Below are 115,343 nucleotides of genomic sequence, written 5' to 3'. Positions count from 1 at the left end.
GTGAGTGTCGCCTTAGAATGGGTATGTGTAAGTGCGCAAAGTGTAGGCCTGTGATATGCATCACAGGCAAATAAGTATAAGCAACGAACAGCTACTGAGCCTCTATACTTTAAAGAACTTGATGCTCAACGGGTAATGCCACAGCTCTCCCCCATTGGCTTTTAACGCTGCAATAATTGCAAAAATTAAGTTTAGTATGCCCAGAATCATTAACCCGAACGCACCAATAAATATCAACAGCAGAATTCCGCAGATTATTGAATAGATAACTAAGCTTATTAACCAGTTAGCCGTTACTTTACCGTGTTTATCTATGTCTTCATTTTGGTCTTTGTGGGCTATCCACAGAACAATAGGCAAAATAAGCCCCAGCCCAGGTATAACGATACTCGCTAGTTGGCTTACATGTATGAGCGTGCAGTATGTTCGTGCGGTAAGCCCCCAATACATTTTTTCTTCCGTTGTCATTACTACTCCCTTAACTATATTTTTAGAATGAGGTGTACATTGAATTTAGTTTTTCAACAGTTCATGGTTATTGAATGTCGTTTATAGTATCGCTGTTAAATTCGATACATCGTGAAAGCTTTGGCGCATTCCTACGGTGTAATTGTTAGCAGCAATGGAATTATTAGTACCACTAATTTACCTCATTGGGTAGTCAACATACTGGTTGTTAGACACATTTTTTACGTTAACCCAACAAACAATGGCCTACTCTATCTTTTGGTCACTACTCGTTACTCACTACTCACTACTCACTACTCACTACTCAGTATTCAGTCTGTCCAAACACTATTACGCCCTCGTCCTCTGTCAGCGAAAGTGACGTGCGGGTTGCATAATCAGCCAACCACTTCTCAGTAAGGTGTTTGTACTGGCTTGATTGTTTAAAAACAGTTGACGCTTCAATAAGTTTTTCTACAAGTTCAGGGGTAGTCCCCTTTTTTGATACCGCTAAATACGTTGTTGCTTTTTGGTAGGTAAAAAGTTTAGTGATGCTATTGCACTTATCACCTAAATCATCACAAACAATGTCCATTCCGCCATCGGAAAAAAACAGATAGTCTGCACGACCGCTTTCAAGAGCTAACACAGCACTCTTCCAGCTGTCTTTAGGTACAGCCCGATAACCTGCCTTTTTAACAATATCTTGTCTAAAGTCTCCCTTAAGCACGGCAATTCGGCTACTTTTTGGCAAGTTCTCTAGTGAAGAAATGTCGGTATTACTTCCACGTTTGGAAAATACAGAATAAGCGTTTTGAGTTATGGGAGTGATCCAATGAAATAAATCCTCTCGTTCTGCGGTTCTCACTAATGAAAATACGAGAACATCTTGTTTCATTGCACTTTCAATTAAAATACGCTGCCAGGGTGCACTTAAAATATCGGTTTTGATACCTGCTTCAACGAGTATGCTCTGAACCAAATCAACGGCGTATCCGGTAAGCTCTCCTCGCTTGTTTCGCTCACTAAATAATAGCTCCTCATTGGTAATAACCCAAGGCTTTGGCTGGCTATTGTCATCTACCAGGGTTTTGCCGAGAACGATGACGCCCTCTATTTCAGATACATTGGGAGAATAGTCTTCTAATACTGGCAGCCATCGACGTTTAATTTCTGAATATTCTGGACGCTTTAAAAGTCGACTCACTTCTTTTACTAAATCGGTGGCGTACTTTCTATTTTTATCTGTCTTTGGCATCGCCACGTAGCTGTACAACACGTTATGGGAATATTGTCTGCTGACGGTGGAGCAATCCAATTCGTTTTTCTGACAAAAAATGGCCATACCAAGATCAGAGAAAAATATGGCGTCTACTCTGTCTCTTAGTACAGCATCTACCGCTTGATTCCAGGTATTGAACTGGTGCAAAAAAAACTGAGGGTATTCACTCCCTAACTCAACGCGATAATCTCCCCGCATTACTGCAACAGAAATAGTTTTGTTTTGCGCCGTCAGTAAATCAAGGTCTATGGCCTTTTTGCCATACAACCCTACTACGTTTGCAGTTAATGGTGCTATCCAAAAATATTTGTCTTCTCGTTCTGCAGTTCGACCTATACCAGTCGCTAACATGAGTTCGCCGGTATCTAGCTCTTTAATTAATCGCGCGAAAGGCAATGGCCTAACATCAGCTTGAATACCCGCTAAATCAAGTAATGCTGTAGCAAAGTCCACCGAATAGCCTTTAACACTTCCATCGCTTTGAAATTCGCTAAATACGGGCGTATTTGCCGAAAGAACTTTCATGGTTTCAACAGCACTTACGTGCTGCATTTGAAAACAAAAAAAGGAGACAAGAGCAAGAAGTATCAACTTAACTTTGAGCACATTAAATTCTCGTTAGCATGTGTATGCTAAGTGTACAACAAACACCATTAATTGTGTCATTTACGTAAATTGAATTATCAACGTAAAGCAAATTATAAAATGGGAGCATTTACTTTTACGCATATAAAACCGGTATATTATCGCTATGCACCGCAGTTACGTGCGACTTATCGACATAACTGATCGTTTTTGATTGTGTGGACTACTAATTAGCTCATACATCAAGGAGGTATATCTATGGCGAAAGTACTCGTAATTGGCGCATCTGGTGAAATTGGTAAGCAAGCGACAGGAAAACTGTTAGAGCTTGGTCATCATGTTATTGCACCAGTCAGAAGCCCAGAAAAATTGTCTGATATTGATAACAGCAACCTAAGCGTTATTGAGCAAGATTTAGAAAAAGACTTTTCTTCGCATTTCGAAGGCGTGGACGTTGTGGTATTTACCGCAGGTTCAGGTGGCAATACAGGTGCAGACAAAACGATTATGATTGACTTGTGGGCTGCTCAAAAAGCTGTCGACTACACTAAGCGCGCGAAAGTTCCTAAGTTTATTATGGTGAGCTCTATCGGCGCAGGTGATCCAGACTCAATACAGGGCGAAATGAGACCTTATTTAGTTGCCAAACACGTGGCGGATGAATACTTAATAAATAGCGGTGTGAATCACATTATTTTACGTCCGGGAACATTACTCAATGAGCCTGGCACTCACCTAGTGAGAACTGACATGCCAGACAACCAAGATGAAGCAGTGATCCCAAGAGAAGACGTGGCTACTGCTATCGTGGAAAGCGTCGGCCGTACAAGTGAAGATAACTTAATCACCTACTTGTTTAAAGGCGACGAGCCAATTTCTAAAGTATTTGATTAAACACCTGATAGTCTATCTGCTGAGCCGCCTGTGATTCTGTATGGCGGCTCGACTTCCTATTCATCTTCTCTCATTCACTCTCACTTAGTCCCAGCCCTAAGCTTCAACCGTGAGCCTTAACAGTAAAACGCATTAAGGAATGACCGACTGGCTCACCCAGTTATCATTTTCATCCTTTTCGTGCCATTCCCTATGCTGTGGATTACCACGTAAATTAAGGTAGTCCACGTTTTCAATGTTAAGGGATAGTACACAAAAATGTGCGGGAACGATTGAATAATCCCCTTCGACGTTCAATGCAGACTCATCTGGTCTAGGCGTTCCGGGCCGGCCCCACAGAAACTGTTTTTTACCGGCATCAGAAAGCTTTTCCCACTGCGCTTCCACCAAACCAGGCTGTTCAATCTTAGTTACCATTGAAGCTATACAGTTAAAACGATACTGCTCACGAGTTTTAGCAAAGTACCACGACACGTGACATCGGTTGTTTTCACTCAGCTGTTGATACTTATCTGTACGTGTATCTGAAATAACTAACAACTGGTTGTAATCGGTTAGTCCGCGATGAACAACCGTTCTACAAAAAGGCACTCCCTCGCGATTAGCTGTGGCTATTTGGAAATATCGGCTTTCAGGTATGCTTCGCGTTTTATGTAAACTTTTCACTAAGCTTTGGCGCCATGATGGCATAGTCAGTCCTTACGCAGCGCTCTTCTTCGCTAATGCGAAAAGAGTATAAAAATTTTCAGTAGTAATACGTGCCAATTCCTTCACCGATATACCTTTAAGGTCAGCAATAAACTCAGCAACCTCAACAACATATCCAGGCTGGTTTTGCTTTCCTCTGTGTGGCACGGGCGCTAACCAAGGTGAATCAGTTTCAATTAACAAACGCTCTAAAGGGATTTCCTTCACCACCTCGCGTAATTCATCTGCTGAATTGAACGTAACGATCCCTGAAATAGAAATATAAAAGTCCATCTCTATTGCAGCTTGAGCCATTTCCAAAGATTCAGTAAAGCAGTGCAACACCCCTTTAGTACTCGGCTCTTTATGCTCTTTCAGTAAATTAATTGTATCTTCACGGGCGTCTCGAGTGTGAATGATAAGTGGCTTATTAGTGACGTTCGCCACTTTTATGTGATCGATGAACGAAGTTAACTGAACATCTTTACTTTCGGGGCTATAAAAATAATCAAGGCCCGTCTCGCCAACGGCCACTACGTCACTCTGCTGTGCTTTTTCTAGCAATTCATCGTAAGTGCATGCTTCATCTTGGTGAAGAGGATGTACGCCACAGGACACGGAGACATCATCAAATCCAACAACAGCCTCTCGCATGCTGTCAAAATCGGCAACCGAAACGCAAACACATAAAAAGTGCTCAACGCCACGAGTTCGCGCAAAATTAAGGGTTTCAGCCAAGGCCTCTGGGCCCTGCTTTAATCTGTCTAAATGACAATGAGAATCTACAAACAAGTTACACCTTTACTCATATTAGTCGTTATTCGTTGGCCACTATTTATCGCTGAAATAACTTTAAAAGCCCAAATAGTACCATCGACCTATTCACCCCAGGATGTTGCAATGTTTTCACTACATCTACGCACTGTGCGTAACGGGAATAATCTGACGGCTGTTGGCTAGCCATATAATCACCATGGGCTTTTTGCATGCACCACTGAGACGCTAGCACCGCATTATCTTGCCATTTTTTTGCCAAGCGATGTGCTTGCCTATCGGCATCGCCCGCGAGCAATGCCTGAAAATCATCATTAAACGTGCGAAAGCTAAATTCTTCCTCACCTTTTAAAGCCGCTTCAGCGCGTAACGGCGCGTTACCATACGCTGCTAATAGTGCTTCACTGGCATCTTCTACGCCACATTCACGCAGGTAGTTCAAACTTAACGCTAGACTGGGTAACGGTAGCGCGTGTTTTTCACATCGGCTTAATATGGTAGGCATTAACTTTGTTATGCTACTGGTAATAAGCACAAGGTAAGTATTCGCTGTTGGCTCTTCCAACGTTTTTAGCAGCGCGTTGGCCGCGGCTTCTGTCATCGTATCGGCATTGGGTATAAGCAGCACTTTGTTACCACTCATTTGAGCCGTACCACTGAGTTTAGCAATGCCTTCGCGAATTTTATCAACACCTAGCTGCTTTTCACTTTCTAAAATATACAGATCGGGATGATTACCCGCTACACGCAGCAAGCATGATGAACATGTTTCACACGCGCCCTGCTGTGTAGGTGTTTTGCATAGAAGTGCGTTGCCTAACTCTTGAGCCAATCTGTATTTACCGATACCACTTGCACCACTTAGCAATAAAGCGTGATGAAGCTTGTTCGCTAAGTATCGGGAAGTAAATGAATGAAAGACATCATTAAACCAGGGATACATGGGTTATACACCTGCCACATATTGATTAATTAAGGTATCGACGGCATTGTGAACGTTTTTTATTGGCTGCATAGCATCGACAACTTGAATAGTGTCATCATTATTAGCAAGCGCTAGGTAGCGCTCTCGAGTACGCTCGAAAAATGCGATCCCCGATTGTTCAATCCTATCAAGCTCTCCCCTTCCGCGGGCGCGCTCTAGACCAATAGCAGGCTCAACATCTAGGTAAATGGTCAAATCGGGCTTAAACCCTTTAAGTGCTATCTGACTTATTGCACTCATCGTATCGGGCGATACGCCTCTGCCACCACCTTGATATGCTTGTGATGACAAGTCGTGCCTATCCCCAACCACCCAAACGCCGCTCTCTAACGCTGGATAAATGCGATTTGTTAAAAGCTGAACTCTGGCTGCATACATCAACAAAAGCTCTGTTTCTTCAGAAACCTGCTCATCCCAGTCGTGTTTTACACAATCACGAATAGCTTCTGCCATGGGTGTGCCGCCAGGCTCCCTTGTTTGCTCAACGGATTTACCTGCGTGCTTTAAGGCATCCACAATGAGTCCAATGACCGAACTTTTGCCCGCGCCCTCGAGGCCTTCAACGACTATAAACTTTCCATTCATGGTTTCAAAAACATCTCTTTAATTGATTGCTATTCGACGAATAAGTACTGCTATTGTGCGGCCTCTACTAAGTTATTTTTTGCTATTACCTAAACTTAGCGCCGCAATTGGTACTGTCGTACGGCTGCATTGTGTTCACTTAACGTATTTGAGAATTGATGACTTCCATCGCCTTTAGCGACGAAATAAAGTGCATCCGTCGTTCTCGGGTTTAACGCCGCGCGGATAGCCGCTTTGCCCGCCATTGCTATAGGTGTCGGCGGAAGGCCTTTTATGACATAGGTGTTATAAGGCGTTGGCGTCCGTAAATGCTTGCGCGTTATATTACCATCAAATGAAAGTCCTATACCGTAGATTACCGTTGGATCTGTTTGTAGGCGCATGTTCTTGTGTAGTCGATTTACAAAGACACCGGCTATCAGATCCCGCTCTTCTGGTACAGCCGTTTCTTTTTCAATAATGCTGGCCAAAATAAGTGCATCGTAGGGCGTTGCTAGCGGCAAATCCAAATCACGCGTTTCCCATTCAGACGTAAGAAAATCAACAAGGGCGATATGTGCCCGAGTCAGTATTTCGCTGGCTTTAGTGCCTTTAGTAAAAAAGTAGGTATCAGCAAGATAGAGCCCTTCAGTATTATCCAGCTTTTTGCTCTCACTTACCCCTAATTTAGCTAACATATTGGTTTGCGATAAAAGAATGGACGTCATATCCGGCTCTAAAGCCAAAGCCTCTGATGATGAACTTGCAATCCCCGATAACGAAGACGCACTGTCGGTGGCTGCTTGCTGGCCCAAATCAAATTCAATTTCGCCAATGCCCTTTAGTGTGTTGTGCCATTGAGCCAACGTTAACCCTTCAACCAGACTCACAGAAAAAAAGTACTCATCACCTTGTGTAAATACAGTGAAAATATCGGCCAGCGACTGCCCGGGAAGCAACATGTAAGTGCCCGATTTGATATCTGTACTAACGGCAAAGAACTTAAGCCACACTTTGGCAACAATAGGGCTAATGTCAGTCACTTCTTTATTGCGAAGCTGCTTTATGGTTCTGTACGCGCTGCTCCCTTTTTCGATAGAAAACAGCGTATTCTGCTTTAACTCAAGAGGCGTGGTAACCGTGTTAGAGATGTAATAAGCGCCTGCTGCAGCGCAGAGCGAGGCAAATACCATCAAAAAAATAATTACGTATAAAACACGTTTCACAATCATGACTCCTGTCTTTTCGATTGATAGCGAAGTGGCTCAACACCTGTTTTGTTACTAAGCCCGTTTTTATACAGGCGTTTAAGCAACAGTGTTTGAAGAGTGTCAATGTTGTCGTTATTCACCGGATACAATGAGGTGCTATCATCGGCAAAAGTAATGCTTTTTATCGGAAAGACCTTCATAAGGGCATTTGTAATAACTACGCAATCTGCCCGCATAACGTCGCTAAGCGTAAACTTTCCTACCTTGTGCTGTACATTTTCTTCATTCAGTGCATTAAGTAAACACTGCCTGACTACACCATTTACACCGCTTCCTGTCAGTGAGGGGGTGCACCACGTATTATCAGTATAAAAGAAAATATTACCTGCACTGCATTCAATAACGTTACCTTGTGTGTCGCACACAAGCGCATCGTCAGCATCGGCTTGGTTTATTTCTCTTTTAATCAGTACTTGCTCTAAACGGTTCATGTGCTTGATGCCGGCTAACGCAGGCTGAATAGCCAATGCTGTTTGCGCACACATTAGCGTAACACCCGTGGCATGAAGTGAGTCGTAATGAGTAGGGTATGGATGTTGAGTGAATCGAACTAACGGTGGGTTTGCCTCATCACGACTGTACCCTCGCCCGGCCTCTCCGCCAGATACATGCACTTTTAATACGTACTTAATTTCTGATTTTTCGAATTGTGACGGATTTGATTCACCCTCTAATAGCGGTTTTTTTTCATCGTCTATCTGTGAGGCTTCTTTTCTCTTTAAATCAGCGCTAGCTTGAAAAGCCTGTATCTTTGACCCTATAGCTTGTTCTAAGATGTGAATATCGATAGACAGACCGATTGCCTTACAATCATGGGATAAGCGAGAAAGATGGAGAGACAGTAATTCAGGATGATCATTTACTACACATATTGTAGTGAATACGCCGTCACCATAATTAAAAGCCCTGTCGCTCGACGCTATGGGCGTATCACTGGGAATTATTTTCACTGCCTGCTCGGTATCTTAAGTACTGATATTAGTAGTGGGGAGTATACCAAGTTGTTGAGTGCAAACAACAAAGGGTGATGCATAAGATGCATCACCCTTTGATTTATAAAAGCTCAGTGTAAAAACGCATTATGACAGAGCACTGTAAGCACAGCTGAGCCTACCTATGTCGTGCGCTTACAAACGCTTGAATATTAACGAGCCGTTAGTTCCGCCAAAACCAAATGAGTTGCATAACGCATGGTCAGCAGTAAACATTTTTGCTTTATTAGCTACAAAGTCTAAGTCGCACCCTTCGCCCGGCTCATCAAGGTTGATGGTGGGTGGCGCCATTTTATCTCTGAGCGCTAATATGGTGAAAATGGCCTCTACAGAACCCGCAGCACCTAACAAGTGGCCTGTCATCGATTTAGTAGAACTCACCAACAAATCGTAGGCGTGTTCGTTAAATACTCGCTTAACCGCTGCAACCTCGGCGACATCTCCGGCTGGCGTTGATGTACCGTGAGCATTTACGTATCCAATTTCGGTGGGGTCGATTTTCGCGTCTCGAATTGCGTTTTCCATCGACGTTGCCGCACCTTCACCGTCTGCTGGTGGAGAAGTCATGTGATAAGCGTCGCCACTCATACCAAACCCAACAAGTTCTGCGTAAATAGTCGCGCCGCGTGCTTTCGCCGCTTCGTACTCTTCTAGCATTACTACACCAGCACCCTCGCCCATTACAAAGCCATCTCTGTCTTTGTCCCACGGACGACTTGCAGCTTTAGGATCGTCGTTACGAGACGACAACGCACGAGCAGCAGCGAAACCTGCAATACCTAGCGGCGTAATAGTTGCCTCGGCACCGCCGGCTAACATTGCGTCTGCATCGTCATAGGCTATTGTTCTTGCTGCGATACCTATGTTGTGAACCCCTGTGGTACAGGCTGTTACAACATTGATATTAGGCCCTTTCAACCCTTCCATAATGGAAAGAAAGCCAGAAATCATGTTCGTTATCGTGGATGGCACAAAGAAAGGAGATACACGCTTTGGCCCACTGTTGAGCAATTTTGAATGATTTTGTTCAATTTGCTCTAAACCACCAATTCCCGAACCTATTGCTACACCTACGCGGTGAGCATTATCACCAGTAATGGATAGCCCTGAATCGGCTAGTGCTTGTTTACCCGCTGCAACACCTAACTGGATAAAGCGGTCCATTTTTTTCGTTTCTTTCTTATCGATATAATCCAGGGGATCAAAGTCGTTAATTTGGCCTGCGAAACGGGTTGAATAGTTACTACAATCGAAATGAGTGATTTCACCTATGCCGCTCTCGCCTGCGAGCAGTTTGCGCCATGTGTCTTCACTGTTAAGACCCAATGGTGAAAGCATCCCAATACCGGTAACCACTACGCGACGTTTTGTCACAAAAAGTCCTCGCTTTGGAACTAAGGTAGGAGAAACAAAAACGGCTCTAAAAAAGAGCCGTTTCGTAACTTAATAAAGACTTATGCGTCTTTATTTGCATTAATGTAATCAACCGCTGACTGAACAGTAGTGATTTTTTCAGCTTCTTCATCAGGAATTTCAGTATCGAATTCTTCTTCCAAAGCCATTACCAACTCAACAGTGTCAAGTGAATCAGCGCCTAAATCGTCAACGAATGAAGCTTCTGCTTTTACTTCTTCTTCTTTAACGCCAAGCTGTTCAATGATGATTTTCTTAACGCGTTCTTCAATGTTACTCATAATTCTAGGTTTCCCTTAAACGTCACTAGATAACAAAAGTGTCGCTAGTTTATTTTGCTAGGTCGTTCCTTGCAAGCACCAGTGTAAACTAATTTTCTGGTCAAACCAGCGACATTCGAAATTGTTTAAATACTATTTTTACATCCAAGTTTGGGTAAATACCACCCTAAACTCAACAAAATCCGCAAAAATTGCGAATTTACCCCATATACATTCCACCGTTAACGTGGATTGTTTCACCTGTAATATAGGCGGCACCGTCGCTTACTAAAAACGCAACAGTGGAGGCAACTTCATCCGGCGAGCCTAATCGACTTGCTGGAATATCTTTAAAAATGGCTTCTTTTTGGTCATCAGACAATGACTTTGTCATATCTGTATCGATGAAACCAGGCGCAACAACGTTAATTGTTATGCCTCGTGACGCCACTTCTCTTGCCATAGACTTAGAAAAACCGATTACGCCTGCTTTCGCAGCGGCATAATTAGCTTGGCCTGCGTTACCGGCACTGCCTACAACAGAGCCAATATTGACAATACGGCCAAAACGTTTCTTCATCATACCGCGAAGTACCGCTTTTGACAGCGTAAATATTGACGTCAAGTTAGTATCAATGATGTCTTGCCACTCGTCGTCTTTCATTCTCAGTAAGAGATTATCACGGGTAATACCCGCATTATTGATAAGAATATCAATGCCGCCGTCGGCACTACTAATCGCCTTTATGGCTTCATCTACGCTGGCTTTATCGGTTACATTGAGTGCCAAGCCTCTACCGCCAAACGCTTCGAGATAGGCCGATATGGCAGCTGCACCATTGTCGCTTGTTGCTGTACCGATTACCGTTGCGCCTTGACTAGCAAGTGCAGTAGCAATGGCTTTTCCAATACCTCTGCTCGCACCAGTAACAAGCGCAACTTTACCGTCTAACTGACTCATTGCATTTCCTTATTGTTTTAATGCTTCCACACCCTCGGGTGTATTAACAGTAAGAGACTCAAGGCTCTTGTTAATTCGTTTATTCAAACCGGTAAGCACTTTACCAGGCCCTACTTCTATGACGCGCTCAACACCTGCTGCGGCTAAATATTCAACCGTGCGAGTCCATTGAACGGGACAATATAATTGACGCACTAATGCGTTTTTAATTGCCTCACCTTGCGTTTCAATGGTCACATCCACATTGTTTACAATATTAATGGCCGGTTCTTTTACCAAGAGTGAAGTTAATGCGTCTTCTAGTTTGTCTGCAGCTGGGCGCATAAGTTCACAATGTGAAGGCACACTCACCGCCAAAGGCAAAGCACGTTTTGCACCTGCCTCTTTACACGCATTGGCAGCTTGTTCCGCTGCATTTTTTTCACCTGCAATAACCACTTGCCCAGGCGAATTAAAATTAACTGGAGCAACCACATCACCCGTTGCGATAGCAGTTTGCTGACACACGTTAGCGATAGATGAATCGTCTAAACCAATAATGGCAAACATAGCGCCTGCACCAGCCGGTACAGCTTCTTGCATATACTTGCCACGAGCCTCAACCAGTTTGACCGCGTCGGTAAAGTCCATAGCGCCACCGCATACCAATGCGGAATACTCACCTAAACTGTGGCCGGCAAGATAATCTACCTCTATGCCCTGTTCACGAATAACGCGCCATGTAGCCACGCTTGCGGCTAATAATGCAGGTTGGGTAATGTGAGTCTCGTTAAGTTGACCGTCAGAGTCGTTCTGAACAAGGCTCCAGAGGTCGTAACCTAGTGCGTCAGACGCTTCTTTGAACGTTGCCTCAACCACTGGGTACTGAGCTGCCAACTCTTTTAGCATGCCCACACTTTGAGACCCCTGACCTGGAAATACACAGGCTGTTCTAGTCATTCTTCTTCCTTATTATTGTATAAATCATTAGAAGTGAAAAATGGCGTGGTTTACGTTCGCTTAGTAGCGAACTAACGCAGACGCCCACGCAAAACCGCCACCAAATGCTTCTAATAGCAAATGTTGACCGCGCTGGATTCTACCGTCTCGTATCGCCGTGTCTAACGCTGTAGGAACCGTAGCGGCTGACGTATTGCCGTAATGCTCTAACGTTAGCACCACTTGATCAAGAGACATATTCAGCTTTTTAGCTGTCGCTTTGATAATTCTGAAGTTGGCTTGGTGCGGCACCAGCCAATCTAAATCTGTCTTTTTCATGCCGTTGGCAGACAGAGTCTGCTCAACCACCTGGGATAATTTGTTCACGGCTACTTTGAACACTTCATTGCCGCGCATTACGCCCCAGTTTTCGTGTACCGACTTTTCGTCGCCCCGAGTTGGGTTGCCTACGTAAAGAAGGTCGCCATAGGAACCTGCCGCATGAATATGCGTTGATAAGATACCAGGTTCGTCGCTTGCTTCAATAATTGTGGCCCCTGCCGCATCGCCAAATAAAATGACCATAGTTCTGTCTGCGGGGTCGATAAGGCGGCTTAAGCAATCAGTGCCAATAACCAGTATACGTTTCGCCATACCTGACTTAATGTACTGATCGGCCACACTCAATGCGTAGCAATACCCTGCACAGGCTGCTGCAACATCAAAGGCGGGAATGCCATCTAAATCGAGCATGCGCTGAATTTCGCACGCCGTGCTAGGTAATGCATAACGACCACTTGTCGTGGCACACACTATCATATCAATGGTTTTAGGATCGATACCCGCCATTTCAATGGCTTTCTTGCTGGCCTCTACACCCATGGTCGCAGCAGTTTCATCTGCACCAATTATGCGACGTTCTTTAATACCTGTGCGATCAGTAATCCACTCATCACTGGTATCAACCATGACTTCTAAATCTGCGTTAGTGCGCACGTCATTGGGGTAATAACTGCCTGTTCCTATAAAGCGAGAATATTTGCTCAAAGTTGCTCCAACAATACCGTTTCTATCTTGGTTTTTATCTTATCCGGCAAATGCATTTCTGCTTCTTTCATTGCTTGAACAATGGCGTAATAAAAAGCGTCTTTTTGTGCATTTCCGTGACTCTTGATAACAATGCCGCGCAATCCTATCAGACTCGCACCATTATACTGGTCGGGGTTCACGCTATTGTAGATAGATTTCAGTAATGGGAAGGCAATTCTGGCTAATAAACGGGTGTATAAATTCTTTTGAGACTGGCGTTTTACTTCATTAATCACTAACTTAGCCAAACCTTCGCTCGACTTTAGCGCGATGTTACCAGTGAAGCCATCGGTGACTACAACGTCAGCATAGTCGGTGAATATATCATCACCTTCAACATAACCAATGTAATTAATACCAGGGGCATCTCTAAAAAGCTGATCGGCAGACTTCACTTGTGCGTTGCCTTTTATATCCTCTTCACCGACATTAAGCAGCGCAACTCTTGGAGATGTAATACCAGAGACTTCTTGAGCCAGCACTGAGCCCATTACACCGTATTGAAAGAGAATTTCAGGCGTGCAATTAACGTTTGCCCCCAAATCGAGTAGAAAAACATTATGGTTACTCGTGGTTGGCAACATATTGATCAGTGCGGGTCTATCAATGCCTGATAACGTTTTAAGTAGATAAAAGGAAAGTGTCAGCAAGGCGCCGGTGTTTCCGGCACTTACGCAAGCATCGGCGTGACCGCTTTTAACGCGCTCAAGTGCTCGTCGCATGGAAGAGTCTTTTTTATTTCGAAGTGCTGACGTCGGCGCTTCTCCCATTTCAACAACTTGGGAGCAATGAACAATATCGACGCGGCCGCGTTCTTCAGAGGTAAGGTCTGTGATGCCGCTTTCAATAACTGATTCGTCGCCGCAGAGTGTGAAGCGAATATGGGGATGTAGCTGAATAGCCTTTACGGCTGCAGAAAGGATAACAGGGGGACCATGATCGCCCCCCATGATATCTAACGCGATGGTTAGCTCAGACAAAATGTAGTCGCCGTATTACGCGCCGATTACTTTCTTGCCTTTGTAGTATCCATCAGCAGTCACGTGGTGACGAAGGTGAGTTTCACCCGACGTTGAATCGACGGACAAAGTAGCACCTGTCAACGCATCGTGTGAACGACGCATACCGCGCTTAGAACGCGTTTTACGATTTTTTTGTACTGCCATAACTTACTCCTGGTCTCGCTTAAGTTCTTTCAAAACCGCGAAAGGGTTTTGTCGCTCTTGTTCCGGTTCAATCTTTCCGAATGACATCTCATCTCGCTTTATTGCACACTCCGACTCTGCATGAAGGGGTACAATTGGCAACGATAATAGTAACTCGTCTTCAAATATCTGAAGCAGACTAACTTCTCCGTGGTCGTTGACCTCTACCGGTTCGTAAGCCTCGGGAATGATGTCCTCATTTTCTTGCTCTCCTCCCTGCACTGGAGTAAAGCAAAAATCCGAATGAACGGATAAATCGAGTTCACCATTACACCTCTGACAGATAAGTGTAACATCAGTAGATAGGTGGCCGTGAAAAACAGTAAGACCCTGCTCGTCTTTTCTAAACTGTACTTCTGCGTCCACATATTCACTGCATCGGACAACTGCCCCGCTCAATCGTTCCATATCACTAGCCAAAATAACACCCCGATAATCGGAACGTTTAGTGGCGGTTTTAATCGGTTCAACCGAATGGGGTAATTTCACTTTCTGCATAGGGCGCGCATGATATAGCGTCACCCCGCTTCTGTCAAAGCAAAATTGCGATTTAACTTAGGGGGAAACAAGGTAAACTAACCGGCATACCTTTATTAAGGCGTATTAAAGTAGAACGCCGAAAATAAGAGCTCGAAACAGGAATACTCACCATGTCTACACTAATTTTAGCCTCGTCTTCTCAATATCGAAAAAAGTTACTGGCTGATATTGGTCTCCATGTAGAAACCATGAGTCCAGATATTGATGAAACGCCTAAGCCTGATGAAACCGCCCTGACACTGAGTAAACGCTTAGCACAAGAAAAGGCGCTAAAAGTAAGCGCACGTGTGAGCAACGATGAGGCCATCGTTATTGGCAGCGACCAAGTCGCTTTTTTAGCCACAGATGACGGACCGGTATTACTTGGTAAACCTTTAAATGTGGGTACCGCTGTTCAGCAGCTCAAACGCTGCCAAGGTAAAACTGTGTCTTTTTTTACCGCTATCTGTGTTTATCAAGCAAGAAGCGATACGTTAATAACTGATGTAGAAGAAACACGGGTTCATTTTCGTGAAAACACAACCTCTCTATTACAAGGCTATGTTGAAAAAGAACGACCACTAGATTGCGCTGGTAGTTTTAAAAGCGAAGGCATGGGCGTACTTCTATTTGAACGTGTACAAGGAAGAGACCCCAATAGTCTCATTGGGCTGCCCATCATGCTGTTAAACGATATCTTGTCTTCTCACTTTAATACTAACTTGCTAGAGCTAGCTACTCGCTAATATTGTCTTGTTGTCGCTGGCTCTTCACCCAAATGCTGATCAACCAAAAGCCGCTCTAACACGAGAGCTCACCTACTACGTTACTTACCCAGTAAGTAGTGCTGTAATTCTGCAATGGAATGAACAATCACTTTGGGTTGCAGCGCTTCTAAATGGACTTGGGCGTGAACGCCATACGACACGCCTATTCTGTCCATGCCAATAGACTTAGCCATTTGCATATCATAGGTGGTATCACCAATCATTACAGCATCGCTGACAGGAATAGCCAATTCGTCGATAAGTTGGAGCAGCATATCAGGTGATGGCTTCGACTCTGCTTCATCAGCTGTGCGTGAGGCGGAGAAAAAGCTGCCCGTGTCCGTTTGTTGCCACGCTCTGTCCAAACCTCTACGTGCTTTACCTGTGGCAACGGCAAGAATACAGCCAGATTCTTTAAGCGCATTAAACAGTGCTTCAGCGCCATCGAATAATGGGCATGGCGTGGTGTCTTTGGCAACAAACGCTTCTTTATAAGCTAACACTAACTGTTCTGCGAGTGCGTCATCGTCAATACCAAAGAGTTGCTTAATAGCCGGCTTAAGGCTGATGCCAATAATGTTCCCCACTTCATCACGACTTGGAATTGGCATACTGCATTGCTTTGCTGCAATCTGCATGCAGTTAACAATTTTGTCTGCAGAGTCCATCACCGTGCCATCCCAATCGAAAATTACGAGCTTGTAGCGTGGTAATATTGAAGATACTGGCGACGGTTGTGTTTGAGGCGCAGTTGAAATGTCGGACATAAATCGTTACTACTCGTTATTTCGTATTTAGGGCGTTTAAGGCCATTAAAGAATCAGTCAGCGCTTTATCAAGGGGTGCGGTAAACGTCATTCTTTCTTCTGTAGCTGGGTGAATAAACGCGATACTTTGGGCATGAAGAAATAATCGGTCTAGTCCTTTTTCTCTCATGCTAGCATCGAAGTCACTATCGCCATACTTTGGATCGCAAGCAATAGGATGCCCTGCGTGTAAACAGTGCACGCGTATTTGGTGCGTTCGACCCGTAATCGGTGAGGCTTCAACCAGCGTCGCTCCAGAAAACTGCTTTAATATTCTGTAACGGGTTTCAGAAGGCTTACCATCATCACTGACGCTGACCATTCTCTCGCCTGACTGCAGGGTGTTTTTTCTAAGAGGCGCCTTTACCTTAAATCGATTTGCCGGCCACTCACCTGCGACTAGCGCATTATAACGCTTGTCCATTTTGCCTGTTCGCAGCTGTTCATGCATATGACGCAGTGCTGAGCGCTTCTTGGCGATGAGCATGCAGCCTGATGTATCGCGATCCAGTCGGTGCACAAGTTCCATAAACTTCGCGTCTGGACGCAAAGCCCTTAATCCTTCAATCAGACCAAAACTTAAGCCGCTTCCGCCGTGAACTGCAATACCGGTAGGCTTGTTAATGACAATCAGACGATCGTCTTCAAATAAAATGTGCGATTCAAGCGCTGCTATCTTATCAAGTTTGGGTGAGGGTGCTGGCGCGCCCTCAGAGACCCTGACAGGCGGTATGCGTATTACATCGTCAGCTTGCAGTTTGTATTCAGGTTTTATCCTACCTTTATTAACGCGTACTTCGCCCTTGCGTAAAATGCGATAAATCATACTCTTTGGCACACCCTTCAATTGAGTGCGCAAAAAATTGTCGATGCGTTGGCCTGCTAAATCGGCCTCTACCGTTATAAAACGGACTTTTTGGGGAGCTTGTTCTTTCATACAATTGATTATACCGCAATGCTTCGCCGCCAACATTATGAAAATTTCTATTTGCTCAAATTTCTTGTTTTTGACTCTTTTTTGCACTGAGCTCATCGTTTTATGAAAATATCTCGGTATTAGTTACTTTTATTCACCGACTTACCTTGCTTAATTTTACTTATTGGTGCGATAATCGTCAGTGGTTTTTACACGAAACAAACGCGAATTATAACCTTGCGCCAACGCGCTCATTTTGCGAACACAACGCGTAGAAACAACATAGACGATATTGAAGCAAAAACGACGACATATTGCGGTCGATGCTCCACGTCGCAAACGAAAAAGCATGAGTTAGATGTCGGTAGTGTCAGTAAAGAAACAAGACATTTCATACCGAACTCGCTAAGAGGCAACGACAACACTGCCGTAGTAAAGCGAAACCGTGCTTGCGAACATAAAATAAGTTTGCCGTTTAGCCAACAGAATTAAATGACAAACAAGCGAGGCTCATTATTTCGCTTGTTAAAATGAAAATTGAAATAAGGGTTTGTCGCTCCCGACATCCTCAAAGCAGCGTGGCCTTGGTAAGGTCAGTCGTTTAGGTAAAATAGACAAACAAAAACAACGTTTGTAACCTGTAACGCTGACAGAGATGCATTTAGAAAATGCATAGGCTACCCACTCGGGATAATGCGATGTAACAACAAAGTCCCCGTCCAACCGTGAGGTTGCGCGGTGAGGGTTTGCACATGTCACTTTAATTTTGTGTCTTAACGGCTGTACAAAAACAGAGTTAGATACAATGAAAAGAATGTTAATTAATGCAACTCAACAAGAAGAGTTGCGTGTTGCTCTAGTAGACGGGCAACGCTTGTACGACCTAGATATTGAAAGTCCTGGGCACGAGCAAAAGAAAGCAAATATTTACAAAGGCAAGATAACCCGAGTAGAGCCAAGCCTAGAAGCAGCTTTCGTCGATTATGGCGCTGACCGCCACGGTTTCCTCCCCCTTAAAGAAATAGCCCGCACGTACTTCCCTAAAGGTTACAAGTTTGAAGGCCGCCCTAACATTAAAGATGTTATTAAGGAAGGTCAGGAAGTTATTATTCAAATCGATAAGGAAGAGCGTGGCCAGAAAGGCGCAGCACTGACTACTTTCTTATCGTTAGCAGGCAGCTATTTAGTTCTTATGCCAAACAACCCTCGTGCTGGCGGTATTTCACGTCGTATCGAAGGTGATGAACGTACAGAACTTAAAGAATCATTAGGCAAATTAGACCTTCCAGACGGAATGGGCCTTATTGTGCGCACGGCTGGCGTTGGCAAGTCGTATGAAGAATTAGAATGGGATTTGAAAGTACTTCTTAAGCACTGGGACGCAATATCTGCAGTGGCCCAAGAGCGTGAAGCACCGTTCTTAATTCACCAAGAAAGTAACGTTATTGTTCGCGCTATTCGCGATTACCTACGTCGTGATATCGGTGAGATTCTCATCGACAAAACCAGTATCTACGAGCAAGCACTTCAGCATATCGAACTTGTTCGCCCCGACTTCGCAAACCGCGTAAAACTGTACCGCGGTGAAGTACCTTTGTTTAGCCACTACCAAATAGAAAGCCAGATAGAATCTGCATTCCAAAGAGAAGTGCGCTTACCATCGGGCGGTTCAATTGTTATTGACCCAACAGAAGCCTTAACCTCTATTGATATCAACTCTGCCCGCTCGACAAAAGGCGGAGATATTGAAGAAACGGCACTGAACACAAACCTAGAAGCGGCTGATGAAATTGCTCGCCAGTTGCGCTTGCGTGATCTCGGTGGGTTAGTGGTTATCGACTTTATTGATATGACCCCAGTTAGACATCAGCGCGATGTGGAAAACCGCATGAAAGACGCGGTACGAAGCGACAGAGCTCGCGTGCAGTTAGGCCGTATTTCTCGCTTTGGTCTTCTTGAAATGTCTCGTCAGCGTTTGCGCCCTTCCCTTGGCGAATCTGCCCATCATGTATGTCCACGTTGTTCAGGTCACGGTACTATTCGTGGTACTGAATCTCTTGCACTTTCTATTCTTCGCATATTAGAAGAAGAAAGTATCAAAGAGAATACGGGACAGATTGAAGCGCAGCTACCAGTGTCGGTGGCAACGTACTTGTTAAATGAAAAGCGCAAGTCTATTCAGCTTCTTGAAAAGCGCCACGGTGTTGATTTGCTGCTTATTCCAAACGCAAATTTAGAAACGCCTCATTATCAAGTAGAGCGCCGTCGTCCAGATGATGCCCTGCAAGATGCAAGCTATGAAGTTGAGCTAATGCCTGCTGTGGAAACAGAGAAAGTGACAACGACCACTGCACCTGTTAAGCGTGAAGAGCCTGCACTTAAAGGCCTTGTTGCTCCTACTACGGCAGCACCTGTTGCTCAGCCTAAAGTTCAGGAAAAAGCGGCACAAACAAACGAATCTTCATCATTATTCGCTCGCATTGGTAAGTGGATAAATGATGTATTTGGCGATAGCAACAAGCCTGAAGCTAAGCCAAAGGAAAACCAAGAGAAAGACGAGAAAACGCCGTCTAATTACAAAGGTAAAAACCCGCGTAATACTCGTAATAATGACGACCGTCGTCGTAAGCCTCGTAAAAATACCCGTCGCAATAATCCAGCTCAAGCAAAAGACGGTGAGCAGGAACAACGCCCACCACGCAGTGATCATGACGACAAGCGCAATAACCGTGGTCGCAAGCCTCGCAGAGCGCAGCAGCCTCGTGATGAGCAGCAAAAGCCAAAGCATGAAAAGCCTCAAAAAGACGCTCCTGTTAATGACAATGTGGAACAACAGGACAATCACGTTGAGAAGAAACGTGAAGTTGCCGAGCGCAGAAAGCGTCGTGATAAGCGTCGCAGCGTTCGAGTGAACAAAGATGACTCAGCAAATGCTAATGTGCAAAGTGCGCCAAAAGCTGAAACTAAACCAGCTGCCCCTAAGAAACCAGAAAGCGCTGAGAAGCAGCCTGACGAGCAAGTTGTTAACTCTGCGCCTGTTACTGAAGATGCAGCAGGAAAGCCGTTAGAGAAGCATCACGCTAAGCAAAAAACGGTTATTGGGTCGACGGCAGAAACCTCTGACGCCAACGAGGAAACTCAAGAAGCAGCAGTAATTTCAGAGTTAACTAACGACGAAAATGGCCAGAAACGTGAAAGCAGAGGACGTTCACGTCGCTCTCCTCGTCACGTTCGCGCGGCAGGTCAACGTCGTAAGAAAGAAGCGCAGCAAAATGAGGAAGGTACTACCGAGAGTAGTAACGACAATCATAATAATACTGCGCCAGTAAACGGTGATGAAACGCAAGCTACACAACCTGGCGTGCTTTCTTCACAAGTGCAGTCAACGAATGCACAACCGGATGACATTAAAGAAGCGGTAACTGCAACTGCTGAGCAAACATCGCCAACCGCTGAAGAGACTAAAGCGCCTGTTGCTGACGCTTCTGTTCAGTCTGAAGAGCTAGCGAAAGAGTCAGCGACAGCGCCAAGTGTTGAAGCGGTTCAAGATGAACTGCAGTTCGAGGCAGCCCCGCAAGCAGATGAATCACCAAAAGCAAGTGGTACTGAAGAAGGAGCGTCTGTAAAAGCGGCTCAACAAGATGACGCTGAAACAGCAGCACCAAAGCAAGTTGAAATAAACTTAGCTGAGGAAGCTACTGAGGCAGCAGAAGCACCTGCAGCCAAGCAGTCTGTAGCTGAAGACAAGCCAGCAGTGGTTGAAGAGCCTTCAGCGGGTAAAGAGCCTTCAGCGGGTAAAGAGCCTTCAGCGGATAAGGAGCCTTCAGCACCTTCTAAGCCTGCAGCCAATGAAAAGCCTGTAGTGCCTGCAACAGCTAAAAAGGCTGATAAGCCAGCATCGCCACTAGGTGCAAGCGGAACAGGAAAACGCAGAGCGTCTCACCCAATGACAACCCCAGCGTCTGTTGACGATGAGTTTGTCGATGTGAAGCTTACAGCGAAGTCAGATGATTCTCGCCCCGCTGTAACGGTTTGCGGTAAAACTGCAAACATGGCTCAGGTATCAGCGCGAGCATCTGCTCCTGCTACACTGCCAGGCAGCGTAGATTAGGCGTTTGCTACAAACTTTGAGATAAAACGTCTCTAATAATAAAAGCCGCTGTTTAAAGCGGCTTTTTTATGTCTCTCGTCCTAAAATAAATCATAAAAATGAGGAGCTAAGCGATGAGTCAACCCGTTAACCCACACTTCGTATCTTGGCTAGAACAACATTGTCGGGCAAACGCAATTGAGACGTCGCTCATTCAAACACTATGGAGCAGCTATGGCGCCTGCTTTCGCGCAGCGCTGCAACCTGCAGGAAACAGTCACCTTGCAGCGCCTTTATCTGCGGTGGTGAAATGCGCGGTGACACCTGCAACTCACAAGCACCCTCGAGGCTGGAACGGTGATGCTGGCCATCACAGAAAGCTGCGCTCATTTGCTATAGAAAACAGTTTTTACCAGTACGTTCAACCTTTTACCAACGAACGCTGTAAAACCCCTCGCTGTATCGCAGCCGCGAAAGACGGTGACAGCACGTTACTAGTCATGGAAGACCTTGGAAAGTTAGGTTTTACGCACACAACCCTCGAACTGTCAGTGACGCAGGCCGAGGTAGTGCTTACCTGGTTGGCTGAATTTCACAGTCGTTTTATTCACACAAAACCGTATTTTCAAACTAATAATGTATTGGTTTGGGAAACGGGTACCTATTGGCATTTAAAAACCCGTGATGATGAATACCAAGCTATGACTCCCTGCCAATTAAAAGATAGCGCAAACAAAATAGACAACGCCCTAAACAACGCTAAATATCAAACCCTAGTGCATGGTGATGCCAAGGTCGCCAATTTTTGTTTTACACCTGATTATCAGTCTTGCGCAGCAGTAGACTTTCAATACGTTGGGTTTGGTGTGGGTGTAAAAGATGTAGCGTATTTTTTAGGGAGCGCGCTAAGTGAAGATGACCAAATAACGTACTCTGAGCATTGCTTAGAAGTTTATTTTAATGCGCTAGCGTTAGCCTTACACCAGCGCTGCTCAGTGGGTTCTCAAGCATATGAATCTGCGCCGCCAGCAGCACTAGAAAAATCAGAAATACCTCTACTCATCAACGAGTGGCGTGCACTCTACCCCATCGCTTGTGCTGACTTTCATCGTTTTTTAGCAGGATGGAGTCCACATCACTGGAAGATTGATAAAGCGCTTCAACATCAAACCTCTATCGCGTTATTAATGCTGAAAGGCAGCTCTAGTTAGAATACGGGCCTATATCCAAATACTTTTGATAGCGATACTTTTGATAGCGATACTTTTGATAGCGATACTTGGGATAGCAATATTTGTTATTACTAGGTTTATAAGTGACCAATTTACAATAACCTAACGTAATAACTATAACAATCGGAAGCTCACTGCTCTTATGTACAAACGCAAACTATATCTTTTTGGCCTTCTCTCTACCTTTATTCTATTCATCGCCCTTGCTAGCGCTGCGGTAACTGCACATCTTACGCGAACCAATTTAGAACAAAGTCACCTGGCTCAGTCCTTGTTGTCTGAACATCAGCAGCTTTCCAGTACATCCTACCGACTATTTAAACAACTGACTGACGAACTTATCTTCGGTAAAAGTGCGAACCAAGCAAACGTAAGAAATAAACAGGAAAGAATTGACCAATCTATAGCAAGAATAAAACAATTTGAGCTTGCTCAGCGTGACGCTCTTGGTCTTGACGCTACTCAGGGAAGTGTTGAAGACACTGACGAACTAGAGGCATTGATTGGCAGTATTGTCGACGAATTTCGCGCTATAGCTGCGCGCAATGATGGTGCTCCATTAAAAGAGCAAGAAAGACTGCACACGCTACTTGAAAGCACCATTGATAATCAATTTCGTGAAGCCATAAATAGCGCTGTAGTACGCCAAAGCAATGTGGTGTCGGGCATTAATTCAAGTATAGACACACTCAATACCAGTATTGTTTGGTTTACCATTATTTTAGGTGCCATAACATGTCCGTTTATCCTTTTAGGATGCTATTGGCTATTTAATGCGTTGTATCATCCGCTCACTGTTATTCGAACGGGAACAGACGCTATTGCCTCCGGTAACTATCATTATCGGCTACCAGAAACTCTCGATAGCGAATTTACCGATTTGGTTAAAGCGTTTAATTCTATGATTGTGCGGCTTGGCGCCCATGAAGACAAAGCATCTGCACACCGAAAACAACTTGAGTATGAGGTGGAAACACGAACGCGGGCACTGCAGGAAGTCAATAATAAGCTGACGCAGCTCGATACTAAACGTCGTCAGTTTATGGCGGATGTCAGTCATGAGCTGCGCACCCCTCTCACTATTATCCGAGGAGAAGCGCAGGTTACCCTTCGTCAGCAAACCGCTACTGTGGAAATTTACCAAGAGACGCTTAACACCATTTTAGAGCAATCGGTAAAGCTCAGTAAGCTAGTTGACGATCTGCTTTTATTGGCAAGAGCTGAAATGCACGAATTTACCTTAGACGTTGCTCAGTGCGCTCTCGAGAGCGAACTTTCTAAGCAAGTAACGAAGTGGCAGAAAGTGATTAAAACACGTGAAATTACTTTTCAGAGCCAACTTCAATACAATCAGAGTGTTGTTATAGACAAAGAGCGAATCATTCAGGCTTTAACCATTTTGATTGAAAATGCTAACAAATATTCTTCGCCCGGCACCCCCATCGTAGTATCACTTGATGATGATAATAACTGGATACGTATTAATATCATGGATACCAGCGACGGTATTTCTTCTTCCGACTTGGAGCATATTTTTGAACGCTTTGTTCGCCTTAAGCGACAGGGAGACGGCATGGGCCTGGGCCTTTCAATTGCAAAGGCCATTGCTGAGGCGCACGGCGGTACACTCACTGCACGCTCAGAGCTATCAAAGGGGTCTGTCTTTACATTATCCTTGAAAAAGCCTGCTTCGCATTAACGCTAGCGCCAGCTTTTAGGGCTGCCAGCGGATAAACAAAAAAGAGAACAACCTATAATGAAAATTTTAATTGCCGACGACGAGGCACCTCTATTACGATTTTTATCTCGCGGTCTCAGCGCCGAGGGATATCAATGCGTAGAAGAGAGTACCTTACACAATTTAATTACACGAATCCGGCAAGAATCGCCAAGTATTGCTGTGCTAGATAGAATGTTTGGCGATGAGGACAGTGTTGAGCTTTTACCCACGATAAAGGCCATGCCTAATGCACCAATGGTATTACTACTGACTGCCGTAGATGACGTGAAAGAGCGCGTTAATGGCCTTACTTTAGGTGCTGATGACTATTTGTGTAAACCTTTCGACTTTGACGAATTATTAGCACGTATCACTGCACTAAAACGCAGAGCGGGTGCGGCAACTGTAGATGACAGTTTAACAGTAGGCCCCTTGCAAATTGATAGAGATTCTAGAATTGTGACCTTGTGCGGCGATGAGTTATCACTTACAAAGCTAGAATATGACACCTTGTATTACTTTGCTGAAAATGCGGAGAAAGTGCTCTCGCGAGAACGAATACTGAGTCGAGTTTGGAAAAGCCATAGCGATCCACTCACCAACGTTGTGGATGTATACATCAGTAGACTGAGGCAAAAGCTTAGCGCCAATGACTCAATTTCAATAGAAACATTGCGAGGAAATGGTTATCGGTTAACGGTAAAATAAAACCGCAAGTAAAAAAAGCCCAACGAAGGGACAACGTTGGGCACAATTGTAGCGATAGTGGCGGTGTTGTCGTTAACTCGGTTTATCGTTGGCACACACATCAAATCCTTAACCCAAGATATTCCGCCGACACCCTGCTGTCCTTTAAGCAACAGGGCAACCGCACGTGCTACCCTTTGTATGGTAGAGAAAAATTATAACGAAACCTTTTACGCTTCATTAAAAGTAGATGAACAGAAGATTAAAAACCCTCTGCTCTTCTAACTCTGTCCTTCTAACTCTGTCCTTCTACTTTCGCCACAAATACTTTCAACCTTCTACCGGCTAACTAAAAGAATCCTAGTGGATCCTCGCTATAACTGACTAACAGGTTTTTGGTTTGCTGATAGTGACTAAGTGCTAGCTTGTGTGTCTCTCGGCCAATACCTGATTTTTTATATCCTCCAAAAGCGGCATGGGCTGGATACATGTGGTAACAGTTAGTCCATACCCTACCCGCTTCTATTTTGCGTCCCATGCGATAGGCCAAATTTATATTTCGACTCCACACGCCAGCACCTAAACCGAATTCGGAGCTATTGGCCAATTTAAGCGCTTCAGCTTCGTCTTTAAATGTAGACATAGAAATTACGGGGCCAAAAATTTCCTCTTGAAATACTCGCATATCGTTGGTGCCTTTCAACAGCGTTGGCTGAATATAAAAGCCGCCGTTGAGTTCGTCAGTTAACTGCTCTATATTGCCGCCAGTAAGCACTTCTGCGCCTTCTTTTTTGCCGATATCAATATAATTCAAGATTTTATTAAACTGGGCCTCCGACGCCTGAGCACCAACCATGGTTTCGGTATCAAGAGGGTTACCGCGTATAATTTGAGCCGTACGCTCTAGAATTTTCTCCATAAACTTATCGTATATATCCTCTTGGATGAATAAGCGAGATGGACAGGTACACACTTCCCCTTGGTTAAAATACGCGAGTACAGCTCCTTCTATTGCTTTTGAAAGAAACGCATCATCGTGGTCCATAACATCGTTGAAGAAAATATTAGGTGACTTACCGCCAAGCTCTACGGTAGAGGGAATAATATTATCTGCTGCACATTTCAGAATATGGGAGCCAACAGGGGTAGAGCCAGTAAAGGCAATTTTGGCAATACGTTTACTGGTTGCTAACGCTTCTCCAGCTTCTTTGCCAAACCCATTGACAATGTTGAGTACTCCCGGCGGGAGTAAATCACCCACTATTTCGGCTAACACTAAGATAGATGCAGGCGTTTGCTCGGCAGGCTTAAGCACAACGCAATTCCCCGCGGCTAGTGCAGGCGCTAATTTCCAAGCGGCCATTAGAATAGGAAAATTCCAAGGAATAATTTGCCCAACCACACCCAGTGGCTCGTGAAAATGATAGGCAACTGTTGTTTCATCAATTTCACCAATAGAGCCATCTTGTGAACGCAAGCAGCCAGCAAAATATCTAAAGTGATCTGCTGCTAGAGGAATATCTGCAGCGAGGGTTTCTCGTACTGCTTTTCCGTTATCCCATGAATCGGCAACAGCAAGTAGCTCGAGGTTTTCATCAATGCGATCTGCAATTTTAAGAAGGATATTACTGCGCTCAGTAACCGAGGTCGTTCCCCACTCAGCTTTCACGGCATGGGCTTTATCCAGCGCAAGGTTAATATCTGCACTATCTGAACGGGGTATTTTACAGAATACCTTGCCATTAACTGGGCTAATATTGTCAAAATAGTTCCCATTGACCGGCTTGACCCACTCTCCTCCAATGTAATTCCCATACTCAGATTTAAAGTTTACGAGGGCACCATCGCTTCCAGGATTTGCATAAATCATATCTTTACTCTCTTTTTGTTGTTTAAAGGGGTAAATTGCTATCGCTTTTAGTCGTAACAATCGACGAAAAAACATGCTTTATATTTACCGTTGCTTTACATTAGACTAACAAATTGGCGTTCTCTTGATTTGCTGTCCAAGAAACTTGTCTGTAATTCCAGAATAAAAAGTACAAGAGTAAGCAGTACAAAAAAGTACAGGAAAAAGTAAAGGTTTAAGATGCACACACCTAGATTAGATAAAAAGCGTCGACAGCTTGATGTATTGATTGAAAATAAGGTGACGTTTGCTGCCGACAACAGTGAACTGAGTATTTACGATACCTACGAAAGCGCTCAAAAAGTGGCGCTACACTCGGATGAACTTCTTTTTTGCGCCATGCTGTCTGGCAAAAAAATTATGCATGTGGATAGTAGTCAGTATCACAACGCTTTTTTACCTCACGAGTCTTTTGTCATTGCACCAAAACAGACGGTGCTGATTGACTTCCCCCAAGCCTCGATAAATACCCCCACCACATGCCTTGCGGTTGAAATAAGTAAAGACAAGATTAGCGCGGTATCTGAGGCGCTTAATATGCAGCAGAGAATAGCGTCAGAAGGGTTATTTCAATACACACCAGATTTAGTGCATACAAAGCACAATACTCAAACCCAACAGCTTCTAGAGCGAATGGTGTATTTATTCAGTGAACAGGGCGCAGAGCGTCACTATTTAATTGATTTATCACTGAATGAACTGATCACTCGTTTGCTTCAGCAACAAAGCCGTGATTTGCTGCTTGCTAGCTCACAGACACTGCAGCTTAAAGGGAAAATAAGTAACGCGATTGAATACATAGAAAGCCATTTAGCAGAAGAACTGGATATCAATGAGTTGTGTAAAATAGCGTGTATGAGTCGAAGTAAGTTTTATCAGCAGTTTAGACTGGCCTTTGGCACTACACCGGCTTTGTTTCAAAGGCAGTTGAGATTACAAAAAGCGCGCTCTCAACTATTAAAAGGCAAGGCAATTAGCAGCGTGTGCTTTGATTTAGGCTTTAATAGCGCAAGCCACTTTAGCCGCTTATTCAAACAAGCTTTTGGCATTTCCCCACGGGAATGCCGACACTAGGGCGTGTTGAAAAAAGTGAATAGAATAAAAGGGTTGAATGAATCAAGAGATTGAATGAGTTGACCGACTGAGGGTAATTTACGCTTTTTTCATATCTACATGAGGGATATCATCTTCCAAATACATGGGCGATGAAGAAACAAAACCAAAGCTTTCATAAAAAGACAAAAGATACTCTTGTGCGCCTATTTCAATGGCTTCATTAGGCCACAGCATTTCGCACTCTGCTATCGCTTTACTCACTAACGTTTTACCTGCCCCTTTACCGCGAACGTCTTTATGCGTTGCAATTCGCCCAATACTGACTGACGGAAAGCTAACACCCTTAGACAGCAATCTCGCACAAGCGACTAGGACGCCATCAACAAACCCCATGAGGTGCCTAGTGTCAGGGTGCCTGTCTTTTTCGTCAAGTTCAGGGTACGGACACGTTTGCTCAACCACAAACACATCAACTCTCAACTTTAACAAGTCGAAGAGTTGATTAGTCGTTAATTCATTGAACGAACACAGTTTCCAAGTAATCACCAAACCATTTACCACGTTAAATCATCAGGAATGTCGTAATCTGCATACCAATCGTCTTCTGCTTCATCTTTACCGTCGGTGCCGCTTTTGTCTAAATCGGCGCGGTAAACAATAAAGCTATCATCGCGCTGGGCTATTTTATCTGCCACAGGCGTAGGCACTAGCTCATACGCATCATCAAGTAACACAACGGTTAAACGGCCTTTTGTCACCTGGCGATGAATGTCTGCACTCACGTACATACGTTTCACAACATTATCGTGGGTGAAATTGAGCACCATATCGCCTTTACGCGCTTGCTTATTGGTTTCAATAAGCTGCTTGACCTGAGCGACAATCGAGCGTTTCTCTCGTTCGTTTTGCTGAAGCTGGTTCAGCTCTCGCGAACGTTCCTTTTTCTCTTCTGCTGCTTTTTGAGCAGCCAGAGTGGCTTCATCCACTACTGGCTTCTTCTGTTTCTGCTTTTTACGCTTTTCAGCACGGGCTTTTTTAGCCGTGCCTTTGTCGGCTAATCCCGCTTTTAAAAGTTGGTCTTGTAAAGAGGCCATATTTCGTTCAATTACCTATAAAGTTACTTTTTTTTGGCTTTAGATTTTGCCGCTGGCTTCTTTGCCGCTGGCTTTTTCGGAGCCTGCTCTTGCCACTTGCCGTTCTCATACCACGCCGACCATCCAGTAGCTTTGCCCTCTGCATTCTCACTCATTACGTATTGCTGTTTAGTCTTGCGACTGTAGCGAACAATAGTCTCGTTTCCGTCTGAATCTTTAGCTGGCGCATCGGCAAGATAATAGAACTTAGGCGATATACGGTCTCTAAAGCGAGCAAGTTCGTGAACTTTCGGCGCACGAGTCTCTCTTGACTTAGGAAAATTATGGGCCGCTAAGAAAATACCTGAAGCACCATCACGCAGCATAAAGTGTGCGTCGGTTTTCTCACACGGAAGTTCCGGTAAATCCACCGGATCTTCTTTAGGTGGAGCTGCTTCACCATTTCGAAGCAATTTACGGGTGTTTTTGCATTCTTCGTTAGTACAGCCAAAATATTTGCCAAATCGACCGTTTTTCAGCTCCATATCACTGCTGCATTTATCGCATTCAATGATAGGGCCGTCGTAGCCTTTTATTTTAAAGGTACCGGTTTCAACAACAGTGCCATCACAGGTAGGCGTGTTGCCACACACGTGTAGCTTTCTCGTCTCATCCACAAGATAGCTGTCCATGGCGGTGCCGCATTTAGCGCAACGCTTTTTAGAGCGCAGTGCTTCGGTTTCTAACTCTTCCTCGTCATCAACCTTAACCACCTCATCACCGGATGTTAGGTTCATGGTGTTGGTACAACGTTCTTTAGGTGGCAGATTGTAGCCTGAACATCCTAAAAAGACCCCCGTGGAGGCAGTCCTAACGTTCATTTCACGGCCACACTTCTCACACTCTATGCCGGCAGGAATAGCCTGGTTTAGGCGCATGCCACCGTCTTCTGGGTCTTTTTCAGCGTTTAACAATTTACCGTAGAAGTCACTGTAAAAGTCGTTAAGTACGTCTTTCCAATTTTTATTGCCTTCGGCGATATCGTCTAAGTGCTGCTCCATGTTCGCGGTAAAGTCGAAGCTCATTAAATCGTCGAAGTTTTCCATCAAACGATCGTTCACTATCTCGCCCATTTTTTCAGCGTAGAAGCGTTTATTATCCAGCCTTACATAACCGCGATCTTGAATAGTCGAGATAATACTGGCGTAAGTCGAGGGACGGCCAATGCCACGTTTTTCGAGCTCTTTTACCAAGGAAGCTTCGTTAAAACGAGCTACAGGCTTTGTGAAATGCTGCTTTGGATCTAATTCGTTTAGCGTAAGTGAATCGCCCTTTTGCACGTCAGGTAACAATAATTCATCGTCACCTTTTTTGCGCAACTGAGGTTGAACACGTGTCCAACCGTCAAATTTAAGCACTCGGCCTTTTGCAGTGAGTTCATAATCCGCCGCAACCACTTTAATCGTTGTTGCATCGTATTTAGCAGGCGTCATTTGGCAGGCTAGGAATTGACGCCAAATTAGCTCGTAAAGACGCTGAGCATCACGCTCCATATCGCCTAGACTTGCCGCACTTATGGTTACGTTTGAAGGACGAATAGCTTCGTGAGCTTCTTGTGCACCTTCTTTACTGCCGTAGCGTATGGCAGAATCGGGTAAATATTTATCACCGAAATTATCGGTAATATACGCCCTTGCACTTTCAACCGCTTCTTGACTTAAGTTGGTTGAGTCAGTACGCATATACGTGATGTATCCAGCCTCATAAAGACGCTGAGCCATCATCATGGTTTTTTTAACGCCAAAGCCTAGACGAGTGCTCGCCGCCTGCTGAAGGGTCGATGTAATAAATGGCGCAGAGGGCCGGCTTGACGTAGGCTTAGACTCACGACTTTCAACGGTGTAATCTGCACCTTTTAAATCGGCTAATGCCTTATCTGCATCGTCTTTATTTTTTGGCTTAAATGCACTGCCCTGGTACTTGGCCACAAGCATTTTTAGCGCGGCCTGTTCCTTGCTGGTAAGGTCTGCGTGAATATCCCAAAACTCTTCGGGAACAAACGCTTTAATCTCTCGCTCACGCTCTACCACCAAACGCACTGCAACAGACTGAACGCGGCCTGCAGACAATCCTCGGGCTACTTTTTTCCAAAGTAGAGGCGAAACCATGAAACCAACGACTCTATCGAGAAACCGTCGTGCTTGCTGCGCATTAACACGAGAGATATTTAGCTCACCAGGCGAAGAGAACGCATCTTGAATGGCATTTTTTGTGATTTCGTTAAACACCACACGCTGGTAGGTTTTGCCTTTGCTACCGAGTAATTCCTGTAGATGCCAAGCAATGGCCTCTCCTTCTCGGTCCAAATCCGTTGCGAGGTAAATGGTGTCGGCATCTTTAGCCAACTTCTTTAGTTCGTTAACAACTTTTTCTTTACCTTGCAGCACTTGATAATGAGCATGCCAATTTTTTTCAGGGTCGACGCCCATTCTGTCTACAAGTTTTAAATATTCATGGCGGCGAAGGTATTCTTGACGTGCTTCGTCGCTGTATGTTTTGAGTTCTTTTGCCGGTTTTTTAGGCTCTACGTTACCTAAAGCCTTCGTTGGAAGATCCCGAACATGGCCAACCGAACTTTTTACGATAAAATCTTTACCAAGATATTTATTTATCGTTTTCGCTTTGGCTGGTGACTCGACTATGACCAGTGATTTTGCCATATAATTGAACTAAACCTATTGATTTTAAATGACTTCTTACGTCAAATACCGAAAATTGATGCAACCTTGCACTATATATAGGGTGCCCGCTCTTTTTTAACATATATCTACAAAGTGAATGGAAAACAAGATCTTCTTCATACTTATTCTTCTACTTGCTTCAATCTCACACAAAAACTGTACAAGAAGTAAGCAGCGCGATTGGCAAAGCCTTTAAAAGCCGTATAATGCCAGCCATTCCACTAACACCACGGCGCCCTGTTAAAGGTTAGAAGCGCATTGGTGGTAAAAAAAAGCGCGATTGTTGAACGCCTTGCTAAATGCCTAGAACTATACAGCGTAGCGTTCAAATGCCCAAACACCAAATAGAGGGAAAGTATGAAGCAATTTGAAGTGAATTTTGATGGCCTTGTTGGCCCAACCCACAACTATGCCGGTTTATCATTCGGTAATGTTGCTTCTCTTAACAATGCCAATGCAGTGAGTAGTCCAAAGCAGGCTGCTAAACAAGGATTGGCCAAAGCGAAAGCGCTGTCGGACATGGGAATGATGCAAGGCGTGTTGGCTCCGCAAGAACGACCTGACATTAACGCGCTGCGTCGATTAGGCTTTACCGGCACAGATGCGCGAGTGCTAGAAAGCGCTGCAAAGCAATCTCGCGAGATATTTTTAGCATGTTGCTCTGCTAGTAGCATGTGGACTGCAAACGCCGCCACTGTGTCTCCTAGCGCCGATACAGCGGATGGACGAGTGCATTTTACACCTGCAAACTTAACAAATAAGTTTCACAGGTCATTAGAACCTCAAGTTACGGGCAATATTTTGCGCGGTACGTTTGCAAACGATACCTACTTTGCCCATCACCGACACCTGCCTGACAATGAGCATTTTGGCGATGAGGGTGCAGCAAACCATACCCGTTTGTGCAGCGATTATCACGAAGCAGGTGTTGAGTTATTTGTCTACGGTAGACATGCCTTTGACCCCACAAAGCCTGCACCAACTAAATACCCAGCTAGACAAACACTTGAAGCGTGCCAAGCGGTAGCTCGTTTACATGGCTTGCGTGACGAAGGTGTTGTGTATATGCAGCAAAACCCTGACGTTATCGATCAAGGTGTATTTCACAACGATGTCATCGCGGTAGGTAACCAAAACGTGCTCTTCTTTCATGAACAAGCGTTTCATGAAAAAGAGAAAGGGTTTGCCGAATTACAGCGTAAGTTTGGTGAAAAGCCACTGCACTTCATTGAAGTACCTACGGCACAAGTGTCAGTGCAAGACGCGGTGAAAACCTATTTGTTTAATACGCAAATTATTACCCTGCCAAATGGTGAAATGACGATTATTGCGCCTACCGACTGTGCTGAGAACGAGTCAGTTAAAGCTTATTTAGACAACCTTGTCACTCTGGGTACGCCCATAAAGTCGGTTAACTATTTTGATGTTAAGCAAAGCATGCGAAACGGTGGCGGTCCCGCGTGTTTGCGCTTGCGCGTAGCAATGAGTGAAGAAGAGTTGAACGGTGTCAATCAGTCTACGTTGATAAACGACACTCAATTTGCTCACTTAAATGCATGGGTAGATAAACATTATCGCGATGAATTAAGTGAAGATGATTTAAGAGATCCGCAGCTTCTTATTGAGTCGCGCACTGCCCTTGATGAGCTTACACAGCTACTTCAAATAGGTTCGGTATATCCGTTCCAGCAGGGGTAATGGCCTGTTCAACACGCTTTGGTGTAGATAGCTTTCACAGTATATTAAAAAGCCGGCAATGAAGCCGGCTTTTTGCTGTTAACTCGTGTCTCAGCACCAATTTAATGGTGTTACGGAGTCACCTCGGTACATTGGTCAGTAACGCCAAACGGATTGGCCGGCGGAGATGAACCTTCATCAGTCACATCATCAGCAGAGATACTCAATGTGTAATGCATCGATGCCTTAGCTTCACTACCTGTCGATTGACCGAACACGGAAATCACTGCATCGTACCAAAGCGCATAACTTGCAGGGTAACGATACTCTAGCTCCGCATAGCCATTCTCATCGGTCACCGAGTCGACTGCAAATGTGATTGTGCCAACAGAACCTGGCGTTAACATATCGTCGCCATTGGTATCTTCAAGGCGAGGTGTAGTGTCTAGAATACCGTTGTCATTCACATCTTCAGTTTCACAGTTTTGATTAACGATAGCCTGCCAAATGGACTCGTCATCGTTGTAAAACCAAAAGCCGGTACGATACTCGCCGCCATCTACAAATTTAACAGGGGTAACAGATGCAGTTAGCTCTACACCGCTAACAGGCTGACCGACAGAGTCTGACACAAATACGCTAAAGCGTTTTAAGTACGTGGTAGAGGTTGGCTCTTCCAACTCGTTACCGGTACCGATAGAAATATCAAAAGCACGGTTTCCAACGGTTAAAACAACATCGTCTTCTATTGCCGGATCATCAGCAACGAATGCTGTAATAACCACTGCGTCAGGCGTAGACACTGACCCTGACGTAAATACAGTAGTAGCAATGCCTTTACTGTCTGTTGTTGCCTGAGAAGGCGAAACAAAACCGGTTGAAACGTCTGACACTGAGAAATTAATCACACTGTTTTTCACCAAATTGCCATCTACGTCTCTCACAACAGCGCTTATAGTGCTGGTTTGACCGTCTGGACCCAATAAATCCGGTGACGCATCAGCAATTAGCGTGTGTGGCGTGGTAGCAACAAACTCAATTTGCGTGAGCGCAGAAACAAGCACATCGCCATTCCCGTCTGTCGCCGTTGCTGTGATAGATGATATGCCGGCATTGGTTGAGCTTATGCTTATTGTAGCCTCACCGTTTGCATCGGTTGCCACCGTTGATGCGCCGTTTATCACGCCCCGTGATGCACTAAACGTAATGTCTTCACCAACGACTGGTGAGTTGTTCTGACGCCACTGCACCGTAATGGACTGCTGCTGGCCTACAGGCACTTCTTCAGTAGGAAGATTGACGAAATTAAATTCATCTTGCTGTACTTGCACAGTAAACGTAGCACTGGCATTCAATGCGGTCGCCGTAATTGTATTTTCCCCTGACTCAGACGCTGTGTAGGATACCGTTGCCTGGCCTGTAGAGCCTGTGTTCACCTCGGAGGTGCCAAGTGTACCGCCGCTGGCTTCAAGCTGAACAGATTGATTCAGTATTGATGTGCCGTCAGAGTCTTGAACGCGAATGGTGTAATTCACTGTATCGTTTAAAATGACTGAAGATGCGCCGTTTACCGTGACTTCCGTTCCGTCAATTTCGATAGAAACATCTTCTGGGCTTAAAGAGCCAGCTTGTGCCGAAACCGTGACAATGCGATTAGCGGCATTGTTTCGAGTAGATAATAGTGCACGGGCGGTACCATCTGCCGCTGTACTAGTTTGAATAAGCTGTAATTCAACGCCATCTGCGCTCGGCGCTGAAAAGCTCACTTCAACGCCTTCCATCAGCACGCTTTGCTCGTTTTTCACCAATGCGATTAACTCAACTTCATCGCTACCGCTTGATGCAAGTTGAATACTGTCTGCAAAAAGCTCTAGCGAGGCAGGCTCTTCACTGACACTAGTGCGACCTTGAGAACTAAAGGTTGTAGAACCTGACTCACCCGTTGGTAGGGTAACGGTTACTTCACCATCGCCAGACAGATCGCTTACCGTCATGCCAATAGATGCAATACCGTTCTCATCTGTTAGCGCAGTTGCCGTGTCATTTGAAAACTCTGCTAGGTCACTGTTGCTTAGTGAGAACGTAAGCAATACGTCGTCTTGTGGATTCCCATCTGCGTCAGTCACCGTTGCAACTGCGGTAAGTGCGTTATTAGTAGAAAGCTCATTGTCTTCTTCGCCATCGCTGTTTTGCAATGTCAGTGATACGGAGGATTCTGTTGAGCCGGTTGTTGCCGCTGTTGCCGAAAATGTCGTCGTTCCCGTCTCCCCAGTATTTAAGCTGGCGGTGATTTGACCGTCGCCCGACGCGGTGCTGGCATTAAGGCCTATACGCGCTACCCCGCTGACATTGGTGCGGGCGGTGCCTGTGTCATTGGCAAAGGTTGCCAGCGCGGCATTGTCCAGCGCAAAAGTCACTAAGCTATCAGACAGTGCATTGCCGTTTTGGTCGGTGACTGTGGCTACCACGATGAGGCTGTTGTTTTCTGATAAATTGTTATCGCCTTCACCATTGTCATTTTCAAGGGCAAGAGACACCGTATAGGTCGGTGTAGTAGTGCCACCGTTGCCATTTCCAGCACCATTGTCCGTGTCGTCTCTAGAGACGGAACCGCCTCCCCCACATGCTGTTAGCATAAATATTGCGCTAAATAAGCTTAGCGTCTTCGCTAATGTCCGCATAATTCGTTCCTGAACCTCTATTAATGGCAATTGCGTCGTTTTTTATGTTTAAAAATCAAATGAATCTGGCACACTACGTGAGACTAAAAAATATAATAATGCACAGGGAACTTTCATGTCTCAATCTGCACACAAGTATAGTTTAACCGCTCGCATCTTTATCGGCATGGCAACCGGTATCTTGACAGGCGTGTTACTCCAATTATTGTTTGATGATAGCGGAGATTTCACATTTTCGATATTCGGTTTAGAACTCTCTACGTATAACATTCTTGTAGAAGGTATATTTTCAACTTTAGGCCAAATATTCATTGCCAGCTTAAAAATGCTGGTGGTGCCATTGGTATTCGTTTCACTAATATGTGGAACAAGCACCTTGTCAGACCCTAGTAAGTTGGGCCGATTAGGCGCAAAATCTGTTGGCATGTATGTTGTCACAACTGCTATCGCCATCACACTGGCTATGAGTATAGCGCTAATTGTTGCACCAGGCGACGGGCTAAATTTAACGACTGAAACCACGTTCCAGGCAAAAGAAGCGCCGAGCCTGTCAGACGTTATCGTCAACATGTTCCCCAGTAATCCTATCAATTCTATGGCACAAGGGAATATGCTGCAAATAATTGTTTTTGCAGTGCTATTTGGTATAGCAATGGCAATGACGGGGAATGCTGGTAAACGACTTACCGCGATTTTTGAAGATATCAACACCGTAATAATGCGCTTGGTGACTATTATTATGAACCTAGCACCCTATGGTGTGTATGTGTTGATGGCAAAACTGTTCTCAACCATTGGCGGCGATACCATTCTCAGCCTTGCTAAGTACTTTTTCTTGGTATTTGGTGTGCTTATTCTTCACGGTTTAGTGACCTACTCTGTACTGCTCAAGGTACTTGCTGGACTAAACCCACTTATATTACTTAAGAAAATGCGCGATGCTGCCCTGTTCGCCTTTAGTACATCAAGCAGCAGTGCAACGCTGCCTGTAACTATGGAAACGGCGAAGAACAAGCTTGGGGTGGGTAACTCGGTGTCTTCATTTACCTTGCCTTTAGGCGCAACCATTAATATGGACGGCACCGCTATTATGCAGGGTGTTGCCACGGTATTTATCGCTCAGGTTTACGCTGTCGATTTAAGCTTAGGCGATTACATGATGGTTGTGTTAACCGCCACACTGGCGTCAATCGGTACTGCAGGCGTGCCAGGTGTTGGTCTCATTATGCTTGCAATGGTTCTTCAGCAAGTCAACTTACCCGTTGAGGGAATTGCCCTTATTATCGGTGTTGACAGACTACTTGATATGACCCGTACTGCCGTTAACATTACTGGCGATTGCATGGTGTCCTGTGTTGTTGCTAAAAGCGAAGGCGCGTTAGATGAGGATATATTTAACGACCCTAACGCAGGTGAAAAACAAGAAGACGTAGACTTTGAGCACTTCGACCGAAACAATGAATGACAAACTGGTGTCATAAGCTGACGCCATAGAGAGGTCGTCAGATAACGTCGGAAAGCATCATCATAAAGACGTCCTCTTTATGTCAACGTATTTTAAACGAGCCCCCCGCATATAAAAAGGTAGCTTATACGCTACCTTTTTTGTTGGGCTTTCATTCATCAAAATGTACCCACTTCAACACCAACCATAATGCCTTCATCACTACATAATCATAATGCCGGCAACTAATAACACTTCAGCAGTCGTACTAGCGATCATAAACGTTCATTTTAATGCTCATATTAACGTACAGGCAATCAATGAAGCGCTGAGGAAGGTGATATTTTTACCGCCTTATGGGCTGGGTACAAGGTTGCCAACACACATAACGTTAATGCCACAGCGATTGTTATGCCAACGTCTCCCCAGTGTAGCTCAGACGGTAAAAAGTCAATAAAGTAAATATCGCCTGAAAGCACCTCAATACCTAAAGCGTTTTCTGTAAACAGCACGATTGCAGACACGTTAGGTGCGACTAACAACGCCAGTAAAACACCCGCTGTAATACCCACTACCCCATTAATGATCCCTTGTAAGATAAAAATAGTGCGTATCAGTGAATCTGTAGCGCCCATTGTCTTTAAGATTGCAATGGCGGCTTGTTTTTCTCTTACTGCCATCACCAAAGAGGACACGATATTAAAGCAGGCAACACCAATAACAAGCACAAGGGCAATGTATACCACTGCTCTTACAAGTTGAATATCGTTGTACAGGTGACCCTGAGTACGAGTCCAATCGGACATATACACGGCTTGTGGATAGCTATAGCCTATCTCTCGCATAATCTCATTGGCAGAGTACGCATCGTAAAACGTGAATTGCATGCCCTGAGCCTTTGACGTTATTTCGGCTGCATTCGATGCCATATCAAGGTGCATTAACCCTACTAGATTGTCCAATTCTCCACCTATGGATAAGAACCCACTCACCGTCAGGGTAATTGTTTTGGGCGCTTTGAAAGTTAGGTCATTCGTTGCTACAGGAACTAATACCTGCACGGCATCGCCTGGCTGCACACCAAGCTTTTCGGCAATACCTTGACCAATTAATACCCCTTTATCGTTGGCTTGAAAAGATAACCACTGAGACTGTGACACCCTATTTTCAAAATACTGCTGGTTGTCTGCGGCAATAATGCCGGTGAGCTCTATCGCTTTTAATTCACCCTTGTACTGCAACATTCCTGTTAGCTTTGTATAGGGCGTGACGCGCGCTATTCTTACGTCTTGCTCTAATCGATAGCGCTGGGCGTCAAGATTGTCGATACCTCTCTCATCAACGCTGTAAAGCTCTCCGTGGGGAATAACACTGAGTATTCTATTAGTGAGCTCTTTTTCAAATCCGTTCATAACGCTTAATAGCAATATAAGTACAAAACAACCCAGAGCTATGCCTACCGTTGACGACATGGAAATAAAAGAAATGAAGCGCTGTTGGGAGCGCGTTTTACGAAACTGCCTTGCAAGTTCTAATGCGAACATTATGACTGAATCCTAACAGCACCAGACTGAACCAGCTTTCCATCTTTTATGCGAAGCACTCTATCCATTCTGTTTGCTAACGCTAGATCGTGCGTTACCACCACAAATGCGGTGTGCTTTTTCTCACTTAATGAGGTAAGCAGCTTATATATTTGCTCGCCCGTGCTATCGTCTAAATTACCGGTGGGCTCATCGGCCAGTACAACGGAAGGCTCGGTTACAAGCGCTCGGGCAATTGCAACCCGCTGACGTTCACCACCAGAAAGGGCCGCAGGTAGATGCGAGATGCGATGTGATAAGCCCACTTCTTCAAGCATAGCTTTGGCTTTATCTTGAGCAGCCTTTACTGAAAGCCCTCTAATTCTAAGAGGCATAGCCACATTTTCTAGTGCCGAAAATTCACCAAGTAAGTGATGAAACTGGTAAATGAACCCCATCTCTTCGTTGCGTAACGCAGCAAGAGTATTCGCGTTTAGGGAGGATAAGGTTTTGCCTTTAAACTGTACTTCCCCACTGCTTGGCTTATCGAGCCCACCAAGCAAGTGAAGCAAGGTACTTTTGCCTGAGCCTGAGCTACCTAAAATGGCAACATGCTCACCGGCTTTAATTGAAAGTGATATGTCTTGAAGAACGGGAGTTTCATTACTGCCGTCGTGATAACTTTTATGAATGTTGTGGCAACAAAGCACGTCCTGCATGCGGTTTTTTCTTCTCTATTTATCTGTGTGCGAATGGTAGCGTTAAACACTACCAACACCAAATAGAAAATAACAGGGGCATGTTACCTAAGCGCTTTGTTTGACACTTTCTGATAATTCTTCAACTGTCTGAGGCCTTCCGTATAACCAACCTTGACCGAAACCAACGGACAGGTTGCGCAGTTCACTGGCCTGCTCACTGTTTTCTACGCCTTCGGCAATCAACTTAATCTCAAGGCCGTTGGCAATACCAACAATGTGGGGAATAAGGGATGAACGAATACTGTTCTCTTCCATTTCCATAACAAAGCTTCTATCAATTTTTAAGAAATCGCAGTTCATCGTCTTTAACTGACTAAGGTTTGAGTAGCCTACACCAAAATCATCAATAGCAAAGAGGAACCCCTTGCTCTTCAATGACTTAATATGCTTGATGGCACTGTGCGTTGAAATTTGCTCATCTTCAGTAATTTCCAGCACTAGCTTGAAATCTTTTGTATTAAGTGTGAGGGCAAAATCTAGGTCAAGGCAGTAATCTTGGTTAAAATCCATGGGAAATAAGTTAAATGAAACCTTAAACCCTTTAGGAATATCTTGATTTTTGGTGAGCTCAAGCATAGATTTCTCGATCATGTCTTGTGTAAACTCTCGGGTAATTCCTAATGCTTTAATTTGTGGAATAAACTCATCAGGATAAATCGCGCCTAATTCATCCTCGAAGCGACTTAATACCTCACACCCAATGACCTTACCAGATTCAAGGTCTACGAAAGGCTGGTACACACAGTAAAAACTCGATTTTGTTAGCCCTTTTTTTATTCGCGATTCAAGAGAGTGTTTATGCCGAAGATAATTAAACGTAAGTACATGAGAAAATGCAGCTGTCATTAGTGTGACTAGAAAGAGAAGAAGTAATTTACCAACGTGTAGATCGAACAGGCGATTCATGTCCGGGGCCACTTTCAGACAGGTAAGATAATAAACATCGTGGCATTTGATGAAATGAAGAGAAAAAAATGAATCACTTGATAACTCGCTCTCTGACACTGAGTTTTTAAGCAGCGTTTTATTGCCAGCCATGTGGTAAAATTTATCGCCGTTATAAAACAACTGCCAATCTAGAAAACGAGTGAAGCCGATAACATTTCCCATATCCAGAACGGCGTTATAACGCCCCCTTTTCACGACAGTACCCACCGCTTTTTCGTCGAACAAGGCGAGAGGGGTATTTATCCAGAAAATGTCGTCTTGAATCGTTACAAAGTCAGGTGCAGCGTCGGTGAACGGCACATCAAGAATACCAAGATAAGTACTGCAGCCAAGCGCATCATCTTCGTAAAAACCTATTTCTTTCACAAAGCGTGAACGAAATAAGATTTTTCTCATCGCAAATAAATGCTCGTTGCTACACTGGTTGAACGTTAATTCATTCACCCTATCCAACGTTGCAGAAGCATCTTGAAATACCACACCCACATTATTGAGAATTTCTAGCGCTCGTCTCTCCTCTTGCTCTTTGACAAATGAAAGCATAATTAAAAATAGGAGAAAAGTGACAATGATAGCGCTAACAAGCGACACGAGAACCGCTTTCGCTTTATCTGCAGTAATATGCTCATTTAGGGGCTTTTGGCTCATACTTTCACATGGATTTCAGTATTTTAAATATGAAAAGAATAGACTAGTTCTGGAAAAATAGCATTCCACTTTGGTCGTAAATAACTGACCAGCGTGCGGCCTAAAATAGCGAGATTATTTCTGAAGGATGGATATGTGATTGAAGCCTTGCATTGATGGCGGAGCGGACGGGACTCGAACCCGCGACCCCCGGCGTGACAGGCCGGTATTCTAACCAACTGAACTACCGCTCCACACAATGGGCTTACAAATATACTGTTAGCTTTACTTCAATGCTTAGCTTGCAGTTAATGGCGGAGCGGACGGGACTCGAACCCGCGACCCCCGGCGTGACAGGCCGGTATTCTAACCAACTGAACTACCGCTCCACATAACCGAGCTTACATTGTAAAACTAACTAGTAACTAAATGGCGGAGCGGACGGGACTCGAACCCGCGACCCCCGGCGTGACAGGCCGGTATTCTAACCAACTGAACTACCGCTCCGAAGACCTTTTAGTTATCTCATTGAAAGTGGCGGAGCGGACGGGACTCGAACCCGCGACCCCCGGCGTGACAGGCCGGTATTCTAACCAACTGAACTACCGCTCCACAATTTCAATGTTATCAGTGAGTTAAAAAGGTTGCTGTAACCCTGTGCCCTCACTGCGGCGCAGATAATACGTATTCCCCAATGTGGAGTCAATGCTTTTTATTAATAAAATTGTCATCTGCAGTTTGTTTGCCTGTTAAATAAACACAATGTCGAAATAAAATCCAAGATGGACAATTTTACGCCAGGACCAATACCTACAGGCCTAGCTTTCATCCTGTTTTTTCTTTTTAAACATCGCAAACAATTTCTTTATCCCTTTGGGGCTATCATCTAGGGTAAGATTGGACTCATCAGCAGCATTATCTTTGGCTTTTTTCTTAGGCTCTGCTTTTGAAGGCCTAGCTTTTGAAGGCTCAGCCTTTCCACGACTTCCCTTTTTCCGTTTTAAGATGATAATAACAGCGACAATAAGGCCAATGAGAATGATTGAACCGTTAATGACAATGATGAGAATTGTCAATGTGGCAGAATCCATATCGCCCTCAGGCGGCTTTTCCGCGGTTTCAAATGGCGTTTCAGTGTTGCTGGTAACCAATGGGGCGCTACCATCTACGATAGGGTCTTCGCCATATATTAGAGGGTCTTCTACCTCAGGCTCCGCTGGGCCCTGCCCTAAGAAGCTGTATTCTGGTACATCAAGAATAAAGTCTCGGCCATCTGTAGTGGTGCCATAAGCCGTAAGCTTTACGCGAAATACACCTTTTTCATAGGCAACAATTTGGTATTCCCTTGCGTCTGGTCCGCCTTCGGTAAGGGAAAAGTTTTGTGTATCCCCATTGGGAAAGCGCACCTTTCCATCTACCAACAAGGAATCAATTTGAACGAGCTCTCTGTCTACATCAATAAGCAGATTATGGTATCCGGAATCGTTTTCATTCATTACCACCGAAATGTCTACTGGGTTTTCGTGAAGTACTATTGGCGAGCCCTCTTGCTCACGAGTCATCATTGGCGTTATGACAGAAAAAACAGGCTTCCACTCTCCCGACGCAATTTTTAAATTAAATTGACCGGTAAAAATACCATCTCCAGGCCGCTCATCCATACCTAAGCCATCGTCTTCAAATGTGGCAACTAACTCGTCTACTGCACCAAAGTTGTTGTAGTTTGCATTATTGGTGCTTATAAATTCTATTTCCACATCCACAACGTTTCGAAACTCTGTGTTTTTTATTTCTTCTCCGCCATTTGTGAGATAGGCCGTAGACTTTAAAATCTCGCCAGAAAAAAGGATATTTGGAAGAGGATCGGCGGTTAGCTCTATATCAGAAACAACCATTATTCGGCTTTCTGGCAACACTTGCCCTACTGCTTGCCACGGACCGGGGACAGGGTTTTTAATGGTGATCATGTCGAAAGAATCGGAATCGAACCACTCAACTTTTTCTTCGTCTACCCTTCCTTGAAATAATTTAGAGCCATCGGGGCGAACCAGCACAACGGGTGCAGAACCGTATTTGCGAAAGAACACCATGGTGATCTCTTCAACGTTGTAGTCCACACGAAAACGATTTTGAAGCAACTGTATGGAATTGGTGTAATTATCTCCAAGCTCAGAGATAACAGAGGTGTCTACCGACTGCTTTGTGTCTTCCTCTGGCGTTACCGCACCATCAGCAGTTTGTAGTGCAAGATCTTGCTGCTCTCGCAACGATTGTGAAGAAGCGTTTGAACACCATGTACCCAAAAGGACAATTACGCAATAAATCCACACTCTCACGTTGCTATGCTCCTGCATTTAGTTATATCGGTTATCTACTGCTGGCTCGTCTTGATCACTGAGGCCGCCATATACAGCTACCACCCGCTTCCTCGACAATATTCAGTCGCGCTTCATGCTGTTCTAATTCATCGGCGCTGGCCTTGATAACCTTTAATTTATTTGCCGAACGCTCAATACGACGAAGTGCTGTAGCATCGGCATCACTGGTGCCGCTTGACGCCAATTTCAGTTTGGTCTGCCCACCTGTCATCAATAAATAAACATCGGCAAGAATTTCGGCATCAAGCAATGCACCGTGCAGCGTTCGATGACTGTTGTCTATACCGTAGCGCTTACACAAGGCATCAAGGTTATTTTTCTGCCCAGGGTGCATTTTTCTGGCAAGAGTGAGCGTATCCAGTACATCGCAGATTTTACTGGTAACCACACCCTTGGTTCGCGCTTCCATTTTGAATTCATGATCCATGAACCCAACGTCAAAGGGCGCGTTGTGAATCACCAATTGTGCACCTTTGATAAAATTCACGAAATCGTTTGCCACAGATGAAAACACCGGTTTATCCGCGAGAAACTCATTGGTAATACCATGTACTTCTATCGCTTCTTGCTCTATGTGACGACCGGGGTTGATGTAAGCGTGGAAGTGATTGCCGGTTAAACGACGGTTTACTACTTCAACACAGCCAATTTCAATGATTCTATGGCCTTCTTTAGGGTCAATACCCGTCGTCTCAGTATCTAAAACAATTTGGCGCATACATCCTCTGCTATTAATGTGTTTCTATTTTTTGATAGTATATCAAGGCCTTCGCTACAGGCTAAGGGAAATAGTTAAAATAAATGTATCAGTTCATTATATAAGAGCTGACAAAAGCTGAACTAAAGCTGATAGGCGCTTAACATAAAAAGAACACTTCTTGCCAAAAGCTGCGTTTAGTAATGCTGTAATGAGCGAGTACGTGATTAAAAAGCTGCAGTTACAACGCGTGCGGTGAAAAACATATGGGAAAAGAAGACATGACACAGAAAACCATAGATATTTTTACCGATGGCTCCTGTCTAGGTAATCCAGGACCAGGTGGGTATGGCGCTGTACTTATCTATAAAGGTCATAGGAAAGAATTAAGCGATGGCTTTGCACATACCACCAACAACAGAATGGAGCTACTGGCCCCCATTGAAGCGCTAAATTCTTTAACAGAAACCTGCAAAGTAGAACTCACCACCGATAGCCAATATGTTAAAAATGGGATTAATCAGTGGATCCATAACTGGCGCAAAAACGGCTGGAAAACATCAGACAAAAAGCCGGTGAAAAATGCAGATTTATGGAAGCGACTAGACGAAGCTGTGAAAAAGCATTCCGTTAACTGGCATTGGGTGAAGGGGCATTCAGGTCACCCAGAAAATGAACGATGCGACGTATTGGCAAGAACTGCGGCTGAATCTAAGCCAACGAAACCAGACGATGGTTTCGTTGCCAAATAGATTGCTTTAGGTTCAATTTACCAAGACACCACTATCTTGCCCTTTGTATCATTAGCTTCTAAACGGGCATGGGGCTGGCTGATGTCTTTAATGTTGTAATGGGTGTCGAGATTCACCACCAACTCACCTGTTTCAAACGCCGGCAAACAAACTGTGGCGAAATCACTAATAAGATTTGCTTTGTACCCATCGCTGCGATTGCGAAGGGTCGTTCCCGTGATAGTAGCGCGTTTACCGAGTAATAGTGCCATATCTAAATTATCAGCGTAGCGCCCGGCTAACATGGCAAGGTTAACGATAATGCCATCTTGTTTTATCACGCTAAGATTCTTATTGAGATAGTCTCCCCCAACCATATCAAGCACCATATCAATGCCTTCAGGCCATTCCCGTTTAATTTCGTCTGCAAATGAGTGTTTTTTATAGTTTATCAGTAGCTCTGCCCCATTCTCTTGGCACAAATTCAACTTTTCCTGAGCTGACGCCGTCACTGCACTGTGTACCCCCCAATAGCGACATAGCTGTGTAGCGGCCAGACCGACGCCGCTCGCGCCTCCATGGATAAGGGCATGCTGGGCGGGCTTCACATGAGCTATGCTTCGCAAACATTGAAAAGCGGTCAAAAAAACCTCAGCAAGCCCGGCTGCTTCAACAAAAGGCATGCCTTGAGGAATAGCCATTAAATGGGAAGGGTTAACGATAGCTTCTGTTGCGTATCCACCACCGGCGACGAGTCCAAACACGCGATCACCCTCTTTTACATTGGTGATGCCTGACGCCACTTCCGTTACGGTGCCTGCAACTTCTAATCCGAGTATTGGGCTTTCTCCCTGTGGAGCCGGATAGTGTCCCTGACGTTGTAATGTATCTGCGCGATTAACGCCAAAAGCGTTCACCGCCACTTTCACCATGTTATCGGGCAGCTTATAGGACTCTCTCTCTTTAACAACGAGTTCTGAGGGCGAACATCCTTTTTCAAAGTCTACGTAATACATTTTGCGCTCCTGTCAATAACCGCATCTGCGGATGTGACTTGTTTACGGGACTGCCAAGATTAAAGTTTAGTTAGCGCTTGACCTGCTGGCGTTGTCATCTCAATTTGTTTTTCACAACAGATATCGACACAAGGTAAGCTAAATTTCGGTATGATATTATTAGTATTGCGTGAGTGCGTGCGTGAGTGCGTGCGTGGCCGCTGCGAAGTTATTCGCGGGAGCATCCACGTGGATTTCCACGTAATTTTATCCACTTTTAACCTTTTTATATCTACTTTATTGAGTAAGAGAGCCTTCATGTCAGCACAAGTCATCCTTCAGCCTAATCGAGATAAATCGTTGCGTCGGCGCCACCCGTGGATTTTTGAAAGCGCGGTAGCTGAAGTAAAAGGTCGAGCAAAGCTTGGCGATACGGTGGATGTTTTTGACTCAGAAGGTGAATGGTTGGGACGCGGGGCTTATTCCCCAGAATCAAAAATTCGAATTCGTATGTGGACATTCAAAAAAGAGGAAAGCATCGACAACGGTTTTTTCATGCGCAGGTTGGAAACCGCGCTAGCCCTTCGCAAGCGCTTGTTTAATCCCGCAACAACGAATGCGTTCAGGTGGGTAGCGTCAGAGAGTGATGGCCTGCCTGGCATTACTATCGACTTATACGACAACGTGGCTGTGGTTCAACTGCTCAGTGCTGGTGGAGAAAAACACAGAAGCAAAATAGTGTGGGCAATCACGAAACTCCTTCCCGATGTGCATATCTATGAGCGCAGCGATGTAGATGTGCGCAAGAAAGAAGGGCTAGAGCCAGTGATGGGCGTATTACACGGCACACCGCCTAGCCAAGTTACCGTTTTAGAAAACGGCCTCAAGATTGTCGTTGATATTGAAAACGGCCACAAAACAGGGTTCTACCTCGACCAAAGAGACAGCCGAGCTGCCGCCGGCTATTATGCAAAAGATGCCGACGTATTAAACTGCTTTAGTTATACCGGCACCTTTTCATGTTACGCGCTAAAAGGCGGTGCCAAAACGGTTACCAACGTCGATGTGTCTCAACCCGCTCTAGACTTAGCGAAACACCACGTTGCTATTAACGAACTTGACGAAGATAAAGCGCATTACATCAATAAAGATGTTTTTAAAGCATTACGAGAATATCAAAGCGAAGGAAAGCAGTTTGATATGGTTATTCTCGACCCACCAAAGTTTGTCGATAACAAGGCCACCCTCAATCGCGCAGCCCGCGGCTACAAAGACATAAATATGTACGGCATTCATGCGGTGAGATCAGGGGGACTTCTACTGACGTTTAGTTGCTCAGGCCTGATGCCTGCAGATCTATTTCAAAAAATTGTTGCCGATGCCGCCCTTGATGCAGGTCGTACGATCAAAATTATTGCTAGGCTTAATCAAGCCTCTGACCACCCTATCATTGGCAGCTACCCTGAAGGGTATTACTTGAAAGGCCTGGTTTGTGAGGTCACTGACGACTAACGTATAACACGTTAGTCGCCGAACTTGATTCGCGTTTGCAACTGAGGCGCGAACGCTTGTCAAACGCCATTACGCTGTGTGGGGAAGCAGCAGTTGTGTGAGGCGAGTGGTGGCATAACATAAGGTTATGTTTTACCTTACGTTATGTTTGCCGCCATGTTTTACCTCAAAGTGCCACCTGAGACATACCACTGTCACTCACAGGCTTTTCCTCTAGCTTTTTCCACACCATTTCATGAAAGTAAAAAGCCACCGTATTCACTGCTGGCTCAACGAGTGCTACCAGAGAACCTACAACCATACTGCCCGTTAGTAAAAAGGCAACAGTAAATGCTACCGCAAAGTGCATAATGGCAAATGTTATTGTCTTTTTCACAATTGGCTCCTCAAATTCGCGTAAATTAGTTTCACTTAATTCGTGATGGCTAATATCTTAATGACTGATATCGTAATGAGAATTATTATCAATTGCAAGCAAGATTACTCACTCTTTTTCTATAACAAAGTAATCGCTTTTTTTAATCAAGACACAAAAAAACGGCGTAAGTCACAAAGTGACCTACGCCGTTTTTAAAAATCCAATAATAGCGCGCAACTGTTGTGTTGCAGCAGTACTTGCAAGCAACGCCTATATGCCTTTTGCTGTGCGGTGCTTTGTTCGTGCTAGCTAATTTGTGAAACCCAAGTCGTGAAACCTAGGTCATGCTATTTCATTTGAGTAATTTCAACACCGATGATACAACTTGCATCAGTTTCCGGCTCACACCGCACCACATTTGCAAGGGCTGCTAGTGATGGTATCTGTGAACTAGAGGACTCTATGGCAACACTAATCTGCGTTCCCACCTCGATAGCGGGTTCATCAACCTCTAAAGACATGCCCGTTGCGCTTATATCCCTACACATCGCCTGCATCGTCCGGCTAGACTCATCGTCGGTAACCTGTAATTGACACGGCGAGTTGACCATCATCCTGAAAAAATTACGCTTGTCGTCGTATCCTAGCATGCCTACTTCCTCTGATTTTTAGCTCACGCTTACTACCCTCTTTCTGTTATAGATTGAGGATAATCACTTGTCAAACCAAGTGATTAAATTATGTATACATACAGTGTGTAATAGCAAGAATTAAAAATCGTCTAAGAACAAGGTAATACGTTTCGCCGATATGGGATAAGCGGTACCAAGCTGTTGTGCAAACAAAGAGACTCTTAATTCTTCAATCATCCACCGCGCATCATCAAGAGACTCAGGTACCTTTCCCTTCGGATATTTACTGCGAGTCTTTTCCCATTCGTTAATACTTTTTTCAATGGTCAATTGATGCATTCTGTCTTTGTTAGGATCGATAGGCAGTTTTTCTAATCTACGTGAGAGACCTTTAATATATCGGTTCCAATCGTCTAACCTACCCTCACCAATATGCGAGGCAAACCCAGGATATACTAACGACGCTAAGTGAGCCTTACAATCGCCTAATGCGTTAATCATTGTAAGGGGCACGTTGCCCTTCATTTGCTTTTGACATTGATGGGCAAGCGTAAGCCCCTGCTCTACTTGCTTAGCAATATCGAGCACTCTGTCATTTATGTCAGCCCTGACTTTGTCAACACAGGCTTCAAAGTCTGCCTTTTTTCTAATATCAGTATTATGCGCTTTGCAATAATCAGACACCAAAGCGTCGATCCCCGCAAAAATACAGTCATCGATGAGCGCTTTAACATGACCAAAAGGATTAAAGTAAAGACCCAGCTTTGCTTTATTCGGCAGCTTATTTTGTAAGTAATTCAATGGAGAAGGCATGGCGTTTTTGATTAAAACGTTTACGCCTTGTCGATGTTCAAGTACAGCCTTATCGGCTTCATCAACAAGGGCAATATCTACTTTGTCACCCCGTCTTACCAGCGCTGGGAACGCCTGTACTTCAAAGCCTCCCACCTTTTGCACAAATGTTTCAGGAATGCTCTCAAAATCCCACTGCTCAATATCGCTTCGTTCTAAATCAGGCGTAGCGGCTTTCTCGAACGTCTTTTGCACTTGTCCTGCACACTGCTGTTTCAGCGCGTGCAAATCATCACCAACCGCAATATTTTCATTGTTGTCATTGGTTACTGCAAAATGCATCTTTAGGTGCTTGTCTAGTTGCTCGAAGTTCCAATCTTCTGGCTCAATCACAACTCCTGTCATTTTGCGCAATTTATCAGCCACTGCATCTACTATTTGCACAGGCCGATTGTTTTTATCTGTTTCACTTATATCCGCAAGGCAAGCATCTGCAAAATTAGGCGCAGGAACAAAATTTCGACGCAAACGTTTGGGCAAGGTTTTTATCATTCCCACAATAAGCTCGTGCCTTAGCCCCGGCACTAACCAATCAAAGCCAACATCGTCGACTTGGTTCAGAACGGGCAGCGGAATAAGAACAGTGACACCATCGTCTTCAGCGTTCGGTTCAAAGTTATAGCGAAGGGGCAACGTGACGTTACCTTGTCGCCAAATATCAGGGAACGCATTGGCAACCGACTGCCCAGGCTGCTGACGATAAACATCCTCTTCACTAAACGTTAGGTTTTCATTTTTACCATGCTGTCTAAACCATTTTTTAAACGCCGCATCGTTATTTGCCTCAATGGGAACACGCTGAGCATAAAAGTGTGCAAGCTCTTCATCGTCGACTATCAAATCTCGGCGTCGAGTTTTTTGCTCAAATTCGTCTGCCTGTTCAAGTAATGCTTGGTTTTCCTGTAGAAATTGATAATTGATTTTCGTATTGCCCGCCACCAGCGCTTCGCGAATAAATAGCTCATGGCAAATAGCGGGGTCAATAAGGCTGTACACTTTCGCTCGTTTCATCACAATTGGCAGCCCAAAAAGCGTTACCTTTTCAAAGGCAATAACGGCGCCTCTCTTTTTGGACCAGTGGGGCTCTGAATAGCTACTTTGCGTCACGTGTGTGGCAAGGGGCTCTATCCAAGACGGCTCGATTTTGGCAACCATACGGCCAAACAGCTTTGATGTTTCTACTAGCTCCGCCGCCATTATCCATTTAGGTTGTGCTTTTGCTAAACCCGAGCCCGGAAAGATCATAAACTTGGTATTTCGAGAGCCTAAATACTCTCGGTCTTTGTCCTTAAAGCCCAGATGAGATAGAAGACCACTGGCAATAGCTTGGTGAATAGCTTGGTAGTCGGCCTCTTGACTGCTAATGCCAAACCCTAATTCGGCTATGGATTTTTTCAGTTGGCTGACAATGTCCTGCCACTCTCTCATACGCAGATAGTTGATAAACCGCGTTTTACACCATTTCCTAAGCTGGTTTTGAGTAAGGTTATTTTGCTGCTCTTTAAAACCTAACCACAGGTTAAGAAGGCTGATAAAGTCTGAGTCTTTATCTGCAAACTCACTGTGACTTTCATCCGCTTGTTGGCGCTTTTCTTGCGGCCGCTCTCGCGGGTCTTGTATAGAGAGGCCTGCAGCGATAACCATGACTTCACTGAGCGCATTAGTACTGTCTGCTTCAATCACCATTCGCGCATAGCGAGGGTCGATAGGGAGCCGCGCAATGCTTCTTCCCATTTTCGTTAGCTGCATTTTGTCTTTGTGTTTTGCAATTGCTTGAATTTCTTCTAGCAGCCTAAAGCCGTCATTGATATTGCGGTTATCTGGGGGCTGCACAAAGGGAAAAGCAGCAATATCACCTAAACCTAAGGCCAGCATTTGCAAAATGACTGACGCTAAGTTAGTTCGCAATATTTCTGGGTCCGTAAACTCAGGGCGGCCCAAGTAATCGTCTTCACTGTAAAGCCGAATACAAATACCGTCAGATACACGACCACAGCGCCCTGCCCGCTGATTCGCCGATGCTTGAGAAATTGGCTCTATGGGTAATCGCTGCACTTTACTGCGGGCGCTATAGCGAGAAATACGTGCAAAGCCAGGGTCAATAACATATTTAATGCCGGGCACAGTCAGAGAGGTTTCCGCTACGTTGGTAGCGAGTACAATCCGTCTTCCACTGTGAGACTGAAATATTCGATTTTGCTCTGAAGCCGATAAGCGCGCATACAGGGGCACCACTTCGGTGTTGCGGTAATGCTGTTTACTCAGGGCATCTTGAGTGTCGCGTATTTCCCGCTCACCGCTAAGAAACACCAATATATCACCTGGCGCTTCGCCCATAAGCTCATCGACAGCGTGGATAATTGCATCAGTTTGCTCCACTTCGTTGTCAGCATCTTCATTGGAGCGATAGCGAACCTCTACAGGATACGTTCTGCCGCTTACCTCGATAATAGGCGCATTATTAAAGTGCTCAGAGAAGCGCTCAGGATCGATGGTTGCAGAGGTAATGATTAGCTTTAGATCTGGGCGCTTATCTAGCAGCTGACGTAAATAGCCGAGTAAGAAGTCAATGTTGAGGCTTCGCTCATGGGCTTCATCAATAATAATGGTGTCATACTGATTTAAGAATCTGTCTTGCTGCATTTCAGCTAGCAGCATGCCGTCGGTCATCAGCTTTACGTAGCTTCGCTCACTCACTTGATCGCTGAAGCGTATTTTAAACCCTACTTTCTCCCCAAGAGGCGTGTTCAATTCCTCAGCGATACGCGTGGCTACGCTTCGCGCGGCAAGTCGTCTTGGCTGTGTGTGAGCAATCATTCCGTCTACACCGCGGCCTAACTCTAAACAGATTTTAGGCAGCTGTGTGGTCTTTCCCGAGCCTGTTTCACCTGCAACAATAACAACTTGGTTATTCGCAATAGCGTCCTTTATATCCTCTCTCTTGTCACTAACAGGAAGCGGTGGATATTCAACCGTTGGTAAGTTGGCTTTTCTCTGAGCTTTTTTCTCAGCAGAGCGTGCAATGTCATTCTCTAGTTTTTCAAATTGCTGCAGCAGTTTTTCATTATTGTGTTCATTGCCTTTTGAAACAACTTTACCGTCAGATGCAGACTTGGTTTCAGGAGCGGCTTTGCCGTCAGATATAGTATTGGCTTTTGAAGAGGCCTTGGTTTCAGGTGTCTTGGTTTCAGGTGCCTTGGTTTCAGATGCTTTGAGGGCTTGAACGAGCTGAGTAATACGTCGCTTCAATCGAAATTTATCAGCGGTAAGGCAAGCGTCAAGTTTTTGATAAAGCGGTTTTATTGCAATGGGTGAAGACAAACTAACATCCTACGGAAAATGACTTTAGAGCGTAAAATTTGAATATTGGCTACTAGTACGAGAATTCAAGGCGTCTGGGTTAACTCATCACCCTGTGGTTCACTGAAGCGAGGAAAACCAAGGCTAATTGCCGCAATCCCAAAAACAAAAATCAACATGGGATACCAACAATAAGGGGTAATGGCTAAAGGAGAAATCCCCACTACTGCCGCAGCACTAAGAAGCTGGGCACCATAAGGCACAAGCCCCTGAAAGCTGCATGAAAATATGTCAAGTAACGACGCGGTTCGACGAGGGTCTACTCCATATTTTTCGTTTAAATCTTTGGCAATAGGCCCCGCGGTTACAATAGCAATAGTATTGTTCGCTGTGGTTATATCCAAAAAGCTGACTAAACCAGCAATACTAAACTCAGCCCCTCTTTTGGTGGTGACGCGCCGTGTTAATCTTTGTATAAGCCACGTTATGCCGCCATTAGCATGCATTAATGCCACAATGCCGCCAATAGTGATAGCTATCATCGCTAAGTCTTGCATCCACCCCATCCCTTTTTGAATGCTTTGCATCATCGACAGTAAACTAAAACTATCTTGGGCAAGACCAACTAAACAAGCACTGGCAATACCAATAGCCAGAACACTGATGACGTTAAAACCACTAAGCGCAAAAGCGATAATGCACAGATACGGTAAAATTCGCCAAAAATCATAGCTTTCTGCTTGCACAATACCCGATGTGTCCACATCAACAAATAGAAGTAACATCATTGTCACGATACATGCAGGCAGAGCCACCATAAGGTTTGCGCGAAACTTATCTTTTAGCTGCACTCCTTGGGTTCTGGTTGCCGCAATAGTGGTATCTGACACAAACGAGAGGTTATCACCGAACATAGCTCCACCAACAACAATTCCCAGTGCCATTTCAATAGGAAGCCCGAGATTAGTAGCAAGGCCCGCGCCTATAGGTGATAGCGCGGTTATCGTTCCCATCGAGGTGCCCATTGCAAAAGAAATAAAGCAACAAATTAGAAATAAGCCCGGCAAAATGAGTGACGACGGTACAAACTGCAGCGCCATGTTTACTGTTGCATCACGGGCACCAATATCAATCGTGACCGCATAAAATGCCCCCGCCAGGAGGAAGATGAGGACCAGCAAGATGATATTCTTATCGCCACCGCCTTTACAAAAAGTTTGGACTTTCTCAGAAAAGCTCACTTTTTCATTCTTGGGGTTTAGACAAAGGCCGTATCCAGCGCTGATAAAAAACGCAACTAAAATAGGCATTGAAGTGATGTCATTGGTCGTTACACCCGTCACAACAACAAGAACAACAAAAAGAAGAATGGGCGTTAACCCTATTGGATTTGGCGCGACAGAATTAGTTAGATGCACAGGAACTCGTTTATGTTTCGTCAAATTTCATTAGGTGGAGAGGATAAAAGGTTTTGATTATATTGCAAAAGAAAATTAAAGACCTGATGGGCTTTCAATTTATCACTCACGTGTTCTGTGCATTAAAGGGGCGCAATGAAAAAGAGGGAATTAGACAGATTGCAGTATTACTTAGCGTATTGACCTTGTCCCTTTAAGATACCCTCTCCAATATCGGTAAAAAGAGACAAAGCCAATGCATTTGGTTAAACCGCGTGTCGATAGCCATCATTTAACTGAACATCAATGGCTTTTAACACCGACGTTCTATTAATGCATCCCAACAATATGCCGTCATCATCTACCACAGGATAGACTTTAGGTTTTTGTTTCAAAAATAATTCCCCTAATTCAATCACTGACATATAGGGTTTTACGGAGAGTACCGGTGCTTTCATAATATCGCCCACCCGACATATCTGCTCTCGGTAATAGCTAGACGCAATCATTGTAGCAATGCAATCTTGCTCGGATAAAAACCCTATGACTCTACCTTTTATATCGAGCACCGGACCTCCGCTTTGTTGGGTGGATAATAGTGCTTCTACAGCCTGCGCAACTGGCATCTCAGCGTTCAGCTTTACTGGATGCGTATTCATATAATCACTGACTTGCAACGATTCCATTTTTGTTCTCCAGCCGACGCGCCTATTAGCAGTTAAATCGTAAAAGAATAAGCGATGCGACATTTTCATTATTATAAAAATCCGTGAAAGCGACATTCCCTCACCGTTTTAGCGTAGACCGAGAAATTAGCTCAAGCCAGCTGATTTAACAAAATTTTTACAGTAATGATGTGCAACCTGTAAAAATACGGATAAGCTCGTTTCTTCTCACCGACGTTTGATGCTTTTTACAACCAAAATAATGTCACTGATAAAAGCTTAAAACGTAACAGGATAGAAATTTGGCGCTGGCCGTATCCCAGTGTAAACTGCAACACAAATTTAAGGGAACATTTCGGTGGTTATGCAAACACCTACTTTTTTATGGCACGACTTTGAAACTTTCGGCACAAACACCCATAAGGACTTACCCTGTCAATTTGCCGCGGTACGTACCGACGAAAACTTAAACATTGTGGGCAAGCCCATTAATATAATGAGCGCCATAGCCAATGACTATCTTCCCCACCCTGAAGCCTGCTTGGTAACTGGAATTACGCCGCAGCAAACATTGCGCGACGGCTCCAACGAGGCTGACTTTGCTGCGAAAATTTATCAGGAAATGTCCACGCCCAACACATGTAGCGTTGGATATAACAGTATTCGTTTTGATGACGAAGTTGCTCGCTTTTTGTTTTATCGCAACTTTTACGAACCGTACTCAAGAGAATGGAGAAACGGTAATAGCCGCTGGGACATCATCGACCTAGCGCGGGCGTGTTATGCGCTTCGCCCTGAAGGTATTGTATGGCCTGAACGGGATGACGGCTCACCAAGCTTTAAACTTGAACTACTCACCGAAGCTAACGGCCTTGAGCACGGTAACGCCCACGACGCATTAAGTGATGTTTACGCTACCATTGCCCTTGCAAAGCTAATAAAAGAAAAACAGCCAAGATTGTTTGATTACGCCTTTTCTCTTCGCAGTAAACACGCGGTAATGCAGCAGATCGATCTCTCTAAGCCATCAGTATTGCTTCACATTTCTTCCAAGCTACCTGCCGTTCAAGGCTGCTGTACATGGATAATGCCTATTGCCAAGCATCCCAAAAACGGTAATGGATTTATTACCGTCGATTTATCTCACGATGTTGATAGTTTACTGAACGACACGCCTGAAGAGATAAAACAAAAACTTTATGCTCCAGCGGAGCAATTTACTAGCAAACAAGAACGCCCTGGTATTAAGGTTATTCATGCAAATCGCTCTCCGTTCATTACTACCGCGAAAGCCATGTCTGAAGAGAACGCAGAGCGTTTAGGCCTCAACCGCGAGCGCTGTCTAGATAACTACAGAAAAATTGCGGCAAACCCCGAGATAGCGCAAAAGCTAGTGGCACTGTATGACATTGAGGAAGAGCATGATGAGCAGGATATCGACCATGCGCTTTATAGTGGTGGCTTTTTAAGCGAGGAAGATAGACGCTGGTGCGAGCAAGTTATTGAGTCTCGGCCAGAAAACTTGATAGCTATTGCTGATAATACCCAACATCAGGGTTTACGGGCGCTTCTTTTTAGATATCGCGCTAGAAACTTTCCAAATACGCTTACCGCTGATGAGATGACACGATGGCAGCGTCATCGCCACGCCCGTTTAACCGATATATCGTCAAACGGTTCTATCACCTTAGACTCCTATTTGGTTAAACTCGAACAACTTGCCCACGAGTATAGTGATAACCCTGACAAGCAGGCAATTTTGCGTGCGTTGTATCAATACGCTGAAAACCTTTGACGCAAAGCCACTATCAGAATAAATTGTTGGGTACAACGAAATAATGACAGATTGTCGCAATACAAATCTTTCACATTAACAACGCGTCAGATAGTGGCAATAGTCATCGACACTACCATTAAGTAACAATACGAGCGGCCGATAACTATGGTTAGCTTGCTCAGAGGATTATGTTGTCATGAATGGCGTTACAATTAGTTTCGATAAATCTAGAACGTATATAAATATCCAGCTCGACCCTTCTTTATTTGATGCAGATGTAGATATCACTGACATTCGCTCTGAACTTGAACGCGGCGAAACCTCGGGCTTATACGTTTCAGAAAAGTCACTAAAGTCTGCATGTGATACTGCCAATCATTATTTTAAAACTGGCGACACTACGATAGTAAAAGAGCGAATTGGCGAGCGAAAAAATGCAGAAGTAGAGTTTCGTATTCCTGAAGACAATATGTATGCTAATTTAGTATTAACCGCACCGTATGGCGGCAAATTGCCTTCTATCAGTGCGATTATGTCTCTTGCAATGAAAAGTAAAATTGTTAGAGGAATAAGTATTAAGCGAATAAAAGCGCTGTTATCGCAGGCAAAGCAAGCCACGAGCGGCGAAGTTCTCGAAGAAACAATCGCAAAAGGTCTACCGCCTCGAGACGGCAAAAATTCTCGTTTTATTCCGTTGGTTCCTAACGCACTTGAAAGAATTTTAAAGCCGCAAACTCAAGTGGGCGAGCGGGTTGACATGCGTAATTTGGGCGAAGTAATTTGTGTTAAAGTAGATACTCCAGTTCTCAAACGCACGGCACCTACAAAGGGCCGCACTGGATTTGACATTAAAGGCAACAAGCTTCCATCCATGCCTGGCGAATGGGTTGATTTCAAAATGGGAAGCGGCACCGTCGTATCAGACAGCGATTCAAACCTGCTTGTTTCAACCCTATCCGGCATGCCGAAATACCGCGATCAAATAATGAATATAGACGACACCTTTATTTGCACAGGCGTTAACGTGGGCTCTGGGCATGTCAATTATGAAGGTGCTGTACTGGTTAACGGTGATGTTACCGAGAAAATGCAAATTAAAGCGTCAGGCGATGTCACCATCAATGGTTTTGTAGAATCGGCTCTCATTGAATCAGGCGGCGATATAATTATTACTGAAGGCGCCATGGGCAAGGTTAACGATAACGATGGTGAATACCATTGTAAATTGATTGCTGCAGGCAGCATTCACGTTCAGCACGGACAAGGGGTTGAGGTGCAGTGCAAAGGCGATGTCACTGTTGGCAGACAGCTAGCTTACAGCAGATTGCGTTGTGGCGGCGCTGTTATCGTTGGTCAGTTAGACAAGCCCATGGGGAATTTATTTGCCTGCGATATCATCAGCCAAGGGCGTGTAGAAGCGGGTACACTAGGTGCGGTATCTGGCAGTACGTTAAAAATAGATTTTAGCCCGGGTTTTAACCTATTGTCGGAACGAAAAGACGGCTTGGATGAACTGCTGAAGCAAATTCGTGAAAATAACTCAAAGCACAAAGAAAAAATTGATTTATTAAAAAGTAAAAAAGTCCCTAAAGAACTCAAACAAAAAATGACTGATGCCCTTGAGCTACTTAACAACGAAACTGCATTACTTGAATGGATTGAAGGAAAAGCCTCTGAAGTAAAAGAAGCCAAAGCATCCTATCAGTCTGACGTTAAGCTGATAGCGAATAAGCGTCTTTACCCTGGGGTTACTGCCAAGCTTAACAACAGAAACTGGCGTTCAGAGCGCGAGTACAATCGCTCCCAGGTTCGTTACGACGCACATCAGTGGCACTACGACCCTATTGTGTAGGCGCTTTGTTTACCTGAAACCATCAGTCCGCCACAGAGATGCTGTCTACACCTTCGCGCTTGGTTTTGTTTAAGGCTTTGAGTGTTCGCTCGTACCAATCGGAAAACTCTTCTTCACCTTTCAGTTCGGCTAACCCCATAGATACACTCATTAACGATGAAATTGCGTCTTCTTGCTTCATTCGTTCTAACAACCGATGGGCGAGCGTAGTTGCCGCATCCAGTTCCGTTTGAGGGCACAGAATAATAAACAGCTGTTCGTTAAAACGAGACACCACGTCCACTTCTCTTATTGTGCTTAAACAGCTTGCCGCTGTTTTTCTCAACAAATCCTCACGCACAAAATCGTCGATAGCTCTGGCTTTAACGTCCCGCTGCGCTAAATCAATAAGAATGAGCGTTGCTGTTGTGTGAAAGCGCTGGAAACGAGAAATTTCCTCTTCGGCTCGCTGTATCATATGGTTTCGGTTATACAGCCCGGTTATTTTGTCGTGGGCAGATAAGAAAGCGAGCGTACGGTTCTTTTCTAAAAGCGTTGCCTGAAGCGCTGCTATTTCTGAATCTTTTTGCGCCACAGTATATTGATATTTTCGCATATATCGATTGCGATAAATCAACCAAAGCAACACTAGCAATACAATAACTACCCAAAACATCAATTGAGCATAACTGCGGCTGTAGCGCATTTTGACGTTGTTCCAGCGCTTATAGATTTCTACTTTCTTTTCTTCAGGAATACGCTCTATGGCGAAGTTGAGCTTTGGTACCAGGTGGCTAGACGATTTGTTTACGCCAAACGCTAAGGAGTCATGTGGCTCTGCATACCCTACTATACTTAAGTCTTTTAAGTTTTGGTTATTGATATGCATGTTCACGCTAAGCAGCGAACCAACCATTACGTCAAATTTTTCTTCGCCAAGAAGATTGAGCCCTTCTCGCTCAGACGGCACTATTGCTAAACGCACATTGGGATAGTGACGATAAATATACTCAAGCTGCCGATAACCATCAACGATGCCTACCGTTCGATTACCCACTCCTGAATATCCTTGCAGCATGGGTGTTCCCTCTTTTGCAATCAACACATTCGGGGCTTCAAAATAAGGGAGACTAAAATCGAGAAACTGCCGGCGATAGTCTGAAGTGTTTAGCATTGGAATAACTTGGCAACGACCTTGTTGAACAAACTCTAAGCTTTGCTGCCAGCTTTCAGTGGGAACTAATGTAAAAGAGAGATTGCCGATATCGGCGATAATATCAAGATATTCAGCAGAGATGCCAACATGGAGATTATTGCGGATCGCTTCGTAAGGCGCCCAATTAGGATCGACGCAGTAAGTCACATTCTCAATAGTATTGTCGAGTATTTCGCTCTCAAAATCATTTGAGACTTGTGCAGATACTGCGTAAATAAGCATATTTACGCTTAAAAAAACTGTCCACCCGACATAGCTAAATAATTTCAAAGCCTTACCATTAACACAACTTGCGAAAACAGCGAGAAAGTATTCATTCTTCATCGCCATTTTGCAATGCTTCAAGAACGTTTTTCTGCGAATTTCTATGATTTGGCAGCTAACTGGTTACGTAACGTGCTGTTTGCGTTGAAACTCGGCCTTCTTGTACGTCTTTTTCTGCATGATATCGGCCAGTTTAGATACCGCTACTTCAATATCCTCAAATGATAAATAAAGTGGTGCAAAGCCTATTCGCAAAATATTGGGGGCCCGAAAATCTGCAATAACCCCCTCACCAATCCACGCTTGGCATATCGCATAGGCTTCTGGGTGCGACATTGCCACCTGACTTCCTCTGTTTTCGATAGGAGGACTCACAGTGTCCATATAGTCACAAAGGCCTGCGCGCTTTCCTTCAGCGGCGAAAAACGCTTGAAGCTTTTTGGATTTTTCATCTATCGCTTTTAAACTTATATCGTCGAACACTGACAAAGCGGCTTCAAGCACACTCATGCTCAAAATACCTGGGGTGCCGCATAGGTTCTGACTCACTGAATCAGCAGCTTCGTAATCGGGCGTAAATGCAAATGGAGATTGATGACCCATCCACCCTGACAAAGGCTGTCTGTATTGCTGTTGATGTCTATGAGCTACATAGACAAACGCCGGCGCGCCCGGGCCACCGTTTAGGTATTTGTAGGTACAGCCTACCGCAAAATCTACATTGCACTGGTCTAATTCTACTGGAAACGCCCCTGCACTGTGCGCTAAGTCCCACAATGTAAGAATACCGAGCTTTTGTGCTTGGCGAGTTATCGTCTCCATATTCAATTTAAAACCTGAGCGAAAGTTTACCTGAGTCAGCATAAGCACCGCTATGTCGTCAGACAGCTGGCCTTCAATATCACCTTCATCAATGTAGCGAATACTGTAGTCGTCACCCAGCAACGTGAGTAGCCCCTGAACCATATAGATATCGGTTGGAAAGTTATCACGGGTGGTTGCAATTACCTTTTTATCAGGCTGCATATTGAGCGCCGCGCTTAGCACTTTAAACAGATTAATGGATATAGAGTCACAAGAAACGACTTGTCCTGCCTCTGCACCAATCAGCGTGCCTATTTTATCGCCAACCTTTTGAGGAAGTCTTATCCAGTCGTGGCAGTTCCAGCTTTTTATTAAATCTTTACCCCACTGGTTAGTTACCACGTCGTGAGCTCGCTCTGCAGCGGCTGTTGGTAGGGGCCCAAGTGAATTCCCGTCTAAGTAAATGGTATCGGGAGGCAGTGTAAATTGACTGACAACGTGGCGTAGGGGATCTTTATCGTCTAACTGCTTGGCGGAAAAAACCTTGTTAATCATTTGCTGTCACTACCTTTAGAAATGCTTTGTAGGAGTCTGATTTAGGGTGTAGCCAATCAAAATGGCCACCGTTTACAATAGAAATTGTTGTGGCATGTGCGCTTTCGCTGTGCGAAGCGGGCACTATGGCGTCTGCATCACCCTGCATCAGCACAACCGGATACCCAATACGCTCTAAATTCGGTGTTGCTTGCTTATACGCCTCAAAACGTACTTCGGGCTTGCCGCCCATAAAATCAGGCGCTGCGGTTTGACAACTGTTTGTACCCTTGGCGTACTCGATTACATTGGTAATCGCTGCAAGGCCAATAACAGCTTTAATGTCTACGCTTCTCGGTATGTTTAGCTGGGAAGCTGCAGCAAGCAGGGCCAAGTGGCCTCCTGCCGAATGACCAACAATATAAACATTTTTGTCTTCATTTATTTGGGAAAGTGAGCGCGTTATTGTGTTTATTGCTTTTTGAATGTCGTGAAAACTACCGGGCCAGCCACCGCCCTCATCGCCCGTTCTTCTGTATTCCACCGCGTAGATATCGATGCCTGTGTTAGCTAACGCCGAGTAGAAGCCAGCGCCATGGGATGCATCATACGCATTAAGCCAGCAGCCACCGTGGATAAAAATAATGGCGGAATGAGATGCACTTACTCCCCCACTATCTTTTTGTGCTTCGTATACTGACACTGTTTGAAGCGCATCGCTGCCGTAGGAAATTATCCTTGTCGGCACAGATTTAGGTAACAGTAAGAGTGAGCTATAGGGAACTTGATCGAAGGTAGCTAAAGTCTCTGGCGTCTTAGTGTCGTTGTGTTTTTCTTCGACAGCTGTTAGTGATGAACACCCGACCAAAGCAAGTATAGCAACATATAGCAGAAGTAATCGATGCGGTAGCCTGATTATTTCAGGCAAGGCTTTATCATGCCAACCCGTAGCAGCCCAGTTCATAACAGCGCTAGTTTTGTGGGTGTGTTTTTGTTAGCGTTAATGCTTGCAGTGACGTTTGTACTTATATTTAAGTTAGCGTCAGTGGAAACTGTATTTACAGTATAAGCTTTAAACTTCATATAACATTCTTATTATGTATTTCTCCCCCCATTTAAACATAAATGGCACCATGAATGGTGCCATTTAGACTATTAAAATTATGTAACTATTTGTGTACTTGTTTGTGTACTTGTTTGTGTACTTAAGTAGTGATTGATCTGCCTAGGTAGACAATTGCTGTTAGGTGCGTTTATTTGCAATCAATGACTTTTTACATAATAAAAATCGTTGTCTTAATGTCACCTACTGCATCTCAACAGCCAGTGCTACACCTTCACCACCGCCGATACACAGTGAGGCAATGCCACGCTTTTTATTGCGCTGTTTAAGCGCATGAAGCAACGTAACGAGTAAACGAGCACCCGAAGCGCCAATTGGATGGCCAAGAGCACAAGCGCCCCCCTTAACGTTCACTTTACTCTCATCGAGGGCTAACTTTTTAATGGCAAGCATAGTAACCATGGCAAATGCTTCGTTTATTTCAAACAGGTCTACTTCTTCTTTTGTCCAACCCGCCTTGCTTAGTACTTTTTCCATTGCACCTACTGGGGCTACGGTAAAGTTTTCTGGCTCAATAGAATGTGTCGCGTGGGCCACCACTTTGGCTAGCGGCGTTAGCCCCATTTCTTTTGCTTTTTCTTCGCTCATAACCACCAATGCTGCTGCACCGTCTGAAATTGAGCTGGAGTTTGCGGCAGTCACGGTGCCGTCTTTTTTGAAAGCAGGTCGAAGTGATGGAATTTTTTCTGGGCGTGCTGAACCAGGACCTTCATCAGTATCGACAACCACATCGCCCTTGCGACCAGAAATAGTGACTTTGGCAATTTCGTCAACAAAGGTCCCGCTGTTAATGGCTTCATGAGCCTTTGACAGAGAACTTAAAGCGAACTCATCCATTTCTTCTCGAGTAATGTTTTCACTGTCGGCGGTATCTTGGGCAAAGCAACCCATTGCTTTTCCGTCGTAGGCGTTTTCAAGTCCATCCAGCATCATATGATCGAGCACTTGGCCGTGCCCCATTCGATAACCAGAACGGGCCTTGTCCAGCATGTAGGGGGCGTTACTCATACTTTCCATACCGCCAGCTACAACGGTATCTGCACTTCCCGCTTTAATCAAGTCATGGGCAAGCATAACGGCCTTCAGCCCTGAACCACATACTTTATTGATTGTGGTAACACCTGCACTTAGCGGTAAACCTGCACCTAGCGACGCTTGGCGCGCAGGTGATTGACCAAGACCTGCTGGCAACACACAGCCCATTACCACTTCGTCTATTTGAGAGACATCCATGCTTTCACACGCGGCTTTAATCGCCACATTGCCTAAATCTGTTGCACTCATTGGCGCTAGGCTACCGTTAAAACCGCCCATTGGCGTACGTTTGGCTGCAACAATCACTACTGTTTTATCACTCATAATTCCACCCTTAATATATAATAATTTCAATTACTTAATTGCGTTCACTCTGCGCCATGTATACAAAAGTAAACACCTTGAACTGTGCTAAACAAAGACCGTCATCATGAAAAATTGACGTTAGCAAAATGTTACTTTACCTTTACGTAAAATGTAATTAACGTTAACGTAAACCTGTAACAAGGAACTGTCAACCAAACGCAACATTCTTACTTCGCACAAAGATAAAGACCAGCTGTGGCGTAATCAAAAGAATGGCAGTTAATTATGCGCAAATGAAGTATACGCGCAACGTTAAGGACATGAGTCCACGTTTAAATTTTGGACCGCAAAAAAATGCTATACGACAAGGTACATGTAATGAGTCAGTCGGACAATGAAACTACTTTCGCCATTGGTGAGCTTGCGAGAGAGTTCGATATTACGCCTCGCTCCATTCGTTTTTACGAAGAGCAAGGGCTTCTATCTCCTACTCGCACTGGGCAAAACCGCGTTTATTTAAATAAAGACCGGGTTCGCTTAAAGCTAATATTGCGCGGCAAGCGCCTTGGCTTTTCACTTGCCGAAGTAAAGACGCTATTCGACATGTACGACAGTAATCCAAACTCGGCCGTTCAGTTAGAAGCAATGCTAGAAATGTCCGAGCAAAAGCGTGCAGTACTTAATCAACAATTAGAAGACATACAAATGTTGATGACAGAGCTGGACGACGTTGAAACCAGATGTAGAGAAGAACTCGCAGAACTTAAACGAGGAAAAATTGCATGAACACCTCCTACCCTACGATGAATTTTGGACTTGGCGAAGAAATCGATATGCTTCGAGATCAGGTCTATCAGTTTGCTCAAAACGAAATTGCACAACTTGCTGCACAGGCTGACGAAGACAATCAGTTTCCTAATCAGCTATGGACGAAGTTAGGCGAGATGGGCCTTAACGGCGTGACGGTTTCAGAGCAGTATGGCGGCTCAGGAATGGGTTATCTAGCCCATACCATTGCCATGGAAGAAGTAAGCCGTGCCTCTGGCGGCATTGGTCTAAGCTATGGCGCTCATTCAAATTTATGTATTAACCAGATATATCGTAACGGTAACGAAGCCCAACGAGAAAAGTACCTTCCAAAACTCATTTCTGGTGAGCATATCGGCGCCCTTGCGATGAGTGAACCAAACGCCGGTTCTGACGTGGTAAGCATGAAGCTGCGCGCAGAGAAACGAGGCGACAAATATATCTTAAACGGTAATAAAATGTGGATCACTAACGGTCCAGATGCGCATACTTTTGTTATCTATGCGAAGACCGACCCGGCAGCGGGCCCCCGAGGTATAACGGCGTTTATCGTTGAGCGTGATTTCCCAGGGTTTAGCCGTGCACAGAAGCTAGATAAACTTGGCATGCGTTCTTCAAATACATGTGAACTTGTGTTTGAAGACTGTGAAGTGCCAGCTGAAAATATCTTAGGTAACGAAGGCGAAGGCGTTCGCGTGCTAATGAGTGGCTTAGACTACGAAAGACTCGTGCTATCGGGCGGACCACTTGGCATCATGCAAGCATGTATGGATATTGTAGTTCCTTATGTGCACGACCGAGAGCAGTTTGGTCAATCAATCGGACAATTTCAGCTAGTACAGGGGAAAGTTGCCGACATGTATACGCAAATGAATGCATCAAGGGCCTATGTTTACGCGGTAGCACAGTCTTGCGATCGCGGCGAAACCACCCGCAAAGATGCGGCGGGTGCCATTCTTTATTCTGCTGAACTAGCAACGAAAATCGCATTAGACGCCATTCAATTGCTTGGTGGTAACGGCTATATCAACGAATACCCTACGGGTCGTCTTTTGCGCGATGCCAAACTGTATGAAATTGGCGCAGGTACCTCTGAAATTAGACGTATGCTGATAGGCCGAGAGCTATTTAACGAATCTAAATAACAAATTAACAGCGCCGCTATCAAGTGCTAATACACAGGAGGATGTATGCCCGTTCTACGTTCAAGTGTAAATACCAAATCTGAAACGTTTGCAGCAAACCGCGAACATATGCAGACGCAAGTCGATGACTTGCACGAAAAAATCATGAAAATCGCACAGGGCGGCGGAGAAAAAGCTGCCGAACGTCATATCTCACGCGGAAAGCTGCTCCCAAGAGATCGTATAAACGCCCTTCTCGATAAAGACACGCCATTTCTTGAAATTGGCCAACTTGCAGCATGGGAAGTCTACGACGACTACGTGCCTTGTGCAGGTGTTGTGGCAGGTATCGGTATGGTTGCCGGCACTGAATGCATGATTGTGGCCAACGACGCCACAGTCAAAGGCGGTACCTATTATCCGCTCACGGTTAAAAAGCATTTACGAGCCCAAACGATTGCCGAGCAGAACAATCTACCTTGTATTTATCTTGTAGACTCAGGTGGCGCAAACTTACCTCGTCAAGATGAAGTATTTCCTGACAGAGAGCACTTTGGTCGAATTTTTTTCAATCAAGCGAATATGTCGGCTAAAAACATTCCGCAAATTGCGGTAGTGATGGGGTCATGCACCGCTGGTGGTGCCTACGTACCCGCTATGGCTGATGAAAGCATTATTGTTAAAGAGCAAGCAACCATCTTTCTGGGTGGTCCACCGCTGGTAAAAGCGGCCACCGGTGAAGTGGTTAGTGCTGAAGAATTGGGTGGTGGAGACGTTCATACCCGCATTTCCGGGGTTGCTGATCAATTAGCTAATAATGATCACCACGCCCTGTCTCTTGCTCGAAACGCAGTGTCCCGTCTTAACAGAGAAAAGCCAAAGCTGCTTGATGTCAAAGAGCCAAAGCCACCTAAGTTCGATCCAAAAGAAATTTACGGGATTGTGCCTAAAGATAGCAGGCAGACCTTTGATGTGAGAGAGATTATAGCTCGCATAGTCGATGATTCTGACTTTGATGAGTTTAAGCCACTTTATGGCACCACACTTGTGTGCGGCTTTGCTCGCCTTTACGGTAATCCAGTCGGCATCGTTGCCAATAACGGCATCCTATTCGGCGAAAGCGCCATGAAGGGCGCGCACTTTGTTGAGCTTTGCGCTCAGCGCAAAATTCCTCTTGTATTCTTACAAAACATCACCGGTTTTATGGTGGGTAAACAGTACGAGCATGGCGGTATTGCGAAACACGGAGCCAAAATGGTAACGGCTGTAGCCTGTGCTAACGTACCTAAACTAACGGTGCTCATTGGCGGTAGTTTTGGTGCCGGTAACTACGGCATGTGCGGCAGAGCATACGACCCGCGCTTTATGTTTATGTGGCCCAATGCACGTATCTCTGTAATGGGCGGTGAACAAGCTGCAGGCGTACTGGCTCAGGTCAAGCGCGATCAAAAAGAGCGTGCTGGCGAAAGCTGGAGCGAAGAAGAAGAAAAGCAATTCAAACAACCTGTTGTTGATAAATACGAAGAGCAAGGACACCCCTACTTCGCGTCAGCAAGATTATGGGACGATGGCGTGATTGACCCCGCAGACACTCGCTTAGTGTTGGGTTTGTCATTATCTGCAGCACTTAATAAGCCAATTGAAGAAACGCAATTCGGCATATTTAGAATGTAGGAGCGGCACGAATGAACAACATCCAAAAAGATAACTCCCAAAAAGAGAACATAGTATCTGACGCGGTAACGTATCACGTAGACGACAAACATATCGCTACCGTCACATTAAACCGTGCTGAAAAACACAATGCATTTAATGATGACATGATTGCCGAGCTAGAGAGGCTTTTCAAAAAAGCTGGTAGCGATGACTCTGTTCGCGCTGTTATTTTGCGAGCTGAAGGCAAGAGTTTTAGTGCTGGTGCCGATCTTAACTGGATGAAAAAGATGGCCAGTTACACTGAGGCACAAAATCATGAAGATGCCATGGGGCTTGCCTCAATGCTTCATACGCTTTACACCCTGCCCAAACCAACCATTGCAAGGGTCCAAGGTGCTGCCTTTGGTGGCGCAGTAGGTCTTATCGCCTGCTGTGATATCGCCATCGGCAGTAAACTGACTAACTTTTGCTTAAGCGAAGTAAAAATTGGTTTAGTGCCCGCTACCATCAGCCCTTACGTTATTGAGGCAATGGGCGCGCGCGTATGCAGACGCTATTTCCAAACTGCTGAAGTGTTTTCTGCAAGACGAGCCAGACGTTTGGGCTTGCTAAGCGAAGCGGTCAATGAAGAAGACTTAGACAGCACGGTTAACGATATCATCGCTAACATCTTGAAGAATGGTCCGCAGGCCGTATCACAATCAAAGGCGCTGGTTCAGTGGGTAGGTCATAAACCAATAGACAGCGACATGTTAGACGATACCAGCAAACTCATCGCTAAAGTAAGAACGTCTGAAGAAGGCCAAGAGGGCCTCAGTGCATTTCTTGAAAAGCGCAAAGCAGCTTGGTTGGAGGCAAAATAATGATAAATAAACTCTTAGTGGCAAACCGCGGCGAAATAGCATGCCGAGTAATGAAGACGGCAAAACACTTAGGTGTAAAAACCGTCGCCGTCTACTCTGATGCCGACGTTAACGCACGTCATGTTGCCATGGCCGACGAAGCCATTCACCTTGGACCATCCCCCTCTAAAGATAGCTACTTACGCAGCGAGCTTATTATTGAGCACGCCAAAGCACTGGGCGTTGACGCGATTCACCCTGGCTATGGTTTTTTATCTGAAAATGCCGAATTTGCCAATCTTTGTAAGTCTAATGGCATTATTTTTGTGGGGCCGCCGGCGTCAGCTATTGAAGCCATGGGATCTAAATCTGCTGCTAAGCGGATTATGGAAGAAGCAGGTGTACCGCTTGTACCAGGCTATCACGGTGACGATCAGCAGGAGTCCACGCTAAAACAAGCAGCCGATGATATGGGCTACCCAGTATTACTAAAAGCGGCCGCAGGTGGCGGCGGTAAAGGTATGCGTCAGGTGTGGAATGAAGGCGAATTCACCCAAGCGCTTAACGCGGCAAAGCGCGAGTCGATGGCAAGCTTTGGCGACGACCATATGCTTGTAGAAAAGTACCTCACTCGCCCTCGCCACGTGGAAATTCAAGTATTCTGCGATAGCCACGGTAACGGCGTGTATTTATTTGAGCGAGACTGCTCAGTACAGCGTCGCCACCAAAAAATTATTGAAGAAGCGCCTGCGCCAAACATGACCCAGAGCATTCGGGAAAGCATGGGTGAAGCGGCAATATTGGCGGCAAAAGCGATTAATTATGAAGGTGCTGGCACCGTCGAGTTCTTATTAGATGAGGACGGTTCGTTTTACTTCATGGAAATGAATACCCGTCTTCAGGTAGAACACCCTGTTACGGAAATGATCACCGGTGAAGATTTAGTTCAGTGGCAGCTGAGTGTGGCAGAAGGCAATACGCTTCCCAAAACTCAGCAACAGTTAACATTAAACGGACATGCATTTGAAGCCCGTATTTACGCTGAGGATCCTGCTAATAACTTTTTGCCTTCAACCGGAGTTTTGCATTTGTTGCAACCACCTAAAGAGTCTTCGCTTATACGGGTAGACACGGGTGTTGTGCAAGGTGACGAGGTGAGTGTTTATTACGACCCTATGATTGCAAAGCTTGTGGTATGGGGCGAGTCTCGTGATATCGCGCTTAAAAGATTACTGCATGCCCTTGGCGATTATCATATTGCGGGTGTAACAACCAATATCGATTTTCTAAAGCGCGTAGCAAGCAATAGCGCATTTGAGGCTGCAGAATTAACCACAACCTTTGTTGAAAAGCACAACGATGCATTGTTTGCTGAGGCTAAGCGCGACATTCAGGCAAAGTTACCGGTAATGGCGATACTGGCCGTATTACGTCGCCGTTTTGAAAAAGGCTTAGCTGCTGACAGAGCAAGCGCTTCCCCTTGGTTTACAGCCGGTGCATGGAGGGCAAACGCGTCTCACGAAGAGCAGCTTACGCTATTAGTTGGCGACGAAGAGTTCACCGTAACGGTGTGTCATGTGTTTAATGCAGATGCATCTGCGGCGTGGGAAATTACGACGGCAAATTCAACGGTGCGCGTCAGTGGCACCATCAATGAGCATCAGCTTAGCGTTGAAGTAGCAGGTATTAAATCGAATTACACCTTCGCGGTAAGCAATGGCGATTTTGGCCTATACAATCAAGACACGCATATTAACTTCACTGTTGTTGCCCCATCTGAAGGTGATGATGATGAAAATAGTGGTAACACTAACTTCGATGCCCCAATGAACGGCACCATAGTGGCCCACCTAGTGAAATGCGGTGAAAAGGTGAAAAAAGGCGAGCCAATTCTCGTTATGGAAGCCATGAAAATGGAACACAGCATAGTAGCCCCTAGCGATGGTGTTGTGGACAGCTTTTACTTTGAACCAGGTGAATTGGTAGACGGCGGCGCAGCCTTGCTTGAATTCACAAGTGCCGACGCACAGGGAGCTTAATCGCCATGGGTATACCACAGCACGTCAGTATTGTTGAAGTTGGGGCAAGAGATGGTCTTCAAAATGAAAAGTCCATCGTTACTGTTGATGACAAAATTGCGTTTATCAACTTACTGTCTGAAACAGGCCTGAAGCGCATTGAGGCTGGAAGTTTTGTTTCGCCCAAATGGGTGCCACAAATGGCTGATTCTGGCAATGTGTTTACGGGCATTAACAAAGCCAACGCTATTGTCTATTCAGCCTTAACACCAAACGTTAAGGGGTTAGATGCTGCCATTGAGGCTGGAGTCACAGAGGTGGCGGTATTTGGCGCCGCCTCTGAGTCGTTTTCTAAAAAAAATATAAACTGCTCAATTGACGAGAGTTTGCAAAAATTTGAGCCCGTTATTGACAAAGCCAATGCTCATAATATGAGAGTACGTGGGTATGTATCATGTGTTATGGGTTGCCCTTATGAAGGCGAAATAGCACCTAGTGCCGTTTCAAAGGTTTCTAAGCAACTGCTTGACATGGGCTGCTATGAAATTTCATTAGGCGATACAATAGGCACTGGTACACCTGCGGCAACTCAGCGCTTACTCGATAGTGTGTTAAATGTATTGTCCGTTGACGATGTTGCCGTTCACTTTCACGATACCTATGGACAAGCGCTTGTGAATATTTACGCGGCGTTGCAATACGGAGTGGCGTCTATTGACTCTGCTGTAGCAGGTTTAGGCGGTTGCCCTTACGCTAAAGGTGCAAGCGGCAATGTCGCGACTGAAGATGTGCTTTATATGCTTAACGGCATGGGCATAGAGACAAACATCGACATGCAAAAACTGCTCGTAGCAACAGACTTTATCTCTAAGGTGATCAACAAGTCCCCAGCCTCTAAGGTAGCCAACGCGCTTTTGGCTGGCTAGACCTTCACACGAGGGTGCCAATAAACCAGCACCTTTATTTTTCGTTCGGCAGTATCGCTGTGGATATCGTGGCGACAACCATCATGGCCGCCATAATATACACCACCGAAAACGACAAAAATGGGCTGATGGCGGCATACACTGCACCAAAGGTGAGTAAGATAACTCCGATGGCAGTGTTTGAAAACCCCACCAGTTCTGTGCGTTCTTGACCCTCTTTTACATCAAGACTGTATGTCTTTCGTCCCGTTCTTACCCCAGAGTGAGCAATAGACAAAATGAAAAACAAAACAGCAGAAATGGTAAGTGTGTCAGAATCTATAATTAGTAACCCTGCGCAAGCAGCAATGGTAAGCACACCTGCTATTTGCAGCGTTAGCCTTGCGCTGTAATCTGCAACTTTTCCCCAAAGTAACGAAGAGCACATAGATGCTAATGCTTGCGCGGCAATATAAATGGGGAGTAATTTTCGCGCATTATCGCCATTCTCCAGCATGAAATATGGAGCAACCAGCGCAGAATGAACAAAAAGGCCTCGCACGAAGACAAACTGATATACCGTTTTATCGAAACGGATAGAAAACATTTTCCCTTTACCACCGGCGTTGTTTTCTACCTTTGTTTTTAAATTGAACATGCATAGAAGCGTAATAGTGAACGAAACCGCAGCGCACACCAATACACTCAGCAGGGCGTTATCTTTAAACGAATCATCAAAAATAAGTAACGGAACTGCAACCAGTAGCGTCATTACGCCTGAAATAGTAGACGCCAACCCAACAAGATTCCCTCGCTCGCCTTTGGGTACCACATCCGCCTCTATGTCTTTAACGGTTAACGAGCATGCAGAGCGGCCTAAGCTCAAAAGAATGAGAAAACCTAGAATGCACAGGCCCCCATTAAAGCCATCAAGTAAGACTGCAGAGCACAATATACCCACCACTGACGAGATTTGAATACAAATCCCAGCACGCCACACCAGATACCTAGCGGCATTGTTACGTAGATACATGCTTATGAGCACTTGAGGCAAGAGTGCACCAGATTCGCGTATTGGAACCAACCATCCAACCATCCAAGCCGGAGCGCCTGAAATGATGAGTAAGGCGGGAAGCGTGGTTTTCGCAGAAATAAGTAAGTCAGCTAATTTATTAAACGATAACCCGGTTACTAAAAGGTGCTTCTTGTTGGCCATGATGTAGATTCGTTTTTATCATATGCAGAGTTTTACGAGGTCATATATTTAAGGATCATGTGAAACGAACAAGATAAACGCTTACGTTAATAACTTATTAGTAAGCGCTTTGTTGGATTTAAGCGTTATTTTCCACCACGGTTTTTAAATTCTCTAAACCCATTGCGAAGTCAGGACCTATTATGTCGTCTATAAACAAAACAAACAGCTTGTTAATCGGGTTATTATCCACCGTGCCTTCATCGCGCCAAGTTACTCGGCTTCCATTGTCAGTGGCTTCAATTTCTACAATGCCGCTCGACCCCATATCCATTTCTGGGAAATAAAGCGTGTAACCCACCTTGCTATTGTGCTCTAGTTGAACAATCTCCATTTCACCATCGCCTTCGGTATCGCTTTTCCACTCAAGTCGCATACCGATAGCACGATCCGGTCCTTTAAAGGAGAGTTCCATATTGGGATCTCGTTTAAACCACACACCCCATTTTTCCCATTGTTTTAAATTTACTACGTATGGGTATACATCTGACGTTTCAGCATCAATGATGATACTGCGTTCCACGGTATATTGTTGAGGCATAAAGAAACTGCTGATAACCACAAGGACGATTAGCCCGCTTACAGCTAACAATAATTTTTTTAACACACCCATGCTTTACTCCACTTTAATAACCGGAAACAAAATATAACATTAAATTAACAAATATCATTGTGCATTTGTCTCTAAAACACTTATTAGCGGAGTTTTAAACTACTTTTTGAATAGTGTACAAGCCCAAACGAAAATGCAGTGCCAGCGTTAGCTGGCATCACACTCTGTGCTTGAGTAAACTACATGGAATTGGGCATCGAATTTAGACATTGTTATCGATTGCTTATTCAGGACTTAAGATACTTTTTTAACAAAAAAGAGCACTTTGTATGTTCCAGCAAGATTTCGATTGACCTTTTGCTTTACTAGTTTGACGAAATCTTGATTAAATTTTAGCTGAAAGAAGAGTTTAGCTACACGTTAGACGCTTTAATTTTGTTGGCTAATCCTCGATTTTTGAAATACTTTTCACCACTGAATCACTTACCCGTCTTATCACAGTCGTATTTTCATTTAATTGCTTAGCTTGTTCTGCTGATTCATCACACATTTCACTAAGGGCTTGCAAGTTTTCATTTAGTGACTCTATAGCGGAAGATTGCTCATTGTTAGCTAAGTAAACTGTGTTGATCCCTTCGCTAATGTCAGTAACCTGATCGAGTAAACTTGTCGCGTCCTTTATGCTTATGTTAGCAATGTCAAGCGAGTCCTTGGACAATACTAATGCTTCGTCACTTTGTTTGGCAGAGTCAGAAATTAGACGCTTCAAGTCGCCAGTCATTATTGTGATATCTTTCGTTGACTCTTGAGTTTTAGCTGCAAGTGAACGTACCTCATCGGCAACAACAGCAAACCCTCTTCCTTGCTCCCCTGCCCTTGCTGCTTCAATTGCTGCGTTCAATGCGAGTAAACTCGTTTGCTCTGCGATAGTCTCAATGATGGAAACGAAACTGTTAATTTTTGAAGCACTTTCTGCAACACGGTCAAAACTTTCATCAAAGCGAGCCACTGAATTGGATAAAGAAGACAGTTTACTAATCAGTTCCTGTAGAGATGTGCGAGTGTCGTCACTTAGACTCGTGATACTTGTCGCGTTGTCATCAAGCCTCTTTACGGTAGAGGTCACCTGCTGCATGCTTGTTGAAATTTCTTCTAGGGTCGACGCTAAGCTGCTTGACTGGCTGCTTAATTCTTCAGAATTCTTTTGTGCTGTATTTGCAAACCGAGATGTACTGATTGCTATTTCGTTCAACTCTCCAGCAGCATCGTCAATATGAGAAGTTATTTTACGGAAGCGTTTTAATGCTTTGTTTAAATCCCGAGCAATTTCACCAAACTCATTCTCTTTTTCTAGTTCAGCACGCGCATCTAAATTTCCGTTTGCTATATCTTGTGCCATTTTCTTTAGTTGTCTGAGTCCTGAGTCTAATGCGTACTTCGATAAAACAAAAAATACGATAGTAAAAACCAACAGCAATAGACACAGCACGCTAATCAAGACAACACTTAGTTCAAAAAATACACTAGTAAAAAGTGATATAATTGTCACTAAGGCTAAGAATAGATTGATGTTACGTGTAGCTGAAATGGAAGCTGTTACTTTTTTCATCATTTTGCTCAATTTTTAATCTGGTAATAAATTTGTAGTATATTACTTCATTCCACTTTCAAGATATTAGACATTGGGCTGTTTTTTTAAATGAGGCCCGTTTATTGCAGAATTGCGGATGTTTATTAACGTCAACTCAATGCTTGAATAATCTTTCGATTTAAATAAACGCACACTCAAATACTTAAAGTTATTAAATCATTAGCAACATTGTCTTGCGTTGCTATTTGATACTCCCCCCAGCAGGCTTGCGGCACTCGAGCACTATTTTAGTCGCTAAGTAGTCAACAAAAGTAAGTTGGAGACTTCAAATACTGTATCTAACCTGTAACGGCCGTCAGTTAGCGTTTGTGCTTAGTGGGCGTCTGTCGAACTGAATTTAAATACAAAGGTGATATAAAGTTATGAAATCAACCTATTATTTTTATAGGTGTTCTGTAGTATGAGATAAAGCAAGCCCACGTCTCTATCAAGGCGTGCAAACAAAGGATTCAATAATCAAAGATTGCACTCAGTCGTGTTAATGGCGATATGACGTATTCCTAGACATTTATCATCGTGTTAAGTCGGTACCATTTATAAACAGGAGTTGTTAAGAAATGACTGATCGGAGTTCTCGTTACATAAGCAACCTTACTCGTGATACCTATGCTTTGATTCTAGCTGGTGGTAAAGGCTCTAGGTTACATGAGCTTACAGAGTGGAGAGCAAAACCTGCACTGTATTTTGGTGGTAAATTCAGAATTATTGATTTTCCTTTATCAAATTGTATTAACTCAGGAATAAAGCGCGTTGGCGTGGTAACTCAATATAAATCACACTCTCTTATCCGTCACCTTGTGCGCGGTTGGGGCCATTTCAAAAGGGAGTTAGGTGAGTCCGTAGAAGTTCTTCCAGCTTCTCAACGCTTTTCAGATAATTGGTATGAAGGTACCGCAGACGCGGTGTTTCAAAATATTGATATCATTAGGGATGAACTTCCCAAGTATGTAATGATTTTATCTGGCGACCATATTTATCGCATGGACTACGGCGATATGCTGGCTAAACACGTTGAGTCTGGCGCCAAAATGACAGTGTCGTGCATGTCTGTTCCTATTGAGGAAGCTGCGGGTTCGTTCGGTGTTATGTCGGTCGACGAGTCGTACCGTATAAACGGCTTTGAAGAAAAACCGGAACACCCTACCCCACTTCCTCACGACGATTCTCGCTGCCTGGCATCAATGGGCAATTATGTTTTTGATACCGAGTTTTTATTCGAACAGCTGCGTGTAGACTCTAAGAACAGAGGCTCACAACGAGACTTTGGTAAAGATATCATTCCTTCCATCATTGAAGAGCACTTGGTTCATGCGTTTCCCTTTGAAGCAGAGGACGGTGAGAAAGCGTACTGGCGAGATGTGGGTACGCTTGACTCATTCTGGGATGCCAATATGGAAATGGTATCACCGGTTCCGCAGCTAAACCTTTATGACAAAAAATGGCCTATCTGGACTTATCAAGAGCAACTGCCACCAGCAAAGTTTGTGTGGGAAGACGATGATAGACGCGGCGAAGCCATCAACTCAGTGGTGTCTGGCGGCTGTATTATTTCTGGCTCAACCCTTCGAAACTCAATCTGTTTCTCGAGTGTTCGCGTGCATTCTTACGGGCTGATTGAAGATGCAGTCATATTACCTAGCGTTGAAATTATGCGAGGGTGCAAATTGAGAAAGGTAATTATAGACAGAGGCTGCGTTATCCCTGAAGGCACTGTCATTGGCTATGACCACGACGAAGACCGTGCCAGAGGATTCCGAGTATCGGAAAAAGGCGTAGTACTTGTTACTCGTGAAATGTTGGGTCAACACGTAGGCGCGTATTAAGCACCTAGCAATTTAGATGTGCTTTGGTTTACCCAACATTCCACTGTTGTAAGGTGGTAGCAATAAATTGAGCTACCGCCTCTGGATGTTCTAGCGGAAACATATGCCCCCCTTCAAGTTCGGTGTGCGTTATTGCGTTATGCTGAAGTAATCGAGAATACATTTCTGGTCTACATACCTTGCTTTTAGTACCAGTAACTAACACTGCTGGACATTTTAGCTTTCTTTTGTACTTTCCAAGGTTATGAGGCACGTTTCTAAACAGCGCCGCTTCCACATCGGCTTTAAACGTTAATGAAATACTATCCGGCTTATTTGCTGTTACAGCATTAACGTAATCTCTTACACAGCGTTTATCCATATCTCTAAACAACGCTTTACCATGAAAGTAAGCCACCATATCGGTGTTAGCGGGCCACTGGGTATTTCTTGTTTGAGCTAACTTAGCCGGGGTTAATTTGTTGATTAATGGCGTGTACTTAGCCAGCCTAAAAAAATAGCTCATTGGCCCTACAACAAGAGGTGGGTCTAATAATATAAGGCCTCTAAATAACTCTGGCGCCTCACATGCGGCCATGTAAGATATTACCGCTCCAAAAGAGTGTCCCACCCCAAATACTCCACGCTCGTCCTTATTCTCAGCCCTTATATGGCGAATAAGTTCTTGTACTTGATTGCGCCAGTTACCATTGACGGGAAGCTTTGGATCGTGACCAAAGCGCTCAACATGTAAACGATTAAAGTTATTCGGCAATTCTGAAAATAAGGTATTGTAGCTTCCCGCTGGAAAACCATTGGCATGGGCGAAGTGAAAACTTAACTCTGCTGATGACACCGTGTCACTCCTGAACCTGATAAAAAGGCTTTAAAATAAAAGGGGCTAAAAATCAGCCCTTAATCATACAGTATTGTGAGCGTTGGCGAGATAGTACTATAACCCTCTTGATTCTGCCATTTCCCAGTCTTTCACAATCTTTGTGCTTGTCCACAAGAATACGGCAATTGACAATGCGTACGGTACAACGAGATAAAGCAGTGCTTGTTTTAATGCTTCCGTCTCACCTAGTGATGGCACGAGGGATTGACTGATGATACCGGTTAGCGTTGGTCCGCCACCAAGGGCAATAATGTTAAGCACAAAGAAGAACAAGGCGGTAGACATTGCTCGTACGTTGATAGGTGCTAGCGTTTGCGCCATCGCAAAGCTTGGGCCTAAATAGGAGCCACTGCTGAACAAAAGAAGCGCCATCAGCCCTACCGATAACCACAAGTCTTGAACTTGAAGGGATGCATAGAATGCTGGCAAACCCACAATCAGCATAATAGCGGGCAACAGTGCATATGCTTTTTTATTGTGTTTACCCCATCTATCGGCGATGTAGCCACCTAACCATACGCCTAGCGCGTAAGCAGTACCGTTAATGATGCCGAAGACTACCAGCAGCTGGGAAATGTCTAATCCAGCAAAAGCACGCACGTAGTAATCAATGATCCAGGTCGAAATTGCGTAGTTACCAAATGAGCCAAAGGAAATACCCAAGGCCATTCCCCACCACGTAGGAATTTTAAGCAACTGCTTTAACGACTTTTTAACGCTTGGCTTATTAACATTTTCTGTTTGTGAGGGAGCGGTAACAGAGCGAGTAGGCTCTTTAACCGTGAATTTAAGCAACAAGGCAAGCAATATCCCTGGTATGCCTACGCTGTACATAACCGTTCGCCAATCGGCCGAGCCACCTTGTAAGAAAAACGCTGAGGCAAAAAACGCGAGCATTATGCCAAACGGTATCCCCAGTGAGTAAATAGACAATGCGCCCGCTCGTTTTTCCTTTGGAAACAAGTCGGAGATAATACTGTGTGAAGGCGGGCTTCCGCCGGCTTCTCCAATACCTACCCCAATGCGCGCTATTGCCAACTGAACATAATTGCCGGCAAGCCCTGAAGCTGCTGTAAAACCGCTCCACAGAGTGAGTGAGATGGCAATGATGTTGACTCTGCTATATCGATCGGCAAGCCACGCGATAGGAATTCCCATCACGGTGTACAGCAAAGCAAAGTAGATCCCTTTAAGCCATCCTAATTGCGCATCATCAAGACCCAAGTCGGCTTTTATAAAGGGAGAGAGAATACCTATTATCTGACGGTCAATAAAATTGAATGCATAGACAAGTGTGAGAATAAAGAGTACGTAGTTGCGGTAACTTCGAGATACACCCGCTTCTTGTGCAGGTAAACCTTCAACGCTTGTATGGGCCATAACAGTCCTTTTAAATGAAGATAGGACAGTCTAGGCATGAGGTAAATTATTTGGCAACTAATTGTTACTTATTTGTAAACATAACGAAAATTTGTAACTGAGGCTTTTTGTTCCATACGGCTTAGGGTAGGATGATTGACCTAAGACTCATCAGACCAGACAGGCAATTATGACAGTAGATGAACTGTTAGATATCCCTACCCTAACCCAAACTTCTGAAAATACCTGGAAGGTAGAGAATCTTGTAATTCCGAAAACATGGGGACAAGGTAGAACCGCATTCGGTGGTATTTCGGCAGGTATGTTGTACACCGCGGTAAAGCAACAGATTACCGACGATAGGGTATTACGCTCATTCACCACCAACTTTGTTGGACCGCTCATGCTCGACACGCCTTTTTCAATAGAAGTTACCTTGTTGAGAATGGGAAAAAACGTGTCTCAATACACTGCACATGCAATGCAAAACGATAAAAGCTGTGTGTTTTCTCAAGCGTGTTTTGGCATTGCTCGAGAATCAGGCATACGAGTTGAAAATACCGAAACGCATCAGATGTCCACGCCTAACAAAGCGAAGTTTATCCCTCAAATTCCTAAGATAACGCCGAAGTTTTTACGCTATTTCGACCTAGCGATAGAAGATGGCGGTATTCCGTTTACTCGCAAGAAAACCAGCATTTATCACGGGTTTATGCGCTTTAAGCAGCCACCAGCGCAAATTACTGACGCTCATATCATTACAATGATCGATGCTTGGCCACCTACGCTACTGCAAATGATGAAGCTCCCTGCCCCAGCAAGTACTGTAAGCTGGAACTTAGAGTTTATTCATCCGCATAAACCAGTATCACCCAGTGATTGGTTTGCGTATAAGGCACATACACGACAAGCTGCAGATGGGTATGGCCACACAGAGGCTACCATTTGGGACAAAGATAACGAGGTTATCGCAATAAGCAGACAGACTGTGGCGGTGTTCGACTAATCTTTTGGCGCCAAGCCTTTTTAGCAAATGAGGTTTAGCATCTGAGGTTTAGCACCTGATGTTTCGCACCCAAGATTTGGCACCTAGGGTTTTAGTGGCCAGCGCCATGCTGGCCATTGTTGTTTCTCACAACATCAATAAAGCATAAATGCGTTGGGGTTGAACAACGATATCACTGAAATACACTGAAGATTGGTAATATCTAAGGCATCCTCCAAGTCATCTCTTTTCAGCGTAAGTTGCTCGTGCAACTCTGGTTTTAAATTATGATAGCTAGGATAAATTTCAGGATTTACATTATCCAGTGACAGCACGTAAGCAAGTTGAAGTATCCGGTTTGAGTCTGATTGCGGATCACCTTGTACGTTATGAATATTCGCTATTGGATCTGAAATAGTATCTGGAATGCCCCATTTTTTTATGAGGCCCGCAGACACTTGGCTGTACGTATAGCCTAACACGCCGTACTGAAGTTCAGCGGGGGTGACTTGTTCACTGTAATTCAGGCAGCGCTTCGCAGCCTCTGGCAGAGTAGAAACGACAACTAGCTCGCCGATATTGTGCAGTAACCCTGCAACAAAAAATCGCTCCGGCTCTCTGATTGCTTTTGTTTCTGCAAAATATTTCGCTAGTAATCCGCAGGATACGCTGTGCTCCCAAAATTTATCCAAATCAATAATCTGGGCATCGACTTTTCCAAACGCCTGACTCACGCCATAGGCCAATGCGAGGTCGTAGGTTGCGCGTGTACCAACCACTTGGACGGCCCTGGTTACCGTGTCTATCTTATTAGGGAACCGATAAAGCGCAGAATTAGCCACACGCAATAGCTGTGTGGCTAAGGACGGGTCGAAAGCGATAATCTCACTGATGTCATCTATGCTTGACGCTTCATCATCCATACAGCTTTTCAAGCGTAATACTGAATCAGGCAATACGAATAAGTCTTCGGCTGTCGAAACTAATTCATCTATTTTCATGTGTGCACTCACTCCAATGCATCCAATGTGGTGTTTGTGTTGTTAGAGAGGTCCGATTCTCCGTCAATATTGTAGGTATAGGCGTATTTATCTTGCTGGTCAACAGATGCAGTATCATCAAAAAGTATGATTTCTTTTTATATCAGAAACTTAAAATTACAAAAATAGACTAAAAGATAAAGCGCTCTGCTAAATAAGTTAATACCTTTCACAGACTTAGCAAATCGCGGTGCATTTATTATAGCGCTGTACGAGCTTAAATACTTTCGAATCCTCTTCGATTAATACTTTTTTATACTAAAAGCTTCCTTTGAAGGCGTTTTCTTCCTAATTCCCTTTATTAACCCTTCTCTAATCAAGCAGTGACGAGCCTATACGCCTCGTTGAACCCTGTAATTCTCAACATCTTCTGATTGTTTTGGTATAGTCCGCGCACATTCGTTATGAGAAGAACTTTTAATATGCTTAACATAGTGGTGATTGGTTATGTCTGGCCTGAGCCTAATTCGTCTGCTGCGGGGCAAAACATGCTTTCGTTGATAAGACAACATTGCGAAGCGGGCCATAAAGTAACCTTTCTTACCGCTGCTGCCGACAGTATTCACAAGGCTGACCTAGCAAAATTTGATGTTACAAGCGAGGCGATTACCCTTAATTGCAGTAGTTTCAATGAACGTATTAGCCAATTAAGCCCTGACGTGGTTATCTTTGACCGCTACATGACAGAAGAACAATTTTCCTGGCGGGTAAAAGACACATGCCCACTGGCATTGAGAGTGTTAAATACGGAAGATCTACACAGCCTTCGACAGGCGCGGCATGATGCGGTAAAACGCTCAGGTGATGCATCTAACGCTCTGCTCAATACCGAACTGGCGCAACGAGAAATTGCCTCTATTTTGCGTAGCGACTTAACGCTAGTTATTTCACAATATGAAAAGCAGTTACTGGAACATCACTATAACGTACCAAGTGCTCAACTTCGATTGCACCCTCTTTTTGTTGAGGACGCCCCTATAAGCACACCAGACTACTCACAGCGTCAACACTTCGTGCACATTGGTAACTTTCGTCATGCGCCAAATTGGGACGCTGTGCTCCAGCTAAAGCAACATATCTGGCCAGCTATACGCAAAGAAATCCCTGATGCTCAATTACATATTTACGGCGCCTATCTGCCCAAGAAGGCCTCTCAACTGCATAACGCTGCACAAGGGTTTATTGTAAAAGGATGGGCTGATAATGCAGAGGAAGTCGTTTCAAGCGCTCGCGTCCTCATCGCTCCCATACGATTTGGCGCAGGTATCAAAGGAAAACTACTCGATGCCATGCGCACGCACACCCCAAGCGTTACTACTTGGCTAGGCTCTGAAGGTATAAGCTCTGAAGGTATAAGCTTGGAAGGTATAAGCTTGGAAGGTATGAGCTTGGGAGGTATTAGCTCGGAAGATAAAAGCTCAAAAGGCGATTTGCTAGATACACGCACCAACAACGAAAAACAAGTAAAGCCGATACCTTCCCAATGGCCTGGCGCTATTTGTTCACCCATTATGGATGAGAATGCTATCAATAACTTTGTCGTTCATGCAGTATCACTTTATCAAGATGAAGCAACATGGCAAAAAGCGAGTCAGCATTGCGAAGAGGTGCTTAAAGCTTACAGAGCACAGGCTGACGAGATGACACTACCTGAACAGCTGCAGCTGCTGTTCAATGGGCTAAAATCCCATCGAGAATCACTCTTTTTACAAAATTTACTGTGGCACCAAAGTCTAAATGCGACAAAGTATATGTCGCAGTGGATAGAAGAAAAGAACAAGTAGCCGGCTGTAGCGCAAAGGCCAAGATTAAAGAGGTTAAACCGATTTAAAGCACCTTTAATTGACGCACCACTGACTTTATTCCGTTTCCTCGAGACTCGCTCATGTAGCGCTGAAGCTGACATTCATTTAAGTAAGTCCCAAAATCAAAATTAGCGCGCTCTTGCTGTTCTAAACTATTGGCTTTTTCAAGCAGAATCGCGAGCACGCCTCGAATGACTTTACTTGGTGAATAGGCGACAAACCCGCTGTTGATTTCACCGCGCTCACCGCTCTCGCTGCTCTCAAAATGGAGTAACGCCAACCACACTGGGCTCTCGCAGCCCTCTACTGAGTTAGCATCGCGCCGCAAATGCTCAGGCATTGCAGGTAATTTTTTACCTGCAAGCATTATGGTTCGAGTAAACTCATCCCAACTTTTAGCCTGTGATAGCTGCTGTGCAAGAGGAAGTAATTGCATATTCGCCAGTGTCATTTCTTTAAACCCGCTTCACAGTTTTGTTAACTACTTACTTTCGTCATCACTGAGCTTTGACGTTTTACCCTCACTTGGCTGATCATTTAGCTCTGAGCCTAGCTCTTCACTCAGCTCTGGCGCTGTCATCACCAAGTTTTCTACGTCGCTTTGCGTTGGAAACATAACCAGCTCGACGCCATTTGTTTCAAGGCCAGGTAACCATGTAGATACAAATTCGTTTAACGGCGTGCTCACGCACATACCGTCAAGGCCATTTGACGTAACAAAGGCATTCGCCAAGTCGCGATGGGGGAAGATAGGAAGACGCACTGCACCATCATCTTCAAGCATAACGAAACCTTCAGAGCCTTGTACTAACCACACTTCTTTGGCTTTGCTCACATAACTGATGACCAACATCTGCCTTTCTTCTGCAGACAGCTTCATTGCTTGGTCTATGACTGTATCATTTAATTTTTCACTAATAGTATTTGGAAACACGGCGGTTCTCTTCTTAAAAATTTTGGCAAGTATACCCGTGCCAGTTATGTGTGCAACGGCAATTAGACCAATGTGATGATGCTGCTTTTTAAACGTATGTGATACCATTTACTCAAGGTTAATTTATGACAGCATTTATTTATAACAAAATTTATTCATAACAACATTTACGGCGTTTTACTAAATCGTTTCGTTTGTCTTTAGTTAGGTATCTTTAACGTACTTTTCAGTATTATCCGAATCTGTATACATTGCCCAGAATACATACCAAATGACGAGACAGGAAAAAAATCACATCCATGCACACACTATTTACGGCGTTAAAACGAGATACTTACGACAAACACACCACGTTAGAAGACACGCATCCTTTTTCGCTTTTTCACAATTTATCTGAGTTTAATACGTCAACGTATGAAGATGTGCTCAGCGTCATGTCAGTGTTTCATAGCGCGACGTCGTCTCATGTGTTAAGCGCGAAAAGCGAGACGCCTAGCCTTACGAGTCTTGCAGAAATGTTGAACACTGATGAAGTTTCTGCCGCCCTTTATCGCGATACCAACGCATTGCATTGTGATTTTGCCGAAAGCTTTGATACTGAGAGAGGTGTTGATATTGAGACAGTCAATACGCTGAAAAAACAGCTTAGCTTTCGCGGGCAAAATTCAGCGGCAATCGCAGCTATATATGTGTGGCTAGGCTCTTCCATGGGGGCCAACATGATTAGCAGACGGCTTGCTAAACTCAATAACGATATTCCAACAGCGTATTACTCAGCAATGGCAGGATGCGCTAAAGCGTGGGTCCCGTTCAAGCAAAACGTTGAACACATATTGGCTGAATTAACGCTTGATAATGACAAGGGTGTTCGAGACATTGTAGAAGACGCAAACTCGTGGTTTTCATTTCTAATCGCTTTAGGAAATGCCCAGACAGCTAAGTAAGCGCTGAATCCCTCTTTTTATTCGCCAACGTATAAATTATCTTAATCAACCCGCTCTCCTTGTTGGTATATCATTCTTTTAGAAGTGTTGAACAACGGCCAACACCACGCATTATCAATGATATGCGTTAAGCGTGACGCAAGTTTCTGGTATTCTAGGCCCATCATTAAATTGTTAGAAAAGAAAATATGAAAGTTGTATCGTTTAACATAAATGGAATTCGTGCCCGTCTTCATCAGCTACAAGCATTGATAGATGCACACCAACCTGACGTTATTGGTTTGCAGGAAATAAAAGTTCACGACGAACAGTTTCCTGTGAAAGCCGTTGAGGAAATGGGGTACGAGGTCTTTTTTCATGGTCAGAAAAGTCATTATGGTGTCGCCTTTTTAGCGAAAAAGTCGCCAACGGCTGTCATTAAAGGGTTCCCTACAGATGACGACGATGCCCAACGCCGCATGATAATCCTCAAAACTACCGACGATGCAGGCGAGGCCGTGACCATTTTAAACGGGTACTTTCCGCAGGGTGAGAATCAAAAGCACGAAACCAAATACCCCGCCAAGAAAAAGTATTATCAAGATTTAATGACCTACCTTAACGACAATCATACACCTGATGAAAAAGTCATTGTTATGGGAGACGTTAACGTGTCGCACACCGATTTAGACATTGGTATTGGCGAAGAAAACAAAAAGCGCTGGTTAAGAACGGGGAAATGTAGCTTCTTACCAGAAGAGCGTGAGTGGCTAAACACACTCATGTCTTGGGGTTTTGAGGACAGTTACCGAAGCCTCAATCCACAGAAAGACGATGAGTACTCGTGGTTTGACTATCGCTCTAAAGGGTTTAACGATAATCGAGGTCTACGAATAGATCTGATCCTCGCTACACCATCTTTGCACAGCGCGCTTAAAGACGCAGGTATAGATTACGAATTACGGGGAATTGAAAAGCCCTCTGATCACGCCCCCATTTGGGCAACGTATGAGTAAACTAGTGACTCAAACTCATCGGTAAACGCTTCTTGGTGTTTAAACCGCGTAGCGTTTAGCTAATATTATACGCAGGAGAAACAGTGAGTACATTGCAAACATTAGCGATGGTTGTTTATGGGCTTTTCGTTTTAGGGTCGCTCAAAAACATAGATCTCGTTCATTTCGCAAAGACCAAACATCAACAACATCTGGTGTTTGGTACTGCTGCCGCACTATTTGTGCTGTGGTTGCTAAAGGCAGGTATTTTTGAAGGGTTAGACGTACACTTCCTAGGCCTGTCTGTACTCACCCTTATGCTCGGTTTTCGCTACGCGGTTATTTCATCATTTATTGCACTTGTTGGCGCGCACATCATAGGATACGGAACCTGGCAGAGTTTTGGGGTAAATGGCCTACTCGGCACCGTACTTCCCATCGCCGTCACGTACTTTTTCTTTATGCTGTCGTTTCACCGTATTCCAAGGCAGCTCTTTGTTTACATATTTGTGTGCGCTTTTTTCCCTGCAGCATTGGGTATTGCGCTAAAGACCTTTTCCTTAGGTGGTTATTTCTTTATTGAAGGCGTTTACTCTTGGGATATCGTTTTTTCAAACTACGTGGTTCTTATTCCGCTGCTTATCTTTCCTGAAGCATTGCTTAACGGAATGGCAATTACCCTGCTCGTTATTTATCAGCCCACTTGGGTTTATACCTTCCACGATAAGTTCTACCTCGATAACTGAGAATGAGCAAGTATGCTCTGGCAATCGAATCTCTATAACTAATTGTTAATGAGATTTTAATTATTTTTAATCTACACTATGAACAATATCAAATAAGTAGTTAATAACATGCGTATAAAAACCTATTCATCAGACAAAACCGACACGCTGGCGGCCGCAAAAGAAGTATGCGCTGCACTTCAAGAAGATGGACCAGCATCATTAGTCATTTCGTTCACTAACGCCGAGCACGATGTCAGCACCCTAGTAGCGTCACTCAATGAGTCCGGCGCCCCCTACCTATTAGCCACCTCGTGCTTAGGTAGCTTAGTATGCGATGAATCTCGCGCACAGGCAGACGCAGGTTTAAGTGCACTGTCGATTTCTGATGAAACTGGCGCCTTTGGTGTTGGAAGCGCCGACTGCTCAGAAACTGACGCATTCAGTGCTGGTGCAAGCGCGCTTGAAAGTGCGCTTATTAACGCAGGTCGTCCATTTGAAAGCCCCTCTCTTATATGGTGCGCGCTTCCACCTGGTGAAGAAGAGGCCATACTTAATGGCTTTACCAGCATTGTGGGCGAGCAAGTGCCCATTTTTGGCGGCTCGGCCGCAGACAATACCGTAGAAGGAAATTGGTGTATCAGTACATCATCACACAGCGGCGCCAATTGCTTAGCAGTGGCAGTAATGTATCCTTCTTCGCCGCTAGGGCTTAGCTACAGCTCTGGTTACAAACCAACTGAAACCGTTTTTAAAGCGTCGAGTGCCCAAAATAGGCACATATTAGCACTTGATGGAGTTTCTGCTGCCAAGGCGTATAACGAGGCCACCAAAGGGTTAATAACAAACGAGCTCAATGGTGGAAACATTCTGGGCCTAACCTCTACAGCCCCATTAGGCAGACCAGTGCAGCTAGAAAATGGCGCACTAAATTACCTGTTGTGCCACCCCGATGAGGTGTGTGAAGATGGTGGCCTAAACGTCTTCTCTGAGGTTATAGAGGGCGAAGAGCTGGTATTGATGGAAGGAAGCATTGCCAGTTTAACGGCGCGGGCAGAGCGGGTTATCAATAACGCCATCATGCTACTGCCTGATGATAGCAAACCCGTTGGCGTGCTGTTAGTCTATTGTGCAGGTTGTCGGTTAACGGTTGGAGATCAAATTCACCCCATGCTGACATCCCTTCAAGAAAAATTTGAGAGCCTGCCTATTTGCGGCACTTACACCTTCGGTGAGCAAGGTCAATTTTTAGACCGTAAAAGCCGGCATGGAAATTTAATGATATCAGCCGTCGTTTTTTCTTAATGATAGCCCTTAATGATGGCAATTTTTTGAAAGTTAGTGTGTTAGTAACCGTTTTTAATGGCAGCGTTTAGATGAGCAAGGATTACGAAAACGTCCTAGAAGACTTAGCCCTCGTTTATCGGCTGAAAGAGCAGGCAGAAGCCCACAAAAAAGAAAGCGATGCGCTGCTCGCTGGCACGCGGGCTTTGCTTACCGCAAGAAACGAGAAAGAGCTGTATACCAAAATGTTTGGTATCTTTCGCAGCCTTTACAGCTACGACGTTAGCTTTGTATTAGAAAACGACAGTAAAGGCAAAATGCGCTGCACCAACGCTACGCTACCTGCCCTTTTAGACTCCCATTGGAATATAGATGAAACCTTATCTCGGGCTATAAAGCGCTCTCCAGTAGCGCTTTTCAACGTTAAACTACAACCCAGTTGGCGAGAGCATCTTGCTTTATTTGATACACCGATTACATCGGCATTGCTGTGTCCATTTAGAGTACACCACCAGCAGGCGGTTATGGTGTTCTGTCATCAAACCTTGGGTTTCTATACCCAAGAATATGTGGATATGGCAAACCGCTACCGCACCTTTACTCAACAAATGTCTATGAGCGTTCAGGCCAAACTGATGGCCCTTGAAACCGTTAAGCTGAAAGAAGAAAAAGCACAAGTCGAAAAAAGCCTAATATCGTCAGAAAAAATGGCGTCCCTCGGCCTTTTAGCGGCCGGTGTAGCTCACGAAATCAACAATCCCATTGCATTTGTAAACAGCAATATGATGTTTATAAAAGACGTTCTACCGTCTTTAACAAGCATGCAGAATATTGTACAAGAGCTTGCGGGGGCCACAACTGACGAAGAGCGCGCAGCTGTGGCTGAAAAAGCCAAGCAGTGGGAGAGCGACAACAAACTTGGACCTATCGTTGATGAAATATCTGATATTTGTGATGAGTCAGAAGAAGGTTTGAATCGAGTTACCGACATTATTACCAGCCTGCGTGCGTTTTCGCATAGTTCTGATGTAACAGATGACGATACTGCAAACATTAACGACTGCGTAACTAACGGATTAAGACTGGTTAACAGCGAACTAAAACACAAAGCAACCATAAAAACTCACCTAGCAGACATCCCTCTCGTTCGTGGTAAAACTGGCAAATTGAATCAAGTGCTTGTGAACCTATTTGTGAATGCAGCTCAAGCGATGGAGGTTGGCGATACGCTATCTGTTACCACATCGTGTGAACGTGTAGACAATAAGAATATGGTTATTGTTAAGGTTGAAGACACAGGTAGCGGTATTGAAAAAGACGATTTAGAAAAGCTGTTTGACCCTTTTTATACCACAAAACCCACAGGAAAAGGGACGGGGCTGGGCCTGTACATTTCGTTTTCAATAATCGACTCGATGGGCGGGCAGATAAAAGTAAGAAGCGAGGTTAATGTTGGGACTACATTTACCCTGCAGCTGCCTGTTGCAACTGATAGCTCAATTGACATACTGAGCTAAAATGTTGGGCGCTAGACCAAACATCGCTATAAGTAAACAAAGCGGTGTTTGGCTTAGCCGACGTTTTTTAGCAAGCGCTTATATTACAAAAACATAACTAGCTAGTTAACCTACTTACTAAAAAGTATATCCATTACTTCAGATAACTCGCCTTTCCCAGCACGAATTTCTTCTTCCGATAAACCGGCAATTTCATGAGGGAACACAAGCCATTCGTCGCTTTCGTTAATATGGTAGTCAGGCACTATGTCGGTTTTGTTGTTTTGCGGCTTGTACCAAGGACAAGCAATGCGAATGTCTGTAGGTGTGTTTAAACGCATCAGCTTGTTGATTTGCTTAATCAATGCGTCAACGCTGCGACCTGAATCAAACACATCATCAACAATAAGAAGCTTGTCGCCCGCATTGGCCTTCTCGACTAAGTAGTGCAAACCATGCACTCGAATTTCTTTTGCCTGCTGGTTAATGCCGTAATAAGAAGACGTGCGCACGGCAATGTGATCGGTTGACGTATCTTTGAATTCAAAGAACTCCTGCACGGCGATACCTATCGGTGCACCACCACGCCAAATACCTATAATAAAATCTGGACGGAAACCATCGTCATATACCTTTGCAGCTAAACGAAAGGAGTCCTGTAATAGGGATTGCGAAGTGATAAAATTCTTGTTCATAACGTCTCATTCGGCGAAATTTAAAAGACCGCGAGTATAGTGAACTTCACGGTGTTTTGCACGGAAAACTCGGTTTATTCCTGTGTGACTTACTTAAGCACACACGTGATTTCTCTCGATTTGTTATTCACTTCCCTTGCCAGAGGCCTGGTAAGTAAATCATTCATTTTGCAGCACTTGCGAAGGCTGAGTTTTCATTGCCTTATACGCAGGGTAAATACTGGCTAAAACACACAGCAACACAGAAATGAAAGTTATGCTAACGATTTGCATGACATCCATATCAATTGGCAGTCCGCTTCCATCGGCCGCCAGAGCAAGTGGAGAGTTAACCAGCGCTAACACGTTATTAAGCTGACTGGTAATAATACAACCCAAGACTAGCCCAATTCCTGCGCCCTTAATGCCGTTAAATAGGCCATTTAACACAAAAATCCACATAACCGTTTTAGGCATCATGCCTTGGGTTTGCAATACGGCAATATCGCCCTGCTTTTCTGAGACCACCATCACAAGAGCGGATATGATATTAAACGCCGCTACTGCAATAATAAGCAGCAGCATTAACATCATCATATTCTTTTCCATTTTTACTGCATCAAACAAAGGCCCTTGCCGCTCTCGCCATGTCTTTATATGAGCAATATCAATACCCAATTCACTTTGAAGTGAATTGACTGTGGTTAAATAATCGAATGCGTCGTTTAAAAACAGCCGTACCGATTCGCCCTGCCCTTTTGTGTCGCGAAGCAAGCGATTAACGTCGTTAATATTCATGTACAACACTTTGTCGTCCATTTGCGAGCCCATATCAAACACGCCCGATACAGTTATCAGGCGTTGGCTCGGCATTCTGCCAAATGGCGTATAAACGCTAGCACCGGCAACCATCACGCGAAGCCGATTGCCAACGCGCACATCTAACTTTTGCGCCAGTGCTCGACCTATGATGACTCTAAAGCTGCCCGCTTCTAAGTCGGTAAAGCGCCCCTGCTCCATGTTGTTCGCTACCATGGTGTGTTGCTTCATTTGATCAGGGTGAATTCCGTGAACCTGCACACCTCTTAAATCTCGCTTAGACTGCACTACCGCTTCCGTTTCTCGGTATGGCATAACAGCAATCACATCGTTAATGGGCGATGTTGCAAGCGCGCTCGTTGTATTGTTTGTGGCTTCTGAGGTTATTTCAATATGGGGAACAATGCCTAGAATACGCTGTTTAAGCTGGCCTTCTAGCCCATTCATTACCGACACAACGATAATGAGCGCCGTAAGCCCTAAGGCAATACCGGCAACTGAAAAGCGATTGATGAATGACACAAAGCTGGTTTGGTTTGCCTTGCTAGATTTGGCATATCGATAGGCTATTGATGCTGAAAGAGGATAGGACATGGCGCCTTGCTTTTAAAAAAAGAAATTAACGTCTCGCACCCCAATGGCGTGGCCACCCCATTAGCGAGGTCCAGGCTTTAATTAGTCAAAAGGTGAGATGACGAGATACACCCAAAATAGTAATGTAGGTATACTACGTGTAAGCTACTGGCTGCACAAGAATTAGTGGCAGAGGAATGTCGTGAGTAAACTTAGCCTAGATGAAAAAAAAGCCCAATTCGACGAATACTTTTCAATTGCCTCGGGCATTAACGTAAACGTTAGGCCATTAACAGACAACGAAGCAGTTCCGGATGAAGAGGGTATTGAAGAAGCCATGCCCTATGCATTTCGTATAGCCAGTGAAATGGCCACTATCGAGGCGCAGGCTATTAGGCCCCTTCGCAATTTAGGCGATCACGCCGAATCGTTGGCAGACTTTCTTAACCATCAGTCAAGAAAAATAGATCTCATGATGTCTTTTGTGCTGCATCAGCAAGACGAAGAGGCACAGCGCTATCGCTCTGTAAAATATGGAGGCGGGGGTGTCATTATTGAATCAGCATCACCGTTAGACATTGGCACCACCGCTGAACTCAAACTCTTCCTAGACGCCGAAGCGGCAGCCATATTTTGCTTCGGTGAAGTTATTGCTTGCGAGAGCGTGGAAGATAGCTACCATATAGCCTTTATTTTCAGTGCCATTAGAGAGCAAGATCAAGAATTACTGGTGCGAGCTAGCCTGCATGTTCAAACTCAGCAGCTTAGAAAACGCGCGAAAGAGAAAAAATCTGGATCCTAATTGCCACCATAAGCAGTACTCATTGCCATCTTACATTGGTATAAATTGTATTAAACAGTTATAGGACGTCATGACAGCCACCTTATTATCGCTGCCTCTTCCGGCGCAGAAGAAAGACGCATCGTCTCAGGATCATAAGCAATGGGGACAATTACAAGGTAGCAGTACTGCGCTTTGTATTAGCCAAGCACAAGAGCAGTATAACGGCCCAATAGTGCTGATTACTGCCGATACGCCATCGGCAATGAAGTTAGAAAAAGAACTCGCGTTCTTTATGGCAAACAAGCCCTCAGCCAAAGATGTCCCTATTACGTTATTTCCTGATTGGGAAACCCTGCCCTACGACTCATTTTCTCCTCATCAAGACATTGTTTCTCAGCGTTTAGAAACCCTCTTCAGATTTACCCAGCAAGTTGACGGTATTTTTATTGTTCCCGTTAACACCTTAATGCAACGACTGGCTCCCACAGATTATCTTGCCAAATACTTGTTAATGCTGAACAAAGGCGAAACCCTAGACAGAGATCAGTTTAGACGCAATTTAGAACAGGCCGGCTACTTACACGTTAGCCAGGTAATGAGTCACAGCGAATTTTCGGTGCGCGGCAGCATCATAGACCTATTCCCAATGGGTAGCGAACAGCCGTTTAGAATAGATTTATTCGATGACGAAATAGACTCTATTCGCTATTTCGACACCGAAACCCAGCGCTCAGGTGATGCCGTTGATAAAATTCGACTGCTCCCCGCTCGTGAATTTCCAACGGACAAAAACGCGATCACGCTGTTTCGACAGCAGTTTCTTGAAAAGTTTGATGCCAACAACGCCTCAGAGAGTATTTTCTCTCAAGTGAGCAAAGGCACCATGCCAAGTGGCGTAGAATATTATTTACCGCTGTTTTTTGAAAAAACAGCCACATTATTCGATTACCTGCACCCTAAAACCATGTTGCTGCTTCATGGCGATGTGCAAGATGCCAGTGAGTTTTTCTGGGCCGATGTAAAAGAGCGTTACGAACAATACCGGTATAACCTAGCTCGCCCGCTACTCGCACCTGATGATTTATTTCTGCCTATTAATGAATTGTTTGGCCAAATAAAGCAGTGGCCTCGCGCCTCTATGCGCAGTGAAGTACTAGAAAATAAAGCAGGCAGCACTAACATGCTGTGCGAAAAGCTAGACGACATTGCCATCAACTCGCAGAAAAAAGTGCCTGCCGAACGCTTAATTGCCACCGTTGATGAGGCAACTAAGCAAGGTGCAAAAGTACTGTTTTGTGCAGAAACTCAAGGCCGTCGTGAAGGGTTAATGACCGTACTGGCAAAAGCCGGTATTAAACCTAAGCCTGTTGACTCATTTAACCAGTTTCTCTCAAATCACGATGCCATTGGCATCACCGTGGGCTTGGTAGAGCATAGCTTTCGTTGGAAAAGCAAAGAAGGCGAGCTGCTTTTTATTACCGAAACCGAGCTTCTCGGGCACAAAGTAAGTCAGCGTCGTCTTCGCGATAAGCGCACTGCGACCGACGAAAGCGCCATTATTCGCAATCTAGCTGAGCTGTCTGTTGGGCAGCCGGTGGTGCACCTCGACCACGGTGTTGGCCGTTACCTTGGCATGCAAACCCTCGATGCCGGTGGCGTCACTACCGAATATTTATGTATTGAGTATGCTAAACAGTCGAAGCTGTACGTACCCGTTGCCTCACTGCATTTAATTTCTCGCTACACCGGCGGCGATGCGGATAACGCCCCGGTTAACTACCTGGGCTCAGATGCATGGTCGCGCGCCAAGCAAAAAGCCGCTGAAAAAGTGCGCGATGTAGCCGCCGAGCTACTCGATGTGTATGCCCGTCGCGCCGCTAAACCGGGCTTTGCTTACAACATAAACTGGGACGACTACCAAAAATTTTCTGATAGCTTTCCATTTGAAGAAACACCAGATCAAGCACAGGCCATTGCCGCAGTAATGTATGATATGGGCAACCCACTAGCCATGGACCGTTTAGTGTGTGGCGATGTGGGCTTTGGTAAAACAGAAGTGGCCATGCGAGCGGCCTTCTTGGCGGCCAACCACGGTAAGCAAGTGGCTATTTTGGTGCCTACTACATTGCTTGCTCAACAACACTATGAAAACTTTAAAGACCGTTTTGCCGACTGGGCCTTTGAAATAGAAGTCATGAGCCGCTTTGTGAGCGGTAAAGCACAAAAAGACGTCACCCAGCGCATTGGCGAAGGCAAAGTCGATATTGTGGTGGGAACCCACAAATTGCTATCAAGCGATATAAAATACAAAGATTTGGGCTTAGTCATTATTGATGAGGAGCACCGGTTCGGCGTTCGTCAAAAAGAAAAGCTAAAATCGCTTCGCGCCGATGTGGATATACTCACGCTTACTGCCACCCCTATTCCCCGTACGCTGAATATGGCACTGTCTGGCATGCGCGATTTATCCATTATTGCTACGCCGCCTGCCCGACGACTTTCTATAAAAACCTTCGTGCAACAGCGTAATAAGGCCACTATTCGCGAAGCCATCATGCGTGAGATTTTACGGGGTGGTCAGGTTTACTTCCTTCACAATGAGGTAGACAGTATTGCGCGTACAGCCGAGGAAATAGCTGAAATTGTGCCTGAAGCCCGTATTGCCGTGGGCCATGGGCAAATGCGTGAACGGGATTTGGAAGGCGTAATGAGCGACTTCTATCACCAGCGTTATAATGTACTGGTGTGTACCACCATTATCGAAACCGGTATAGATGTGCCAAGTGCTAATACCATCATTATGGATAGAGCCGACCATTTAGGCTTAGCGCAGCTGCATCAGTTACGGGGCCGTGTGGGTCGTTCTCACCACCAGGCTTACGCATACTTGTTAACGCCGCATCCTAAGCGCATGACCAAAGACGCAGGCAAGCGCCTAGACGCCATTGCACAGTTAGAAGATTTGGGTGCGGGTTTTGCACTCGCGACCCACGATTTAGAGATTCGTGGTGCGGGTGAACTGCTTGGCGACGATCAGTCTGGACAAATAGCGAGCATTGGTTTCAGCCTTTACATGGATATGCTCGATAAAGCAGTAAATGCGTTAAAAGATGGCAGAGAGCCGTCGCTTGACGATGCGTTGTCTGGTCACACCGAAGTAGAGCTGCGAATTCCAGCATTACTGCCAGAGGATTACATTGCCGATGTAAATACTCGACTGTCGCTTTATAAGCGTCTTGCCAGCTGCATGACCCAAGATGACATTGACGAATTCCAAGTAGAATGTATAGACCGCTTTGGTCTTTTGCCTGAGCCTGCAAAAAATCTTGTGGATGTGGCTGAAATGAAAATAAGAGCCGCTGCCATAGGCATACTTAAAGTAGACTTGTCTGCAACAGGCGGTACCATAGAATTTAAAGAAACCACCACGGTTAACCCTGCCTACATTATTAAGCAGGTTCAAACCAAACCCAACACCTTTAAGTTTGAAGGAAGCCAAAAGCTTCGCTTAGTAAAGAAAACCGAAACAGCTAAAGAGCGCATTGCGTTTATTAGCGATATCATTGCCGATTTTGCAAAGGAGTCGCGATAACATGACGTTATTTCGCAGGTGCACATTAACTGCTGTGTTGGCCGCTGTTATGGCTTCATCGTTGTTGGCCAAAGCAAATGCCAGCGACGACTGGTGGTTTGATGTAGAGGTTGTCGCATTTAAACGCAACAAGGCACTGACTGAGCTAGAAGAACAGTTTAATTTGGCAGAGTCTTTTGCGGTTCCCCAGAGTGAGGAGGATGTGATCAGTGCGGTAATCATGCCTGACATTCGATTCATCAAGCAAAACTTGGCCACTTGCGATATCAACGGCTTGCCTAAAGAGAAGCCCTTACCGACGTGGCCTAACGACCTGAGTTTACTTGTACCCGCTTTTGATACTGACTTTTTAGCGTTAAACACGAATAACGCGCTTAACGAGATCGCGCTTAATCAGACAAGCGCACTTAATCAGACAGGCCAACTTGACGGCTCGACTTCTATCGAAAGCGCAGAGTCTTTAGTATTTACTGGCGGTGCTTTTGATGATGCTATTGATGAAGATGCTTTTGATGACGATGCTATAAGTAGCGACGTTGAAGGCACTGCTTCTAAAGAGACGACTGATAACGACAGCGACGTTGAAGAAACTGGCTTTGAAGAAACTGGCTTTGAAGAGACAAGCTTTGAAGAAACTGGCTTTGAAGAAAGCAATGAGCCTGATGAGGGAGCCTTAGCACCTTCTTTAGACACTATTGCATCTTATTGGGTAGACGCAAATTGGACTGATTTTTTTGGTATCAACTCAAAGCCAGCGGTCTCAACGCCTCAATTCACCTACTGCGAAACCGAGAAGCCTTGGCTTAGCGTTAACCAACTGCCCAATGGTATTAAGTGGGTGCGACATAGCGTTGATAACAGTATGCCTGCGCCTGCGCAGCTTCCCGTTGTGATAGAAGGCAACGACTGGCCATTAGCATCAAAAACTCACTTGCTCTCTAGCGACATGCAAGAGCTAACCTCTATTTCTCGCCAGATACGCGCTAACCGTCAATTAGAACGTCTGCTTCATGTAGCGTGGCGACAGCCTGTTAAGTTTGGCAAAAATAAGGCGTTTAACGTGCGTCTTTTTGGCGGCACTAATTACGCAAGTCGCTTTGATAAAGACGGCGAACAAATTCAAGATAAACGCACTGCTGTCACTGACACTGCGGTTACTGACACTGCAGTCACTGCAGACACAGCACAAGCAGCGAAAGATGCGACAGTGAGTGTTCTCAATGAGGATGAACAGACGGCCGTCGTTAGTGACGCTTTTTTCACGTCGCTAGAGCAGCGTTTGTCACAACCAGAGCCTGTCTCGTTTAAAACGCTTCAGCGCTTAGGAACAGAGGGTGAGTTAAGCGACGAAACCACAAACGATAGTGGTGCTTTCCGTAAACCAATTTGGGAACTTGATGGCCGAATGAAGGTATTTCTAAAATACATCAACCGAGTGCCCTACCTACATATCGACAGTGAGCTGTTTTATCGACAACAGGTACCTACAAAGTATTTCAGTGGAAGCGACCTCAGTACAGAGCTTGCTTCATCAAGCAGCGGCACATTCGTAAATGATAAAAGTGAAAGCAGCGTATTGGAAAGCAATGCATCAGAAACCGACGCTCAAACAGTAGAATATCAGCTGGTATCCATACCGCTTGCCGAGCAACGTCGCGTGATCAGCAAGCAACTGCACTATTTTGACCATCCGCTGTATGGATTTATTGTACAAATTCGTCGCTATGAACGTCCTTTACAGGCCGCCCCCCAAAACGACGTTCAAAACGACACCCAAGAATAGGATTGCTGTTAAATGAAAATTTATACCCGTACTGGCGACAAAGGCAGCACGCAAATATACGCAGACAAAGCGATCCGCGTAGATAAAGATGATTTAGTAGTTCAGAGTTACGGCGACATTGATGAGCTCAATAGCCACATTGGTTTACTTGCCGCCTCTGTACCTATGCAACATCGCGCACAGCTACACATCATTCAGCGCAACCTCTTTCAGGCAGGCTTTGCCATATCGGCTAGCTCAACGTTAACGCAGTCAGATATTGAGTCACTTGAAGGTCTTATCGATGAGTTAACCAATCAAATGCCGCCGAACACATCATTTGTATTGCCAGGCGGCAGTGAGGGTGCAGCGCAAGCCCATGTTTGTCGCGCGGTATGCCGGCGTGCAGAACGTGCGGTAATAAGCTTGGCCAAGCACTACGACGTGCCCGAAGTGGTTCATGCTTACCTGAACCGCTTAAGCGACTTCTTATTTACCTTTGCACGATTTTTAAATATCGAGGCAGGTGTAGACGAAGTGGCGGTTTAAATACCGGTGAGCGCTAGCGGCTTTATAACCGCTGCTGCGATTTTTATAACCGCTGCTGCGACTGTATAACTGCTGCGGCGCTATAAGCACCGCAGTATCTCTCAAAAAGCTTAGTTTCTATACGTGCAGTAGCTTCTCTATAAGTGCCACTGCACTTTCGTATTGCTCACGCAGGCCCGCAGGCAATAGTCGCCCGTGTAACTTCAATACGCGCTCGCGCTTCAGGCTATCTTCCTTTGACTGCTGTGCAATACGCCCTTCTAATCCATCAAGAATTTGCTCGGCTCCTTTAGCATTGTTACAAGCTAGCACCATATCGCAGCCTGCATCTAGAGCTGCACTGGCACGCTCAACATAACCCCCGGCCACTGTCGCACCGTGCATAGACAAGTCGTCAGAAAAAACAGCGCCACTAAAACCAAGATCTTTCTTTAATATGTGCTTAAGCCAACGAGAAGAGAAACCGGCCGGCTCTGAGCACACTTGATTATAAATTACGTGGGCAGGCATAACGCCATCTAGCAACTCGCGCTCTATTAACCGTTCAAACACCACCATGTCGGTGTGTTTAATCTTGTCAAAATCTCGCTCATCAAGAGGTAATGCAATATGTGAGTCTGGAGCTACGCTGCCATGGCCGGGAAAATGCTTACCAATAGCAGGCATGTTTGCCGTTTTAAGCCCATCGATAAGAGACGCAGCTAGCCGCACTACGTCTTTGGCATTATCAGCAAAGGCTCTGTCACCTATTACTTGCGACACGCCGTTAATATCTAATACAGGGGCAAAGCTAAAGTCGATATCAAGTGTTTTAAGCTCTACTGCTAACGCAAGCCCGCACGCATGAGCAAGAGCAGCGCTTTCGCCTTCGCTTTTTGTATGACGCAAAATATCGCCCATGGCGGGGATGGCGGTAAACCCTTCACGAAAACGCTGCACACGCCCCCCTTCGTGGTCAACTGCGATAAGCAAAGGCTTATTCGCATACCGGCGAACATCTTTTATCAGTGCACAAAGTTGAGATTTATCATGGTAATTACGAGAAAATAAAATAACACCGCCGACGACGGGATGCGCCAGCTTTTCTTTTTCCTCAGGCAGCAACTCTTCAGCCTGACAATCGAGCATTAATGGGCCCACAGCACACCCTTATTTTTATCAAGAATAGTGCATTCAGTTAGTCTCATAAAACATCACTTCTCATTGTTGAGTTTATTGGGGTAGGATAGAGAAAAAAAGGGAGTAATTCACGTGATAAATTGGATCAAGTGGCTTGTTGTTGGTGCTGTACTGTTGTTGTCGATTGCCGCAGCTGCTGTATACACCACATTATATTTAAGTTTACCCAAATTAGACGGTAACAGTGCCACCTATCACGTAACCCAGCCTACCCAGCTATCAAGAGATTCACTAGGTCACGCTGTTGTAAACGCTGATAACCTATTTGATGCTGCCTATGCATTGGGGTTTGCTCACGGTCAAGACCGCTTTTTTCAAATGGACTTACAGCGCAGAGCTGCCTCCGGCAATTTATCAGCCTGGATAGGAAGTGCAGCATTAGACATAGATAAAAACGCCCGTTTTCACCAATTTGAGCAACGAGCGCAAACCGTTTTTGAAAACTTACCCAGTAAACAACAAGAACTGCTTATTCGCTATGCTCATGGCGTTAATGAAGCCATTGATGAGTACACGACCCTTCCCTTTGAATACATTGCAGCCGGTATGGAAATGACGCAGTGGCGCCCTACCGACAGTATTTTGGTTATTTACAGCATGTATTTAGATTTGCAGGACGGGCAAGTGAAGTTAGACCTCGCAAGAACCGCCCTTAAAGATACCTTTGGCGATGACATTTATCGCTTTATAACCCAACAAAGTCACTTTCAGGCTGCCCTTGATGGCAGTGAACTGCCTTTATCCGACGCCCCTATCCCTGAATATCCTAGCCAGTTTAAAGCTGCTGACGAAAGTAAAAATAAAAGTGAAAATTCAGATACTCAAGCTTATAACAACCGCAGCATTAATGGCGTATTGCCTAATGATTTAGCTCGTTATACCGGCGCTCGTTATGCCGATCCTCGTTATAGCCGCGCTCGTTATACCTATAGGGGCATCGAACTTCCTGACATAGGCAGTAATAACTATGCGGTGTCAGGAAGTATTACGCACACCGGAGCAGGGCTGCTGGCAAACGATATGCATTTAAGCCTTCGTGTACCCGTTATCTGGTATCGCACTCAACTAAATTACAGTGACGCAGGGCAAAATGTTTCTATTACAGGCGTGTCGCTGCCTGGTTTACCCGGCATTGTTGTGGGTACTAATGGCGATATAGCCTGGGGCTTTACAAACGCTAACTTAGACAACGTAGATTGGGTGGCGCTGAATAGCGATACAGAAACCACGACAGTGACAGAAACCATTCCCCTTCCCTCAGGCGCTCATGAATACACCATGGAAGTCAGTGAATTTGGCCCCGTCAAAACGCTCAACGGAAAACGCTATGCCCTTAATTGGGTTGCCCATCACGAATTTGCTGCCAATTTAGCTATTGTAGATTTTGGTGGTGCTAAGTCTGTGGATGAGGCTATAGATATAGGAAAGCGAATTGCCAATCCTACGCAAAACTTGGTGATGGTTGATAGCGAAGGTAATACGGCGTGGATGCCGGGCGGCGCAGTGCTTCACAGAGAAAAGGCATCGTACACCGCAATATCTGAAGATGAAATGCGAAACAATCCCCCGCGACCGGCAACCATGCTGCCTTTGGTAAAAAACCCCGTCTCTAATAGACTATGGACGGCCAATGCGCGAGTAATTGCAGCAAAGGACGTATCTCGACTAGGCGATGGTGGATATGCACTTGGAGCAAGAGGTAGACAAATAAGAGACCGGCTGTTTGAAAAAGACACCTTCACCGAAACTGATTTTTACGCCATTCAGTTAGACAATCATGCTCAGTTCCTTATTCCTTGGCATAATTTACTTAGCGGCCTACTCACTATGCAAAATGTAGAGTTTAAGCCAGATCTGACCTACTTAAACACATGGGGAGCCTGTGCTTGCGACGACTCTGTGGGTTACACCCTGGTAAAGCACTTTCGTCGTGAAGTAGTACAAACCCTTTTTGGTGAAATTTTATCATCCCTTGATGAACAAGGCGTACAAAGCCGCACGCTTCTGCGTGGAATTGAGCCTGCTACGTGGCAACTCATACAAAATCAGCCAAGCAGCTGGCTTCCCAAGGGAACCGATACTTTCGATGAGTTGTTGGTAGATGCCTACAGGCGAGCCAAGCATAAGCTTCTTGATAAATACTCACCTCTTGAGGCGAACATGGACATGCTTAACTGGGGAAGTGTCAACACGTTAACAGTGAAGCACCCTTTCTCAGCACAAATACCGTTAATAGGTGATAAGTTAAACATGGCCCCAGTTCCAGGTTTTGGTGATACCTATATGCCCGCCGTGCAGTCTACTGGGTTTGGTGCTTCAGAGCGTTTCTTTGTGAGTCCTGGGCATTTAGACAATGCTATTCTCACCCTACCTGGCGGGCAGTCTGGCCATCCATTGTCAGATTTTTTTACAGCAGGTTTTGATGACTATGCCACCCAGGCAGCAACGCCTCTTTTGCCTGGCGATATTATTTATTCACGCACATTTTACAAGAAAGAAGAAGAATGACGCCGGCCATCACGCTGCTATCTAAAAAACGTATTAAGCACAGCGTGCTTAAATACGAACACGAACCCAACACTTCATCTTATGGGTTAGAAGCCGTTGAAAAATTAGGCTTAGCCCCTGAAAGCGTGTTTAAAACATTGGTAGTCTGTTATGTGAATAAGGAAAACAAGGAAAACAAAGAACATAAAGAGTTAGCTGTAGCCATTGTGCCGGTTACCACCAAACTCAGCGAAAAGAAAATGGCAAAAGTGTTGGGCACAAAGAAAGTGACCATGGCCAGTGCCGATGCAGTAATCGCATCCACAGGGTATGTGCTTGGTGGTGTTAGCCCTTTGGGACAAAAAAAACGACTTGTTACGGTTATTCACGAAAGTGCCGCAACGCTTGATACCATTCATGTGAGTGCGGGCAAGCGAGGCTTAGAGGTCGCACTACGTGCAGCCGACCTCGCTGCACTCACTAACGCAAAATTTGCCGAGCTTTCTATATAAACTTTCAGTAAAAGCGCTTTGTATAATCTATCACTGCAAGCGCTTTGTATAATCTATCTGTGACAGCACTCAATACGAGCTGTTTCAAATGAGCTGTTTCGAATGAGCGGTCTGGTTGAGCTATGGGTGCGAGTATTTAAGAGCTTGTTTTTAACGTGCTCCTACTACTGAGAGTTTACAGGCACTGCATTGGCCTGTTGAAGCCACTGCTCTCTCGCCTCTTTTATTACCGCATCACTGGGTGAGTCATTACCGGCAATGGTAACAGCAATTTGTTGAATAATAGCATCTCGCTTTTCAAGAAGCGCGTCAGCACGGGCAAATAAGTCCTGGGCTTCTGGATATTTAGCCTTAAGACCTTCTATGCTTTCTAATCCGTAGTAATGAGTTTCAAATTCTTCGTTAAAGAGCTGGCGCTTAGCATTAAAAACTACGTAGTCTTTCGCTGCGCGAGAGCGCAAGTATTCAAGGTCGTCAGCCGCTAAGTTAGCCGCATCACCAACCTCTAAGGCTTGCTGAAGCCAGTATTGAATTTCTTCATCGTTGTTTTGATTTACTGCCTGCTTTACGCCCTCTTGCAGGTCGCTTGCATGCAATATCTCCATTACGGTGATAACGGGTACGCTCGACGCTTCTTGGTCGCGGTTATCAGCATCTACGGATAAGAAAACGAACCATGCAGCTATGGCTACTAATACAATAGAAAGAACGACAAGTGCTTTTTTCACACTATCCTCCAGAAAAATAACATAAGAAATTCAGTGCGAGCGCACTGTAAAAAGAAGAAACACAAAAGAGCGAGGGTTCTCCCCGCTCTTTTCATGTTTTACAACGTTATAATTGCAGCAGTGTGCAAATTACTCGTCGACAGGTGCTGAGTTTTCAACTCGGCTTTTAAGTTTTTGACCAGGGCGGAATGTCACCACCCTACGCGCTTTGATAGGAATATCTTCACCCGTTTTAGGGTTACGTCCAGGACGTTCATTCTTATCACGCAGGTCGAAATTGCCAAAACCTGACAGTTTTACTTGCTCACCAGATTCCAGAGCGCCTTTAATTTCTTCAAAAAAAAGCTCTACCAGATCTTTAGCATCACGCTTGTTAATGCCTAGTTTCTCGAATAGGTGTTCAGCCATCTCGGCTTTGGTCAATGCCATAGTTTACTCTCTTAACGCGGCTCCAAACTCAGATTCCAAACCTTTTACCACAGTATCGACAGCGTGCTGAATCTCAGCTTCTTCCAAGGTTTTTTCTGGATCTTGTAAATGAAGTGACAATGCAAGGCTCTTGTACCCAGGTTCAATTCCCTTGCCTTTGTATTCATCAAACAAGTTTAGAGCAACTAGTTGATTTACGCCAATTTTTTCTATGTAAGAAAGAACATTTCCTACACGCACTTCATCTTTCACTGTAATAGCTATATCACGACGATTAGATGGAAAACGCGATACAGGTGCAGCAGACGGTAATTTACGTTCACTAATAGCGTCGACCGCTAATTCAAACACAAATACACGACCGTTTACGCCCAACAATTTAGTAAATTGTGGGTGAACAGCACCAATATAGCCAACTTCTTCATCGTTAAGCAAAATTTTTGCAGTCATACCAGGATGCAACGCGCTGTGTTCGCCTGTTACAAATTGAAACTCACCCTGCTTACCGGTAAGTGCCAATAAAGCTTCCACATCTGCTTTTGCATCAAAGAAATCGACTGGGCTATCGCCTAAGTCCCAGTGCTCTTCGTTACGACGCCCTGCTACTACACCACCAATTACTTGCTGTTGCAATACACCATTTGGCGCATCTTGTTGAGGTATAAAGCGTAATCCGGTTTCAAACAGTCGAATTCGCTGTTGCTGACGCTTCTGATTATACGCAGAAGCACCTAACAAACCCGGCCATAAACTCACGCGCATTACCGACATATCCGACGATATTGGGTGCGGTAACACCATGCCTTTTACATCAGGGAACAATGCGTTTTGTATTTTCGGGTCGACAAACGAATACGTAATAGCTTCGTTATAGCCTCTGCTTAACAACAACGACTTCATTGTACCTAACGGCAGCTGCGCTTCTTGGGAAGGCAACATGGCAAGCGTAGCGGCAGGCGCAACATTAGGAATATTGTTATAACCGTAAACCCGTGCAATCTCTTCAATTAAATCTTCTTCAATTGAAATATCAAAACGATAGCTAGGTGCAACGGCTTTCCAACCCTCAATGGTAGCAGTAACGTCTAAGCCTAAGCGAGAAAGCATCTCGCTTACCTTTGCGTCATCAATACTAATACCGAGCACGCGAGTTAAGCGGTCGCGACGAAGCGTAACCGTGGCTTGCTTAGGCAGTTTATCTTCTGAAACCGCTTCAACAACTGGGCCCGCTTCACCGCCACAAATTTCTAAAACAAGTGCGGTAGCGCGCTCCATTGCTTTGCGCTGTAATTTTGGATCTACGCCGCGCTCGTAACGATGTGATGCGTCGGTGTGCAAACCGTACTGACGGGCACGGCCCATAATCACATCGCGACTGAAAAACGCACTTTCAAGTAAAATGTCTTTCGTTTCAGTGGTAACACCTGAATGGAGGCCACCAAAAATCCCTGCCATGGCTAACGCTTTGTTATCGTCGGCAATTACCAGCGTATTTTCTTTAAGCGTTGCTTCTGTTTCGTCAAGCAAAGTAAGCTTTTCGCCCTCTTTCGCCATACGCACATTCACATTACCTTCAATACTAGCAAGGTTGAACGCATGCATAGGTTGCCCTAGCTCAAGCAATACAAAGTTAGTGACATCAACAATAGGGTCGATACTTCTAATACCGCAGCGGCGTAGCTTTTCAACCAGCCACAATGGCGAAGCTGCAGTTACATCAACACCTTTAACCACACGGCCTAAATAACGAGGGCAAGCATCGTCTGCACTAAGGGTAATAGCAAGCTTGTCATCTATAGTAGAGGCAACGTCTTCAACTATCGGTTCGCAAACGTCTAAGTTATTAAGCACGCCCACTTCACGGGCAATACCGCGAATGCCCAAGCAATCTGCACGGTTAGGCGTTAAATCCACCTCAATAGCGTTATCATCTAGCCCAAGGTATTCACGAATATCTGTACCTACTGGCGCATCAGCTGGAAGCTCGATAATTCCGTCGTGATCATCGCTTATGCCTAGCTCAGAAAAACTGCACAGCATGCCGAATGACGGCTCGCCGCGAAGTTTGGCCTTTTTAATCTTAAAGTTACCAGGCAGTACCGCGCCCACACAGGCTACCGCTACTTTTATGCCTTGGCGGCAATTAGGTGCGCCACAAACGATATCGAGTAGTTCATCACCATCTACGTTAATTTTAGTCACGCGAAGCTTGTCGGCGTTAGGGTGCTGACCGCACTCAACCACTTCACCTACTAGTACGCCGGTGAACTCGCCCGCTACAGGCTCTACGCCGTCTACTTCTAGGCCAGCCATGCTCAACTGTTCAGACAGCTCATGTGCCGACAGCGACGGGTTAACCCACTCTCTTAACCATTTTTCACTGAATTTCATGTGTACTCTCTGCCTTAATTGAACTGCTTGAGGAAACGAAGATCGTTTTCAAAGAACGCGCGTAAGTCGTTAACGCCATAACGCAGCATAGTTAAACGTTCTACGCCCATACCAAAGGCAAAACCGGTGTATTCTTCTGGGTCTATTCCAACCGACTTAAGTACATTCGGGTGCACCATGCCGCAGCCAAGTACTTCTAGCCACTGACCATTTTTGCCCATTACGTCTACTTCTGCTGAGGGCTCTGTAAACGGGAAATAAGACGGGCGGAAACGCACTTCTAAAGACTCTTCAAAGAAGTGATGTAAGAAGTCATGCAAAATACCTTTAAGCTCGGTAAAGCTCACGTTTTTATCTACCATCAACCCTTCCACTTGGTGGAACATTGGCGTGTGAGTTTGGTCGTAATCGTTACGATACACACGCCCGGGTGAGATAATACGTAACGGCGGCTTTTCTGCTTCCATCGTACGAATTTGAACGCCAGAAGTTTGCGTACGAAGCATCATGTCTGGGTTGAAGTAAAACGTATCGTGATCGGCACGCGCCGGGTGATTAGCCGGAATATTTAGCGCATCGAAATTGTGGAAACCATCTTCAATTTCAGGGCCTGTTTTAACCGAAAAGCCTAACTCGCCAAAAAACGACTCTATGCGTGCAATGGTGCGGCTAACCGGGTGCAGGTTACCAGGCTTTTCAGTACGCCCAGGAAGCGTTACGTCTACCGCTTCCTCACTAAGCTTTTTATTGAGTTCTTCAGTGCGTAAGTGTTCGCCTTTGGCAGAAATTGCCTGCTGAATAACCTGTTTCGCTTGGTTAATTTTTTGGCCAGCGGCAGGGCGTTCTTCGTTAGACAACTTTCCTAAGCCTTTAAGTAAGTCGGTAAGTTTACCTTTCTTACCCATAAATTCGACCCTAACTTGGTCTAGTGTGGCTGCATCTTCGGCAGCGTCAATCTGGCTCTGCGCCTGATTGATAATAGCGTCAAGCTCCATGGTTTCCTCAATGTGCATGATGACTGCATGGCCCTCGCATAAGAAGAATATATCTGCGCGCGAAAGCTTGCTTGAAATAAAAACGATAGTTTACACGAGTGACAGACATTACCGCTACCCTATATAGCTGATATTGGCAGATTTATTGTTCGCCCATATACAAAAACTGTTTTCTATAATAGGAGAACAGTATTTTTTATGTAGTACAAATAAGAGCAAACCAATTTAGAATTTTGTACTATAGATATGTTGGTTTAAAAATTGCGTGTTTTATCAAAATCAAAGTAACTTCACTTCATCATGGATCTAAGATGCAAAAGACAGTCTCCGTTGTAATTACAACACACAATCGCCCTGATTATCTGAAAGAGTCACTTGCCGAAGTATTAGAGCAAACTGTTACTCCCAAAGAAGTTTTCGTAATTGATGACGGTTCTTCTGTCAGTTATGAAGAAGTATTGTCCCTTTTCCCACAAGAGCAATTTACTTACATAAAGGTACCCGTAGCATCTGGTGCAAATGCGGCCCGTAACCTAGGTATATCAAAATCAACTTCCGATATTATTGCGTTTTTAGACGACGACGACATATGGGACAAAAACTATCTTGAACAACATATTGCAGAGCACCATCATGCAGACGCAGTAACGTGCGGTTATCGTTTTCTCGAAACACCAGATAAAATTCACATCAACGAAACCGAAGTTATAACCACTGATGTAATAAAAAGAGGCAACAAATTTTGTGGGATGAGTGGTGTTACGTGTAAAGCTATATTAGCGAAAAAGCTAATGTTTGATGAGGAATTGAAAAACAGTCAAGACTGGGATTTTTTTGTTCGAATTACGTTAGAAGATACTGTATTTAGGAATATCCCTAAGGATATTTATTTCTATCGCAGAGGTCACGTAAGCATTTCGACCGAGGTGGCTAATATGCCATTGGAAAAGGTGTTTCCCAGACTTAAAGCATTTAAAAAACATAAAGCGCTGCTAGGTAAAGCAGCTTACAACGACCGTGTCGCTAATCAAATTCTTAGCCAGATTGGCAAAAAGAACAATAAGCTTGGCTGGATTGGTTTATCGGTTCGAGAAGCAGGCATAGTCGCTACAACGAAAGTTATTTTAGGAAAAGAAAAACTTAAGCTTAAATTAAAAAAATAACGTTCGCAAACTAAGCATCCGAGATTCTAGTTAATTAGGATCTCAGTGATTCTACCACCTTCCGGACTTTTTCATGTAGATGCAGAGTAGTGAATCTGCATTAATTAGCACTTTTCAATCACTGGCGAGACCTTCACCATATCATCCTTGTTTTTTATTCTTTCCAAGAGCCATGCGACGCCTATAACAGCTGCTGAAGACACAATAGCTAATAGATAATATGCTAGCGAACTATTTCTAAAATGCATCCATATACCTAGTGAGATGTAGCAACATACCATACTTGCTACAAACGCTCCGAGAGACTGACGTCCTACTAAAGCAATTAAACGAAAGACGTAAGCATCTGCAAACTTTCTAAATACTGATAAAAAGCACATTATAGACATTAGCGCTATGAAAAAGTGTAGCATTCTAAGCGGACCTAACGAATTCTTATTAACCCACCACTCGCCCTTAACAGCTAGCAAATCATAACGTTTAACGACATAGGCCCCAATAAGAGCAAACACACAAAAGCCGCAGCCAATAACCAGGTTTTTATCTATTTTTTGAAATAGATAGGATAAATACTTGTTTTTTCCAGCTATCAATCCCAACATGAATGGAAATTGATAGGCTAAAATATTTAGCCCCCACTTTGCATCGTTAGTAGCAAGATTGACTAGTTTAAAAGAGGGAAAACACTGAGAGAGAGCATATGTGATCGTTATAAACAGTAAAAATAGCGTCTCGCTTCGGTTCAAAACACGGACTAACACCGTTGTACTTAATAACAAGGCTACGTAAAGAAACAAAAGATCAGTAAATTTGGGAACATAAGTGAAAGCGGCAAACCTTAAAAGACTAGCAAGAAAGTTTTCTCTTAACATGTCTAATTGAGTCAGTTCAAATAGCCTTGCACTATTAAAAATTACTGCGGAGGCGAATAACACAGCTAACAATAAAAAGTTAACCTTGTATAGATGTAATGCTCTGCTCACTATTTTTTTATTTGAATCAGCCTTACCGAGATAAACGAGCCCTACCATATACCCCGACATAAAAAAGAAAATCTCGGCTGCCGAGGAATAACCATAGTGCGTTAGTGTTGGTATCTTAATTCCCACATCACCTATTTTTGTTAGCATCACAGTTATATGGTTGATACAAATAGTAAAAATGGCATAGCCGCGAATCAAGTCTATCCTATTATCTCGATCCAAAATTAAATTCCAAACATACGAATTGATTCTTATCCATGATAAATCGCTTATTGCTAAAGGCTTTCAATTACATTAGCGTAGCGTTCAGCCACACTATCCCAACTAAAATCAGCTGCTTGCTCTATCGGCGCATTGGCCCAGTCGGTTGATAATGTAGTAGCTATTGCGGCAGCGTATTCTTCAATGTTTTCAACATCACAAACCACCCCGGCCTTACCTAATAGTGCTCTGCGCATAGAATCATCTGTAGCGACAACTGGTAAACCGCTTGCCATCGCTTCTAAATAAACTCTTCCAAAGGGTTCATTTTCAGAGGGTAATGTAAAAACATCGACTGAACGATAAACATTGGGAATATCAGCAAAATCGACTTTAACGATTTTGAATCTTTTTTCCCCAATCTTATTTGTGCAAAGGTCATTAAAATACTGAACATCGGGACCGTCACCACATATGAGTAGCGACACATCGTTTAACTGGCTAACCGCTTCAATTGCCAAGTGAATACGTTTGTGGTTTTGCCTGTTTAATGCACCTACGGTCAAAACTACTTTTCCTCGTAACCCATGCTCGAACGTTTCTCCTTTAGGGCTAAATTTAGCTAAGTTTACGCCATTAGGTATAATTTCAACTCTTTGTTTAGGCGCAATAGAGTGAACGTATTCTTTGGTCTCTTGATTAAAAACCACTAAGCAATCTGGTTTGAACTTTAAGTTACGGCGTAGCACTTTGCCGTTAGACACCATTCCCGCTCTTTCGGTGTAAAGAATGGGAGTTTTGAATAACTTTCTTATAACTGCTGCTACCGCCAAACCACCATAATCATTATTAGGGTAGATAACGTCACAACGTTTAAAAATTAAATAAGGTGTGTAGGTAAGAAAGCTAGTTATAGACTCAATAAGCAACGATGGGTTTGATACCAACCGCGTAAGCAACCAGTCAATGGTTTTGTTACGCTGCGCTTTTTTTACTTTTCCCCTAGGAATACACGGTATAACAACACTGTGCTCGCTGCATCGTGAGGCACTCAATAGCTTCACATCGAAAAATTCTGCTAGATGTTCTGCCATTTCATACGCACTTAGCTGAGATCCGCCGCTTGATGAAAACCCCGCTTCAGGGTGTATGACGGCTACTTTCTTCTTCATAAAATGTCCATATAAGTGCACCGATGCATTTACTTACTTAGGAATACCGTCAAGTATACCGAATTGGTTTAAAGGATTGTTACTGAAATTGGTATAATAACATTTAGCCATTATTGATGGTGGCTAAGTAAGCAATTTAGGTTCCGCTTTTTCCAATTTTGAGATGTCAGTAGAAATAAGCTGTCCAAACACATTCAAAAAATAAACATTAAGATATTCACCTGTGCCTTGCCACAGAACAAAGTAAACACTACCCTTTTTATGTAGCCCTAGTTTCTTTTTTCCTGCCTTCAACATATAGGGATTTATCGTGCAATCTGTTTATTCAAAGCAAACTATTTTTCATTTCGGTTTTATTATTTTACTGTCTTCTCTACTTTTTTCTTGTTCGGCTGTGAATAGAAATAGTAACGATTACAACAAAAGTAATCAGCCTGGCGATGCTTTGAACAATTACATCAACACAAATTTAAGCGATGAAAATACAGTAAACGCATTACTAACCAATTACAGCGGGCCCAAAAAGCTAAAACCATTTGTTAAGAAATACAAAAAAGAAATAGCTCAGTTGTATACACAGGGCGTGCTTTCAACTGCTTCATCTGTCACAAAAAAGGACGAGAAAGCCCGTTTTACGAACCTAACCACGAATCAAGCTTCAGCTTTGTTTGCGCTGTACCCCATAGATACAGCTAAATGGATGCAAAAAATTTCAGCCTACTCCGATTTAAGTAAAAGTAATATTTACGAGTCTGCCATAACTGCTGGACTAGACCCGTCAATTGTTTTTACGGCATCCGCGTCTGGCTTTGAAGATACTGCTACTCCTCTAATCAATTCGATAGGTTTAGTTATTTACGGGCAGGATGAAGAAAGTACTGCTACCGTTAAATTTAGGGCTGATGACGATACATACTGGCGTGAAGGGTTGAACCTAGCATGGGAGCCAATTTATGGCTCTTTCGCCGGTAGCATAGTGTATCTAAATGCAAACACTACGTATCATATAGAAGTTAAAATTACAGGTAGCGACGGCAGCGTAGTTGAACATACCTTTCAAACCACAACAAAACCTAATAGTCCTCCTATCGACCCGAATAAAATTTATTATCTTTCAGAAATCTATTCGGGCGGTCAACTAGATTTAGAAGCATTAAATATTGAAGGCAGTGCTGATGGCTACGCCAAAGTAATTGGTGACGGCCCAGTTATTGAAGCAGAAAGCGATGTACTAGCAGCGGTGAACATAGGCAACAATTCTTATGTAATGTTGGAAAACCTTACCGTTAAAGGCGGGCAACGTTATGGCATATTTGCAAAGAAAGCTCACCATATTTGGATTAAAGGGTGTAATGTTTCTCAATATGGCAGGGAACCCTTAGATATTAGGGATGGTGTGGCCTTTTCAAGCACCACTAATAACTCTCCTATCAATTACGACTCTGGCATTTACTTAGAACGAAGTGGTATAGCTGTTATTGAGGAATGTGAGGTACACAGCCCTAATTTGGGCGCTAATAGCTGGGCAGTTGGTCACCCTAAAGGTGCAAACGCGCTTCAAGTTTGGGCATATCATGACAGTGAAAAATATAGAGGCGAGTTTATTGTTAGAAATAACCGCTTTTACGGCACGCCAAATCACAGATTCAACGATGTAATTGAAGGTAGAAAAAACTTTGAAAGACGTGGTGGATTCGTAAAAAACTCAGCTATTTATGGAAACTATTTAGCATACGCAAATGATGACTTACTAGAAATTGATGGCGGCCAGCAGAATGTTTTGGTGTACGATAACGAAATGGAACAAGGCTATGCCGGTATAAGTATTGCGCCAAATATGCTGGGGCCTAGCTATATTTTTCACAACTACATACACAATTTGGGTGACGAAACAGGTAAAGAGTGGACTGCAATAAAAGCAGGCGGATTAATTTCTAAACCTGCTGGTAGAACCTTTATATTTGAAAACTTTATTGATGTAGAGCGTAACGGAATCGCTGCATCAAAAGTAAACAACGACACGACATTTTGGGTTACGACCCAAAACAATATCATACTCACCGAAAAAACCGGCTATTCAGTTGGGCACTGTATTTTTGATAAAGAAAAGTATCTTGGCAGTACAAGTACTAACGATCTTTGTTTTAACGAGAATACAGGTGACGCAAGATACGAATTTAATATAGATAACGTTGTTGAACACCCCTACTCCGATAATTTTTCTTACATAAAGTCACTACAAAGTTCGCCCGAACCTACGTTGTATGTATCAGAAGAATTCAAAATCCCTAACTTCTCGTCAGAAGTAACCTTGGACGCAGTTATCGAACAGCTTCCTACGGTGTGGGAGTTCAAAGCAAGCGAAACGGAGCATACAGGTTTTCCAAAACAGTTTCGTTACGGCACTACTACAATTACCGATGACAATACTGTAACTCTAACCGGGAACAACTGGCAGATGTTTCCTATTAGCTACACACTAACGGAAGACTCTGTATTAGAGTTAGAGCTTGAAGTAGAAGGTAACCCAGAAGTAGTTGGAATTGGCTTTGAGACAGACACTAAGTTAAACAGCTCGAGAGTAGTTAAATTTTACGGAAAACAAGCTTGGGGAATTAGAGGTGAAAATTTCTTTATACCTAAGTCCAGCACTATTTCGTTCCCGATTGGACAATATGTAAAAGGTAAGGTGAATTATTTGATATTATTGCTAGATAATGACGAAATTGAAAGCTGGCGCAATAAGGATAACGTGATTTTTAAGAAGATCACGATAAAGTAGGCGAGCTTAGCAGTAGTTCAATGAAATTTTTAATTCAGCAAGCCTCGAATTTAATTAAAAGTAACTTCAAGTGTCGATTTATTTTACAAACCCCCTAATCAAAATAAAAAAAACACCATAAACTGCTGATACAAAGAGTTTTTTATAAGTGGCTCACAATTTGCTTAAATTATAGAAGCGTAAAAATTTTTATAATTTTGGAGTTACCGTGATCAAGAAAATAATTAAAGCAACCTTAGCAGTGGCAGTACTAGTAACCGCTTTACCGTCAAATGCAGCTGTCATTTTGGCCTCTGATTTTACCGGCACCTCAGGAGATCCTTCGAACGTTTCGTGGATTGAGAATGGAGTAGAGGTAACAAATACTTTGGACCCTCAAACAACAAATTTCTCGTCATTACAACTATTTGATAATTTTGATAATGTTTTCGCTGTTGATTACAACATTCATAATGAAGGAACGTGGTTTGTTGATATCTTGGTCTCAGCAAGCGCTTTTCTAAGTAGCATCAGCTTAGATGTACTTACGCTAGATGCGTCGATATATAACAATGGTGGTCAACTTCAAAACGTTCAACGTGATTTCAACTTATCTCTAGATGTTTTGGAAGGCACTAACTCTTTATTTTCTAGCGCTAAAAGCGTGTTCAGCGGAGACAACAACAATTCTGGATTTGTTCCTACAAAGCCAATTGAGTTTGATTTAAATAACCTAGTTCTTGATGGTGGCAGTGATTATGTATTCCGTCTTACAGCCTTTGGTGCCGGTGGGGGCAACAATGCAGGGTTTGATAACCTTTCGTTAACAGGAACTCCAACGAATTCAGCTCTAGTAAGCGTTCCCGCGCCGGGCAGCCTAGCGATTCTAATGACATCTCTTGCAATTCTAATCTTTCGAAAGAGAAATTAGTTTTATAATCCTCAATTGTACGAAAAAGGCCCTTTTATTAAAAAGGGCCTTTTTTTTGCATTATAATTATTGGAAAGTATTTCCAAATAACCTGCAGTAACATTTCAAAGCAAATGTTATCTTCACGATAGATTGTATAGGATATAGGTTTTCGTTATGCCTTTATATTTAAACAACGAGCAAGCTGTAACCTTTTTACATATTCCAAAAACAGCTGGAACAACAATTGAGTCGTGGCTGAACGAAGCAGGAAGATACCAGCAATTACTTTTTTCTCAAAAAAAGCTTGATGACATGCTTGTCACGCCTCAACACTTGGGCTATCACACGCTAACTGAGCTAACCAAGTCACTAAACAGGCCATTTGAGTATAAGTTTACTGTGGTTCGAAATCCATTCGATAGAATTGTAAGCGAATTTTTTTACAGAATAAAATTAGGTAGTATTCAACTAAGTGGGAATGCCGAGTCACTTTTTTCTGCATGGACAGTACATAATCTGAAAAAATACCAAAAAAAACCTGAACTATTGGATAACCATTTACGTCCTCAATCTTACTATGTGAGTGATGATGTCGAAGTTTTTAAATTTGAAGACGGTATTGAAAACGTCTTAAGTTCTGTTGGCGATCGCATAGGCATACAAGGCAATGTTCAAGTTAAGCCTAAAAAAGTAGGTGAGAAAAAGAGTGTTCGTTGGTCATCTACTGCGATACAAATGGTTCTAGAATTATATGAACAAGACTTTGAAAGGTTTGATTATTCCATGAGTACATCTTCATTAGACATTGAGTCATCAATGTTTAGAATAAAGAAGCATCAGGCGATTTACTATACGAAGCTTATCAAGAAAAAATTGACTGGGAAGTTTAAATAGCAGTCATGTATATAATTTCTTAGTTTATTTATCTGAATACCATTAGCTTACGACCCATCATCTTTCTATCAACATCACAAATAAACTTTTAAACATGGGAATTGTCAATTGAAAACCGTTATATTCTTCGTCAAAAAGTTTCCTGTTCTGTCACAAACTTTTGTTATAGATCAAATCAACGGGTTGATTGAATGTGGAACTAACGTCAAAATAATCTCATTTTATGAAGAGAGGCAGAAAGTACCGCTTCAGTCACTAGAAAAACATAATTTGCTAGACCGGACACGTTTCATTACCCCCCCTAATGCTCAAAAAGTTAAAAAACCCTTGAAGTTACTTTTTCTTCGTTTTTTTTATTTTGCAGTGCGAATCAACGATACAAAGTTTCAGCCCATTGTGGATTTTGTTAAATACGCTGTGAGCGAAGGCAGGGTTAATCTTGCCTATGAAGTCGCCATCACTGCATGGAAGAATAAAAATAATTGCTTTGAAGCTGACAGTATAATCGCTCATTTCGGAAATAACGGCGTTGTTGCAAACAAGTTTTTGTCAGCTGGATTGTTAAAAGGAAAGTTAAATACGGTATTTCATGGGTATGAAATTAGTGAATACGACAATATTGCTTTTTGGAAAGAGGAATACGTTGCTCTCTCTAAAAGTAGCCATCTCCTTCCCATTAGTAACTTTTGGAAGAATAGATTAGAAAGCTGGGGAGCGTCGAGTGATTCTGTTTCAGTGCTTCGCATGGGTGTAGATACCAAGAGGTTTTCTTTCAACGATAAACCTATCTCTTACCCCGTAAAAATAGTGAGTG

At 44.3% G+C, this 115,343-nt stretch carries 95 protein-coding genes and 4 tRNA genes (2 of these 99 only partly in view); 40 read left to right on the top strand and 59 right to left on the bottom strand.

Annotation, left to right across the window (positions count from 1 at the left end):
• On the top strand, position 1 holds a 1-nt sliver of the coding sequence (locus tag V7R39_RS05345) for a YchJ family protein (RefSeq protein WP_334028957.1). Its footprint begins 383 nt before the window's first position; just 1 of its 384 coding nucleotides falls inside the window; the start codon falls outside the window, past its left edge; only part of the stop codon is in view: it crosses the left edge, with 1 base visible at position 1.
• A 101-nt stretch (positions 2-102) separates the two neighbouring features.
• Here the strand turns inward: V7R39_RS05345 and V7R39_RS05340 are convergent, their stop codons facing one another.
• Positions 103-468 carry a DUF4870 domain-containing protein gene (locus V7R39_RS05340; RefSeq protein WP_334028955.1) on the bottom strand — a complete coding sequence of 122 codons (366 nt, stop codon included), beginning with the start codon at positions 466-468 and terminating at the stop codon, positions 103-105.
• Between the two features lie 304 nt (positions 469-772).
• Positions 773-2,254, bottom strand: a complete 1,482-nt coding sequence (locus V7R39_RS05335; RefSeq protein ID WP_334028953.1) for a substrate-binding periplasmic protein — start codon at positions 2,252-2,254, stop codon at positions 773-775.
• Positions 2,255-2,572: 318 nt separating this feature from the next.
• Between V7R39_RS05335 and V7R39_RS05330 the strand changes: the two genes are divergently transcribed.
• Positions 2,573-3,208, top strand: a complete 636-nt coding sequence (locus V7R39_RS05330; RefSeq protein WP_334028950.1) for an SDR family oxidoreductase — start codon at positions 2,573-2,575, stop codon at positions 3,206-3,208.
• Positions 3,209-3,340: 132 nt separating this feature from the next.
• Here V7R39_RS05330 and V7R39_RS05325 read toward each other — a convergent pair whose 3' ends face one another.
• The 14 genes from V7R39_RS05325 to yceD form a co-directional block, all read right to left on the bottom strand.
• Positions 3,341-3,898, bottom strand: coding sequence for a pyridoxamine 5'-phosphate oxidase family protein (locus tag V7R39_RS05325; protein WP_334028946.1), 558 nt, complete (start codon positions 3,896-3,898; stop codon positions 3,341-3,343).
• A 9-nt stretch (positions 3,899-3,907) separates the two neighbouring features.
• Positions 3,908-4,687 (bottom strand): TatD family hydrolase, encoded by a 780-nt coding sequence (locus tag V7R39_RS05320; RefSeq protein WP_287010878.1) that lies wholly within the window; start codon positions 4,685-4,687, stop codon positions 3,908-3,910.
• A gap of 43 nt (positions 4,688-4,730) precedes the next feature.
• A complete protein-coding gene (locus V7R39_RS05315; RefSeq protein ID WP_334028942.1) occupies positions 4,731-5,612 on the bottom strand; it encodes a DNA polymerase III subunit in 882 nt (293 codons plus the stop codon).
• 3 nt (positions 5,613-5,615) lie between these two features.
• Positions 5,616-6,239, bottom strand: coding sequence for a dTMP kinase (tmk, locus tag V7R39_RS05310; protein WP_334028939.1), 624 nt, complete (start codon positions 6,237-6,239; stop codon positions 5,616-5,618).
• 95 nt (positions 6,240-6,334) lie between these two features.
• Entirely contained in the window at positions 6,335-7,411 is a 1,077-nt protein-coding gene (mltG, locus tag V7R39_RS05305; RefSeq protein ID WP_438823515.1) for an endolytic transglycosylase MltG, read from the bottom strand.
• A 35-nt stretch (positions 7,412-7,446) separates the two neighbouring features.
• Positions 7,447-8,439 (bottom strand): aminodeoxychorismate lyase, encoded by a 993-nt coding sequence (gene pabC, locus V7R39_RS05300; RefSeq protein WP_334028932.1) that lies wholly within the window; start codon positions 8,437-8,439, stop codon positions 7,447-7,449.
• Between the two features lie 177 nt (positions 8,440-8,616).
• A complete protein-coding gene (gene fabF / locus V7R39_RS05295) occupies positions 8,617-9,855 on the bottom strand; it encodes a beta-ketoacyl-ACP synthase II (RefSeq protein WP_334028929.1) in 1,239 nt (412 codons plus the stop codon).
• Between the two features lie 80 nt (positions 9,856-9,935).
• Positions 9,936-10,175, bottom strand: coding sequence for an acyl carrier protein (gene acpP / locus V7R39_RS05290; protein WP_032095800.1), 240 nt, complete (start codon positions 10,173-10,175; stop codon positions 9,936-9,938).
• 199 nt (positions 10,176-10,374) lie between these two features.
• Complete coding sequence (fabG, locus tag V7R39_RS05285) at positions 10,375-11,115, bottom strand: 3-oxoacyl-ACP reductase FabG (RefSeq protein ID WP_032095799.1); 741 nt, start codon at positions 11,113-11,115, stop codon at positions 10,375-10,377.
• A gap of 9 nt (positions 11,116-11,124) precedes the next feature.
• Complete coding sequence (gene fabD / locus V7R39_RS05280; RefSeq protein WP_334028924.1) at positions 11,125-12,054, bottom strand: ACP S-malonyltransferase; 930 nt, start codon at positions 12,052-12,054, stop codon at positions 11,125-11,127.
• A 60-nt stretch (positions 12,055-12,114) separates the two neighbouring features.
• Positions 12,115-13,080, bottom strand: a complete 966-nt coding sequence (locus tag V7R39_RS05275; RefSeq protein ID WP_334028921.1) for a beta-ketoacyl-ACP synthase III — start codon at positions 13,078-13,080, stop codon at positions 12,115-12,117.
• Positions 13,077-14,102 carry a phosphate acyltransferase PlsX gene (gene plsX, locus V7R39_RS05270; protein WP_334028918.1) on the bottom strand — a complete coding sequence of 342 codons (1,026 nt, stop codon included), beginning with the start codon at positions 14,100-14,102 and terminating at the stop codon, positions 13,077-13,079. Before plsX ends, V7R39_RS05275 begins: the two co-directional genes overlap by 4 nt.
• A 15-nt stretch (positions 14,103-14,117) precedes the next feature.
• Positions 14,118-14,288: a 50S ribosomal protein L32 gene (gene rpmF / locus V7R39_RS05265; protein WP_032095795.1), complete on the bottom strand. Its 171-nt coding sequence runs from the start codon at positions 14,286-14,288 to the stop codon at positions 14,118-14,120.
• 3 nt (positions 14,289-14,291) lie between these two features.
• Positions 14,292-14,825 carry a 23S rRNA accumulation protein YceD gene (yceD, locus tag V7R39_RS05260; protein ID WP_032095794.1) on the bottom strand — a complete coding sequence of 178 codons (534 nt, stop codon included), beginning with the start codon at positions 14,823-14,825 and terminating at the stop codon, positions 14,292-14,294.
• 152 nt (positions 14,826-14,977) lie between these two features.
• Between yceD and V7R39_RS05255 the strand changes: the two genes are divergently transcribed.
• Entirely contained in the window at positions 14,978-15,592 is a 615-nt protein-coding gene (locus V7R39_RS05255; RefSeq protein WP_334028915.1) for a Maf family protein, read from the top strand.
• An 80-nt stretch (positions 15,593-15,672) separates the two neighbouring features.
• On the opposite strand, the gene V7R39_RS05250 is transcribed toward V7R39_RS05255, so the two are convergent.
• Positions 15,673-16,380 (bottom strand): HAD family hydrolase, encoded by a 708-nt coding sequence (locus V7R39_RS05250; RefSeq protein ID WP_334028912.1) that lies wholly within the window; start codon positions 16,378-16,380, stop codon positions 15,673-15,675.
• A gap of 16 nt (positions 16,381-16,396) precedes the next feature.
• The gene (gene rluC / locus V7R39_RS05245; RefSeq protein ID WP_334028909.1) at positions 16,397-17,356 is read right to left on the bottom strand and encodes a 23S rRNA pseudouridine(955/2504/2580) synthase RluC; all 960 of its coding nucleotides are present in this window, start codon (positions 17,354-17,356) and stop codon (positions 16,397-16,399) included.
• 784 nt (positions 17,357-18,140) lie between these two features.
• Between rluC and rne the strand changes: the two genes are divergently transcribed.
• The 4 genes from rne (at position 18,141) to V7R39_RS05225 (ending at position 25,085) form a co-directional block, all read left to right on the top strand.
• Complete coding sequence (gene rne / locus V7R39_RS05240) at positions 18,141-21,446, top strand: ribonuclease E (protein WP_334028906.1); 3,306 nt, start codon at positions 18,141-18,143, stop codon at positions 21,444-21,446.
• Positions 21,447-21,559: 113 nt separating this feature from the next.
• Positions 21,560-22,636 carry a phosphotransferase gene (locus V7R39_RS05235; protein WP_334028902.1) on the top strand — a complete coding sequence of 359 codons (1,077 nt, stop codon included), beginning with the start codon at positions 21,560-21,562 and terminating at the stop codon, positions 22,634-22,636.
• A gap of 163 nt (positions 22,637-22,799) precedes the next feature.
• Positions 22,800-24,356: a sensor histidine kinase gene (locus tag V7R39_RS05230; RefSeq protein ID WP_334028900.1), complete on the top strand. Its 1,557-nt coding sequence runs from the start codon at positions 22,800-22,802 to the stop codon at positions 24,354-24,356.
• Positions 24,357-24,413: 57 nt separating this feature from the next.
• A complete protein-coding gene (locus V7R39_RS05225; protein ID WP_334028897.1) occupies positions 24,414-25,085 on the top strand; it encodes a response regulator transcription factor in 672 nt (223 codons plus the stop codon).
• Between the two features lie 328 nt (positions 25,086-25,413).
• On the opposite strand, the gene exaC is transcribed toward V7R39_RS05225, so the two are convergent.
• Entirely contained in the window at positions 25,414-26,934 is a 1,521-nt protein-coding gene (gene exaC, locus V7R39_RS05220; protein ID WP_334028895.1) for an acetaldehyde dehydrogenase ExaC, read from the bottom strand.
• A 219-nt stretch (positions 26,935-27,153) separates the two neighbouring features.
• Between exaC and V7R39_RS05215 the strand changes: the two genes are divergently transcribed.
• Positions 27,154-28,047, top strand: coding sequence for an AraC family transcriptional regulator (locus V7R39_RS05215; RefSeq protein WP_334028893.1), 894 nt, complete (start codon positions 27,154-27,156; stop codon positions 28,045-28,047).
• 78 nt (positions 28,048-28,125) lie between these two features.
• Here the strand turns inward: V7R39_RS05215 and V7R39_RS05210 are convergent, their stop codons facing one another.
• Genes V7R39_RS05210 through topA form a run of 3 tightly spaced genes read right to left on the bottom strand, consistent with a single transcriptional unit; the run spans position 28,126 to position 31,822 of the window.
• Complete coding sequence (locus V7R39_RS05210; protein WP_334028891.1) at positions 28,126-28,575, bottom strand: GNAT family N-acetyltransferase; 450 nt, start codon at positions 28,573-28,575, stop codon at positions 28,126-28,128.
• An 8-nt stretch (positions 28,576-28,583) separates the two neighbouring features.
• Positions 28,584-29,123 carry a DUF2058 domain-containing protein gene (locus tag V7R39_RS05205; protein WP_334028889.1) on the bottom strand — a complete coding sequence of 180 codons (540 nt, stop codon included), beginning with the start codon at positions 29,121-29,123 and terminating at the stop codon, positions 28,584-28,586.
• Positions 29,124-29,146: 23 nt separating this feature from the next.
• The gene (topA, locus tag V7R39_RS05200) at positions 29,147-31,822 is read right to left on the bottom strand and encodes a type I DNA topoisomerase (RefSeq protein ID WP_334028887.1); all 2,676 of its coding nucleotides are present in this window, start codon (positions 31,820-31,822) and stop codon (positions 29,147-29,149) included.
• Positions 31,823-32,200: 378 nt separating this feature from the next.
• On the opposite strand from topA, the gene astB reads away from it, so the two are divergent.
• The gene (gene astB / locus V7R39_RS05195) at positions 32,201-33,541 is read left to right on the top strand and encodes an N-succinylarginine dihydrolase (RefSeq protein WP_334028884.1); all 1,341 of its coding nucleotides are present in this window, start codon (positions 32,201-32,203) and stop codon (positions 33,539-33,541) included.
• 110 nt (positions 33,542-33,651) lie between these two features.
• Here astB and V7R39_RS05190 read toward each other — a convergent pair whose 3' ends face one another.
• A complete protein-coding gene (locus V7R39_RS05190; protein ID WP_334028882.1) occupies positions 33,652-36,201 on the bottom strand; it encodes an Ig-like domain-containing protein in 2,550 nt (849 codons plus the stop codon).
• A gap of 115 nt (positions 36,202-36,316) precedes the next feature.
• Between V7R39_RS05190 and V7R39_RS05185 the strand changes: the two genes are divergently transcribed.
• The gene (locus V7R39_RS05185; RefSeq protein ID WP_334028880.1) at positions 36,317-37,666 is read left to right on the top strand and encodes a dicarboxylate/amino acid:cation symporter; all 1,350 of its coding nucleotides are present in this window, start codon (positions 36,317-36,319) and stop codon (positions 37,664-37,666) included.
• Positions 37,667-37,962: 296 nt separating this feature from the next.
• On the opposite strand, the gene V7R39_RS05180 is transcribed toward V7R39_RS05185, so the two are convergent.
• From V7R39_RS05180 to dnaQ, 9 genes are all read right to left on the bottom strand, one after another.
• Positions 37,963-39,189, bottom strand: a complete 1,227-nt coding sequence (locus V7R39_RS05180; protein ID WP_334028878.1) for a lipoprotein-releasing ABC transporter permease subunit — start codon at positions 39,187-39,189, stop codon at positions 37,963-37,965.
• Entirely contained in the window at positions 39,189-39,887 is a 699-nt protein-coding gene (gene lolD, locus V7R39_RS05175) for a lipoprotein-releasing ABC transporter ATP-binding protein LolD (RefSeq protein WP_334028875.1), read from the bottom strand. Before lolD ends, V7R39_RS05180 begins: the two co-directional genes overlap by 1 nt.
• Positions 39,888-39,974: 87 nt before the next feature.
• Positions 39,975-41,525, bottom strand: a complete 1,551-nt coding sequence (locus V7R39_RS05170; RefSeq protein WP_334028873.1) for an EAL domain-containing protein — start codon at positions 41,523-41,525, stop codon at positions 39,975-39,977.
• 156 nt (positions 41,526-41,681) lie between these two features.
• Positions 41,682-41,758, bottom strand: a tRNA-Asp gene (locus V7R39_RS05165).
• A gap of 58 nt (positions 41,759-41,816) precedes the next feature.
• Positions 41,817-41,893: transfer RNA gene (locus V7R39_RS05160), tRNA-Asp, on the bottom strand.
• A gap of 41 nt (positions 41,894-41,934) precedes the next feature.
• Positions 41,935-42,011, bottom strand: a tRNA-Asp gene (locus tag V7R39_RS05155).
• Positions 42,012-42,039: 28 nt separating this feature from the next.
• Positions 42,040-42,116, bottom strand: a tRNA-Asp gene (locus V7R39_RS05150).
• Positions 42,117-42,322: 206 nt separating this feature from the next.
• A complete protein-coding gene (locus V7R39_RS05145) occupies positions 42,323-43,840 on the bottom strand; it encodes a TIGR03503 family protein (RefSeq protein ID WP_438823511.1) in 1,518 nt (505 codons plus the stop codon).
• A gap of 55 nt (positions 43,841-43,895) precedes the next feature.
• On the bottom strand, positions 43,896-44,600 hold the full coding sequence (gene dnaQ / locus V7R39_RS05140) for a DNA polymerase III subunit epsilon (RefSeq protein ID WP_334028869.1): 705 nt from the start codon (positions 44,598-44,600) through the stop codon (positions 43,896-43,898).
• A 260-nt stretch (positions 44,601-44,860) separates the two neighbouring features.
• Here dnaQ and rnhA point away from each other — a divergent pair, with 260 nt between their 5' ends.
• Positions 44,861-45,331, top strand: coding sequence for a ribonuclease HI (rnhA, locus tag V7R39_RS05135; RefSeq protein WP_032095875.1), 471 nt, complete (start codon positions 44,861-44,863; stop codon positions 45,329-45,331).
• 17 nt (positions 45,332-45,348) lie between these two features.
• On the opposite strand, the gene V7R39_RS05130 is transcribed toward rnhA, so the two are convergent.
• Positions 45,349-46,326, bottom strand: coding sequence for an NAD(P)H-quinone oxidoreductase (locus tag V7R39_RS05130; RefSeq protein WP_334028865.1), 978 nt, complete (start codon positions 46,324-46,326; stop codon positions 45,349-45,351).
• A gap of 297 nt (positions 46,327-46,623) precedes the next feature.
• Here V7R39_RS05130 and V7R39_RS05125 point away from each other — a divergent pair, with 297 nt between their 5' ends.
• A complete protein-coding gene (locus V7R39_RS05125; RefSeq protein WP_334028863.1) occupies positions 46,624-47,817 on the top strand; it encodes a class I SAM-dependent rRNA methyltransferase in 1,194 nt (397 codons plus the stop codon).
• 166 nt (positions 47,818-47,983) lie between these two features.
• Here V7R39_RS05125 and V7R39_RS05120 read toward each other — a convergent pair whose 3' ends face one another.
• The 4 genes from V7R39_RS05120 to V7R39_RS05105 all read right to left on the bottom strand — a co-directional run bounded on the left by V7R39_RS05120 (position 47,984) and on the right by V7R39_RS05105 (position 54,377).
• On the bottom strand, positions 47,984-48,193 hold the full coding sequence (locus tag V7R39_RS05120; RefSeq protein ID WP_334028861.1) for a DUF2061 domain-containing protein: 210 nt from the start codon (positions 48,191-48,193) through the stop codon (positions 47,984-47,986).
• Positions 48,194-48,522: 329 nt separating this feature from the next.
• Positions 48,523-48,825 carry a PilZ domain-containing protein gene (locus V7R39_RS05115; protein ID WP_163107205.1) on the bottom strand — a complete coding sequence of 101 codons (303 nt, stop codon included), beginning with the start codon at positions 48,823-48,825 and terminating at the stop codon, positions 48,523-48,525.
• A gap of 120 nt (positions 48,826-48,945) precedes the next feature.
• On the bottom strand, positions 48,946-52,980 hold the full coding sequence (gene hrpA / locus V7R39_RS05110) for an ATP-dependent RNA helicase HrpA (protein ID WP_334028856.1): 4,035 nt from the start codon (positions 52,978-52,980) through the stop codon (positions 48,946-48,948).
• A 65-nt stretch (positions 52,981-53,045) separates the two neighbouring features.
• Positions 53,046-54,377: a Na+/H+ antiporter NhaC family protein gene (locus tag V7R39_RS05105; RefSeq protein ID WP_334028855.1), complete on the bottom strand. Its 1,332-nt coding sequence runs from the start codon at positions 54,375-54,377 to the stop codon at positions 53,046-53,048.
• Positions 54,378-54,430: 53 nt separating this feature from the next.
• On the opposite strand from V7R39_RS05105, the gene V7R39_RS05100 reads away from it, so the two are divergent.
• On the top strand, positions 54,431-54,574 hold the full coding sequence (locus V7R39_RS05100) for a hypothetical protein (protein ID WP_334028853.1): 144 nt from the start codon (positions 54,431-54,433) through the stop codon (positions 54,572-54,574).
• Between the two features lie 48 nt (positions 54,575-54,622).
• On the opposite strand, the gene V7R39_RS05095 is transcribed toward V7R39_RS05100, so the two are convergent.
• Positions 54,623-55,042 carry a CBS domain-containing protein gene (locus tag V7R39_RS05095; protein WP_334028851.1) on the bottom strand — a complete coding sequence of 140 codons (420 nt, stop codon included), beginning with the start codon at positions 55,040-55,042 and terminating at the stop codon, positions 54,623-54,625.
• Positions 55,043-55,385: 343 nt separating this feature from the next.
• Between V7R39_RS05095 and sbcB the strand changes: the two genes are divergently transcribed.
• The gene (sbcB, locus tag V7R39_RS05090; RefSeq protein ID WP_334028848.1) at positions 55,386-56,816 is read left to right on the top strand and encodes an exodeoxyribonuclease I; all 1,431 of its coding nucleotides are present in this window, start codon (positions 55,386-55,388) and stop codon (positions 56,814-56,816) included.
• A 178-nt stretch (positions 56,817-56,994) separates the two neighbouring features.
• Complete coding sequence (locus V7R39_RS05085; RefSeq protein WP_334028846.1) at positions 56,995-58,650, top strand: DUF342 domain-containing protein; 1,656 nt, start codon at positions 56,995-56,997, stop codon at positions 58,648-58,650.
• A 22-nt stretch (positions 58,651-58,672) separates the two neighbouring features.
• On the opposite strand, the gene V7R39_RS05080 is transcribed toward V7R39_RS05085, so the two are convergent.
• From V7R39_RS05080 to V7R39_RS05065, 4 genes are all read right to left on the bottom strand, one after another.
• Entirely contained in the window at positions 58,673-60,067 is a 1,395-nt protein-coding gene (locus V7R39_RS05080) for a diguanylate cyclase (RefSeq protein WP_334028844.1), read from the bottom strand.
• A 165-nt stretch (positions 60,068-60,232) separates the two neighbouring features.
• Entirely contained in the window at positions 60,233-61,468 is a 1,236-nt protein-coding gene (gene kynU, locus V7R39_RS05075) for a kynureninase (RefSeq protein ID WP_334028842.1), read from the bottom strand.
• Entirely contained in the window at positions 61,461-62,411 is a 951-nt protein-coding gene (locus V7R39_RS05070) for an alpha/beta fold hydrolase (protein ID WP_334028840.1), read from the bottom strand. Before V7R39_RS05070 ends, kynU begins: the two co-directional genes overlap by 8 nt.
• A 342-nt stretch (positions 62,412-62,753) precedes the next feature.
• On the bottom strand, positions 62,754-63,929 hold the full coding sequence (locus V7R39_RS05065; RefSeq protein ID WP_334028838.1) for a thiolase family protein: 1,176 nt from the start codon (positions 63,927-63,929) through the stop codon (positions 62,754-62,756).
• Positions 63,930-64,289: 360 nt separating this feature from the next.
• On the opposite strand from V7R39_RS05065, the gene V7R39_RS05060 reads away from it, so the two are divergent.
• From V7R39_RS05060 to V7R39_RS05035, 6 genes are read left to right on the top strand one after another with little or no spacing between them, the layout of a single operon-like run.
• Positions 64,290-64,697, top strand: a complete 408-nt coding sequence (locus V7R39_RS05060; RefSeq protein WP_032095765.1) for a MerR family transcriptional regulator — start codon at positions 64,290-64,292, stop codon at positions 64,695-64,697.
• Positions 64,694-65,863: an isovaleryl-CoA dehydrogenase gene (locus V7R39_RS05055; RefSeq protein ID WP_334028834.1), complete on the top strand. Its 1,170-nt coding sequence runs from the start codon at positions 64,694-64,696 to the stop codon at positions 65,861-65,863. Before V7R39_RS05060 ends, V7R39_RS05055 begins: the two co-directional genes overlap by 4 nt.
• 45 nt (positions 65,864-65,908) lie before the next feature.
• The gene (locus V7R39_RS05050) at positions 65,909-67,516 is read left to right on the top strand and encodes a carboxyl transferase domain-containing protein (RefSeq protein ID WP_334028832.1); all 1,608 of its coding nucleotides are present in this window, start codon (positions 65,909-65,911) and stop codon (positions 67,514-67,516) included.
• 11 nt (positions 67,517-67,527) lie between these two features.
• The gene (locus tag V7R39_RS05045) at positions 67,528-68,361 is read left to right on the top strand and encodes an enoyl-CoA hydratase/isomerase family protein (RefSeq protein ID WP_334028830.1); all 834 of its coding nucleotides are present in this window, start codon (positions 67,528-67,530) and stop codon (positions 68,359-68,361) included.
• Positions 68,361-70,379 (top strand): acetyl/propionyl/methylcrotonyl-CoA carboxylase subunit alpha, encoded by a 2,019-nt coding sequence (locus tag V7R39_RS05040; protein ID WP_334028828.1) that lies wholly within the window; start codon positions 68,361-68,363, stop codon positions 70,377-70,379. The genes V7R39_RS05045 and V7R39_RS05040 overlap by 1 nt, the downstream gene beginning before the upstream one ends.
• 5 nt (positions 70,380-70,384) lie before the next feature.
• Positions 70,385-71,284 (top strand): hydroxymethylglutaryl-CoA lyase, encoded by a 900-nt coding sequence (locus V7R39_RS05035; RefSeq protein ID WP_334028826.1) that lies wholly within the window; start codon positions 70,385-70,387, stop codon positions 71,282-71,284.
• A gap of 34 nt (positions 71,285-71,318) precedes the next feature.
• Here V7R39_RS05035 and V7R39_RS05030 read toward each other — a convergent pair whose 3' ends face one another.
• From V7R39_RS05030 to V7R39_RS05020, 3 genes are all read right to left on the bottom strand, one after another.
• Positions 71,319-72,479 carry an MFS transporter gene (locus V7R39_RS05030; RefSeq protein WP_334028823.1) on the bottom strand — a complete coding sequence of 387 codons (1,161 nt, stop codon included), beginning with the start codon at positions 72,477-72,479 and terminating at the stop codon, positions 71,319-71,321.
• A gap of 118 nt (positions 72,480-72,597) precedes the next feature.
• Positions 72,598-73,131, bottom strand: a complete 534-nt coding sequence (locus V7R39_RS05025; protein WP_334028821.1) for an SRPBCC family protein — start codon at positions 73,129-73,131, stop codon at positions 72,598-72,600.
• Positions 73,132-73,513: 382 nt separating this feature from the next.
• A complete protein-coding gene (locus V7R39_RS05020) occupies positions 73,514-74,680 on the bottom strand; it encodes a methyl-accepting chemotaxis protein (RefSeq protein WP_334029135.1) in 1,167 nt (388 codons plus the stop codon).
• A gap of 599 nt (positions 74,681-75,279) precedes the next feature.
• Between V7R39_RS05020 and glgC the strand changes: the two genes are divergently transcribed.
• Entirely contained in the window at positions 75,280-76,545 is a 1,266-nt protein-coding gene (gene glgC / locus V7R39_RS05015; RefSeq protein ID WP_334028819.1) for a glucose-1-phosphate adenylyltransferase, read from the top strand.
• A gap of 28 nt (positions 76,546-76,573) precedes the next feature.
• On the opposite strand, the gene V7R39_RS05010 is transcribed toward glgC, so the two are convergent.
• Positions 76,574-77,380, bottom strand: a complete 807-nt coding sequence (locus V7R39_RS05010; RefSeq protein ID WP_334028817.1) for an alpha/beta fold hydrolase — start codon at positions 77,378-77,380, stop codon at positions 76,574-76,576.
• A gap of 96 nt (positions 77,381-77,476) precedes the next feature.
• Positions 77,477-78,802: a spinster family MFS transporter gene (locus V7R39_RS05005; protein WP_334028815.1), complete on the bottom strand. Its 1,326-nt coding sequence runs from the start codon at positions 78,800-78,802 to the stop codon at positions 77,477-77,479.
• Between the two features lie 169 nt (positions 78,803-78,971).
• Between V7R39_RS05005 and V7R39_RS05000 the strand changes: the two genes are divergently transcribed.
• Entirely contained in the window at positions 78,972-79,787 is an 816-nt protein-coding gene (locus V7R39_RS05000) for an acyl-CoA thioesterase (protein WP_334028813.1), read from the top strand.
• A gap of 134 nt (positions 79,788-79,921) precedes the next feature.
• On the opposite strand, the gene V7R39_RS04995 is transcribed toward V7R39_RS05000, so the two are convergent.
• Complete coding sequence (locus V7R39_RS04995; RefSeq protein WP_334028811.1) at positions 79,922-80,767, bottom strand: HDOD domain-containing protein; 846 nt, start codon at positions 80,765-80,767, stop codon at positions 79,922-79,924.
• A 461-nt stretch (positions 80,768-81,228) separates the two neighbouring features.
• Between V7R39_RS04995 and V7R39_RS04990 the strand changes: the two genes are divergently transcribed.
• Positions 81,229-82,590 (top strand): glycosyltransferase family 4 protein, encoded by a 1,362-nt coding sequence (locus tag V7R39_RS04990; RefSeq protein ID WP_334028808.1) that lies wholly within the window; start codon positions 81,229-81,231, stop codon positions 82,588-82,590.
• A gap of 43 nt (positions 82,591-82,633) precedes the next feature.
• On the opposite strand, the gene V7R39_RS04985 is transcribed toward V7R39_RS04990, so the two are convergent.
• Positions 82,634-83,062, bottom strand: a complete 429-nt coding sequence (locus V7R39_RS04985) for a SufE family protein (protein WP_334028805.1) — start codon at positions 83,060-83,062, stop codon at positions 82,634-82,636.
• A 30-nt stretch (positions 83,063-83,092) separates the two neighbouring features.
• Positions 83,093-83,653: a DUF2750 domain-containing protein gene (locus V7R39_RS04980; protein WP_334028801.1), complete on the bottom strand. Its 561-nt coding sequence runs from the start codon at positions 83,651-83,653 to the stop codon at positions 83,093-83,095.
• Between the two features lie 191 nt (positions 83,654-83,844).
• Between V7R39_RS04980 and V7R39_RS04975 the strand changes: the two genes are divergently transcribed.
• The 5 genes from V7R39_RS04975 (at position 83,845) to V7R39_RS04955 (ending at position 88,989) form a co-directional block, all read left to right on the top strand.
• A complete protein-coding gene (locus V7R39_RS04975) occupies positions 83,845-84,489 on the top strand; it encodes a biliverdin-producing heme oxygenase (protein ID WP_334028798.1) in 645 nt (214 codons plus the stop codon).
• Positions 84,490-84,677: 188 nt separating this feature from the next.
• Positions 84,678-85,484, top strand: a complete 807-nt coding sequence (xthA, locus tag V7R39_RS04970) for an exodeoxyribonuclease III (protein WP_334028794.1) — start codon at positions 84,678-84,680, stop codon at positions 85,482-85,484.
• Between the two features lie 83 nt (positions 85,485-85,567).
• Positions 85,568-86,209: an energy-coupling factor ABC transporter permease gene (locus tag V7R39_RS04965; RefSeq protein ID WP_334028792.1), complete on the top strand. Its 642-nt coding sequence runs from the start codon at positions 85,568-85,570 to the stop codon at positions 86,207-86,209.
• A gap of 108 nt (positions 86,210-86,317) precedes the next feature.
• Positions 86,318-87,493 (top strand): FIST signal transduction protein, encoded by a 1,176-nt coding sequence (locus V7R39_RS04960; RefSeq protein ID WP_334028790.1) that lies wholly within the window; start codon positions 86,318-86,320, stop codon positions 87,491-87,493.
• Between the two features lie 71 nt (positions 87,494-87,564).
• Positions 87,565-88,989: a sensor histidine kinase gene (locus V7R39_RS04955; protein WP_334028788.1), complete on the top strand. Its 1,425-nt coding sequence runs from the start codon at positions 87,565-87,567 to the stop codon at positions 88,987-88,989.
• 110 nt (positions 88,990-89,099) lie between these two features.
• Here the strand turns inward: V7R39_RS04955 and V7R39_RS04950 are convergent, their stop codons facing one another.
• Both V7R39_RS04950 and V7R39_RS04945 read right to left on the bottom strand, forming a co-directional pair.
• A complete protein-coding gene (locus V7R39_RS04950) occupies positions 89,100-89,663 on the bottom strand; it encodes a phosphoribosyltransferase (RefSeq protein WP_334028786.1) in 564 nt (187 codons plus the stop codon).
• A 159-nt stretch (positions 89,664-89,822) separates the two neighbouring features.
• Complete coding sequence (locus V7R39_RS04945) at positions 89,823-91,055, bottom strand: lipoprotein-releasing ABC transporter permease subunit (RefSeq protein ID WP_334028783.1); 1,233 nt, start codon at positions 91,053-91,055, stop codon at positions 89,823-89,825.
• A 181-nt stretch (positions 91,056-91,236) separates the two neighbouring features.
• Here V7R39_RS04945 and V7R39_RS04940 point away from each other — a divergent pair, with 181 nt between their 5' ends.
• The 4 genes from V7R39_RS04940 to V7R39_RS04925 all read left to right on the top strand — a co-directional run bounded on the left by V7R39_RS04940 (position 91,237) and on the right by V7R39_RS04925 (position 97,721).
• Complete coding sequence (locus V7R39_RS04940; protein WP_334028781.1) at positions 91,237-91,836, top strand: PilZ domain-containing protein; 600 nt, start codon at positions 91,237-91,239, stop codon at positions 91,834-91,836.
• Between the two features lie 70 nt (positions 91,837-91,906).
• Positions 91,907-95,410 (top strand): transcription-repair coupling factor, encoded by a 3,504-nt coding sequence (mfd, locus tag V7R39_RS04935; protein ID WP_334028779.1) that lies wholly within the window; start codon positions 91,907-91,909, stop codon positions 95,408-95,410.
• Between the two features lies 1 nt (position 95,411).
• Positions 95,412-97,193 (top strand): CsiV family protein, encoded by a 1,782-nt coding sequence (locus V7R39_RS04930; RefSeq protein WP_334028777.1) that lies wholly within the window; start codon positions 95,412-95,414, stop codon positions 97,191-97,193.
• A gap of 12 nt (positions 97,194-97,205) precedes the next feature.
• Entirely contained in the window at positions 97,206-97,721 is a 516-nt protein-coding gene (locus V7R39_RS04925) for a cob(I)yrinic acid a,c-diamide adenosyltransferase (RefSeq protein ID WP_334028774.1), read from the top strand.
• Between the two features lie 117 nt (positions 97,722-97,838).
• Here the strand turns inward: V7R39_RS04925 and nagZ are convergent, their stop codons facing one another.
• Entirely contained in the window at positions 97,839-98,849 is a 1,011-nt protein-coding gene (gene nagZ, locus V7R39_RS04920; RefSeq protein ID WP_334029133.1) for a beta-N-acetylhexosaminidase, read from the bottom strand.
• Positions 98,850-98,972: 123 nt separating this feature from the next.
• Between nagZ and V7R39_RS04915 the strand changes: the two genes are divergently transcribed.
• Together V7R39_RS04915 and ybaK are read left to right on the top strand one after the other, a co-directional pair.
• Positions 98,973-101,408 carry a penicillin acylase family protein gene (locus tag V7R39_RS04915; RefSeq protein WP_334028771.1) on the top strand — a complete coding sequence of 812 codons (2,436 nt, stop codon included), beginning with the start codon at positions 98,973-98,975 and terminating at the stop codon, positions 101,406-101,408.
• A complete protein-coding gene (gene ybaK, locus V7R39_RS04910) occupies positions 101,405-101,899 on the top strand; it encodes a Cys-tRNA(Pro) deacylase (protein ID WP_334028768.1) in 495 nt (164 codons plus the stop codon). The genes V7R39_RS04915 and ybaK overlap by 4 nt, the downstream gene beginning before the upstream one ends.
• Positions 101,900-102,063: 164 nt before the next feature.
• Here ybaK and V7R39_RS04905 read toward each other — a convergent pair whose 3' ends face one another.
• The 4 genes from V7R39_RS04905 to pheS form a co-directional block, all read right to left on the bottom strand.
• Complete coding sequence (locus V7R39_RS04905; protein WP_334028766.1) at positions 102,064-102,627, bottom strand: hypothetical protein; 564 nt, start codon at positions 102,625-102,627, stop codon at positions 102,064-102,066.
• Positions 102,628-102,756: 129 nt separating this feature from the next.
• Complete coding sequence (ihfA, locus tag V7R39_RS04900) at positions 102,757-103,056, bottom strand: integration host factor subunit alpha (protein ID WP_032095099.1); 300 nt, start codon at positions 103,054-103,056, stop codon at positions 102,757-102,759.
• A gap of 3 nt (positions 103,057-103,059) precedes the next feature.
• Positions 103,060-105,447, bottom strand: a complete 2,388-nt coding sequence (pheT, locus tag V7R39_RS04895; protein WP_334028762.1) for a phenylalanine--tRNA ligase subunit beta — start codon at positions 105,445-105,447, stop codon at positions 103,060-103,062.
• A gap of 14 nt (positions 105,448-105,461) precedes the next feature.
• A complete protein-coding gene (pheS, locus tag V7R39_RS04890) occupies positions 105,462-106,442 on the bottom strand; it encodes a phenylalanine--tRNA ligase subunit alpha (protein ID WP_032095097.1) in 981 nt (326 codons plus the stop codon).
• 311 nt (positions 106,443-106,753) lie between these two features.
• On the opposite strand from pheS, the gene V7R39_RS04885 reads away from it, so the two are divergent.
• Positions 106,754-107,605 carry a glycosyltransferase family 2 protein gene (locus V7R39_RS04885; protein WP_334028759.1) on the top strand — a complete coding sequence of 284 codons (852 nt, stop codon included), beginning with the start codon at positions 106,754-106,756 and terminating at the stop codon, positions 107,603-107,605.
• 104 nt (positions 107,606-107,709) lie between these two features.
• On the opposite strand, the gene opgC is transcribed toward V7R39_RS04885, so the two are convergent.
• Positions 107,710-108,810, bottom strand: coding sequence for an OpgC domain-containing protein (opgC, locus tag V7R39_RS04880; RefSeq protein ID WP_334028757.1), 1,101 nt, complete (start codon positions 108,808-108,810; stop codon positions 107,710-107,712).
• Positions 108,811-108,863: 53 nt separating this feature from the next.
• On the bottom strand, positions 108,864-109,961 hold the full coding sequence (locus V7R39_RS04875; RefSeq protein WP_334028755.1) for a glycosyltransferase: 1,098 nt from the start codon (positions 109,959-109,961) through the stop codon (positions 108,864-108,866).
• Positions 109,962-110,271: 310 nt separating this feature from the next.
• Here V7R39_RS04875 and V7R39_RS04870 point away from each other — a divergent pair, with 310 nt between their 5' ends.
• The 4 genes from V7R39_RS04870 to V7R39_RS04855 all read left to right on the top strand — a co-directional run.
• The gene (locus V7R39_RS04870; RefSeq protein WP_334028754.1) at positions 110,272-112,743 is read left to right on the top strand and encodes a right-handed parallel beta-helix repeat-containing protein; all 2,472 of its coding nucleotides are present in this window, start codon (positions 110,272-110,274) and stop codon (positions 112,741-112,743) included.
• 208 nt (positions 112,744-112,951) lie between these two features.
• Entirely contained in the window at positions 112,952-113,653 is a 702-nt protein-coding gene (locus V7R39_RS04865) for a hypothetical protein (protein WP_334028751.1), read from the top strand.
• A gap of 156 nt (positions 113,654-113,809) precedes the next feature.
• On the top strand, positions 113,810-114,529 hold the full coding sequence (locus V7R39_RS04860) for a sulfotransferase family 2 domain-containing protein (protein ID WP_334028749.1): 720 nt from the start codon (positions 113,810-113,812) through the stop codon (positions 114,527-114,529).
• Between the two features lie 327 nt (positions 114,530-114,856).
• Positions 114,857-115,343 carry the 5' portion of a glycosyltransferase gene (locus V7R39_RS04855; protein ID WP_334028747.1) on the top strand. 515 nt of this gene lie beyond the right edge of the window, so 487 of the gene's 1,002 nt are visible here — the first part of the coding sequence; the start codon lies at positions 114,857-114,859; its stop codon lies off the right edge, out of view.

Origin of the sequence: Alteromonas sp. P256 (assembly GCF_036864455.1) — a bacterium.
Lineage (GTDB): Bacteria > Pseudomonadota > Gammaproteobacteria > Enterobacterales > Alteromonadaceae > Alteromonas.
This window is presented reverse-complemented; position numbering and strand designations above follow the sequence as displayed.

Excerpts from the sequence above, each read along its gene's own strand:
- V7R39_RS05340 (WP_334028955.1), bottom strand. The coding sequence starts at position 468 with ATGACAACGGAAGAAAAAATGTATTGGGGGCTTACCGCACGAACATAC.
- V7R39_RS05335 (WP_334028953.1), bottom strand. The coding sequence starts at position 2,254 with ATGAAAGTTCTTTCGGCAAATACGCCCGTATTTAGCGAATTTCAAAGC.
- V7R39_RS05330 (WP_334028950.1), top strand. The coding sequence starts at position 2,573 with ATGGCGAAAGTACTCGTAATTGGCGCATCTGGTGAAATTGGTAAGCAA.
- V7R39_RS05325 (WP_334028946.1), bottom strand. The coding sequence starts at position 3,898 with ATGCCATCATGGCGCCAAAGCTTAGTGAAAAGTTTACATAAAACGCGA.
- V7R39_RS05315 (WP_334028942.1), bottom strand. The coding sequence starts at position 5,612 with ATGTATCCCTGGTTTAATGATGTCTTTCATTCATTTACTTCCCGATAC.
- tmk (WP_334028939.1), bottom strand. The coding sequence starts at position 6,239 with ATGAATGGAAAGTTTATAGTCGTTGAAGGCCTCGAGGGCGCGGGCAAA.
- mltG (WP_438823515.1), bottom strand. The coding sequence starts at position 7,411 with ATGGTATTTGCCTCGCTCTGCGCTGCAGCAGGCGCTTATTACATCTCT.
- acpP (WP_032095800.1), bottom strand. The coding sequence starts at position 10,175 with ATGAGTAACATTGAAGAACGCGTTAAGAAAATCATCATTGAACAGCTT.
- fabG (WP_032095799.1), bottom strand. The coding sequence starts at position 11,115 with ATGAGTCAGTTAGACGGTAAAGTTGCGCTTGTTACTGGTGCGAGCAGA.
- fabD (WP_334028924.1), bottom strand. The coding sequence starts at position 12,054 with ATGACTAGAACAGCCTGTGTATTTCCAGGTCAGGGGTCTCAAAGTGTG.
- rpmF (WP_032095795.1), bottom strand. The coding sequence starts at position 14,288 with ATGGCAGTACAAAAAAATCGTAAAACGCGTTCTAAGCGCGGTATGCGT.
- yceD (WP_032095794.1), bottom strand. The coding sequence starts at position 14,825 with ATGCAGAAAGTGAAATTACCCCATTCGGTTGAACCGATTAAAACCGCC.
- V7R39_RS05255 (WP_334028915.1), top strand. The coding sequence starts at position 14,978 with ATGTCTACACTAATTTTAGCCTCGTCTTCTCAATATCGAAAAAAGTTA.
- V7R39_RS05250 (WP_334028912.1), bottom strand. The coding sequence starts at position 16,380 with ATGTCCGACATTTCAACTGCGCCTCAAACACAACCGTCGCCAGTATCT.
- rluC (WP_334028909.1), bottom strand. The coding sequence starts at position 17,356 with ATGAAAGAACAAGCTCCCCAAAAAGTCCGTTTTATAACGGTAGAGGCC.
- rne (WP_334028906.1), top strand. The coding sequence starts at position 18,141 with ATGAAAAGAATGTTAATTAATGCAACTCAACAAGAAGAGTTGCGTGTT.
- V7R39_RS05235 (WP_334028902.1), top strand. The coding sequence starts at position 21,560 with ATGAGTCAACCCGTTAACCCACACTTCGTATCTTGGCTAGAACAACAT.
- V7R39_RS05230 (WP_334028900.1), top strand. The coding sequence starts at position 22,800 with ATGTACAAACGCAAACTATATCTTTTTGGCCTTCTCTCTACCTTTATT.
- V7R39_RS05225 (WP_334028897.1), top strand. The coding sequence starts at position 24,414 with ATGAAAATTTTAATTGCCGACGACGAGGCACCTCTATTACGATTTTTA.
- exaC (WP_334028895.1), bottom strand. The coding sequence starts at position 26,934 with ATGATTTATGCAAATCCTGGAAGCGATGGTGCCCTCGTAAACTTTAAA.
- V7R39_RS05215 (WP_334028893.1), top strand. The coding sequence starts at position 27,154 with ATGCACACACCTAGATTAGATAAAAAGCGTCGACAGCTTGATGTATTG.
- V7R39_RS05205 (WP_334028889.1), bottom strand. The coding sequence starts at position 29,123 with ATGGCCTCTTTACAAGACCAACTTTTAAAAGCGGGATTAGCCGACAAA.
- topA (WP_334028887.1), bottom strand. The coding sequence starts at position 31,822 with ATGGCAAAATCACTGGTCATAGTCGAGTCACCAGCCAAAGCGAAAACG.
- astB (WP_334028884.1), top strand. The coding sequence starts at position 32,201 with ATGAAGCAATTTGAAGTGAATTTTGATGGCCTTGTTGGCCCAACCCAC.
- V7R39_RS05190 (WP_334028882.1), bottom strand. The coding sequence starts at position 36,201 with ATGCGGACATTAGCGAAGACGCTAAGCTTATTTAGCGCAATATTTATG.
- V7R39_RS05185 (WP_334028880.1), top strand. The coding sequence starts at position 36,317 with ATGTCTCAATCTGCACACAAGTATAGTTTAACCGCTCGCATCTTTATC.
- V7R39_RS05180 (WP_334028878.1), bottom strand. The coding sequence starts at position 39,189 with ATGTTCGCATTAGAACTTGCAAGGCAGTTTCGTAAAACGCGCTCCCAA.
- lolD (WP_334028875.1), bottom strand. The coding sequence starts at position 39,887 with ATGCAGGACGTGCTTTGTTGCCACAACATTCATAAAAGTTATCACGAC.
- V7R39_RS05170 (WP_334028873.1), bottom strand. The coding sequence starts at position 41,525 with ATGAGCCAAAAGCCCCTAAATGAGCATATTACTGCAGATAAAGCGAAA.
- dnaQ (WP_334028869.1), bottom strand. The coding sequence starts at position 44,600 with ATGCGCCAAATTGTTTTAGATACTGAGACGACGGGTATTGACCCTAAA.
- rnhA (WP_032095875.1), top strand. The coding sequence starts at position 44,861 with ATGACACAGAAAACCATAGATATTTTTACCGATGGCTCCTGTCTAGGT.
- V7R39_RS05130 (WP_334028865.1), bottom strand. The coding sequence starts at position 46,326 with ATGTATTACGTAGACTTTGAAAAAGGATGTTCGCCCTCAGAACTCGTT.
- V7R39_RS05125 (WP_334028863.1), top strand. The coding sequence starts at position 46,624 with ATGTCAGCACAAGTCATCCTTCAGCCTAATCGAGATAAATCGTTGCGT.
- V7R39_RS05115 (WP_163107205.1), bottom strand. The coding sequence starts at position 48,825 with ATGCTAGGATACGACGACAAGCGTAATTTTTTCAGGATGATGGTCAAC.
- V7R39_RS05095 (WP_334028851.1), bottom strand. The coding sequence starts at position 55,042 with ATGGAATCGTTGCAAGTCAGTGATTATATGAATACGCATCCAGTAAAG.
- sbcB (WP_334028848.1), top strand. The coding sequence starts at position 55,386 with ATGCAAACACCTACTTTTTTATGGCACGACTTTGAAACTTTCGGCACA.
- V7R39_RS05085 (WP_334028846.1), top strand. The coding sequence starts at position 56,995 with ATGAATGGCGTTACAATTAGTTTCGATAAATCTAGAACGTATATAAAT.
- V7R39_RS05080 (WP_334028844.1), bottom strand. The coding sequence starts at position 60,067 with ATGCTTATTTACGCAGTATCTGCACAAGTCTCAAATGATTTTGAGAGC.
- kynU (WP_334028842.1), bottom strand. The coding sequence starts at position 61,468 with ATGATTAACAAGGTTTTTTCCGCCAAGCAGTTAGACGATAAAGATCCC.
- V7R39_RS05070 (WP_334028840.1), bottom strand. The coding sequence starts at position 62,411 with ATGAACTGGGCTGCTACGGGTTGGCATGATAAAGCCTTGCCTGAAATA.
- V7R39_RS05065 (WP_334028838.1), bottom strand. The coding sequence starts at position 63,929 with ATGAGTGATAAAACAGTAGTGATTGTTGCAGCCAAACGTACGCCAATG.
- V7R39_RS05060 (WP_032095765.1), top strand. The coding sequence starts at position 64,290 with ATGAGTCAGTCGGACAATGAAACTACTTTCGCCATTGGTGAGCTTGCG.
- V7R39_RS05055 (WP_334028834.1), top strand. The coding sequence starts at position 64,694 with ATGAACACCTCCTACCCTACGATGAATTTTGGACTTGGCGAAGAAATC.
- V7R39_RS05050 (WP_334028832.1), top strand. The coding sequence starts at position 65,909 with ATGCCCGTTCTACGTTCAAGTGTAAATACCAAATCTGAAACGTTTGCA.
- V7R39_RS05045 (WP_334028830.1), top strand. The coding sequence starts at position 67,528 with ATGAACAACATCCAAAAAGATAACTCCCAAAAAGAGAACATAGTATCT.
- V7R39_RS05040 (WP_334028828.1), top strand. The coding sequence starts at position 68,361 with ATGATAAATAAACTCTTAGTGGCAAACCGCGGCGAAATAGCATGCCGA.
- V7R39_RS05035 (WP_334028826.1), top strand. The coding sequence starts at position 70,385 with ATGGGTATACCACAGCACGTCAGTATTGTTGAAGTTGGGGCAAGAGAT.
- V7R39_RS05030 (WP_334028823.1), bottom strand. The coding sequence starts at position 72,479 with ATGGCCAACAAGAAGCACCTTTTAGTAACCGGGTTATCGTTTAATAAA.
- V7R39_RS05025 (WP_334028821.1), bottom strand. The coding sequence starts at position 73,131 with ATGGGTGTGTTAAAAAAATTATTGTTAGCTGTAAGCGGGCTAATCGTC.
- V7R39_RS05020 (WP_334029135.1), bottom strand. The coding sequence starts at position 74,680 with ATGAAAAAAGTAACAGCTTCCATTTCAGCTACACGTAACATCAATCTA.
- glgC (WP_334028819.1), top strand. The coding sequence starts at position 75,280 with ATGACTGATCGGAGTTCTCGTTACATAAGCAACCTTACTCGTGATACC.
- V7R39_RS05005 (WP_334028815.1), bottom strand. The coding sequence starts at position 78,802 with ATGGCCCATACAAGCGTTGAAGGTTTACCTGCACAAGAAGCGGGTGTA.
- V7R39_RS05000 (WP_334028813.1), top strand. The coding sequence starts at position 78,972 with ATGACAGTAGATGAACTGTTAGATATCCCTACCCTAACCCAAACTTCT.
- V7R39_RS04995 (WP_334028811.1), bottom strand. The coding sequence starts at position 80,767 with ATGAAAATAGATGAATTAGTTTCGACAGCCGAAGACTTATTCGTATTG.
- V7R39_RS04990 (WP_334028808.1), top strand. The coding sequence starts at position 81,229 with ATGCTTAACATAGTGGTGATTGGTTATGTCTGGCCTGAGCCTAATTCG.
- V7R39_RS04985 (WP_334028805.1), bottom strand. The coding sequence starts at position 83,062 with ATGACACTGGCGAATATGCAATTACTTCCTCTTGCACAGCAGCTATCA.
- V7R39_RS04980 (WP_334028801.1), bottom strand. The coding sequence starts at position 83,653 with ATGGTATCACATACGTTTAAAAAGCAGCATCATCACATTGGTCTAATT.
- V7R39_RS04975 (WP_334028798.1), top strand. The coding sequence starts at position 83,845 with ATGCACACACTATTTACGGCGTTAAAACGAGATACTTACGACAAACAC.
- xthA (WP_334028794.1), top strand. The coding sequence starts at position 84,678 with ATGAAAGTTGTATCGTTTAACATAAATGGAATTCGTGCCCGTCTTCAT.
- V7R39_RS04960 (WP_334028790.1), top strand. The coding sequence starts at position 86,318 with ATGCGTATAAAAACCTATTCATCAGACAAAACCGACACGCTGGCGGCC.
- V7R39_RS04955 (WP_334028788.1), top strand. The coding sequence starts at position 87,565 with ATGAGCAAGGATTACGAAAACGTCCTAGAAGACTTAGCCCTCGTTTAT.
- V7R39_RS04950 (WP_334028786.1), bottom strand. The coding sequence starts at position 89,663 with ATGAACAAGAATTTTATCACTTCGCAATCCCTATTACAGGACTCCTTT.
- V7R39_RS04945 (WP_334028783.1), bottom strand. The coding sequence starts at position 91,055 with ATGTCCTATCCTCTTTCAGCATCAATAGCCTATCGATATGCCAAATCT.
- mfd (WP_334028779.1), top strand. The coding sequence starts at position 91,907 with ATGACAGCCACCTTATTATCGCTGCCTCTTCCGGCGCAGAAGAAAGAC.
- V7R39_RS04930 (WP_334028777.1), top strand. The coding sequence starts at position 95,412 with ATGACGTTATTTCGCAGGTGCACATTAACTGCTGTGTTGGCCGCTGTT.
- V7R39_RS04925 (WP_334028774.1), top strand. The coding sequence starts at position 97,206 with ATGAAAATTTATACCCGTACTGGCGACAAAGGCAGCACGCAAATATAC.
- nagZ (WP_334029133.1), bottom strand. The coding sequence starts at position 98,849 with ATGCTCGATTGTCAGGCTGAAGAGTTGCTGCCTGAGGAAAAAGAAAAG.
- ybaK (WP_334028768.1), top strand. The coding sequence starts at position 101,405 with ATGACGCCGGCCATCACGCTGCTATCTAAAAAACGTATTAAGCACAGC.
- ihfA (WP_032095099.1), bottom strand. The coding sequence starts at position 103,056 with ATGGCATTGACCAAAGCCGAGATGGCTGAACACCTATTCGAGAAACTA.
- pheT (WP_334028762.1), bottom strand. The coding sequence starts at position 105,447 with ATGAAATTCAGTGAAAAATGGTTAAGAGAGTGGGTTAACCCGTCGCTG.
- pheS (WP_032095097.1), bottom strand. The coding sequence starts at position 106,442 with ATGGAGCTTGACGCTATTATCAATCAGGCGCAGAGCCAGATTGACGCT.
- V7R39_RS04885 (WP_334028759.1), top strand. The coding sequence starts at position 106,754 with ATGCAAAAGACAGTCTCCGTTGTAATTACAACACACAATCGCCCTGAT.
- V7R39_RS04875 (WP_334028755.1), bottom strand. The coding sequence starts at position 109,961 with ATGAAGAAGAAAGTAGCCGTCATACACCCTGAAGCGGGGTTTTCATCA.
- V7R39_RS04860 (WP_334028749.1), top strand. The coding sequence starts at position 113,810 with ATGCCTTTATATTTAAACAACGAGCAAGCTGTAACCTTTTTACATATT.